Genomic DNA, 113,471 nt, shown 5'->3' with positions numbered 1-113,471 from the left:
CGGGGCAGGGATCATGCGGTCACGACCTGGGCAGCGGACATATCGAGCCGAGTGGTGACGAGTACGACCTCTTCCCTTCAGGGTACGGCGACAATCTGTTCCAGCCCATACACAGAGCGCTCGGATCGCACGGGTTACTGCTAACGGCGGGCGCGTGCGCGGGAGCGCTCACGCCGCCGAAGCGCTCCCGCGCAAACGCGCTGTGCTCCGGGCGTGCATGGAGCATGCCTGAGGAGGCGCGCTTGTGCAACGGTGCCGAGGCACTGAAGCGCTCTCTCGCGCAACCGGTTTTAAGTCAGACCTCGTCATATGCCTCGTGCATATGCCAGAGGAATGAAAAGATGCGGCTTATGTCGCCTCTGTTGCTTTTCGATCTCGACAACACCCTGGTCAACCGGAATCTTGCCTTCCGGGGTTGGGCCGAGCAGTTCCTGGTGGACCGCTCGCTGCCCCCGGGCGACCTCGACTGGTTCACCACCCTGGACTGCGGCGGCTACCTGGACCGCAGGGTCCTGCTCCGTGCGGCGACGGACCGCTACGGACTGTCCGAACGAATGGAGGCCATGCTTGAGGAGTACCGCGCCACCGTCACCGCCCTGATCCACTGTCCAACGGCCCACCTCGACGCCCTGCGCGCCGCCCGCGCGGCGGGCTGGACCCTCGGCATCGTCTCCAACGGCGCCACCGACCAGCAGCGCGCCAAGATCGAACGCACCGGCCTGGCCGACCTGGTGGACGGCTGGGTCATCTCGGAGGAGGTGGACTGCGCCAAGCCCGACCCGCGGATCTTCACCCTGGCCGCGTTCCGCTGCGGGATCGACACCGGGACGGACTGGACCGCCGGGGCCTGGATGGTCGGCGACCACGCGCCGGCCGACATCGCCGGTGCCACGGTGGCCGGGATCCGCAGTGTCTGGCTGGCCCACGGCCGAGCGTGGCCGGAGACCGGCTACACCCCGACGCGCACCGCCAGGAGCCTGCCGGAGGCCGTGGCGGGCGTCCTTGCCGCGGGCTCGCCCACCCGACCTGGCCCTCGGGGCCCGGAACTGACCACACAGCCCGGGCTGCAGCCGGAGCCGCAGCTGAACCCGCGGCCGGAAACGGAGTTGAACCTGGACACGGAGTTGAACCTCGACATCGACCCGGAGTTCGACCGGGCACTGGGCCGCACGCACCGCGTGCCGCGCCCCTACGAACGCGTGACCGTGGCCGGGTAGCGCCACCAGGTGGACACCGCCTGCTCGACGAAACCCAGCTTTCGGTAGAGGGGCTCACCGAGCAGCGTCGCGGTCAGCGTCGCCGCCCGCTGCGGGTGGGCCCTGAGCGCCGCCTCCAGCAGCGCTCTGGCGACCCCGTGCGAGCGGTGCGGCTCCAGCACCGCGACCCAGTACAGGCCGACGGCCGTCCCGTCGTCCCAGGACACGCAGGCTCCGGCCGCCTCTCCCCCGCGCCGCGCCAGCCAGGCGCGGCGGCCGTCCAACGCGTCCAGCGCCGCCGGGAACAGCCGTCCGCGACGCAGCGGCATCCGTCCCGGCATGGGGAAGCCCTGCACCACCACCCGCTCCAGCAGCGCGAGATCCTCCTCCACGAGCGCCTGCTCCACCGACACGGCGGGCGATCGCACCGGGGCGACCGGCGGCGCGGCCGACGGACCACCCACCGGCCCGTCCGGGGGCCGGACCATGACCGGCATGGCCAGGGCCGACTCGCAGCCGTGGCCGGACAGGTCGAGCACGCCGTAGGGGTCCTCCAGGGACAGGCTGCCGGTCTCCCAGTCACGGAACAGCGAGAGCAACTCCCGGGTCAGCGCGGCGGCGTCGGCCGGTCGTCGAGTGATGACGACCCGGTGGCTGTCGCCAGGGTCGCCCTCGCAGCGGACTGCCGTGTACCCGTCCGCGGTGCGGCTCTCCCAGCCCAGGACTCCGGCCATCGCCAACCAGTGCGTCGCAGCGTTGTCATTGGCCAGTTCGAGGCCACTCCGTCCGTCCATCCGACCGACCCTACCCGGCCCGCAGCGGCCGACAACTGACACCGAATCACCGTCATTCGGCGGCGATCGTCAACCCGTCCCGTCTCTGGCGCCACTTATTTCCCCCCAACGTGCCGGTTCATGCGCCCCGTGCGCGCCCCCCGTGCCTCCTTGCACCCTCCTGTGCTCCCTATAGCTGCTTTTCGGTCAACTTCACGACGCCTTCACTCGTTTGGCCATAACCGCAGCCCAGAGCCGGGCGCTGAGCAGCGGAGTCTCCCGGACGGTACGGACTGCCGTGCGACAACTGGCCAGCACCTGACACGCCCCCTTCCCCGACAGCCCGGCGGATGCCACCCTCGGTGATCGAATGCTTCACGCCAAATTGCCTTATCGACATAGCGTCGGATGGTGAACTTGTCGCACCAGCAACCCTGGACACAGTAGATTTGATCTTGGCGAGAGCGGGGGCCTCGAAATGCAGCGCAGGACCGAAGCAGCAGCATGACGCCACAGGCGTCGACCGTGCGATCGGCAGCCCCGGAGGTCGACCGGGCAGCCCGGTCGGGATACCGGTCGCGCCGGCGGCACACACGACCGAGGGGGGCCGGAGCGCCTTGAGCAGGGTCAGCAGGAACGCCGCAACAGCCGCCGGGGCGGGCGACGGAGGCCCCGGCGGCGTGGGCCCAGGCACCCTGGGTTCCGCCGCCGGAGAGCCGTCCCTTCCGGTCCCGGCGCGCAAGCTCTCGGGGCGGAGGCGCCCCGAGATCGTCGCCGTGCTGCTGTTCAGCGGCGCGCCGATCTTCGAGAGTTCCATCCCGCTCTCGGTGTTCGGCGTCGACCGGCAGGACGCCGGAGTCCCCCGCTACCGACTGCTGGTGTGCGCGGGCGAGGAAGGACCGCTGGCCACCACCGGTGGCCTGACCATGACCGCCCCCTACGGCCTGGAGGCCCTCGCCCGGGCCGGCACCGTGGTCGTCCCCGCCTGGCGCTCCGCGGCCCAACTGCCGCCGCCCGAGGCGCTGGCAGCCCTGCGCAAGGCGCACCACGAGGGCGCCAGGATCATCGGCCTCTGCACCGGCGCCTTCGTGCTCGCCGCCGCCGGTCTGCTGGACGGCCGCCCGGCCACCACCCACTGGATGTACGCGCCCACCCTGGCCAAGCGCTACCCCCAGGTCCAGGTGGACCCGCGGGAGTTGTTCATCGACGACGGCGACGTGCTGACCAGCGCGGGTACCGCCGCCGGGATCGACCTCTGCCTGCACGTGGTGCGCACCGACCACGGCGCCGAGGCAGCTGCCGCCCTGGCCCGGCGCCTGGTGGTCCCGGCTCGCCGCACCGGCGGACAGGCCCAGTACATCGACCGGGCTTTACCTGAGGAGATCGGCAACGACCCGCTCGCCGAGGTGGTGACCTGGGCCCTGGACAACCTCTCCAAGCAGTTCGACGTCGAGGCCCTGGCCGCCCGCGCCTACATGAGCCGGCGCACCTTCGACCGGAGGTTCCGCTCGCTCACCGGCAGCGCCCCGCTGCAGTGGCTGATCTCGCAGCGGGTGCTGCAGGCGCAGCGGCTGCTGGAGACCACCGAGGCGTCGGTGGACGAGGTCGCCCGCCGCTGCGGCTTCCGTTCGCCGGTGGCGCTGCGCGGCCACTTCCGGCGCCAACTGGGCGTGTCTCCGGCGGTGTACCGGACCACCTTCCGGTCCCGGCGTCCGCAGCCGGTCGGCGCCGCGGGCACGCCCGTGCCCGGGTTGCCGCTTCCCGTGCCGGGTGCCGCCGACGAGGGCGGCCTGCCCGGCTTCGGGCTACCGCCCGGAGCCCTGCCCTCCCAGCCGGGCTCCCCCGACGGCAGGGCCGAACCGGTACGACTCCCCCGCCCGCACACCCGCCCCCGCCAGGGCGGCGGACGTCCCGACTCCGCCGACCACGCGGCGGCCGAGGACGGCCGGACCGAGGGCGGCGCACGCGGCAGGAGCGAGGGCCCGCCGGAGTCGCGCGGCGGCAACCAGCCACCGGGTCCGCCCGGCGGCCTGCCCGCCCGCGGCCACCCCGACGCCGCTTGGGCGGCCGGGCGGCGCCGGGCGGCGGAGTAGACGCGGCGGAGCAGCGCGGAGACGTTCTGGGGGCGCAGTGGCGCGGTAGCAGGTAGTTACGCGGTAGCAGGTAGCAGGTAGCACAGGAGCGGGGCACGGAGCCGCGGGGGCGGATCCGGGTGGCGGAGGTGCGGCGCCCGGGTCCGCCGGGTCGTGCCGGGTTTGCTTTCACAGGGATCCGGCAGATGATCGACCCTGCGGGACCACCCGGTCCCGCACCGCGCACAGCCACCCAGGACGGTGAAGCACGTGAACGATCGCATGGTCTGGATCGACTGCGAGATGACAGGGCTCAGCCTCGAAACCGACGCACTGGTCGAGGTCGCGGCCCTGGTCACCGACTCCGAGCTGAACATCCTCGGCGAGGGCGTCGACATCGTCGTCCGTCCGCCGGCCGAGGCGGTCGCCGGGATGCCGGACGTCGTGCGGGCCATGCACACCTCCTCCGGCCTGCTGGAGGAACTGGAGCAGGGAGTCACCCTCGCCGAGGCGGAGGCCCAGGTCCTGGCGTACGTCCGCGAGCATGTACCGGAGGCCGGCAAGGCGCCCCTCTGCGGGAACTCGGTCGGCACCGACCGCGGCTTCCTGGCCCGCGACATGCCGGCCCTGGAGACCCACCTGCACTACCGGATCGTGGACGTCTCCTCGATCAAGGAACTGGCCCGCCGCTGGTACCCCCGGGCGTACTACAACAGCCCGAAGAAGGCCGGCAACCACCGCGCCCTGGCCGACATCAGGGAGAGCATCGCGGAGTTGAAGTTCTACCGCGAGGCCGTCTTCGTCCCGCAGCCGGGCCCGGACACCGACGCCGCCCGGGCGATGGCCGCCCGGCACACGCTTCCCCCGGCCTGAGCTGCTCCGAAGCCCGATCGGAGGGCTCGCGTCCGATCCCGGAAACCGGTCGTGAGCACCCTTCCGGATCCTGTAGAGTTAACTCCGTCAGCGCGACAAGCGCGAGACGGATGGTGGGTATAGCTCAGCTGGCAGAGCACCGGGTTGTGATCCCGGGTGTCGCGGGTTCAAGTCCCGTTACTCACCCCATCGAGAAGGGCCCCTGACCTGGGATTGGGTCAGGGGCCCTTCTCGTCTCCCCCGCCCGGCCCGCGGACGGCCCGTCAGCAGTCGCGGACACCACCGCAGTTGGCGGAGACGTGCATCGCGGACGCGCGGATCGGGAGTACGCGGATCAGTACGCGTGGATCAGGAACATCAGGTCAGGAACGTCGGGTCAAGGACGTCAGGTCAAGGACGTCGGGCCAGGAACATTGGATCAGCCCTGGTCGATGCTGATCTCGTACGCAATCTCCCAGCGCACATCGGGGACGACGACGTCGGCGGTCTCCAGCGGGCGGCCGTCCACGTCGTAGTAGGTGCGCTCGATGATGGTCAGCAGCTCGCCCAGGGAGATGCCGAGCAGGTTGGCCTGCTCCTGGGTGGCCCGGGAGGGCCGCGGCACCTCTATGGCCGTGGCGATGGTGATGCCGATGGAGCGCATCCGCGCGACCACACCCCGACCGGCCAGCGGGCCGGACTCGGGCAGCAGGATCGGAGTGCCGTCGGTGACGGCCATGGACTCCCAGGAATCGGAGAGTTGAACCGGCATGCCGTCAGCGAAGAACTCGTACTGGGTACGGACGCACAGGTCGCCCTCGGTGATGCCGAGCCGCGTGGCGATCTGCTTCGGCGCGGGAACGCGGACGACCGTATGGCTCTCCCACGTCCCGGCGCGCCCCTGCTCGCGCATATCCGCGCGGAACGGGCCGCTGCGGAGTTCGCGGGGCCGGGAGCGGACCATGCGCAGGCGGTCGCGCGGAGACCGGACGAACGTGCCGGAACCGGCCCGCCCCTCCAGCACGCCCTCGATGATCAGGCGCTCGGTGGCGCGCTGGATCACATTGGCGCCGACGTCGTAGTGCTCAGCCAGGATGCTGCGACCAGGTAGCTTCTCCCCCACGGCCCACTCGCCGGACTGGATGCGGGTGCGCAGGTCGTCAGCTACCTGGAGGTACGGGGCCTCTCGTGGCATGCGGCTCTCCGTGGTGCTCGCACGTACGCCGGGGGCGCGCGCGGGAGCGGTGGACTTCACCGGACGTTGACAACCTAATCCATTAGGTCCAAGCTGATGCATCAGGAATACTATACGTGACCGCATGCGCACTTGGGGAGAGCAGTGGGCTCACGAACCGCACGGGCGATCGACGTGGCCGCCCGGCTTTCGGCGGCCACGGGCAACCAGGCCCACACCGACGAACAACCCTCCCGCACCAGGGTCACCGTAGCGATTCCCGACGACCTTTCCGAGGTCGCCCGACAGACCGTCCTGGCCGCTCTCGCCGCGCTCCCGCTCACGGACATATACGGGCACGACCGGGCCGAGGACGACACGCAGACGCTCTGGGTCGAACTCCGTGACAGGGAGAACCAACCATGACCGCCGCCCCGCCCAGCGAGACGCCGCCGCACGAATCGCCCCACCGCGAATCGCCCCACCGCGAAAACCCGCCCCACGAAAACCCACCCCGCGAGCACCCGCGCGGCTACCTCACGCCCGAGTGCCGGGTCGGCCGTGTGGATACGGACTTCCGGCACGGCTGCCCGTCGTGCCAGGCCCCCGGCTACTACCACCCGGTCCTCGGCTGGATGCCCGTTCCCTGCGAATGCGACTGCCACAGCGAGGAGGAGAGCACCCCGTGAACGATGTCGAACAGCCGACCGGCACCGCCGCGGGCTACTGCCACCGGTGCGAGAAGTGGTCGCCGGACGCGCGGATCATCGCCGAGATCCACGGGGACGCGGGCGCCGGCGGAACCGTGGTCCGCTGCCGCTCCTGCGACACCACCCGGTCCGGACGTGCCCCGAGCGTCACCGATCCTCGGCGCTATCCGGCTTAGCGAAACCGTCCACCGGAGTCGACGCGGTCCCGCTGCCGAGCTCCAGTTCCAGTTCGGCCACGTCCGTGTCCGGGATCTCCGGGATCGGGGGGATGCCGCCCGCGGCCAGTTCCGCTGCCTCCGCCTCGTGCTTCGCGGCCAGCGCCGCCGCGGCGGCCACCGCGGACACCAGCGGCGGCGACTTGGACGCCTCCGGGGTCGCTCCGTCGAGGAAGCGCAGCAGTTCCACCGGGAACGGCAGCACCAGCGTGGAGTTCTTCTCCGCGGCGACCTCGACCACGGTCTGCAGCAGGCGCAGTTGCAGGGCGGCCGGGGTGGCGCTCATGATCGCGGCTGCGTCGGAGAGCTTGCGGGACGCCTGGAACTCGCCGTCCGCGGTGATGATCCTGGCCCGCCGTTCACGTTCGGCCTCGGCCTGCCGGGACATCGAGCGCTTCATCGACTCGGGCAGCGCGACGTCCTTGATCTCCACCCGGTCGATGTGGATGCCCCAGCCCGCGGCCGGGCTGTCGATCATCAGCTCCAGGCCCTGGTTCAGCGGCTCCCGGTTGGTGAGCAGCTCGTCCAGCTCGCTCTTGCCGATGATGGACCGCAGCGAGGTCTGCGCGACCTGGGACATGGCGAAGGTGTGGTTCTGCACATTGACCGTCGCCAGCACCGGGTCCACGACCTTGAAGTAGACCACCGCGTCGACCCGGACGGTGACGTTGTCCCTGGTGATGCCCTCCTGCGCGGGCACCGGCATGGTGATGATCTGGACGTTCACCTTGCGCAGCCGGTCCGCGACCGGGATCAGCAGGGTGAGCCCCGGCTGCTTGACCGACCGGCGCACCTTGCCGAAGCGGAACACCACCCCGCGCTCGATCTGCTGCACCACGCGGACCCCGGTGGCCAGCCACAGCGCACCGACTCCCAGCACGCCCAGCACGACGTCCACCACGATCATCTGCTCACCCCGGTCCTGCAGGTCCAGCGCGGAAAACCAGGCCGCGGTATGCGGCCGCTTTCCACGCTACTCGCCGACCGGCGCAGTCGGAACAACCTGGCAGCCACGGTGATCCCACGCGGCCTCAGGCCGACTCGCGGCACCCTCAGGCCGACTCGCGGCGGCCTCAGGCCGACTCGCGCCGCACCAACTCGGTGGTCAGGATGATCTGCCGGTGGGTACGGCTTGGGGTCGCGATCTCCTCCAGCAGCAGCCGGGCCATCGCCCGGCCCATCTCCTCGCTGGACTGCCGGACCGTGGTCATCGGCGGGTCGGTGTGCCGGGCCAGCGGGGAGTCGTCGAAGCCGACCAGGGCGACGTCCTGCGGGATCCGCCGTCCCTGCTCCCGCAGCACCCGCATCGCGCCGAGGGCCATCAGGTCGGAGGCGATGAACACCGCGTCCAGGTCCGGACGCCGCTGCAGCAGGTCCCGCATCGCCCGGGCCCCGGACTCCTCGCTGAAGTCCCCCTTGCCGACCAGGTCCTCTCTGAACGGCAGTCCGGCCTCGTCCAGGCCCTTGCGGTAGCCGTCCAGACGGCTGCGCGCGCCCTCCATGTCCAGCGGGCCGGTCACGGTGGCGATCCTGCCGCGGCCGAGGCCGGCCAGGTGCCGGACGGCGGCCCAGGCCCCGCCGGTGTTGTCCGGGTTGACGTAGCTGAGCGACTCGAGCTCGGAGCGCCGGCCGCCCAGCACCGCGGGCAGGCCGGTCCGTTCCAGCAGGTCGACCAGCGGGTCCTCGGAGTGCACCGAGACCAGCATGACTCCGTCCACCCGGTGCCCGCTGAGGTAGGCGGCGAAGCGCTCGCGCTCCTGGGCGGTGCGGATCAGGATCAGCAGCAGCTGCATGTCGGTGTCGGAGAGCTCGCTGGCGACGCCGCGGATGATCTCGGCGAAGAAGGGCTCGGAGGCGAGCCTGGTCTCGGTCTCCGGGATGACCAGGGCCACCGCGTCGGTGCGGCTGGTGACCAGGGTCCTGGCAGCGCGGTTGGGGACGTAGCCGAGCTCCGCGATGGCCCGTTCGACCACGGCCCTGGCCTGGTCGCTGACCCCCGGCGAGCCGTTGACCACACGGGACACGGTCCCCCGGCCGACCCCGGCGAGCTGGGCCACCGCCTCAAGCGTGGGACGGGCCGGACCCCGGCGCGCAGGCCTCTCACCGATCTGGGCCATCGAACGTCCTCCTGAATTCCGCTCCATACCTGTCGCACCCTAGCCGTTCCCCTGCGTGGAATCCGCTGACCTGCGGGGAATCTCCATGGGAGCGCTCCCACCCTAGGGGAGGGCGACCGTCACCACCAGCCCCAGCCCCGGAAAAGATCCCCACGGAACATCCTGTCCGGGGGACGCCTTGACACCCTCCTGGCGAGGTACGACCATGGCGTGAGAGATTGGGAGCGCTCCCAGGCTGTTGCACCATCCTGGCAGCGCCTCTCCCCATATGACGCCTGCTGTGACAGCCGCACGGCTGCCGCCGACCGACCGCGGAACGGATCGGAACGGAACCTACGGCACCGCGCGCTGTCGCTTGCCCCGTGAACCGCACCTAACCTTGGGAGCGCTCCCGTATGACCGCAGTACACCCGCTCGCCACCGGGACCCGCCAGGCCCAGCCCCTGGTGCAGCCGTCCCGGGCCGACGACGGACTCCTCCGCTTCCCCACGGACTTCCTCTGGGGCGCCGCCACCGCCGCGTACCAGATCGAGGGAGCGGCGGCCGAGGACGGCCGGACCCCTTCCATCTGGGACACCTACAGCCACACCCCCGGGCGGGTCCGCAACGGCGACACCGGCGACATCGCCGCCGACCACTACCACCGCTACCGCGACGACGTCGCGCTGATGGCAGGGCTCGGGCTGAAGGCGTACCGCTTCTCGGTCTCCTGGTCGCGAGTGCAGCCGACCGGGCGCGGTCCCGCCGTCGAACGCGGACTGGACTTCTACCGCCGGCTCACCGACGAACTGCTCGCCGCCGGGATCACCCCCGTCGCCACCCTCTACCACTGGGACCTCCCGCAGGAGTTGGAGGACGCCGGGGGCTGGCCCGCCCGCGACACGGCCGAGCGCTTCGGCGAGTACGCCGCGCTGATCGGCGAGGCCCTGGGCGACCGGGTGCGCTACTGGACCACGCTCAACGAGCCCTGGTGCAGCGCGTATCTGGGCTACGGCTCCGGGGTGCACGCGCCGGGGCGCACCGACCCGGGGCACGCGCTGCAGGCCGCGCACCACCTCAACCTGGGCCACGGTCGCGCCGTCGCCGCACTCAGGTCGGTGCTGCCGGCGAGCGCCGAGCCGCAGCTCTCGATCACCCTCAACCTGCACCATGTGCGCGCGCTCAGCGACAGCGCCGCCGACCTGGACGCCGCCCGGCAGATCGACGCGCTCGGCAACCGGGTCTTCCTCGGCCCGATCCTGGACCGGGAGTACCCGGCCGACCTGCGCGAGGACACCGCGCACCTGGTGGACTGGGACGAGTTGGTGCACCCCGGCGACCTGGCCGCGATCTCCGCGCCGATCGACCTGCTCGGCGTCAACTACTACGCGCCCAACCTGGTCTCCGCCGGAACCGGCGTACCGAGCGCGGACAACGCCAGGAGCGACGCCCACGGCGTCAGCGACTACTCGCCCTGGCCCGGAGCCGAGAGCGTGGTGTTCCACCAGCCCCCGGGCGAGCGCACCGCGATGAACTGGAGCATCGACCCCTCGGGGCTGCACGACCTGCTCACCAGGATCGGCGCGGAGCATCCGGAACTGCCGCTGATGATCACCGAGAACGGCGCGGCCTTCGACGACTACGTCAACCCCGAGGGCGAGGTGCGCGACCCGGAGCGGATCGCCTACGTCCGCTCCCATCTCGCGGCGGTGCACGACGCGATCGCCGAGGGCGTGGACGTACGCGGCTACTTCCTCTGGTCGCTGATGGACAACTTCGAGTGGGCGTACGGCTACGGCAAGCGCTTCGGCGCCGTCTACGTGGACTACGCGAGCCAGCGCCGGATCCCCAAGTCCAGTGCCCACTGGTACGCGGACACGATCCGGCGCAACGCAGTCTCCCGGTCGGAACCCTGACCCCGACCGGGTGATGTGGGCGGCAGCGCCGAGGGTCGCTGCCGCCCACACGAAAGAGCGTTCCTGCGACGGACGTCGTAACGGAGCGTGGCGGCGGTCGTTCCCCAGGGGGAGCGACGCGTCGGCCGTCGGCGTGCGCCCGCCACCCCTCCTGGGAGCACCCCGCCATGGCCACGCACCTGCAGAACCTGCGCCGCGCAGGCGCACTCGCGCTGCTGCTCGCCATCGCCGGCACTCCGGCCTGGGCGGCTGCGGGCCCCAGCCCGCGGCCTGCCGTGCAGGCGGAGCAGATGCACGCCCCGAGCGCCGAGAAGGGTGGCGCCGGGGCGGACGACAGCATGCCCGGAATCATTCCGATCGGGCTCGGCCTGCTGCTCACCGGCATTGCCTGCTACAAGCACAGGGGCCTGCCGAGCAGTGGCCACTGATCGTCGAAGTAAGCGCTTCCAGACGCATGCGCGGCAGGCCGCGAGGCCCTCCCGCGGCTGCGGACCGACCACATCCCGGGGTCACTCAGAAGGCCCAGCCATGGAACCGGTTCCGGCCGTGACGTTCAGGAAGCGAAGTCACCTTCCCCATCTGAAGCCCCGTCACTTTCCCTCCCCTACAAGGATTGCCCAGTTCAACACGGATATCGGGCCCGAGGCTCGACTTTCCCAATCGTTAACTTCCTGAACACATTCCCGTCGTTCGGGCCACAATTCCTGAAGAAAAGTCACATCACCGTAACGGCGACGACATCCACTCTTGCGGCCGGGGAAACCCGGCCCTACCTTCAACCAAGAACATCCGCAGTAAGCGCTTACGGAAACCCGAGGGCAGACCCGATGGATGCACGAGCCAGCTCCGGTGCGGCGCCGACGATCTACGATGTCGCTCGCCGCGCAGGGGTCTCGATCGCCTCCGTCTCCCGGGTCCTCAACGGCAGGGACAACCCGCGTCCCGCCACCAGGGACCGGGTGCTGAAGGCGATCAGCGAGCTCGGCTTCGTCCCCGACGGCGCCGCCCGCGCCCTCAGCAGCCGGCTCAAGCAGGTCGTCGGCGTGGTCTTCCGCCGGGTCTACGGGATCGACGACGGCGGCATCTTCGAGGACGAGTCGGAGAGCCTGCTCTTCGGGGACCAGATCAACCGGGGCATCGAGATCGTGGCGCAGCGTCGCGGATACGACCTTCTCGTCAGCTCGGTCAACATCGACGAACACACCCTGCCCAACCGGATCATGACCATCGCCGGCAAGTGCGACGGCCTGATCCTGCACGACCAGGTGCTCTCCCCCGCCGGGATCGCCAACATCGCCCGGACCGTGCCCGTGGTCACCCTGGCCGGCGCGGAGGGCGGCAATGTGGTGAACGTCCGCGGCGACAGCGCCACCAGCATGCGGGAGATGGCACGGCACCTGGTGCAGGACCACGGCTACCGGCGGCTGGCCTACATCGCCGGCCACGCCGACAGCCCGGACAACATCGTCCGCGGCCGGAACTTCACCGCCGAGGTCCAGCGGCTGGGCGGGGAGTGCCTGACCGGCCCCGCCTGGCAGGGCGACTACTCGGCCGGGGGCGGCGTGCAGATCGTCCGGGGCCTGATCGCCCTGGGCGCGACGCTGCCCCGGGCCATCGCCTGCGCCAACGACCAGACCGCGCTGGGCGTGATCTACGCCCTGGCCGAACACGGGCTCGACGTGCCCGGCGACGTCGCCGTCACCGGATTCGACGACCTGCCGTTCGCCCGGCACCTCCGCCCCCAGCTGACCACCGTGCGCCAGCCCATCAGGGAGATCGGCGCCAAAGCCTTCGAGGTCCTTCACAGCATGATCACTGCCGATGATCCGGCGCTCGCCGCGCCGCCATCCGACAGCGCGTCGCGCAACTTCGTCCTGCCGACCCAGCTGATCCGCCGCGAAAGCTGCGGCTGCCCACCCGACCCCAGCCCGTCCGTGTGGCGCCAGATCCCCTGAGAGGAGCCGACGATGACCACCATCCTGCGCCGACTCGGCTTCTACGCGATAGCCGCGTACGCCGCCGTCACGCTGAACTTCTTCCTGCCCCGGATGCTTCCGGGCGACGCCCTGCAGGCCGTCCTGGCCAACATCAGGACCTCCAACATCACGCCCGCCCAGTTGAAGGCGCTCGCCGCCCAGTACGGCCTGAACAGCAAGGAAAGCCTGCTGTCGCAGTACTTCGGCTACCTGGGCCACCTGTTCCACGGCGACCTCGGCACCTCGACCTCCAAGTCGGTCTCGGTCTCCTCGGTGCTCGGCAACGACCTGCCCTGGACCATCGGCCTGGTCGGCTCGGCGACCGTGGTCGCCTTCCTGCTCGGCACGCTGCTCGGCATCGTGGTCGGCTGGCGCCGCAGCGGCTTCCTGGACGCGCTGCTTCCGGTGGCGACCTTCTTCCAGGCGATCCCGTACTTCATCCTGGCGTTCCTGCTGCTGCTCACGGCCGGCTTCTACTGGAAGCTGTTCCCCTTCGCCGGCGGCTACGAGACCGGGCGCAACTCCGACCTGACCCAGGGCTGGAACACCCCCTTCGTCACCAGCGTGATCGAACACGGGACGCTGCCGGCCGCGACCGTCGCCCTGGCCTCCATCGCCGGCTGGATCATCGGAATGCGCAATATGATGATCACCACCATGGACGAGGACTACGTCCTGGTCGCGGCGGCCAAGGGCCTGCCGCAGTGGAAGGTCGTCACGGTGGCGGCGCGCAACGCGATCCTGCCCAGCATCTCCAACTTCGCCCTGTCGATCAGCCTGGTGGTGACCGGCTCCATCGTCACCGAGATCGTGTTCTCCTACCCGGGCGTGGGCTATGAGATCTACAACGCCGTGCTCAACACCGACTACCCGATGATGCAGGGCATCCTGCTGGTGGTCACCTTCACGGTGCTGGGCGCGAACCTGCTGGCGGACATCGCCTATGTGATCCTCGACCCGCGCGCCCGCAAGGAGGCCTGACCGATGGCCGTTCCCACCGTGACCTCCGCTCCCGAGACGGTCGCCGCAGTCGTCGTCCCGCGCGCCAAGCGCGGCTCGCGAATACCCCGTTCCCCCAAGGTGATCATCGGCGCCTCGATCCTGATCGTGTTCGCCCTGGTCGCGATCTTCGGACCGATGCTCGCCCCGCACGCCCCCGACTGGCAGGCGTCCACCACCACCAGCACCCCGCTGCCGCCGTCCGGGAAGTTCTGGCTCGGCACCGACCAGCAGCAGCACGACGTGTTCTCGCAGGTCCTCGCGGGCGGCCGGGACACCCTGCTGATCTCCTTCGTGGCCGGCCTGATCGCCACCTGCCTGTCCGTCCTGGTCGGCGTGACCGCCGGGTACGTCGGCGGCTGGGTGGACGAGGTGCTGTCGATCCTGGCCAACATCTTCCTGGCACTGCCCGGGCTGCTGATCCTGATGGTCGCCATGCGCCCGCTGCCGGTGAAGGACACCGGCAATCCGCTGCTGATCGGCTCGGTGATCGCGCTGACCGCCTGGGCCTGGGGAGCGCGGGTGCTGCGGGCACAGACCCTGGCGCTGCGCAACCAGGACTACGTCGAGTCGGCCCGGGTGATCGGCGAGCGCAAGCCGCGGATCATCGTCTTCGAGATCCTGCCGAACCTGCTGCCGATCCTCGCCTCCTCCTTCATCTTCACCGTGGTCTACGGCATCGGCGCCTATGTGTCGCTGTCCTGGCTGGGCGTCATCAGCCCGGCGACGACCACCTGGGGCACCATGCTCAACACCGCCCAGTCGGACAGCGCGCTGATCGCCGGCTACTGGTGGTGGTACGCGCCCCCCGCGCTGTGCGTGGCGCTGGTCGGGATCGCGCTGTCGCTGCTGAACTTCGGCATCGACGAGATCATCAACCCCCGGCTGCGCTCGGCCCGTACCAACCGCAAGGGCGTCAAGTACACGCTGGGGCTGACCCCGGTGCTGCGCACGGCCGGCGTCCCGGCCGGGTCCGAGCCCACGCCGTACGAGCCCACTCCGACGCACCGCGCCGACCAGCCCGGCCAGGCCGCCGCCCGCGCCGCCGTGGAAGGAAAGTCCCAGTGAACGTGCCCACCGCCCCCCTGCCGGCCGCCCCCGTGCCGACCGCGACGGCCGATCCGGTCCTTGAGGTGCGCGGCCTGTGCGTCGACTACGGCGTCGGCGCCAACGCCGTCCGCGCCGTCACCGACGCCACGCTGACCCTGCACCGCGGGGAGGTGCTCGGCCTGGCCGGCGAGAGCGGCTCGGGCAAGTCCACCCTGGCGTACGCGCTGACCAGGCTGCTGCGGGCGCCCGGCGTGATCAGCGGCGGCGAGGTGCTGTTCCACAACCGGCCCCAGGGCTCGGACGAGGTCACCTACGCCGAGACCGTGGACCTGCTCGCGGCGGACATCGCGAAACTGCGTCAGATCCGCTGGTCCCAGCTCGCCGTGGTGTTCCAGAGCGCGATGCACGCGCTCAACCCGGTGGCCAGGATCGACGCCCAGCTCACCGATGTGCTCAAGGCGCACCGCAAGCAGATGGACGCCGCCGCCCGGCGCGAGCGCGCGATCGAGCTGCTGCGCATGGTCGGCATCAGCGCGGACCGGCTGCGCAGCTACCCGCACGAGCTCTCCGGCGGCATGCGGCAGCGGGTCATGATCGCCATGGCGCTGGCGCTGGAGCCGCAGATAGTGATCATGGACGAGCCGACCACGGCCCTGGACGTGGTCACCCAGCGGGAGATCCTGGAAGAGCTGATGCAGCTCAGGGAGCGGCTCGGCTTCGCCATCATCTTCATCACCCACGACCTGTCGCTGCTGATCGAACTCGCCGACTCCATCGCCATCATGTACGCGGGGCGGATCGTCGAACGGGCCGGCGCCAACGAGCTGTTCCACACCCCGCGCCACCCCTACAGCCTGGGCCTGCTCAACTCCTTCCCGGCGCTGCACGGCGACAAGGTGCGGATGGAGGGGATCCCCGGATCGCCGCCCTCGCTCACCGCCCTCCCCGGCGGCTGCGCCTTCCACCCCCGCTGCCCCTACGCCATGGACCGCTGCCGTACCGACGTGCCCGGACTGACCGTCCCCTCCGCCGAGCAGCGGGGCGCGGCCGTGCTGGCCGGCGACCGCACCAGCGAGCCGCGGGTCGCCGCCTGCTGGCTGCAGGACGGACTGCAGCCGCCGCCGGAACCGCTCGCACTGAGCTTCCCGGCCCACGGCGGGAGCGCTCCCGCCGCCCCTACCACCGCCTTCGGGAGCGACCAGTGACGACCACCCCCGACACCGCCGTCGTCCACGGCCCGAAGCGCCCCGGCGTCCCGGCTCTGGAGGCCCGCCGGCTCACCAAGCACTTCCCGGTGCACCAGCTCGGGCCCTCCCGGAACAAGCCGGTGGTGCACGCGGTCGAGGACATCTCGCTGGCGCTGCCCGAGGCCACCGTCACCGCGGTGGTCGGCGAGAGCGGCTCGGGCAAGTCCACCCTGGCCCGGCTGCTGACCCAGCTGATCGTGCCCACCTCGGGCGAACTGCTGCTGGACGGCGAGCCGGTGGGCCGCAGCGGCCGGGCCCGGCGCGAGTACACCCGCAAGGTGCACCTGGTCCTGCAGGATCCTTTCTCCTCACTCAACTCCGTGCACAGCGTGCGCTACCACCTGGAGCGCCCGCTGAAGCTGCACCGCCGCGCCGGCCGGGACGAACTCGACGCCAAGGCCAAGCAGTTGCTGGAGCGGGTCTCGCTCAGCCCGGCCGACCGCTTCATCGACAAGTTCCCGCACGAGCTGTCCGGCGGCCAGCGCCAGCGGGTCGCCATCGCCCGCGGCCTGGCCGTGGAGCCACGGGTGCTGCTGGCCGACGAACCCGTCTCGATGCTGGACGTGTCGATCCGGCTCGGCGTGCTCAACCTGCTGGACGAGCTGCGCGAGCGCGAGCGCCTGGCCATCCTCTACGTCACCCATGACATCGCCTCGGCCCGGTACCTCGCCGACACCGCCGTGGTGATGTACGCGGGACAGGTGGTGGAGTCGGGCCCGGCCACCCAGATCACCGACGCCCCGGCGCACCCCTACACCCAGCTGCTGCTCAGCGCGGCACCCGACCCGGCCAGGACCACCCCGCCGGTGCTGCGCGGACGCGGCTCGCCGCCGAGCCTGGTGAACCCGCCGAGCGGCTGCCGGTTCCACCCGCGCTGCCCCTTCGCGATGGCGGTCTGCAAGACCACCGCCCCGCCGGCCCTGCCGGTGGCGACGGACCAGGTCGCCGCCTGCTGGCTGCACTCGACCGAGCGCACCCCGGCCGAGTCGGCGCCGCTCCACAACGGCGCGTCGGCGCCTGCGTCCTAGACAGCTTCACCAACAGAGCAGACAGAGGAGTCGACATGGGAGACCCCGAGAGACCCTGGCGGCGCCGGGGACCCCCGGCGCCGTCGGGCCCGACCCCGGACGAGGTGCAACTCGTCCGAGGCCACCGTCCGCACCGCAGTTCGGATCGAAGCAGCAGCAGTCGACCGATCCCGCTCGGAACCACCCAATCAAGACCAATCACGCCATGACAGACACGCCATGGTCGCTCACCACTGGCCGCTACCGAGTCGGCCGGACACAAGGAGCGTACGCAATGAGTCGCAACACCACCATCAAGGCCCTGGCCGTGGTGGCCGCAGTCGGCCTGGGCCTCACGGCCTGCACCAGCTCCGGCGCCAAGCCGGCCGGCAAGAGCAGCTCCAACGGAAGCGGCGCCGTCCAGACGCTGGTCATCGAGGACAAGCCGGTCCCCTCCTTCAACGAGGACTTCAACCCGCTCGACGGCAACGCCTTCGGTGCCAACGAGAACGCCAACTCGCTCATCTACGAGCCGCTGTTCATGTTCAACAGCCTGAAGTCCGAGCAGGCCCCCATCCCGTGGCTGGGCAAGAGCTACACCTGGTCCAACGGCAACAAGACGCTGACCATCGCGCTGCAGCCCGGGGTCAAGTGGAGCGACGGCCAGGCGTTCAGCTCGGCCGACGTGAAGTTCACCTTCGACCTGCTGCAGAAGACCCCGGCCGCGAACACCGGCGGCGTCCCGGCGACCACCAGCGTGACCACGCCCGACGCGAACACCATCGTGCTGAACTACGCCTCGCCGCAGTCGGCGAACTTCGTCGCCATCGGCAACCAGATCATCCTGCCGCAGCACCTCTGGTCCACCATCACCAACCCGACCACCGCGGTGATCACCAGTGCCCAGGCGATCGGCACCGGTCCGTACCTGGTCGACAAGTTCAGCGCGCAGAACGTCACCTTCAAGGTCAACCCGACCTACTGGGGCGGCGCCCCCAAGGTCAAGCGGATCTCCTTCCCCGCCTACGCCACCAATGACGCCGCCGAGCTCGCGCTGGCCTCCGGCAAGATCGACCTCACCGGCAACGACATCAACAACGTGCAGACGGCCTTCGTCGCCAAGGACCCGGCGCACAACCACCTGTTCCAGTCCGCCGCGCCGTACTTCCCGGCCGGCAACACCGTCGCGCTGATGCTCAACAACAAGAGCAAGACCGCTCCCGCGCTCGGTGACGTCGCCGTGCGCAAGGCGATCAGCGCCGCCCTGGACCGCCAGTCGATGGCGACCCAGTGCGAGACCAACTACGAGCTGCCCGCCTCCTCCTCCGGCGGTCTGACCCTGCCGATCGACCAGGGCTCGCTCTCCTCGGCCCAGACCAACGACCTCAAGCCGACCCCGGACAACGCCAAGGTCGACTCGCTGATGACCGGCGCCGGCTACGCCAAGACCGGTGGCAAGTGGACCAAGGACGGCAAGACCGTCAAGTTCACGATCATCGACCCCAACTCGTTCAGCGACTACTGGTGCGACGCCCAGGCCATGGTCAAGGGCCTGAACGCGCAGGGCTTCGACACCTCGGCGAACGGCGCCTTCGACTACAACAGCTGGAACACCGCGATCACCACCGGCAAGTTCGACGCGGCCCTGCACTGGGGCCAGGGCGTGACCGCGTTCCAGCGGCTGCAGTTCATCCTGGACCCGAGCACCACGGCGGCGATCGGCCAGACCGCGGCCGGCGACTTCGACCGCTACGACAGCCCCAAGGCCAGGTCCGCGATCTCTGCGTTCCAGAACGCGACCACCCCGGACGCGGAGAAGGGCGCGCTGAACACGCTGCAGCAGATCATGTCCGACGACGTCCCGGCGATCCCGGTGCTCTACGGGGCCTCCTGGTACGAGTACAGCTCGGCGAACTTCACCGGCTGGCCCACCTCGGACAACCCGTACATCAACCCCTCGCCGAACAGCCAGGCGTACGAGTACCTGATCCTGCACCTGACCCCGGTCAGCTGAGGTCGGCTGCGGTTGAGGTCGGCCGCGGCTGAGGTCAGCCGCGGTTGAGGTCAGCCGCGGTTGAAAGCCTCCGGCGGCGGTGCGGGCGAGGGGCACGCACCACTGTCCGGAACCGGTACGGCCCCTGCCTGGAAGTCCACCAGGCGGGGGCCGTGCTCGATCCGGCCCGGGGCCGGATCGGTGGCGATCCGCCGCGTCAACTCGTCCAGCGGGAGCGGCTGCTGGGCGGCCACCAGGACCAGGTTGCCGAAACGGCGGCCACGCAGCACCCCCGGGTCGGCGATCAGCGCGACCTCGGCGAAGACCGCGCGCAGGGTCGCGACCTGTCCGCGGGCGAAGTCCAGCCGCCCGCCGTCGGTGATGTTGACGGTGTAGCGGCCGTCCGGGCCCAGCGCCCGGGCCGCGAGCCCGGCGAACTCCACCGAGGTGCAGTGGGCCGGGATCCGCGCGCCGCTGTAGATGTCGGCGACGACCAGGTCCGCCTGGCCCTCGGGGCTGCGGGCCAGGATGTCCCTGGCGTCCCCGCCGCGGACCCGGATCTGCCAGCCGCGTTCCAGGGGCAGCGCCCGGCGCACCAGCTCGGTGAGCGCGGTGTCGATCTCGGCGACCTGCTGCCGCGAGCGGGGCCGGGTCGCGGCCACGTAGCGGGCGAGGGTGAGCGCACCGCCGCCGAGGTGCAGCGCGCTGATCGGCCGGCGCGGCGCGGCGGCGAGGTCGACCAGGTGGCCGAAGCGGCGCTGGTACTCGAAGGACAGCCGGCCGGGGTCGTCCAGGTCGACATGCGACTGCGGGGTGCCGTCGAGCAGCAGGGTCCAGGCGTTGGCGCGGTCCCGGTCCTGGACGATCTCGGCGAGCCCGGAGCCGACCGGTTCGGCGCCGGCCGCCCGGGCGGACGTCTGCGGAACCGATTCTCTCTTGGTGCTCTGCTGCTTGCGGGCCACCTGGCCAGTATGCGGGCCCGGTGCGCGGGAGCGCTGGTCAGGCCCCGTCCGAACCGCTGGCGGCCAGGGTCCTGGCGGCCTCGCCGAGCGCGGCCCTGAGCTGGGCCGGATCGGTCAGCGCCCGCTCCGGCGAGGGCGGGAGCAGCCAGTTCCGGTCGTCCTCCGGCGGGGCCTGGGCGCCGGAGACCCCCGGCAGGTGCCAGGCGTCCAGGGCTCCCATCGGGACCACGAAGGAGAGGGTGGAGTCCGCGTCCTCGTGCAGCACGGGACCGCAGCCGCCGCGCAGCCGCAGGATGTCGACGGTCTCCAGGCCCTGCCGCTCCGGCACCTTCACCAGGTCGCAGGACGGGACGGCGCTGTGCTGGTCAGTGCCCATGTGGTGCGTGCCCCCGCTGAACATGACGCCTCCTCGGTTGACCGCGCCGGCCGCTCGACGTTGGGCGGTGGGACGGTCTCTCACCCAGCACAACGCACGAGCGGACCGGGGGCCACGGGTGCAAGGCCTGGCAGGTCATGGCATTTCGTAGCAGATCACCAGTCGTATGTCCGATATGCACGGAAACCCAGCGTGTTCGAATTGTCACGGGGGGTACTGTCGTGCCGTCCAAAGCCTTCCGAGGCGACTGGGACGAGCCATCAGCACCACATCAGTACCAAGGGGGCCGTGATGACCAACACCCTCGACCGAACCGTCCACCACCACACCAACACGATCATGCGCGAGCTGCGCGGAGACCGCTCGGCGGGCGAGTTCGCCGCCGCCGTGCGCCGCTCCGCCCGCGAGATCGGGGAGCACGTCTCCTGCGACGCCCGCTATGTCGGGCGGGTCGAGGCCGGCGAGATCCGCTGCCCCAACTACGCCTACGAACGGGTCTTCCGCCACATGTTCCCGGGCTCCTCGCTGGAGGACCTGGGTTTCTCCCCGCGCAGCACGGTCAGGCGCAAGGGGAGCCCGCAGGAGGCTCCGCCCCGGAAACCTGAGGAGAACGACGACGTGCATCGACGCACGTTCCTGTCCGGCGGGTCCGCCGCCGTCGCCACGGTGCTCGGTCTCGACCGGAGCACGGCGGCCGGCGCGGTCGTACCCGACCCGGTGGCGCTCGGCACCAGGGTCGGCGCCGCCGACGCCCGCAAGGTCGAGGACGCGGTCCGCGAGATCCGGCTGCTCGACGACGTCCACGGCGGCGACACCCTCTACGACCGGGCCGGCCTGGTCCTGCGCACCGCCTACCAGCTGCTCAACTGCGGCTCCTACGCCCGTGGGGTGGAACAGCGGCTGCAGTCCGGCGCCGGCGAACTGGCCATCTCGGTCGGCTGGCTGGCCCACGACTCCGGCCGGCTCGCCGACGCCCGCTCCTTCTACGCCGAGGCCCTGGCCACCGCGCGGATGGCCGACGACCCCTGGCTGGAGGCCCATGCCTTCTGCAACAGCGCCTTCCTGGCCAGGGACGCCGGACGGCCGCGCGAGGCGGTGCGCGCCGCCCAGGCCGCCCAGCAGGTCGCGCTCAACCTGGGCTCCGACCGGCTGCGGTCACTGCTGGCGATGCGCGAGGCGGGCGGCTGGTCCCAGCTCCAGGACCGGGGCTCCTGCGTGCGCTCGCTGGCGCTGGCCCGGCGGCTGTTCGACAACGGCCCCGCCGACGCCGACCCGGAGTGGATGTCCTTCTACGGCGAGGCCGAGTTGGCGGGCCTCGAGGCGCAGTGCTGGTCGGCGCTCGGCGAGTGGGACCAGGCCGCGGCGTGCGCCCGTACCGCGATAGAACTGCAGCAGCCGCACTTCGTCCGCAACCGGGCGCTGTACACCGCCGAGTTGGCGCACAACCAGCTCGGCCGGGGCGAGTTGGCCGCGGCGGCGGACAGCGGCTGCCAGGTGGTGTCCCTGCTCGACCAGGTCCGCTCCACCCGGATCAGGGACATGGTCGCCGACACGGCGCTGCGGCTGCGCCCGCACCGCGCCGTGCCCGAGGTGGCGGAGTTCGTCAGCCGCTACGACGCGGCGCTGGCGGGCTGAGCCTGCCACCGGTTCATTTGAGGCCGCCGGTGACCAGGTCGATCCGCCAGTAGCGCTGCAGGCAGAGGAACAGGGCGATCACCGGGATCACCGAGAGCAGCGTGCCGGTGATCACCAGGGAGTAGAGCGACGCCTGGTCGGAGCCGTGCCGGAGCAGGCTGTAGAGGCCGACCGTCAGCGGGAACTTGCTGTCGCTGGTCACCATCACGAACGGCAGCAGGAAGTTGTTCCAGATCGCGATGAACTGCAGCAGGAACACCGTGATCAGCCCCGGCACCATCAGCCGCAGACCGATCGAGCGGAACAGCCTGGCCTCGCTGGCGCCGTCGATCCGGCCGGCGTCCAGCAGCGAGTCGGGGACGGCCGCGGCGGCGTAGATCCGGGACAGGTAGATGCCGTAGGGGTTGAACAACTGCGGCAGGATCACCGCGAGGTAGCTGTCCGTCAGCCCGACCCGGGCGAGCAGCAGGTACTGCGGGATGGCGAGCACGACCTGGGGCAGCAGCACCCCGGCCACGATGGCGTTGAACAGCACGGTACGGCCGCGGAATTGGTACTTGGCCAGGGCGTATCCGGTGGCGGCCGAGACCGAGGTGGCGAGCACCCCGCCCACCGCCGCGTACAGGAAGCTGTTGAGCATCCAGTGCCAGAACACTCCGCCGTCGTAGCTGGAGAGCCCCTTGATGTTGTCGACCAGACCCGAGCCGAAGGAGGGCAGATAGGTGGCCGTGGAGAACAGCTGGCTGCGGGACTTGGTGGAGCCGATCAGGATCCACAGCGTCGGCACCAGGCAGTACACCGCGCCGAGGAGCAGCACGGCCGAGGGCAGCAGGGCGATCCGCCGACGCGGCTTCGGCGCGGCGGTGACAGGCCTGACCGGGGCGGGTTGCAGGGTCGTGGTCATCGCTCGCCCCGCTCGGACGGCGCTGCCCCGCCCGGACGCGAGCGCACCAGGCGCCCCACGCCGAAGGAGACGGCCAGGATGCCGACGGCGAAGATGATCGACGTGGCGGCGGCCTGGTGGATGTCCGAGTCGACGAACGCCTCGGTGTAGATCTTCATCAGCGGCACCCAGGTCGAGGAGATGGCATTGGACAGCGGCTGCAGCGTGTTGGGCTCGTTGAACAGCTGAAGGGCAGCGAGCACGGTGAACAGTGAGCACATGGCGATGGCCGGACGGATCAGCGGGACCTTCACCCGCAGCGCGATCTGCAGTTCTGACGCTCCGTCGATCCTGGCCGCCTCGTAGATCTCCGGCGGCAGCGCGCGCAGCGAGGTGTACATCACCACCATGTTGAAGCCGACCGCGCCCCAGACCGCGATGTTGGCGACCGAGAAGAACACGGTGGTGGATCCGAAGTAGTCGATGAACCGGCCGCCGATGGGGCTGGTCGCCGGCAGGTAGAGGAACCCCCAGAGCAGGGTGGCGATCACCCCGGGCACGGCATAGGGAAGGAAGATCGTCAGTCGGCTGAACCGGGCCAGCCGCACCCTGGGGGCGTCCAGCAGCAGCGCGAAGAGCAGTGCCAGCAGCACCGTGCCGGGAATGGTGATCGCGCCCACCTCGACCATCCGCAGCACGCTGTGCCACAGCTCCGTGTCATGGAAGGCGGTGGAGTAGTTGCTGAACCCGGCGAAGACCGTCCTGCTGCCCGAGGCCAGCAGGCCGCCGCTGACCTTGCGCGCCTGCAGGCTCAGGATCAGCGCGTAGACGCCGGGCGCGGCCACGAACAGCAGGAACAGCAGGATCGCGGGGAGGACCAGCAGATAGGGCAGTCGGCTGCGGCCCGCGTGGTAGTCGCCGCGGGGGCTTCGTCGTGGAAGGGGGATCGCCATCACCGTGTCGTCTCGTTCGCAGGGACCGTCGTTGACTGAGGCCGTCATGGGCCGGGGCCGTCGTGGGCCGAAGCTGTCGTTGACCGGGGCCGTCGTCAGCTGGAGCCGTCGTGGGCCGGGGCTCGGGCGGGGCCTGGGGAGAGGCCCCGCCCGGGCGTACTCAGTGGAGGCCGAAGCCGAGCTTCTTCATGTCCGCGGTGGTGCTGTTCTGGATGGCGTCCAGCGCGGCGTCGAAGGAGGTTCCGGACTGCAGCGCCGCGCCGAACTTGTCACTGTAGGCGGCAAAGGTGACGGTGACGTCGGGTCCCCACATCGAGAAGCTGCGGGCGGTCGGGGCGACGTTCTTGACCTGGGTGTAGTAGTCGGGCTGGTTGGGGAAGAAGGCGGGCGGCGTGTCCAGGATCGGCAGCGACCGGCCCGAGGTCGCGGCGGGGTAGATGTTGATGTACTTGACCTGCGCGGTCAGCGCGGCCGGGTCGGTGTTCAGCCAGGAGGCGAACTGCGCGGCCTGGGCCGGGTGGGCCGAGTCGGTGGTCACGGTGACGGCGGAACCGCCCCAGATGCCGGTGGTCTTGTCGCCCGCGGTCCAGGCCGGCAGCGGGGCGACGGCCCACTTGCCGCTGGTGGACGGGGCGATGCCGCCGATCTGGGCCGGGGCCCAGGCGCCGGAGATCCAGGTGGCGAGGGTGCCGGAGTTCATCTCCTTGTTCCACTGCGGGGAGAACGAGGGGTTCTTCTGGACCACGCCCTTGTTCACCAGCCCCTGCCAGTAGTCGGCCACCTTCTTGGTCGGCGCGCCGTTGATGTCGACGTGCCAGGAGTCGCCCTGGGTGGTCCACCAGTCGGCGCCGGCCTGCTGGGCCAGGCCGGTGAACCAGCCCGGGTCGGCGGCGTCGAAGTTGGTCATATAGGCGCTGGGGTCCTTCTGGTGCAGGGTCGCGGCCTCCTGCGCGTACTCGTCCCAGGTGGTCGGCACCTTGAGGCCGTACTTCTTGAACAGGTCGGCGCGGTAGAAGAGCATCAGCGGGGCGAAGTCCTGGGGGACGCCGTAGACCTTGCCCTGGAACCGGACTCCCTCCAGGGTGGCGTCGTCGAAGTCGGCGACGGCCTGGGTGGTGTCGGCGGTAATGTCCTTGACCACGCCGTTGGCGACCAGGCCGGGCAGCGACTGGTACTCGACCTTGGCGATGTCCGGGCCGTGCTTGGCCTGGTGCGCGGTGATCATCTTGCTGACCAGCTGGTCACCGCCGGCCGGGTTGCTGAGCGTGACATGGATGTCCGGGTGGGCGGCGTTCCAGAGGGCGACCACCTTGTCCATCCCGGGGTCCCAGGCCCAGAAGGTCAGGTCGACCTTTCCGGCGGCGCCCGCGGAGGCCCCGGTGGCACCGGAAGCAGCTCCGGCCGGCTTGCTGCCACTGCTCGATCCACTGCCACAGGCGGCCAGGAGCATCGCTCCCGCCAGCACCGCCCCCGCGGCTGTCACACGTCTGCTGTTCATCGGCCAGTTCTCGCTTTCCTCGGCGCTGAGGTCCGGTGCAGCCACTTTGACTGAGACTTAAGTTAAGTCGCTACACATGAGGGGTCAACAGATCGAACAGACCAGTTTTCGCCACGACTGATGATTGTTTGAGCCATCCGCGCGAGCATGCCTGGTACCCGGCCCGCTGTCAGGAGCGGGCCGGGTACCAGGCGGTTCTTGTCATGGACAGCTGTCCGCTGCCGTCCGGAAGAGGGCGTCAGCGGGCGGCCCAGAGCAGGCCGCGGGTGGTCAGTGTCCGCACCGTCGGCGTCAGCAGGTCGGACGGGCTGTGCCCGATCGCGGAGAAGAACACCCGCCCCCGTCCCCACTCCCGGGTCCACACCACCGGCATCCGCACCGCCGCCTCACCCTGCCCGGACCGTCCGGGCTCGATGACCGTGCTGGCCAGCGTGGTGTTGTGAGCGTCCGTCAGCATCCAGTACTGCTCGGTGTGGACGGTGAAGTCGGACAGTCCCGCCACCACCGGGTGGTCCGCCTGCTCCGGCTCGATCCGCACCCCGTAGCTGATGTGCTCGTCCGGATGGTGCAGGAACAGGCCGCCGACCATGCGCAGGTAGTCCGTGCTGTCGGTGAAGGTGCCGACCAGGCCCCCGTGCCAGCCGGCGAAGCCGGTGCCCGCGTGGACCGCGGCCACCAGGCCCTCGCTCTGCTCCGGGGTCAGTGTGCCGATCGACCAGCACTGCACGATCAGATCGGTGCCGGCCAGCAGCTCGCGGTCGCGGTAGACGTCCAGGTCCTCCGAGACGGTCACCGCGAAGCCCGCCCCGGTCAGCGCGGGCAGGAAGATCTCGGTGCAGCGCACCGGCGCATGCCCCTCCCAGCCTCCGCGCACCACCAGTGCCCGCTTGGAAACAGCCGCCCTGGACTCCCCGCTCACGCCCGGCCCGCCGGGTCGGCGGTCCACTCCGGCAGGGCCAGCGGGGTGCGCTGCACGCCGATCCACTGCCGCCTGGTGAAGCCGCCCATCTGGTCGTCGGCGCCGTGCCTGGCGTGGGCGTCGTTGATGTGCACCTCGCCCGCCTCCAGCCGTTCGGCGACGCCGAGGCCGCGGATCAGGTCGGCGGTGAACACCGAGTCCATCAGCATCGGCAGGCCGTTGGCCAGCGCGATCGCCTCCTCCTCGGTGTCCACCACGGTCACCGGGAGCACCGGCCCGAAGATCTCCTCGATGAAGGCCGGCATCTTCGCGGTGACATTGGCCAGCACCGTCGGACGGTAGAACAGGCCGTCGTAGCTGCCCCCGGTGCGGATCTCCGCGCCCATGGCGACCGAGGCCCCGACGATGTCGTGGTGCACCCGGTCCCGCTGCTTCTCGCTGATCAGCGGCCCCTGCTCGACCTCGCCGCTGAGCGGGTCGCCCACCCGCAGCGCGGCGGCCCGGCGGGTCAGCGCGTCCAGGTACCGGTCGGCGACCGCCCGCATGACGATGTGTCGGCTGGCGCTGATGCAGGTCTGCCCCTGGAACTCCAGCGAGGCGACCATGGCGCAGGAGGCGGCGAGGTCCACGTCCGCGTCGTCCAGCACCAGGAAGGCGTTGCTGCCGCCGAGTTCCAGCCGGATCGGCCGCAGGGTAGCCGCGGCCGAGGCGGCGATGGCCAGGCCCACCTCGCGCGATCCGGTGAAGTCCATCAGGTCCAGTCCGGTGTGCTCGGCCAGGGCGTGGCCGGCCTCCGGGCCGTCCCCGGTGACCACGTTGAACACCCCGGGCGGCAGTCCGGCCGCGTCGGCGGCCTCGGCCAGCAGCTGGCCGCCGATCACCGGGGTCAGCTCGGCCGGCTTCAGGACGACGGTGTTGCCGAAGGCCAGCGCGGGCGCGACCGCCCGCAGGGCCAGGTTGACCGGGTAGTTCCAGGGGGTGATCACCCCGATCACTCCCAGCGGTACCGCCCGGGACATCGACAGCTTGCCGGCCTTGTAGGGGGGCAGCAGGTCACCGGCGTTCTCGGTGGCCTGGACCATCGATATCTGCAGCTGCTTGATACCGGTGGAGACCTCGTCGTCGGCCTTCGCCCGGACGCCGCCGGTCTCCCGCATGCTCTGCCGGACCAGGTCCTCGTAGTGCGCCTGCAGGTACTCGGCGAAGCGCCGGAGCCCGGCCGCGCGCTCGGGTGCGCCGAGTGCGGCCCAGGCGGGCTGCGCGGCGCGGGCGGCGGCGACCGCGCGGTCGACGTCCGCGGCGTCGCCGAGGCCGTAGCTGCCGATGACGGCGCCGGTGGCCTTGTCAGTGACCGTCGCGGTGCGGCCGGACGCCGGCGGGCAGAAGACCCCGTCGATGTAGAGCTGGCCTGCCGCGGGCGAAGACGTCATGAAGGCTCCATGGAGGCGTGAGGGGAGGCATGGGGTTCTTTGGCCAAGACTTAAGCTAAGTAGCGAGAAAGCAAAAGTCAACGCCTCACCCACAGGCCCCTGCACATGCGCCCAGGGCGGCCGTAAGTTTCAGCCGCCGTGCCCCTGACCGCCGTCAGGCTCGGCCTCGAGCCACAGACCGCCGCAGGGCTCGGGCCGCCGCAGGCCCAGGGCCCCACACAGGTCGGCCGCCGTCGACCGGCCGCCACGCATGCCGGCCACGGGCCCGGCGCCGTCGCCACGGCCACGGCCACGGCCACGGCACCGCCGGGCCCGGGCCCGGCTCGTCCGGGCAGCGGGCCGCCGCGAGGGGTTCCGGGCACGGCGCCGCCCGGAGCGCCGCAGGCTCCCGACCGCAGACGGCCCCAGACGGCCCCAGACGGCCCCAGACGGCCCGAGACGGCCTCAGACCGCCGTGGGCAGCGCCGCTCCGCCGCCCGCGGCGAGCAGGCGGGAGACCGGGAGCGTCGCCGCGCCCATGGCGACGGCCTCCTGCCCCAGTTGCCCCACCTCGATCCGGGCCCGCCCGAACAGGTACGACAGGGTGTGCCGCTCCGCCGCCTCCCGCACCGTCGGCAGGATCACCGGGCCGATCACCAGACCGGCCCAGCCGGACAGCACCACCAGGTCCGGGTTCAGCAGGTTGACCAGGTTGGCGATCCCTATCCCCACGTACTCGCCCACCCTGACCAGGGTTTCCATCGCCGCCGGGGAGCTGTCGGCCCGCGCGGCCAATTCGGCGAGCCTGGCCTCGGTCCCGGTGCCGACGAAGGGCTCGCAGCCGACCGTCGACTGGTAGCGGTAGAGCGCGGCCTCGGCGCCGACATACGCCTCCAGGCAGCCCTGCGAGCCGCAGCGGCAGGGCAGTCCGCCCGCGTGGATCACGGTGTGGCCCCACTCGATGGTCGCCGGACTGGACGTCTCGAAGCCGACGTCGCTGCCGGGCGCGAGGGCGGCGCCGACGCCGACGCCGATCAGCGCGATCACCGCGCGGTCGGCGCCCCGGCCGACCCCGCGCCACATCTCGGCCTGACCGAGCGTCCGGGCGCAGTTGTCGATGGAGAGCGGGGCCTCGATCCCGAGCCGCAGCATCTCCAGCAGCGGCACCGCGGACCAGCCCAGCGTCGGCGCGTGCACCAGCGTGCGTCCGGGCACCCGCGGGTCCGGCTGCACCGCTCCCGGTACGCCGACGCCCACACCCAGCAGCTCGCGCGGGTCCACCCCGGCCTCGGCGGTCACCTCGCCGACGCCCTGGATCACCAGCCGGGCCACCAGTTCCGGATCGAGCCGGGTCTCGGCGATCGGGTAGACCGCCGTGGCGAGCATGGTCAACGACCAGTCGAACAGGCCGATCCGGATATGGGTCTCGCCGATGTCCACCCCGATGACCTGCCCGTAGTCGGGCCGCACCCGCAGCACCGTACGCGGCCTGCCGCCGTCCGAGCTCTCCGAGCCGGCCTCGGTCACCAGGCCGTCGGCGATCAGGTCGGACACGACATTGCTCACCGTCGCCGAGCTGAGACCGGAGACCCGGGTCAGCTCATTGCGATTGCCCGACCCCTGGAGGTAGAGCCGGGAGAGGAGCGCGGACCGGTTGTGCCATCGAAGGTCGCGCGTCGTGCGTTTAGCCACTGGAGTCACCAGGTCAGTCTGCCATTTCAGCTGTTCGGTAAACCGGTCGAGCAGCAGGCAGCGGGAGCCGACGCGGGGTGTTCAGTGGAGATCAGTGGAGATGGGAACCGTCGTTCCACATCTCGACCGCGCGGGCGCCGTACTCCCAGTTCAGGACGGACAGGGTGGCCGGGCCGAGTTTCAGCCGCTGGCCGTACTCGGCGGGCAGACCGAGCCAGCGGGCGGTGAGGATCCGCAGGAAGTGTCCGTGGCCGAACAGCAGCACATCGTTGTCGGCCGGGTTCATGGTGGTGGTGTCCGGATCCGGGACGCCGCCGTGCTCGGCGGTCCAGGCGATGAAGGCGTCGGCGCGGGCCGACACCTGGTCCAGGGTCTCCCCGCCGGGGACGCCGTCGCGCCAGATCAGCCAGCCCGGCCGGAAGTCCGAGCGGATCACCGGACCGGTCAGTCCCTCGTACTGCCCGTAGTCCCATTCCAGCAGGTCAGGGGTATCGACGGCACGGTCTCCGAAACCCGCGAGCCGGCAGGTCTCCCGAGCCCGCAGCAGCGGGCTGGTCCGCACCGCGGCTGCCGGCAGGCCGCCCCAGGGCTCGCGCTTCAGCCGGTCGCCGAGCAGCCGGGCCATCTCCCGGCCCTCGTCGGTGAGCGGGATGTCGGTCCGGCCGGTGTGCTGCCCGCTCGCGGACCACTCGGTCTCGCCGTGTCGGACCAGCAGGATGCGCGAGGGCACGGGTGTCTCCTTCGGGGCGGGTCGGTGCTGCCCCCAATGATCCCTGATCGGGGACGGTCCCCCGCCGCGGGGCCGCCCCGGGCCGGGCCGAAGCGCCAGGTCGGACCGGCACCCCGGATCAGTCGTACGGGTCAGCCGTGCGGGTCAGCCGTGCCGGGTCAGCTGCGCCGGGTCGGCCACCGGACCGGAGGCGCTCGACGGCGATCCGGTCGACGGCGATCCGGTCAAGGACGACGCGCAGGGCGGCGCAGCCGCCAGCTCGCGCAGGCCCCTCAGGATCAGGTCGAGACCGAAGGTGTACTGCCCGGTCCCGTCCTCGCGGGCGGCGGTGAGCTCCGGCGCGAGGTCGCAGAGGGTCGGGTAGACCTCGGGGGACAGCGAGGCGAAGCGGCGGCGCATCATCTCCATCCGCTCCGGCTCCCCGCACTCCCGCACCTCGCGCAGCGCCGAGCCGATGGTGTAGCGGAGCAGCGTGCCCGCCGCCCGCGCGGTCTCGGCCCGGCCGAGGCCAGCCTCACGCAGCAGCACCAGGATCCGGTCCATGGTGACGGTCGCGGCGTCGGCGAAGTCGCCCTCGGCGTGTCCCTCGGCGAGCAGGTAGAGCACCGAGGGGCGGCCGGTGAACAGCTCGTACATGGCGGTGCAGACCGCGCGCAGCTGCCGGTCCCAGTCGCCGCTGGTGCAGGGCGGCCGGTAGGCGGCGAGGACGTGTTCCCGGGCCGCGCGGAACAGCTCGTCCTTGCCGCGGAAGTAGGTGTAGAGCGCCATGGTGCCGACGCCCAGGTCCTCGGCCAGGGCACGCATGGAGAACGCCGCCAGGCCCTTGGCGTCCAGCAGGCCGAGGGCACGGTCGACGATGAGCTCCGCGCTCAGCGAGTTGCGCGGAGCGCGGCGGCGGGGCTGCGGCGGGGACATGGCTCCCTGGCAGGGGTGGCTGAGGAGTGCGGACAGCGGCTTCGTTCGGGAGCTTACAAGGCTTCCGGCAAAGGGAGACGGGGTTGAACCGGGGGGCGGTTCCCCATATCTCTAACGTACAGCGTACGGTAGTGCGTACGCTTTCGCTCGACGTCCGGAGTCCGCCATGACCGTGCCGACTGTGCAGCCAAGCTCCGCGAGGAGAACCGGCCGCTGGCAGCTGGAACTGCTGCTGCTCGGGTTCCTCTACCTGGCCTACGACGGCAGCAGGCTGCTGGTCGGCAGCGGGTTCGACGACGCGGTCTCGGACGCCCGCAGCCTGTTCGACACCGAGCAGTGGCTGCACCTGGACCCGGAGCGCTGGCTGAACAGCACCTTCAGCAGCCACCTGTGGCTGGGGGTGCCCGCCGACTTCGCCTACGCCACGCTGCACTACCTGGTCACTCCGGCCGTGCTGGTCTGGCTCTGGCGCCGGCACCACGGGCAGTACCGCCGGGCCAGGACCTGGCTGGCCGTCACCACGGTGATGGCACTGGTCGGCTTCATCCTCTTCCCCGCCGCCCCGCCCCGGCTGATGCCCGCCGCCTACGGCTTCACCGACACCATGGCGCAGCATGCCGCGATCGGCTGGTGGGGCGGCTCGGCCAGCGCGCCCAAGGGGCTCGGCTCGATGACCAACGAGTTCGCCGCGATGCCCAGCCTGCATGTCGCCTGGGCGCTGTGGTGCGGGCTGATGCTGTTCCGCTTCTCCGGGGACCGCACGGTGCGGACGCTGGGACTGCTCTACCCGGTGGCGATCACCCTGGTGGTGCTGGGCACCGGCAACCACTACCTGTTCGACTGCCTGGCCGGGGCCCTGCTGCTCGGCCTCGGCGCGCTGCTGGCCCGGCCGCTGCTGCGGTTCACCGACCGGCTGCGGGCCCGGCTGCTGTTCCTGCGCTACTCGCCCCGGCGCCTCTCCGAGCACCCGGTGCCGGACTACGGCCCGTCCGCCTCCCCCGCGCCCTCCGGCTCCACCGGCTCCTCCGCCGCGTCCAGCCCTTCCGGCCCGTCCAGCTCTTCCGGCGCATCCGTCAAGAGGCACTCCCCCGTGCTGCATTGACGCCCTTGACACCCTGGCCCCGATTGTCGGCGCCGGGTGCAAGACTGATCCGCACGATGAACGACTTCACCTCAGAACCCCCCACCCGGCTCGAGCGCAGGCTCGCCGGGCTGCGTGGTGACGCGCCGCAGCGCAGCCTGGACGCCCGGGCGCTGGCCGCGCTCGCCGCGAATCCCGGCTGCAGCCGCCGGGCGGTGCTGGACGCCGCCGGGGTGGACAAGGCCGCGCTGGCGACCCGGCTCGGGAACCCCGCCCCCTTCGGCCAGTCACCGTTCGCGATCAGCCGCGGCATCGGCTTCGAGCGGCGGGTCAAGGCCGACGGCTGCACCGAACTGCTGGAACTGCTGCGGGAGAAGCTGCCGCTGCCCGCCCCGTACGGACAGCCGGGGGACGACTCGCCGGTGGAGTTCGCCGAGCTGGTCACCGACCACCGGCTGCCGGCCGGCCGGGTCGCCAGCACCCGGGCCGCGCTGCTGGCCGCGGCGGCCCGGCCCGGGGTGTGGACCGTGCTGGACCATCCGCTGCTGCGGCTCGAGGTCGCCGGGTCGGTCGCGCATCTGGAGCCCGACCTGGTGGTGGTCCGCCCGGACGGCCGCTGGACCGTGGTGGAGATCAAGTCCTTCCCGATCCTGGACGGCGGCGCCGAGCCCGCGAAGGTGGGCGCGGCGGCCCGCCAGGCCGCCGTGTACGTGCTGGCGCTGCGGGAGACCGCGGCGGAGCTGGCCGGGGTGAAGGCCGACCGCGACCCTTACGGCGAGCCCGAGGGCCTGGCCGGCGCACCCGACACCACCGCGCTGCTGGTCTGCCCCAAGGACTTCAGCAACCGCCCCACCGCCGCCCCGGTCGACGTCCGCAAGCCGATGGCGGTGACCTGGCGTCAACTCGACCGGCTGACCCGGATCGAGCAACTGCTCGACGTGCTCCCGCCCGGGGCGGCCCTCGGCCCGGAGCAGGGTGACCAGGAGCTGGCGGCGACCGTGCACACCCTGGACGCGGTGTACTCGCCTGACTGCCTGGCCGCCTGCGAACTGAGCTTCCACTGCCGGGAGGAGGCGCGCTGCGCCGGCTCGCTGGAGGCGCTGGGCCGCGGGGTGCGCGGTGAGCTGGGCAGCTTCCGCACCGTGGACGAGGCGCTGGACGCCGCCACCGGGGCCCGGAAGGGACAGCCCGCGGACGGCCCCGGGCCCGACAGCGGGGACGCCGGGGACGGCGAGGGGTACGGGAACGGTGACGACGGCGACGCGGAGTCCGCCGCGCGGCTGGCCCGGGCCGCCGCGCTGCGCGCCGAGGCGCTGAACTCCGTCAGCAGCCCTGTCGGGAGCCCGCGATGAGCATGCTGACCACCTTGGCGCGGATGGAGGCGGTCCGCAGCGGTCACGCCCAGCCGCTGGCGACCGTACGGCACCGGCATCTCGCCGACCGGCCGATGGTCGTGGTGCCGCTGGCCGCCGCCGGTGAGGCCGGGGCGCCGCTGGCGGTGATGCTGGGGACGGACCGCGACCGGCCGGTGCTGCTCACCGTCCCGCAGCCGCTGGACCGGGACCGCCGGTTCGCCTTCCTGGCCGACCTCGCCACCGAGCTGCTCCCCTACGTCGAGGGTTTCGGCGAACAGGTCGAGCTGCTGTCCAAAGAGGTCAAGGACCCGGAGACGGGCGAGAAGACCGAGGTGGTCCGGGAGCTCTGCGCGGACGCACCACAGCTGCTGGTGCCCAGCTCCGGCGGCATCGAGTTCCTCGGCCTGCTCGGCAGGTCGACCAGGTTCCGCCGCACCGCGGAGGACCCGGAGCCGGGCCCGTACCCCGCGCCGGCCCGGGTGCCGCTGCTCGGCCGCTGGCTCACCCACTTCCGGGACCGGGCGCAGGTGCCCGGATCCTCGCTGCTGCTGGCGATGACGGACCTGCTCGGCCGGCACTGGGCCACCGGCCAGAGCCGGTTGGAGGACCAGCACCTGGGCGCGCTGCTCGGCTGGATCGCTCCCCCGCCCGGCATGTCCGGGCCGCAGGCGGCGCTGCTGGCGGAGACCGGACGCGACGAGCAGGGCCAGCTGCTCTGCCCGCCGGCCGGCCCGTCCACCGATCCCCGCTTCGACAGCGGCCTGCTCAGCCCCGCGATCACCCGCTACGACGCCGCCCGCACCCTCGGCGACAGCCGGGCCGAGGCGGCCCGCGAGCAGGACATCAACGACCTGCTGGCGGCCGTGCTCCGGCCCGGCTGGGACCGGATGTGGCAGGGCCTGGACCTGCTGCGCGCCCTGCCCCCGGCCGCGCACCTGCCCGAACGCTGGGAGGGCGACCGCTGGTCCTACACCTCGCACCGGGACCGGGTCGCCGCCGGCGAGCCGCCGCAGCCGGTCCGCGACGACGCGGTGACCGCCGCCCGCAAACTGGCCCAGCGCGAGCGCGAGCAGACCCGGCTGGACATCCAGGAGGCCCTGGACGACCCGCTGGCCATGGCCGAGCACCGGTTGGCCGGGGAGGCGCTGGCGGGCGAGGTGGTCCAGGTCGAGCTGGTGTACGACACCAGCGGACGCAGCCCCAAGCCCCGCCCGCTGGTCACCGTCCGCACGGCCGACCGCCCGCACGGCGATCCCGGACGGGAGCTGTACCGGGCGAACGGCCCCGCCCCGCAGAAGGCGGAGCTGGTCGAACGGGACGCCGCCGCTGGCACGGTGGTGCTGCGGCTGGTGAACGGCATGGGCCGGAAGAAGGAGCCCGAGCCGGGCAGCCTGCCCGAACCCGGCGACCAGGTGTGCTTCACCCTGTTCGAGTTGACGGCCCGTCAGTCCGCGCCGCTGCCGGAGCCCGAGGACACCCCGTGGACCCACGGCGGCCCGCCCCGCAGCTCGGCGGCCGACGCCACCCCCGCCCTCGTCCCGGTCCCCGCACCCGCACCCGCACCCGCACCCGCACCCGCCACTGCACCTGCCCTCGCCACCGCCGAAGGGGCCTGACCGATGACCCCGCTGTCCCCCGCCGCAGGCCACCGCGCCGACGGCTTCGACCCCGGCGCCCAGGCGGACCGCGCCGTCGCCGCGATCCTGGACGCCACGCTGCACGGCGCCGAGCGCGGCACCGTGGTCGACTCCCCGCCCGGCGCGGGCAAGTCCACCCTGGTGGTCAGGGCCGCCCGGGAGCTGGTCGGCACCGGCGAGCGGCTGATGATCGTCGCGCAGACCAACAGCCAGGTGGACGACCTGGTGGACCGGCTGGCCACGGCCGACCCCGCGCTGACCGTCGGACGGCTGCACGGCAGTGACGCGGCGCCCGCCGCCGAGGCGCTGCGGCATCCGGCGGTGACCGCCTCCACCAAGCCCGCCGACCTGCTGGACTGCTCGGTGGTGGTCTCCACCGCCGCCAAGTGGCAGTGGGTGAAGGACGTGGAGCCCTGGCGGCACGCGATCGTGGACGAGGCATACCAGATGCGCTCGGACGCGCTGCTCGCCGTCGCCCGGCTGTTCGAGCGGGCCCTGTTCGTCGGCGATCCGGGGCAGCTCGACCCGTTCTCCATCGTCGGCACCGACCAGTGGGCCGGGCTCAGCTACGACCCGTCCAGCAGTGCCGTGGTGACCCTGCTCGCGCACAATCCGAGGATCGTCCCGCACCGGCTGCCGGTGTCCTGGCGGCTCCCGGCCTCGGCCGCGCCGCTGATCTCGGCCGCCTTCTACCCCTACGCGCCGTTCCGCTCCGGCACCGGGCCCGGCGACCGCCGCCTCACCCTGGCCACCGCCGGGGACGGGTCGGCCGTGGACCGGGTGATCGACCTCGCCGCCGAGTCCGGCTGGGGCCTGCTGGAACTGCCCGCCCGGCACACCGTGCGGACCGACCCGGAGGCCGTCCGCGCGGTCGCCCGGATCGTCCGCCGGCTGCTGGACCGGCGCGGGACGGCCGGCTCCGAGCGCGGCGACGCGCCGCTGACCGCGGACCGGATCGCGGTCGGCACCGCCCACCGGGACCAGGCCGCCGCGGTCCGCGCCGCACTCGCCGCGCTGGACGTCCCGGTCGGCGGCGCGGACGCGGTGACCGTGGACACCGCCAACCGGCTCCAGGGCCGCGAGTACGACGTCACCGTCGTGCTGCACCCGCTCTCGGGGCGGCCCGACGCCACCGCCTTCCACCTGGAGACCGGCCGGCTGTGCGTGCTGGCCTCGCGGCACCGGCACGCCTGTATCGTCGTAGCCCGGGCCGGTATCGCCGACCTGCTGGACGAACACCCCTCGACCGAGCCGGTCCAACTGGGGGTGACGGTCAAGTTCCCGGACGGCTGGACCGCCAACCACGCCGTCCTCGAGCACCTGAGCGAGCACCGGGTGTCCCTCTGAATGCGCTGGACCTGCGGGAACAGTCGGCGGAGGGGCCCTGTTCCCACGATGGCCGAGTACCCCGACAATGGACTGTCGTGTCCACCCGTCCCGGTACGGAACAACAGCACGGAGGTGCAGCCATGCCCGACTCCCCCACCGAGCCCCAGCCGCGGCGGAGGCTCCGCCCAGCCCCGCTGCTCTTCGAGCCCGGCGTGGTGGAGCCCGAGGAGGAGCACTTCTTCGACCTGGAGTCGATCGACGATCCCCGGGTGCTGCTCAGCCGCTCCACCGAACTGGCGCTCGCCTTCCGCGCCGCGAGCGAACGCGCGGTGGAGTTCCAGGCCGTCGCCGCCGCCCAGCTCGCGGACACCCGCCGCTTCGACAGTCTGAGCTTCGAGGAGATCGCCGCCCGCGCCGACTGGACTCCGGACTACGCGGCCAAGATGGTCGAGCACGGCCGGGGGCTGCTGCGCCAGCGCCGCTACAACTGAACCGCGACAACTGGGCCGCCACTGACCGCCACGGTCGAAAGTGGCATATGCCGGTGAGGATACGCCGCACCCGCTCTTCTGTCCGGCGTTCCTCATTTCCCACCCCTCCGGCTTCCACACCCCCCAATTCTGAAGGGGTGGACATGTGGACGCATCAGTCGATCGAGTACGTCACCGTCTCCGGGGAAGCCTGGCTGGCCTCGGCGAGCGAGTATCCGCGCAGCATGCGCGCCTTGTGGGAGTCGCGACCCTGGGCCCCCACCGTGCTGCCCTGCGGGCGCACCTTCGACGTGGTGAACCTGCCCGGCCTGTTCGGCCGCCGGGTGCTCGACGAACTGTGGGAGTCGGGGCCCGGCTGCGGCCCGGTCGCCACCCACCGCGGCCGGATCCTGGTCTTCTGCCAGGTCGGCACGGCGCAGCGGCTACGCACCCTGCTGGTCTGGGAGGAATGGGCCCGCGGCGTTCCGCCGGTGCTGTGCCACGGCGGCGGGGACGCGATCACGGTGCCCCCGATCCAGCGCCGGGTGGACGCCCCGGAGGGGCCGAACCGCTGGATCGTCGCCCCGGACAGCCGGGAGCCCTGGCTCCCCGGCGCCTCGGTCCTGCTCTGGGCCTGTGTCCGCGCCGCCCGCGGCGCCGCCGCCGGGACCCCCACCACCTCCGGCCCGACCCCGGCTCCGATCACCCTCCCGGCCCCGTCACGGAGCACCGTCCCGGAGTCCGCCGTGTACCCGTTGCAGCTGGTGGACACCCGGACGCCGCCGGCCTGAATGGATTCGGCAAGCACCCCCGGTGTCATGTAATGTCTTCCACGTCAGCACGCGCCGCTAGCTCAGTTGGTTAGAGCAGCTGACTCTTAATCAGCGGGTCCGGGGTTCGAGTCCCTGGCGGCGCACAGACAAGCAGTACCAGGTAGGGGCTCCTTCGCGAAGGCGGGGGAGCCGCTCCTGCTTTCAGACCAGCTGGGGCTCCAGGTCGCGGTCGGTGCACTGGCCCGCCCTGGCCCGGACCGTCCATGCGTGGCTGTCCCCCCAGAGCCGGGAGAACGTGACCACCGCCTCGCGGCGCAGCCTGTCCCCGGCCTCCCCCCGCCCGGACGCGGACAGCACCGCCGCCAGGTTGGACCGGCACAGTGCCGTGTCCGGGTGCTCCCGGCCGAGCCGCTCGCGCAGACTCTTCAAGCACGCGTACCCGAGTTCCACGGCCTCCCCGAACCTGCCCAGGTCCGCCAGGGCGTTCATCAGGGTCAGCCGCGCGCACAGGGTGGAGGGGTGGGTGTCGCCGAGGGCGTGCAGGAAGCCGCCGACCGCCCGTTCGGCCTCGTGGTGCGCGGCCTCGCGCTCCCCCGAGGCCCGCAGGCAGACGGCGAGGTTGTGGACCAGGGCCAGGGTGTCCGGGTTCTGCGGGCCGAGCAGCGCCTCGTGCTGCCGCAGCACCTCCGCCACCAGGTCCGCCGTGCGGCCGGGGTCGTCCGGCGCCCCGCACAGGGCGCCGGCCAGCGCGGCGGCGCAGCCGGTACGGCCGGGGGCGGCGCCGGGCCGGGGCACCGGGAAGCGCCGGTACGCCGCCGCGAGCAGGCTGCGGGCCTGGTCGTACCGGCCGAGCCGGCGCAGCGCGACCGACCGGCCCAGTGCGGCCAGCAGGGCTTCGGCGGAGTCCGGGTCGGACCAGCCGCCGCGGTCGGTGTCGAGCAGCTCGGCCGCCCTGCGGTGGTCGCCGGTCTCCCTCAGGTCGCGGGCCAGGCCGAGCCGGGTGGCCAGCGTCGACCGGTGCCCCGCCCCCAGGGCATCGGTCTGCGAGGCCAGGGTGGCCTGGTGCAGATCCCTGGCGGCGGTGTACTCGCCGGTCAGCCGGAGCGAGACGGCGAGCGCGTCGGCGGCCGACAGCGACTGCGGGTGCTCGGGGCCGAAGGAGTCCCGGAACCCCTGGTAGGTCGTCCGGGCGGAGTCGAGCGCCGCTTCGAACCGGCCCAGCATCCGCAGGTCGGCGCTCAGCGCGGCGCGGCCGAGCAGGATGTGCGGATCCGCGGCCGGCAGCAGCGCCTGCTGCCGGGCCAGGGTGTCCAGGTCCAGGTCGTGGGCCTCCTGGTAGCGGTCCAACTGGCGCAGCACGGCGGCGGACTGCCGCCGCAGGGCCAGCGTCTGCCAGCCGGCCCCGGCGGCCGGGTCCGCAGCCCGAGCCGCGGCCGGTCCGGCGTCGGCGGTCCAGGCCCGGTCCAAGCGCCGGGCCAGCTCCAACGCCGCTTCCGGGGAACCGAGTTGCGCGGTACGCCGGACCCGCTCGATCAGCACCGCCCGGGTCGCCTCGTCGGTGCAGCTCTCGGCCCGGGACTGGTCCAGGTGCGGCCAGAGCTGCTCGAACTCCGCCCACCCGGGCCAGTCGTCGGGCGTTCCCTGGCCCGGTCCGGCCGCGCTCAGGACCAGGTGCAGGTCGTGCCGCACGGCGTCCAGCTCCTGCGCCGGTAGCTCGGCCCTGACCAGGTGCTGGACCAGGCCCGGCATCCGCAGCACCTGCCCGGGCTGGTCCGCCCCGGCCAGCCCGAACCGGCTCAGTTCCCTTACCAGCGGCCCTAGTTGCAGCGGGTCGTGCAGCGAGAGGTCGAACGGCCGGAGCGCCCTGAGCATGGCCGGGCCCTGCACCACGTCCAGCGGCAGCGGCAGCGGGGCGAGGCAGGCGCACAGCTGCAGCAGCCGGTACGCGGCCGGGGACGCCTTCCGCAGCGCCGCAGCCGCCACCCTGGTCGGCTGCGCCGTCGGCGACTGCTCGGGGCGGCCGGCCTCCCCGTTCCGCGCCATCGTGTCGAGCGCCTGCAGGTACGTCCGCGCCGGGGTCCCGGTCGCGGCCAGCCAGACCCCTGCCTGGTGCAGGGCCAGCGGCAGGTCGCCCAGGTACTCGGCCAGTTGGTCGGCCTCCGTCCGGCTGAGCCCGGGGGCCCGGCCGCGCAGCAGTTCGACGCTCTCGTTGCGGGTGGTGGCCTGCAGCGACAGGGTGTCCATCCGGTCGTCCTGCCAGGCCGGGTCGCGGGTGGTGATCAGCACCCGGCCGGGACCGGCCGGAAGCAGCCCGGCCAGCTCCCCGGGGGCGCCGGCGTCGTCGTAGACCAGCAGCCAGCGCCTGGGCACCGCCGCACTGTCGAGCCCGCTGTCGAGCCCGCTGTCGAGCCCGCTGTCGAGGCTGGTCAGGGCCGTGAGCACACGTTGGGCCGCCGCCTCGATCCCGTCCCCTGCGGGCAGTTCGAGCCGCCGGGCCAACCGGGCCAGCGCGGAGACCGCGAGGTGGCGGGTGGCCGCGGGCACCCACCAGACCAGGTCGTAGTCGGCCCGGAACCGGTGCGCGTACTCGGTCGCCAGGTAGCGGCGCCCGGCGCCGTGCCCCGGCCCTGCCAGCACCGCCACGGTGCGGCTGACGCCGAGGGTGGCGTGCACCCGGTCGAGCAGGGCGTCCCGGCCGACGAAGTCGGGGTTGCGGGCGGGGGCGCTCCACACGGCCGGGACGTCGTGCGGGAAGCTCGGGCCCGGCACCCCCGGCTTCGGCTCGCCGGCCGCCCCGCCGACCGCCCGCAGCACGGCCGCCCTGGCCGAGGCCTCGTCGAGTCCTGCCAGCTCGACCACCGGGTACTCGCTGAACGGCGCGGTGAGCTGCACCTCCTCGGCCCGCAGCAGCACCGGCTCGGCCGGACGCGGACCGTCGTCGGCCCCCGCGCCGACGGTCGGCTCCCGGAGCGAACGGGCCTGCGGCGACCGCAGATAGGCCGGGGACACCAGCGCCACCGTGCGCGGGGGCGCGCCGGTGCCCGCGTCGGTGTCGGCCGCGAAGACCGGCGGCAGCACCAGGAATCCGGACTGGGTCAGCACCCAGCCGACCCAGTCGGCCCACATCCGGTCCTGCGGCACGCAGGACAGCACCAGCGGGGTCGCGTCGGGCGACAACGACCGTACGAAGGAGCCGAGATGGTAGCGGCGCAGGGTCTCGTCGAGCGGCGGCAGCGGTCCGACCAGCCCGTCGGTGACCGCGTGGGTGAGCCGCTCGTAGGCGGCCAGCAGGCTGTCCGGCAAACCCGCCGGGTCGCCGAAGGTGGCCAGGATCTCCTCGTACTCGTAGCCCTCGCGGTTGGGGATCTGGGTGTCCGCCCAGTAGCGCTCGGCGGCGGCGTCGGACAGGCCCCTGGGCAGGCCGTTGAAGCGCGACCGCGCCAGCTTGCGGCCGGCGGCCAGGGCCGGGGCCGTCGCCTTCCGGTCGTTGATCCGCATGGCCACCGGCAGGATCCTGATGCCCCGCCCCGGTGCGTTCTGGTCGATGTAGTGCGCGGTCTGCGCCGCGCCGTCGAGGCTCTGGCCGTTCAGGGTGAAGCAGCTGACCAGCACGTCGGGCAGGTCCCGGGTACAGATCTCCACCGCGTTGCCCAGGCCGGTCCGACTGTCGATCAGGACGTAGTCGTAGTGCCGGCGCAGGTCCCGCCGGAGCGCGTCGAGGAAGCGCTCGTCCAGGTCGTCCCAGTCGAAGGAGGCGAGGGTGGCCAGGAAGTCGCGGTTCTGCCGGCCCGCGGAGAGGAAGTCGAGGGCGCCGCCGCCCGGGAAGGCCCAGTCGACGGACACCGCGTGCGGTCGCACCCGGACATGCCGGCGGTAGAGGTCCTCCTCGGGTTCCTCGCCCGAGCGCGCCTGCTCGGCGAAGTCGGCGAAGAGGTCGATCAGGCCCGTGGTGGAGCCGATGCTGGCCGGGGGCAGGAAGGGGTGGAAGTAGCGGTGCAGCCCCGGGGTCTCCAGGTCCCAGTCCGAGGCCAGCACCCGGTGGCCGTTGGCGGCCAGGATCCAGGCGACGTTGGCCAGGGCCATGGTCCGCCCGACGCCGCCCTTGTAGGAGTAGAAGGTGATGATGCGCCCGTCACGGCCGTCGTTCACCGGGTGCCTCCTCCTCGGGCGGCTCCGGCGGCGGCGGCTCCGGTGGCGGCCCCATGGACCGCAGCGTCGGCCGGCGCGACGGCCCGGACGGCCCGGACGGCGGCCGGAACGGCGGGTCCGGCGCGTACCTGGAGAACTGGGCCAGGGCTCGGTGGACGACCACGGTGAAGGCCTCCCGGAAGTCCGCGAGACTCCGCACCCCGCTGATCGCGGCCCGCGACGCGGAACGCCCCTGTTTCAGGATGCCGGGTATCACCTCCTCCAACTCGGCGGCACCGGGCGCCTCCTGGGCGGAGTCCTCGGGGTCGTCCGGGCTCCAGGCGACGACCGCGCTGATCCAGGGCGCCGCCGTACTGTCCAGGGCGGAGAGCAGTCGCCGCCGGATCGGGTCCCGCAGCGCCCAGCGGTCGATCAGCAGCAGCACCGGACCCTCCGGGGTGTCCGAGCGGAGCAGTTCGGCCGCCATCTCGTCGAAGGAGCCCAGCAGGGCGCGCAGGCCGAGGGATCGTGCCAGGTCGACCGCCAGCGTGGCCAACGGCCTTGAGCTGTCGGCGGGATAGGGGTTCCAGTCGAGCGCCGAGGGCCCGTAGCCGGCGCCGCTCCGTCCGGGCGGCAGCCGGTCGTCGGTGGGTGCGACCACCACGATCCGGAGGTCGCGGCCGGTCCGGGGCGAGTCGAAGGCGCTGGCGAGGTCCTCCAGGTGGGGCTGCTCCCGCTGGACGGCGACGGTCGATTCCCCCACCTCGATGATCCGCCTGGCCAGGCGGTGCACGGCCAGCTCGTAGGCGTCGCGGAAGTAGGCGAGCTTCGTCAGCGAGTAGAGGCCCTCCCTCGCGTAGTCGGCGCCGAGGTCGCTGTGGTTGAACTGGAGTCCCGCCGCGACCGAGGGCAGCCCGTGCGGGGGAACGGGTACCCATACCGCCGGGACGATCGCGCTCCGCGCCCTCCTCCGGTCCGGGTCCCGAGGGACCACCTCACGCTCGGCGAAGGCCGCCCATTCCCGGCCGCAGTACTCGCTCTTGAAGTAGCGCGGCGAGTAGAGGGGGACGAAGACACGACAGGTCGTCAGCGCCTCGCCGAGCCGCTCGGACCAGGCCTCGCCCAGGGCGAGCTCGCGGTCCATGAATCCGATCGGCGCCCCGGCGGGGAAGTCGGTCAGCTGCATCAGTTCGTCGCACAGGTCCCGGAACAGCTTCTCCACCCAGAAGTCGCCGCGCGACCCGCTCCCCGGGCTGAGCGGGGAGTGGGCGTAGCTCAGGAAGAAGTAGGGGCCCGGGTGCGACGACTCCCGGGTCTCCCAGCTCACAGCGCCCGCAGGAACACGTCGAGTTCGAGCATGTCTATACGGTAGTAGTCCCGGGGGTGGACCACGATGGTCAGCGCACTGCTGACCACGCCGTCCCTGGACCGCGACACGAAGGACAGCAGGATCAGCTTCAGCAGGCTGCCGCGGTCCATGCTGTTGATCCTGGCCAGGTCGGAACCGACGATCGGCATCGCGGTCGGCCCGCGCTGGCCGTGCACATGGTGCGCGTCCCAGATCCGGGTCAGGCTGTGCCACAGCTGCTCGGTCCCGGAGTTGACCACCAGGTCGTTGCCCATCCGGCCGTAGGCCGAGCAGAAGATCCGGCGGCCGGACTCGCTCAGCACGGCCACGGTGCCCAGCGGGTAGCGGACCAGCTTGCCGTCCGGCTTGTCCGCGCGCGCTTCGGTGCCGACCGGCGTGACCTGGGCCAGCGCCGCGTCCAGGGCGGTGTCGAGGACGGCGGTGTCACCGCCGTAGACCCGGGTCAGCAGCTGCCCCTGCACACTGCGCCGGGCGACCAGCAGGTCGCCGCTGACGTCGGTGTCGAAGGTGTCGCTGAACCCGACCACCAGGTGCGACCGGTGCTCGAAGAGGTCCCCCACCTCGACCGTGACGGTGAAGTCGGGGTGGCTGAACTCCCGGCTGATCCGGTTGCGCGGCAGCGACCGCAGGATCGCCGAGAGCAGGGTCAGCCCGGTGATGGCCAGCAGTCCGGGGCCGCGGGGCAGCGGCGAGTCCGGCCAGAAGGTCAGGTACAGCTGCGCCGCGCCGGACAGCAGGCCGAACTGCACGGCCCAGGTGCGGCCCAGCAGGGCCAGGCCGTGCCGGCTGGACAGCAGGATCCGGAGCCGCCGGAACGGGTGGGCCATTCCGCTCACTCCTCCGGGCCGCCGTCCGAGGGACCCTGCGGGACCGGGGGTCCACTCCCGCCGTCGTCGTAGATCCCGCCGAAGGGCACCCGGCGCCTGGCGCCGTTCGGGCGGCCGACCCGGAGTTCGGTCACCGCCCGTTCCAGGTCGGTGATCCGGTCGATCTGCTCCCGGATCAGCGGCAGCAGGTCGTCCAGGATCTCCTCGGTGCGCCGCTGCGGCGGGAGCGCGTCCTCGTCCGCTTCCGGGGCGGTCAGGGCTATCTTCTGCAGCCCCTTCTGCAGTTCCGGCCAGAACTTCTCGAAGACCTGGCTGATCCGGGCTTCGCCGTGCGGCGGCTCGCACTTGAGGTCGATGCTCTGGACCATGGCCAGCACATCGCTCCTGGAATCGGCGACAACGGCCTGGAACTGCTTCAGCGGACTGTCCACCAGATCCCGTACGCCCGCACCGAGCAGGAAGGGGATGACCTTGCCCTCGACCACCTCCCGGGACAGCGCACCGGACTCGAAGTTGATCCAGGGTGCGCCCAGGTTCGCCGGGGTGACGCAGACGATGCCGAACGAGGAGCCTTCCAGTTCCTCCGCGATCCGCTGCAGGCCCCGGTCGCCCTTCCTGATGTCGGCCGAGGAGACAAAGGGCTCGATCGAGGGGTTGAAGATCGGGAGGTTGTCGCGCAGCAGTTCCGCGCACTGCCTCGACGGCGCTCCCGACCAGCTCAGGAAGATCTTCAGCATGGTCCCCCCCATGACTTGTTCCCGCCCCTGTGCGGGAGCATAGCCGGGTCCGGGTCCGGTCATCACGTACCTGGCGTTTCCGGTCCGCGCCCGGTCTGCGGCGAGGCGCTGACCAGCGGAAGCAGGGGACGGCGGGTAGCCTGGCGGCGTCCGTTCGCACGCGCCAGACCACCCCGGGACAGCCATGGCCGCCGACTCCGCACACCAGGACCTCCTGCACGGCTACCTCGCCGGGTTGGACCGGGCCGCCCTGACGGCGCTGCTGACCGAGGCCGCCGCGGCGGACGAGGGGCTGGCCGAGCGACTGCGCACGGCCGCGGTGCGCGAGAGCCTGCGCGGCGGGAGCACCGACCCGGCCGCGCTGGCCCGGGCGGTGGCCACGGCGCTGGAACCCGTCGGACCGCTGGACCGGGACGGCGCGCGCCACTACGCCGAGCAGGTCCAGGACGCGGTCGGGCTGCTGCGGCGGGCGCTGGACGGCGGCGCCGGCGCGGTGGTGGTCCCGCTCGCGGAGCAGGCGATCGTCCGCTTCGGCGAGGCCGTCGCCGGGGCCGACGGTCCGTCAGGAGCGCTGTCCGGCGCGGCCGACCGGCTGGCCGCGCTGCACCTGGCCGCCTGCGAGCAGGCCCGCCCGGACCCGGTGTCGCTGGCCGAGTGGCTCGCCGAACGGCACCTGTCCCCGGACCACGGCAGGGCGCCGTCCGGCGTGGCCGCCTACGCGGAACTGCTCGGGGAGGTCGGCCTCGCCGCCTACGGAGCGGTCCTGGGCCTCGCCTGGGGCCAGCAGGGCGCCGGGCAGCACGCGCTGGCCCGGCGGATGGAGGAGCTGCACACCCTGCGCGGCGACACCGACGCCCTGGTCGCGGTGCTGGCCACCGATCTCAGCCACCCCAGCCGGCATCTGCGGATCGCCGAGCTGCTGGCCGCCGCGGGCCGGCTCGCCGAGGCGGTGGACTGGGCCGAGCGGGGCCTGGAGGCGGCCCCGGGGCAACGCACCCACGACGCCCCGCTGATGGTCTTCCTGACCGCCCACTACGGCGCGGTCGGCCGCCGGGACGACGCCGTCGCGCTGCACCGGGACCAGTTCCTGCGCCGTCCCGACCCGGCCGCCTACCGGGCGCTGCTGGAGGCCGCCGGGCCCGAGGGCTGGACCGGCCAGCGGGAGTGGGCGCTGGCCGAGCTGCACCGCAGGGCGGCCGTCCCGACCGCCCGCAGCTGGGAGAACCCGGCCGGACGGCTGATCGAAGTGCTGGTCGCCGAGGGCGAGTCGGACGCCGCCTGGTCGGCCGCCGTCCGCTACCGGGCCCCGCACCACGCGCTGCTGCGGCTGGCCCAGCTGCGTGCCGCGACCCACCCGGCCGATGCCGTCCCGGTGTACCGCCAGGAGGTGGACGAGCAGATCGAGGCGATGACCCGCGAGTCCTACCGGGCCGCCGTCGGCTGGATCCTCCGACTCAGGGACCTGTACCAGCAGTTGGGCACGCCGGAGGAGTTCGGCCGGCTGCTCGCCGAGATCCGCGGGACGCACCGCGCCAAGGGCAGCCTGCTGGCCGACCTGGACGCCAAGGGGCTGTAGCCGAGGCCGCAGCGGCCGAGGCCCCGGACGGCTGACCGTCCGGGGCCTCGGCTTCAGTGCGGAACCGCTTCGGTCAGCGGTAGTGCCGGTGCTGGTAGGAGCGGAGGTACCCGGCGGCCGGGGAGCCGACGCCGGTGACGTTGTCGTAGCCCCGGGTCGCCGCCAGCGAGGAGTCCTTGCCGAGCGTGCGGAGCGAGGTGACCAGCCCGTTGGAGGCGTCGACACCGTTGACGAAGTCCACCCGGACATCGGCCAGCGTGGTGTTCTTGCCGTACGGGTGGTCGGTGACGTCGTGGTAGGCCGAGCTGCCGTAGCGGGCGTAGATCGCCGGGTTGGCGAAGCCCAGCGGGAAGCCGTTGGCCTGCTGGGCCAGCGCCTGGATGCCGGCGATCAGCGGGCTGGCCAGGCTGGTGCCGCCGATCCGGTACTCGCTGTACTTCACGGTGCCGTCCGGGAAGGTCTGGGTCTGGCCGACCAGGAACCCGGTGGTCGGGTCGGCGTCGGCGGCGATGTCCGGCACCACCCGGTTGACGCCGCCGTTCAGGGTGGACAGCGCCTTGGGGACGATGCCCTTCTGGTAGTACGGCTGCGGGACCCTGGAGCTGGTGCCGCCGCCCGCGCCGCTGGTGAACGGGCCGGGGAAGCCGGCCCAGCTCTTGCCGTCCGCCGAGAGCACCGACTTCTCGGTGCCCCAACCGGTCTCGAACTGGTAGTTCTTGTGCTTGTCGATGCCCAGCGAGGTACCGCCGACCGCGGTCACCCACGGCAGCGAGGACGGCATGTCGGACTGCTTGGTGCCGGTGTTGGCCACCTCGTCGCCGTTGTCGCCGCTGGAGAAGTAGAAGCCGATGCCCTCGATCGCGCCCCGGGTGAAGGTCTGGTTGTAGACCGCGTCGAGCGCGGGGTCGCTGTCCAGCTCGGGCTCGCCCCAGGAGTTGCTGACGATGGTGGCCAGGCGGTTGTCCACGATGGTGTTGAGCGCGGCCAGCAGGTCGTCGTCGTAGCAGGAGCCCGCGCCGACGTAGGTGATCCCGGCCTTGGGCGCGATCGCGTGCACCGCCTCCACGTCCAGGGTCTGCTCCCCGTACCAGCCGGAGGCGCCGCAGTCGTCGTCGGCGGTGTGGGTCCACTCCGCCGCGTCGACCTGCTTGAACTGGTTCCCGGTGTAGGGGGCGTCGCCGTGGGCGGCCGCGTAGCGCTTGGCGTCGCCGACGATGGTCGGCGAGTCGTAGGCGTCCACGATGGCCACCGTGACGCCCTTGCCGGACAGCCCGCTGGCGGTCGCGCCGTAGGCGGAGCGCAGCTGCGTGCCGGTGTAGCCCTGGACCACGTAGGGCTGGGTGGTCCCGTACGCCTTGGGTGTGCCCTTGGCGATCTTCGAGCCGTAGTAGCTGGAGAACGGGCCGGAGTTGACGAAGGCCGCGCCCGGTCCCGGCAGGGTGTCGGAGGGCGTCGCGCTGTCGTGGGTGGCCTTGGCCGGGGCGGTGCTGAGTCCGTCCACCGAGAGCACCGACGCGGCGACCGCGGCGGGGACCGTCGCCTCGGCGGTCGGGGCGCGGTAGACGTGGCCGTCCTTGCTGTACCCGTGCAGCTGCACGGCGAAGGCCCGCTGCGCGGCGGCGGCACTGCCCTGGACCGTGAGGTAGTGCTGGTTGGCACCGGTGACCGTGAGCCCGGCCCCGGTCAGCCAGGCCTTCACCGCGGCGATCTGGGCGGCCGTGGCGCCGAAGCGCTGCTGCACCTGCTGCGGCGTCAGATAGTGGCCGTAGGAGGCGGACTGCGGGTCGGACACCGCCCTGGCGAGAGCGGTCTGCCCGGCCTGGTCCCGTCCGGCCAGGTACACCTTGGCGGTGACCTGGGCGGAGGCGGCCGTGGGGCCGCGGTCCGCCGACGACTTGGCCCAGGCGGGCTTGCTGCCCGCCAGTACCGCACGGCCCTGCGGGGAGGCGGCCTGGGCCGGAGCCCCTGCGGCCACGGCGGCGGCGAGCAGGGGCAGGGTCGCTGCCACCGCTATGCCGGCTCGCCGACGTGATCCCTTGATGTGCATCCGGACACCCTTCGGATCGATGGGAGGACGCGGACCGCGTTCCCGGTGTGACGGGGCGTCGGTCCTGCGTACAAAGGGTTCACATGTGAACCGCTCACGACAGAGAAACGTGTCCGCGACGATCGGTCAAGAGTGCGGATCCCGGCGCCGCGCGGAGGCCGCGCCGGGACTGGATGGTTCGCTGACGGCCGGTCGGCCGCTCAGTCGGCCCGGCGCCGGCGGCGGACCGCGCCGAGGACGACCAGGCCGGTCCCGGCGAGGGCGCCGGACAGGCCGAGCAGGGGCAGCGCCGGCAGGCTGCTGCCGGTGTCCGCGAGCGTGCTGCGGACATGCAGGGTGACGGTGTGCGAGATCAGCCGGCCCTCGCGGTCGCGGCTGACATAGGTGAAGCGGTCGTCGCCGACGAAGCCCCGCTCCGGAGCGTAGGCCAGCTTGTTGCCAGGCCCGACCCGGACCTTGCCGTGCTCGGGCGGGTCGATGATCTGGGGTTCGGCATCCCCGCTCGGACCGGGGCCGGGCGGAACCGGGATGACGAACCAGCCGCCGCTCACCGGGATCATCACCGGGGGCTGCGGCGGAGCCGGGATCGGGTCGCAGGTCAGCCTGAGGTCCGCGCCGGTGACGTCGCCGCCGTCGCTGGTGTCGGCCGCGGCGCTGACCGTGGACGGCGAGTAGCCGGCCGGAGCGGCGAGCACGGCGCGGTAGTCGCCCGGGGCCAGGTCGGTGAAGCGGTAGCTGCCGTCGGCGGCGACCGGCGCGGTCAGCGGCTTGCCGTCGGGCCCGGTGACCGCCTTCCCGCCGCTGCCCGCCCGGCGCAGCGTGACGGTGGTGCCGACCGGGGTGCCGCAGTCGGAGCTGACCGTGCCCCGGACGTCCGTGGCGAGCGAGGAGGTCCAGATCTGGTAGATGGGAATGCCGATCTGCACACTGAAGGTGAGCGTGACCTTGCTGACCGGGACGGTCGGCTGGAACCAGCCGGACGCGCCGTTGGTGTCGACGACGTTCCCGGTCAGCGTGGCGGTGTCCGGGTGCCACACCGGCACGTCGGTGAACGGGCCCGGGCCCACGCAGCTCGACGGCTTGGGGCTGTTGTCGCAGTAGTTGAAGGCTCCCTGCCAGCCGAGTTGGGCCGAGCTGAGCGGCTGGCCGCCGGCCCCGAAGGCCTGCACCTGGACCCGGTCGGCGTCCACGTCGCCGAGGGTGAAGGCCCAGGTCCCGGCGGGGGTCGGGGCGGCGAAGTCCAGCGTGGTCACCGAAGCGGACTGGCCCGACGCGGCCCCGATGTTGACATAGGGCCTGCCCTGCGAGCTGCCGTAGCGCTTGCCCACGGGGGTCGCGGCGCCGAGGAAGGCCGACTGGCCGGACTGGACCTTCGCGGGGCTGCCGGTGGACCGCACCGCGGCTTCGGGAAACCCGCCGAGCGGAATCTGCATGCTGCCGGAGCCGCCGGCGAGGTCCCAGGCGCCGTACACGGCGCCTGATCCCGGCGAGGGGGCCGCAGCGGCCATCGGGGCTGTCCACAGCACGAGGGGGGCGAGAGCGACGAGGGCGACACGAGGCCCGAAGGAGGAGTGAGGCACCGTCCCATGCTCGGCCGGGCTACCGGACAGGCTGTCAGACACGCCCGAATAATCAGGAAATTAGCTGATCCGGCGGAACGGCGTGATGCGGAACCGGTCCGGCGTTCACCCGCGCGTCGACTGTTCGAGGCCCGGCGTTGGCCCGCCCTCCCTACGGTGTGGCACGGCCCGCGGAACCCCACACCCCAGCCGCGCCCCCCTGTGTTGCACCCGAAGAGAGCGAGCCGCGGCATGAGCAGCCCGATCCGACCCCGCCCGCACCGGCTGCTGGTCAGCGCCGCCTGCCTGGCCCTGCTGGCCGGCGCCACGGCGACCGTCGGCAGCACCGCCGCCCGGGCGGACGACCCCGCGGCCGGCCCCGCCGCCGGAAGCACCTTCGCGGCCGGGGACGTCGTGGTCTACCGGGTGGGCGACGGCGGCACCGCCCTGTCGGGGGCCGGCGCCCCGGTGTTCCTGGACGAGTACTCCCCCGCCGGGGCGCTGGTCCGCTCGGTGGCCCTGCCGACGACCGGAAGTGGCGTCAACAAGCCGCTGGTGTCCAGCGGTTCGGGCACCTCCGAGGGCGGTCTCACCCTCTCCGCCGACAGCGACTACCTGGTGGCCACCGGCTACGACACCGCGGTCGGCACCACCGGGCTGTCCTCCTCCGCCGCCGCGGCCCTGCCCAGGACCGTGGCCAGGATCGACGCCTCCGGCACCGTGGACAGCAGCACCGCGCTGACCGACTTCGCCGACGGCAACAACCCGCGCAGCGCGGTCAGCGCGGACGGCCAGGAGTTCTGGGTCGGCGGCGCGGCCGGCGGTGTGCGCTACGCGGCGCTCGGCGCGTCCAGCTCCACCTCGCTGGTGGCGAGCACCTACAAGAACGTGCGGCAGCTGGCCATCGCCGGCGGCCGGCTCTACACCTCGGCCGACCCGACCAAGGCGTCGGTGACCATCGCCACCGTGGGGACCGGCCTGCCCACCACCGGTCCGCAGCCGGTCACCAACCTGCCCTTCGCCGCCCCGCCCACCGGCCCGTACAGCTACTCGCTGCTGACACTGGGCTCCGGCAGCGCCCCCGACACCCTCTACGTGGCCGACAACGCGCTCGGTGCCATCGTCAAATACGGTCTGATCGACGGGAGTTGGACTCAGCTCGGCTCGGTCGCGGTGCCCTCGGTGACCGGTCTGACCGCCAATGACGACCATGGCACGGTCACCGTCTTCGCCACCAGCAGCGGCTCCGCGGGCACCTCGGGCACCCTCTACCGGGTGACCGACGCCAGCGGCACCGGCGGCACCCTGGCCGGCAGCGCCACCGTGCTGGCCGCCACCCCCGCCAATGAGGCCTTCCGCGGGGTGGCGTACGCCCCCGGCACGGCCATCGGCAGCGGTGGCGGCGGCACCGGCGGCGGCCCGGTCACCCCGCCGCCGACCATCGGCACCCCGCGCAGCGGCCTGCCCGCCGCGCTGGGCGACCCGACCAACGCCACCCTTCCGGTCGAGGTCGGCGACCCCGACCCGACCGTGCCGGCGGACCAGTTGACCGTCACGGTGGCCTCCGCCAACCCCGCCGTCGCCCCGGCCTCCGGCATCACCGTGACCGGCACCGGCGCCGACCGGACGCTGAACGTCACCCCGGCCGCGGTCGGCTACAGCACGCTCACCCTGACCGTCACCGCCCCCGACGGCACCAGCGGCAGCACCCAGGTGCAGTACGGCGTCTCCGCGGACCTCGGCGACCCGAGCCAGCGCTACTTCTCCGGCGCGGGCAACGCCTCGGCCGCGATCGACGTCGGCGGCGGCTACATGCTGGTCGCCGACGACGAGAGCAATGTGCTGCGGCTCTACGACGAGACCCGCTCGGGCCCGCCGGTGCGCAGCTTCGACTTCACCGGCCAACTGCCCTCGGGCACGGCCGAGGCGGACCTGGAGACCGCCGCCCGGGTGGGCGACACCGTCTACTGGGGCGGCTCGATGAGCAACAACAGCAGTGGCGGGGTGGAGAGTTCCCGCAGCACCGTGTTCGCCACCACCATCACCGGGTCGGGCGCGGACACCCGGCTCAGCTACGTCGGCGGCTACACCGGACTGCAGAGCGACCTGACCGCCTGGGACCACGCCGACGGCCACGGCCTGGGCGCCGACTACCTGGGGCTGACCGGCTCGGTCCAGTCCGGGATCGGCGGCCATGAGAGCGACGCCCTGAACGTCGAGGGTCTGGAGTTCGCCCCCGGCAGCAGCAGCACCGCCTACCTCAGCTTCCGGGCCCCGCTGGAGCCGACCACCGACCGCCACCTGGCCCTGGTCGTCCCGGTCACCAATATGGACAAGCTCGCCGCCGACAACTCCGGCAGCGTCCACGCCGCCTTCGGGGCGCCGATCCTGATGGACCTCGGCGGGCTCGGCATCCGCGACATCCGCAAGAACGCCGACGGCCAGTACCTGATCATCGCGGGCACCGCCGACGGCGGCAACGACCCCTTCGTGCTCTACAGCTGGGACGGCGAGCCCAACGACCCGCCGCTGGCCACCGGCACCACGCTGCCGATCGAGCCGTCCCCTGCGAGCACCGGCAGCCAGGGCTCCTGGGAGACCATCGTCCGGGTCCCCGACCCGCTGACCCCGGGCGCCCCGCTGCAGCTGCTGCAGGACAGCGGTGACGTCGCCTGGTACGGCGACACCCACACCTCCAAGTCCGGGCTCGGCCCCGACCTGATGAAGAGCCTCGGCCAGACCTTCGACTACACCCCGGGCACCCCGCTGGGGACGACCACCACGCTGACCACCCCGGCCACCACCACCGCCCCCGGCGCGGGCCGGCCGGTCACCTACACCGCCACCGTGCACGGCCCCGCCGGAAGCCTCGGCACCCCGGGCGGAACCGTCAGCTTCAGCAGCGGCAGCGGTACCGGCGCGGTCGGCTGCGCGGCCGTCCCGCTGGACCCGACCGGCAGCGCCAGCTGCACGGTCAGCTACCCGGCCACCGGCAGCAGGACCATGACGGCCGGTTACAGCGGGGACGGCTCCTTCGCCGCGTCCTCCGCCGCGGACACGGTCTCGGTGAGGCTGGCCACCGCCGTCCAACTCACGGTCCAGCCGCAGACGGTGGTCGACGGTCAGCCGGTGGTGATCAGCGTCGGGGTGACCTCGGCCAAGAGCCTCGCGCTGCTGCTGGCGGGCGGAAGGGTCACCGTGACGGTGACCGACGCCAACGGGGTCGCCGTCCCCTGCCCCGGGCTGCTGCTGCCGGGCCTGGGCGGGCTGTGCGCGGTGCTGCCGGGTCAGCTGAGCGCGGCGAAGGGCCCGTACCGGGTCCGCGCGGACTTCGCCGGGAACCCGCAGTTCGCCGCGAGCAGCGCGAGCACCACCCTCACCGTCACCGCGAAGCGATAGCCGGAGCGGTGGGCCGGCCGCCGCGCTTCCACTCCACGTAGCGGCCGGACTCCCGCACCAGGCCGGTGCTGAACCACAGCACCACGGCGGTGTCGTCGGTCCAGCCCAGCACCGGGATGAAGTCCGGGATCGCGTCGATCGGGCTGACCACGTACAGCGCCATCAGCAGGAAGAAGCCGTACAGCTTGGCCCGGGAGAGCCCCCGGTAGCGGCCGAAGGTGACGTCCTTGACCAGGAACGGGGCCGAGGCCACCCGGCGCACCAGACCAGGTGCGCCGGGCCGCCGGGTCTCCCGGTACAGGCCCCAGGCGGAGCGGCCGACGGCCATCCGGTCCAGGTGCCGCCGCTCGGCCCCACCCGGGCCGGTCCCGCGCTGGTCCGGCAGGACGCGCTTACCGGATGTGCCGGGTGCAGTCGTCTTCTTCATGGCTCCCTCGCAGGCTGGTCGCTCCCCGCGGGGCCGATCCCCCCGAAGCCGGCCGGCTCGCGCTCTCGCCTACCCCGACCACCCGCCCGCACGCTACCGCGAACCGCGGTGTGCAGCAGCAGCGCGACGAGGGCGCCGACCGCGTACCAGAGCAGGTCGGTGGCCTGGAAGGTGGAGCCCAGCACCAGCCTGGCCGCCAGGCTGCGCCGCGACAGCTCGGCCGGCAGCGGGCCGAGCTGCGCGAACTCCACCGCCCAACTGACCGCCAGGGCCAGCCCCGCCGCGACCACCGGCCGGGTCCTGGGCGCGGCCAGCAGCACCAGCGTCCACACCAGCACGGTGTAGAGCGCGTCCCCCGCCCACGATCCGACCAGGGCCGGCAGCACCAGCCCGAGCAGTACGGTCCCGCCGGCCGCCAGCGCGGCCGTCCCCCTCGGTGGAAGCACTACACCCCCGCGATCCGCTCGTGGTGCCGGATGACCTCGGCGATGATGAAGTTCAGGAACTTCTCCGCGAAGGCCGGGTCGAGCCGGGCGTTCTCGGCCAGCAGCCGCAGCCGCTCGATCTGCTCCCGCTCCCGGGCCGGATCGGCCGGCGGAAGCCGGAACTCCGCCTTCAGCCGGCCCACCTCCTGGGTGCACTTGAAACGCTCGGCCAGCATGTGGACGATCGCCGCGTCGATGTTGTCGATGCTCCCGCGCAGGCGCGCCAACTCCTCCTTCGCATGCGCGTCCACCTCGTCCTGGCCGGTGTCTGCGGTCGTGCGCTCGGTCATGCGGTCCCCCGTCGGGCGGCTCGGTTCAGGGTCTTCGATCATGCGATGTCGCAGCCCAGGATACCGATTCGGCATTTGGCTCGGGATCATGTAATCTCTTCCAGGTCAGCACGCGCCGCTAGCTCAGTTGGTTAGAGCAGCTGACTCTTAATCAGCGGGTCCGGGGTTCGAGTCCCTGGCGGCGCACCCTGATTGACCTGCAGTTTTCGGAGATCTTCGGAAGCTGCAGGTCTTTTTTCATTCCACCCCCGAAGCATGCCCCGAGGCCCTTGTCCACCGTTCGGTGGACGGGCGGGATCAACCGTTCGCTGCTCATGGCGGGGCGGTCCCCGGCGGGAGTCTTGGGGCATGGGGACAGACACAGGCACAGCAGCGATCCGGGCCCGCGGGCTGCGGAAGGCGTACCAGGGCGTGGTCGCCGTCGACCAGGTCGACCTGGAGGTGCGGCGCGGCGAGATCTTCGCCCTGCTCGGCCCGAACGGGGCCGGGAAGACCACAACAACAGAGATTCTCGAGGGCTACCGCGACCGGGACGGCGGCGAGCTCAGCGTCCTGGGGGACGACCCGCAGCGGGCCGGGGCCGACTGGCGGCAGCGGATCGGGATCGTGCTGCAGCAGAGCGGCGACTTCGACCTGCTCTCGGTGGAGGAGGTGGTGCGGCACTTCGCCCGCTACTACCGCACTCCCCGCGACGTGGACGAGGTGATCGAGGCCGTCGGCCTCACCGAGAAGCGCCGCAGCCGCACCGGCCTGCTCTCCGGCGGCCAGCGCCGCCGGCTGGACGTCGGGCTCGGCATCCTCGGCAGCCCCGAGCTGCTGTTCCTGGACGAGCCCACCACCGGGTTCGACCCGGAGGTGCGGCGGCAGTTCTGGGAACTGGTCGGCGGCCTGCGCGACGGCGGCACCACGGTCCTGCTGACCACCCACTACCTGGACGAGGCCGAGCACCTGGCCGACCGGGTCGGCGTGATCAGCCGGGGCCGCCTGGTCGAGGTGAACACCCCGGCCCGGCTGGGCGGGCGGCAGCACGCCGGGGCGGTGGTCGGCTGGACCGACGCCGCGGGCACGCACACGGTCACCACGGCCGAGCCGACCCGGACCGTCCGGGAGCTGTCGGCCCGGTTCGGCGGCGCCGAGATCCCAGAGCTGACGATCACCCGGCCCACGCTGGAAGACATCTATCTGCGCATGATCGAGGGGGAGCACCAGTCATGACCGTCACCACCACGATGAACCCGGCCACCGCCCGAGCAGCCGCGCCGACCGGGAGCGCCCCGTCCGCGCTGCGGCTCGGGCTGGCCAGGGGCGGGCTGGAGACCCGTCAGTTCTTCCGCAACAAGGGCCAGATGTTCTTCACCTTCTCGATGCCGGTGGTGATGCTGCTGCTGCTCGGGTCCATCTACCGGGGCACCGACCCGGCCAGCGGGGTGAGCACCCAGCAGATCTTCACCACCGGCATGATCGGCGTCGGGATCATGGGCTCCAGCCTGCAGAGCCTCTCACTGCAGATCGCCGGGGAGCGCCGCAACGGCACGCTCAAGCGGCTGCGCGGCACTCCGCTGCCCAAGTCCTCCTACTTCATCGGCAAGATCCTGATGGTGCTGGCGTCCAGCCTCGGCCAGGGCGCGGTGCTGCTGGGCATCGGCCGGCTGTTCTTCGACGTCCGGCTGCCGGTGGACGCGGCGCACTGGCTCACCCTGGGCTGGGTGTACCTGCTCGGCGTGGCCGGCTGCTCGCTGCTGGGCATCGCCTACAGCAATCTGATGCGCGGCGCGGACTCCGGGGCGGTGGCCATGCTGCCGATGATGGTGCTGCAGTTCATCTCCGGCGTCTTCGTGATCCTCAGTCAGCTTCCGCATACGCTTCAGCTGGTGGCCTCGTTCTTCCCGCTGAAGTGGATCTGCCAGGGCATGCGCTCCGCGCTGCTGCCGCAGGCGTACGCGCAGGCCGAACCGGCCGGGGGCTGGGAGCACGGCCGGACCGCCCTGGTCCTCGCGGTCTGGGCGGTGGCGGGGCTGCTGCTCTGCCTGAAGACGTTCCGATGGAAGGGTCGCGAGGACGGATGAGCACCGAGGACGTGGCCGCGGCCGACGGCGGGACCGGCCGCGAGGACGACTGGATCCACAAGGTCTTCCTGATGTGGCACATCTGCTATGCCGTCCTGATCGTGGCCACCCTGGTCAGCCTGCTCGGCGACCGCACGGCCTGGCCCGCCTACGCCCTGCTCGGCGTCCTCGTCGCCGCCTACGCGGCGCTGCTGGTGCCGGGCCTGGCCCGGGAGTCGGCCCGGCTCTGCGTGGCCTACCTGGTGATCGCCCTGCCGGTCACCCTGGCCCTGGGTTATCTCGACGCCAACGGCCTGGTCATCCTCTACGCGCTCTTCCCGCAGCTCTTCGGCGTGCTGGAGTCGCGGCGGATCCGGATGCCGGTCATCGTGCTGCTCGCCGCAGGGGCGGTCGCGGTGGCCCTGCGGCACGAGGACCTGAGCACCGCACTGGTCCAGGTCGGGATCGCGCTGCTGGTCAGCCTGCTGATCGGGGTGTTCATCCAGGTGATCATGCGCGAGGCGGAGCGGCGCGGAAAGCTGATCGCCGAGCTGGAGTCGGCCCGCGCCGACCTGGACGAGGCGCAGCACCGGGCCGGGGTGCTCACCGAGCGCCAGCGGCTGGCGCACGAGATCCACGACACCCTGGCCCAGGGCTTCACCAGCCTGGTCATGCTGATCCAGGCCGCCGACGCGACGGTGGACACCGACCCGGCGGCGACCAGGAACCGGCTCGCCCTGGCCGAGCGCACCGCCCGGGAGAACCTCGCCGAGACCAGGGCGCTGGTCGCCGAACTGGCCCCGGTGGAACTGCAGTCCGCTCCGCTGGACACCGCCGTGCAGCGGATCGCCGCCAGGCTCGGCGAGGAGTTGGGCATCACCACCGAGGTCCGGATCCAGGGCACGCCCCGGGTGCTGCCGCCGGACGTCCAGGTGGTGCTGCTGCGGGCGGCGCAGGAGTCGCTCTCCAACATCCGCAAGCACGCCGGCGCCACCGCGGTGGACGTCCGGCTCAGTTACGACAGCGGTATCACCCTGGAAGTCCAGGACGACGGCAAGGGCTTCAGCGCCACCACCTCGAACAGCACCCCCCGCGGCTACGGCCTGCGCGGGATGCGGGCGCGGGTCGAACAGGTCCACGGCAGAGTGGACATCAGCAGTGCCCCCGGCGAGGGCACCAGGGTACGAGTGGAGATCCCGTGACGACGAAGAAGATCCGGCTGCTGCTCGCCGACGACCACCCGGTGGTCCGGGCCGGCCTGGCCGGGATGCTGGCCGCGGAGGACGACCTGGAGGTGGTCGGCGAGGCCGAGAACGGCGCCGAGGCCTGCGCGCTGGCCGCCGAACTGCGGCCCGACGTGGTGCTGATGGACCTGCGGATGCCGGTGCTGGACGGGGCCGGCGCCACCGCCCGGCTGACCCGGGAGCAGCCGGGGGTCCGGGTGCTGGTGCTCACCACCTACGACACCGACGCCGACATCGTCCGCGCGGTGGAGGCCGGGGCCAGCGGCTATCTGCTCAAGGACACGCCGCGGCTGGAACTCGCCGCCGCGGTACGGGCGGCGGCCCGCGGCGAGACCGTGCTCGCGCCGGTCGCGGCGGCCACCCTGCTCGGCCGGGTCCGCTCCCCGGCCGGGCCGCAGGCCCCGCCGGTGCTGCTGACCGCGCGGGAGACCCAGGTGCTGGCCCTGGTCGCGCTGGGCCGCACCAACGCCGACATCGGCCGGGAGCTGTTCATCGGCGAGGCGACGGTGAAGACCCATCTGATCCGGATCTTCAACAAGCTCGACGTGGACGACCGCACCGCCGCCGTCACCGTCGCGATGGGCCTGGGACTGCTGCCAGCAGCTCGGTAATGGCCTCCGCCGCCATCGCCCGGCCGAAGTGCCAGCCCTGGGCGCTGTCGCAGCCGGTGGCCCGCAGCAGGTCGGCCTGCAGCTGGGTCTCCACGCCCTCGGCGGTGACGGTCAGCCCGAGCGCGTGCGCCAGCCGGACCAGCGCGGAGACGATCTGCTCGTCCGCGCCCGCCGGGGTGCCCTCCTGGAAGCCCTCCAGGAAGCCGCCGTCCAGTTTCAGCACGTGCACCGGCAGCCGGCTGAGGTAGGCGAGGTTGGAGTAGCCGGTGCCGAAGTCGTCGATGGCGATCCGGACGCCCATCGCCTCCAGCGCGTGCAGCGCCTCCAGCGGCCGGCCGGCCGGGCCGAGCACCGCGCTCTCGGTGAGCTCCAACTGCAGCAGCCGGGACGGCAGCCGGGTCCGGCTGAGCACATCGGCGACGTCGGCGACCACATCGGAGTCCCAGAACTGACGCGCCGCCAGATTGACGCTCATAAAGAGCTCGGCCTCGGGGAAGTCCTCCAGCCAGGTCCTGGCCTGGGCGCAGGCCGTCTCCAGCACCCAGCGGCCGAGCGGGACGATGGCGCCGGTCTCCTCGGCGATGCCGATGAAGCGGTCCGGCCCGATCCGGCCGAACTCCGGGTGCTGCCAGCGCACCAGCGCCTCCACCCCGCGCAGGCTCGACTGCCCCGGCTCGCCCCGCAGTTCCACCAGCGGCTGGTACTCGACCACGAACTCGCCCCGCTCCAGCGCGGGCAGCATCGTGGTGGCCAGCATCTGACGGGTGGTCCGGTGCGCGATCCGCTCCGGGTCGTAGAGCGCCCAGTGCGCCCTGCCGTCGCTCTTCACCCAGCTCAGCGTGGCGTCGGCGTCCCTGACCAGCTCCACCGGGGTGGTGCCCGGGACCGGGCGCTCCACCACGCCGACGCTCGCGGTGGCCACCACCCGCTGCGCGCCCAGGTCGTAGGGGACGGCCAGCAGTTCCACCAGTTCGGTGGCCAGCGCCTTCAGCTCGTCCGGCCCGGCGCTGCGCGGCACCAGCACCGCGAACTCGTCCCCGCCCATCCGGGCCACCAGGTGGCCGCGGCCGGCGAAGCGCTGCTCCAGCCGTTCCGCGACGGCGACCAGCAGGTCGTCGCCGACATGGTGGCCGAGGGTGTCGTTGACGGCCGCGAAGCCGTCCAGGTCCAGGTAGCAGAGGCCGATCCGCTGGTCGGCCTCGGCGAAGGCCCCGGCCAGCCGGTCGAAGAAGAGCGAGCGGTTCGGCAGCCGGGTCAGCGGGTCGTGCATGGCCTGGTAGTGCAGCCGGTCCCCGAGCCTCCTGGCCTCGGAGACGTCCTCGACCATGGCCAGGGTGTACTGGGGTCGGCCGTCGGCGTGGCGGATCAGCGAGATGGTGATGTTGGTCCAGACGGCGTGGCCGCGCTGGTGCTTCAGCCGCTTCTCCAGCCGGAGCCGGTCCCGGTCGCCGTGCAGCAGCTCCAGGTAGGCCCGGCGCGGGTCGTCCTCCACGTCCAGCAGTTCGTGGATGTGCAGCCGCATCAGCTCGGGGACGGTGTGGCCGAGCATCGCGGCCAGGGCCGGGTTGGCCTCGATGATCCGGTCCTCGGCGTCGACCAGGGCCATCCCGATGCCGGCGTCGGTGAACGCGGCCCGGAACCGGCTCTCGCTGGCATGCAGCGCCTCGGCGAGCCGTACGGCGTCGCCGACGGGCCGCGGGCCCCCGTCGCCCCCGTCGTCACTGCCCCCGATGTCGCCACTACGCACGGTAGTGATCATAGGTGGCGGCTCCGCACCGGGCCACCGGCAGCGGAACGATTCACTCCTCCGGGGAAGGACCGGGGGCGCACGCACCCGCCCCACGCGCCGTGGCCCCCGCCGGAAGACGGGGGCCACGGTGTGGGACGGAACGCGCGGGGATCAGGCGAGGGCGGCCGTCAGCGTGATCGTGGTGCCCGAAAGCGCCTGGCTGACCGGGCAGTTGGCCTTGGCGTCCTCGGCCGCCTTGATGAAGCCGGCCTCGTCGAGGCCGGGCACGGTGCCCTTGACGGTGAGGTGGATGCCGGTGATCCCGGTGCCGGGCTGGAAGGTCACCTCGGCCTCGGTCTCCAGCTTGGTCGGCGGGGTGCCGGCCCCGGTCAGACCGTGCGACAGCGCCATCGAGAAGCAGCTGGAGTGCGCCGCCGCGATCAGTTCCTCCGGGCTGGTCTTCCCGTTGGCGGTCTCGGCGCGCGAGGCCCAGGTCACCGGGAACTCGGCGACACCCGAGGTGACGAGCGAGACATTGCCCTTGCCCTCGAGCAGAGAGCCTTCCCATTCCGTACGTGCGACGCGAGTGGTAGCCACGCTGGGTTTCCTCCTGGAATCCGCGGTCGGTGGAGTGTCCGTGTTGCCACAGTAGCCCGACGGCGGGTCAGACTTCGGTCAACGCGAGCCGGTAGTAGCGGTCGCCGCCGTCGGGGCGGAATCCCAGCGCCTGGTTGATCTCGATCATGTGCTGGTTGCCGGCCAGGCAGACCGTGCCGACCCCCTCCACCTCCGGGTGCGCGCCCAGCAGCCACTGCAGCATCGCCGCCTTCACCCACAGCCCGAGCCCGCGGCCCCGGTGCTCCTTGAGCACGGCCGTGTCGGACTGCCGGGCCCGGGTGGTGTCGCGGGGCACCGCCACCTCGCTGAATCCGGCCACGACCTCCTCGCCGAGGCCGTCCAGGCCCAGCGCGGCGACGGTGAGCAGGGCGTCCCCGCGCTGCTCGGCCTCGCTGGCCACGGCGCGGACCCGGTCCTCGTCCCAGTGCGCGCCGCCGCTGTCGGTGCCCTCGGTCGGCGTGTCGTTGAGGGTGCCGCGGGCGGCGGCGTAGGAGCCGATCAGGTCGGCGGGCGCGACCCCCTGCCAGCGGACCAGGTGGTAGCCCTCGCTGCCGGACCTGACCGTGGCCCGCAGGGCGTCCTGGTCGCAGTCGGCGACCCGGAGCAGCAGCCGCTGGGTCTCGGCGCCGACCGTGAACCCGGCGCCGGCCAGGAAGCCGTCCGCCTCCGATCCGAGGCCGGCCCGGGTGAGCAGGATGCCGCGGCCCTCGGCGAGGGCGGCGGCGCGGACCTGGTCAAGCAGCGCCGTGCCGATCCCGCGGCCGACCGCGTCCGGACGGACCGCCGCCTGGTAGCGGGCGAGGTGCCGCCGGCCCTCGTCCCGGTAGAGCCGCAGCCAGGCCGTACCGACCGGCCCGTCGCCCAGCCCGTCGTCCCGCCCCTCGCCCGGTTCCCCGTCCGGGAGGGCCTGCCAGCGCAGGATGCGGTCGCCCTCGGCGGCGGCCGGTTCGTCCGGGTACCAGTCGGGCTGGTCCCCAGCCCCGTCCCCGCTGCCCGTCCCGCTCTCGCTGAGACGTTCGATCCGCATCCGCGCCGCCTTGTCGCCCACGCACAGCCTCCGTGATCGAGGCGCCTGGGGGCGCCGTCATCCCCCCAAGGATGCGCTTCCCTCCCCTTCCCGCGACAGGGAGCCAGGACTGTGAGTCAGATCACTGATCATCAGCTTTCCGATCAGTTCTCCGAGCATTCAAGCCATCGCCTCCGCAAGGACGTTCAGGGAAATACGATAAGCCGATCCATCAAGTAGCATGCGTCTGATCATGTATGTGATGCGGCGTCACCGCGCCACTGGGGCTGAGGAGAAGCATGACTAGCGACAACTGGGACTGGGCCGCTCCGGACGGCAGCACCCCGGCCAGCCTGGACCTCCGCACCGACGTACCGCACCCCGCGCGGATGTACGACTACTACCTCGGCGGCAAGGACAACTTCCCCGCCGACCGCGCCGCAGCCGCCCAGGTCGTCCAGTTGCTGCCGAGCGCCCCGGCCGGCTCCCGGGCCAACCGGCGCTTCCTCGGCCGGGCCGTGCGCTACGCCGCGGAGCTGGGCATCCGTCAGTTCCTCGACATCGGCACCGGTATCCCGGCCTCCAACAACACCCATGAGGTCGCCCAGGCGGCGAACCCGGACTCGCGGGTGGTGTATGTCGACAACGACCCGATCGTGCTCACCCACGCCCGAGCCCTGCTGCGCGGCACCCCCGAGGGCCGCACCGCCTACATCGACGCCGACTTCCGCAACCCCGACTCGATCCTGAACGCGCCGCAGACCAAGGAGCTGCTGGACTTCACCCAGCCGATCGCGCTGCTGGTGGTGGCCCTGCTGCACTTCATCACGGACGCCGAGAACCCCGGCGGCCTGCTCGCCCGCTACCAGGAGGCGCTGCCGCCCGGCAGCCTGCTGATCCTGACCCACGGCACCGGCGAGCTGATGGCCCCCGAGATCGCGGCCAACATCTCCGAGACCTACGCCAGGTCCGGGCTCAACATCGTCTCCCGCACCCACGCCGAACTGCTGGGCTTCTTCGAGGGCATGGACCTGGTCGAGCCCGGCGTGGTGCCGGTGCACGAGTGGCGTCCGGACCCGGACAACGAGGACGACCGGCTGATGACCCGCGAGGAGGTCGCCGGGTACGCCGGCGTCGCCCGCAAGCGCAGCTGAGCCCGGAGCTGAAAGCCAAGATGTCCGGTCTGCGCATCGACGTGCCCCACCCCGCGCGGATGTACGACTACTACCTGGGCGGCAAGGACAGCTTCCCCGCCGACCGGGCCGCCGCGGGCCGGGTCGTCGCCCTGTTCCCCCAGGTACGGGCCACCGCCCGGGCCAACCGGAGGTTCCTCGGCCGGGCGGTGCGCTACGCCGCCCGGCAGGGCATCCACCAGTTCCTGGACATCGGCACCGGCATCCCCACCGCCGACAACACCCATGAGGTGGCCCAGGCCGTCACCGCCGACGCCCGCATCGTTTACGTCGACAACGACCCGATCGTGCTCAGCCACGCCCGGGCGCTGCTGCGCGGCACCCCCGAGGGCCGCACCGCGTACGTCGACGCCGACTTCCGCGACCCGGCCGCGATCCTGGGCTCGGCCCAGGTCAAGGAACTGCTGGACCTGTCCAGGCCGGTCGCGCTGATGGTGGTCTCGCTGCTGCACTTCGTCTCCGACGAGGACCGTCCGGCGGAGGTGCTGAAGGAGCTGACCAGCGCGCTGGCGCCGGGCAGCGCGCTGATCCTCTCCCATGCCACCGACGAGTTCACCCCGCCCGAGGTCGCCGCCAATGTGCTGCGGACCTACACCGCCGCCGGACTGAGCCTCACCTCGCGCACCCACGCGGAGCTGCTGCACTTCTTCGACGGTCTGGAACTGGTCGATCCGGGCCTGGTCCCGGTGCACGAGTGGCGCACCGAGGACCAGGCCGACCGCGCGCTGACCAGCGGCGAGGTGGCCGGCTACGCCGGGATCGGCGTCAAGCGGAGCTGACGGGCTCCCGCACCACCGCGACGCCGCCGGGGGCCACCGTCAGGCCCCCGGCCGGCACGGCCGTCCCGGTCAGCAGCTCCTGCCCGCGGACCGTCGGCAGCCGGGCCGGGGTCTCACCGTGGTTGAGCACAAAGAGCCAGCTCAACGACCCGCTGTGACGGCGCACCGCGTCCACTCCGGCCGGCTGCCCGGGCACCGTCGGTTCCACCCCGGCCTCGGCCAGCACCCGGGCCAGCAGCGCCGCGTAGCCGGCGTCGTCCAGCCGGGTGGAGAGGTACCAGCCGCTGCCCGCGCCGAACCGGTTCCGGGTGACAGCCGGCTTCCCGGCCAGCGCCCCGCCCGGCTTCCCGCCGACAGCCCCGCCCAGGTACGAGGCCAGCACCTCCGCGCCCTCCGCCCGGAGGTCCTCGCTCCACACCGTCCCTGACGATCCGTCGGACAGTTCGGCCACCGCCCCCGGGGCCAGCGGCCGGTGCTCCTCGACCCGGAGGCCCAGCAGCTCGCGGAAGGCGCCCGGGTGGCCGCCGGTCCTGACCTGGTGCCGGCTGTCGACCACCCCGCTGAAGTACTGCACCAGCACCGTGCCGCCGCCCTCGGCACAGCGCCGCAGCGAGTCCGCGCCCACGTCGGAGACCAGGTAGAGGCTGGGTGCGAGGACCGCGCGGTAGCCGGAGAGGTCGTCCTCGGGATGGGCGAAGGCCACGGTGACACCCGCGTCCCAGAGCATGCGGTGGGCCCGGCGGACGGTACCCAGGTAGTCGAGTTCGGCGCTGGGCTTGCCCGCCGCGGTCAGTGCCCACCAGGCGTCGGCGTCCCAGAGCACGGCGACCTGCGGCGCGCTGACGGTGGAGCCCGCCAGCTCGCCGAGCCGGGCCAGGGCCGCGCCGGTCTGCTCCACCTCGCGGAAGATCCGGGTGTCGGGGCCGGCGTGCGGGACCATCGCCGAGTGCCACATCTCGGCGCCCGCGCGGGACTGCCGCCACTGGAAGAACAGCGCCCCGTCCGAGCCCCGGGCGATGTGGCCGAGGCTGCTGCGGAGGATGTCCCCGGGCTCCCGGGGCAGAGTCAGCCCCGGCCGGTAGACCGTGTTGCTGCCCTGTTCGATCAGCAGCCAGGGCTTTCCGCCGCCGAAGGAGCGGGCCCGGTCGGCGCCGAAGGCGATGTCGGCGTGGCTGTCAACCCCGGGCGCGTCCGGGTAGTGGTCGATGCCGACGAAATCGACCTCGCGGCCGAACGCCCACAGGTCCAGGTTCTGGTAGCCGGGCAGCATCAGATTGGTGGTCACCGGGCGGTCGCTGCGGGCCCGGACGGCGTCGCGCTGCTCCCGGTAGGCGTCCAGGGCCAGGTCGGACCAGAACCGGGAGAAGTCCAGGGTCTGGCCCGGATTGTGGTGCCACTGGGTGGCCCGCGGTGTGCCGACCTGCTCCCAAGCGGTGTAGCGCTGGCTCCAGAAGGCGGTGCCCCAGGCCGAGTTGAGCGCGTCCAGGCCGCCGTGGCGGGCCCGCAGCCAGCGCCGGAAGGCGGCGGCGGACTGCTCGCAGTGGCAGATCGTGGCGTACTCGTTGTGGACGTGCCACATCGCCACGGCCGAGTGCGCGCCGTAGCGCTCGGCCAGCGCGGTGGCGATGCCGACCGCGGCCCGGCGGTAGGCGGGGGCGGCCAGGCAGTAGGTGTCGCGGCTGCCGTGGGTGAGCCGGACCCCGTCCGCGGTGACCGGCATCGCCTCCGGGTGGGCCAGGGTGAACCAGGGCGGCGGGGAGGCGGTGGGGGTGGCCAGGTCGACCCGGACCCCGTTGGCGTGCAGCCGGTCCAGCTGGTCGTCCAGCCAGGCGAACTCATAGCGGCCCGGCTCCGGTTCCAGCAGCGCCCAGGAGAAGACGCCGACGGTGGCCAGGTTGACCCCGGCCCGCCGCATCAGCGTGTCGTCCTCCTGCCAGACCGCCGGATCCCACTGCTCCGGGTTGTAGTCGCCGCCGAAGGCCAGCGATTCGCCGAACAGCCCTGGCATCAGGCCTCCTGACGGATCGGCAGTTCGGCGCCGTCGCGCAGGAAGAGCGGGATCCGCTCCAGCGGGGCGTCCGCCTGGACCGCCCGTCCCCCCTGGTGGACCGTGCCGGTCCAGGCGTCGGTCCAGCGCGCGCCGAGCGGCAGGTAGACCTCGCGGGACCGGCCTCCGGCCTCGGTGACCGGGGCGACCAGCAGGTCGGGGCCGAGCAGGAAGGAGTCCTCGGCGGTCCAGGCGCGGTCGTCCTCGGGGAACTCCAGGAACAGCGGGCGCATCGGCGGCAGCCCGTCCTCGGCGGCGGTCACCATCTGCCGCATCAGATAGGGGCGCAGCCGCTCCCGCAGCCGCAGATAGCCGCTGAGGATGCGGTACGCCTCCTCGCCGTAGCACCACACCTCGTTGGGCAGGCCGGTCATCGCTGGTTCGAGCTTCTGCTCGGGACCGCGGAAGCCGTGCAGCCGGAACAGCGGGCAGAACGCGCCGTACTGGAACCAGCGGACCAGCACCTCCCGGTAGGCCGGGTCGTCCGGGTCGCCGCCGTGGAAGCCGCCGATGTCGGTGGTCCACCAGGGGATACCGGAGACGGCGACATTGAGGCCCGCCTTGATCTGGGCCCGCAGCGAGGCGAAGTCGGTGCCGATGTCGCCGGACCAGAGCGCGGCGCCGTAGCGCTGGGCGCCGGCCCAGGAGGAGCGGTTCAGCGAGACCACCTCGGTGTGCCCGGCGGCCCGCATCCCGTCCCAGACCATCCGGGCGTTCTCGCGCGGATACAGGTTGCCGACCTCCAGGCCCGGGCCGGCGTGGTAGCGGAGGTTGGCCGGGTGGCCTGGCTTGAGCTCGGGCTCGCAGGCGTCCAGCCACCACAGCCGCACACCCAGGTCCAGGTAGTTGCGGCGGAGCCGGTCCCAGACGAAGGCCCTGGCCTCCGGGTTGGTGGCGTCGTAGAAGGCGACCTGGGCCGAGTAGGCGTCGAGTCCCTTGTCCGGCCAGTCCGCGTGGGCGACCGGGCCGTACTCGGTGTTGACCAGGAAGCCCTCGTTGAGCAGCTCGTGGTAGTTCTCGCTGAGCGGGCTGACCGAGGGCCAGACCGAGACCATCAGCTTGATCCCCAGCCCGGTCAGCTCGGCGACCATGGCCGCCGGGTCGGGCCATTCGGCCGGGTCGAACCTCCAGTCGCCGAGGTGGGTCCAGTGGAAGAAGTCGGCGACGATCACGTCCAGCGGCAGCCCGCGCCGCCGGTACTCGCGGGCGACGCCCAGCAGTTCGTCCTGGGTGCGGTAGCGGAGCTTGCACTGCCAGAAGCCGGCCGCCCACTCCGGCAGCACCGGTGCGTGGCCGGTGGCGTCGGCGTAGCGGGAGAGGATGTCGGCGGGGCGGCCCGCGGTGACCCAGTAGTCCAGCTGGCGGGCGCTGTCGGCGACCCAGCGGGTGCCGGTCTCGGCGAGCTCGACCCTGCCGATCGCCGGGGAGTTCCAGAGCAGGCCGTAGCCCCGGTCGGAGAGCAGGAAGGGGATGCTGACCTCGGCGTTCCGCTGCACCAGGTCGACCACCGCGCCCTTCTGGTCGAGCAGGCCGTGGGTGTGCTGGCCGAGCCCGTACAGCCGTTCCCCGGTGTAGCCGCGGAAGCTCTGCTCCAGCCGGTGGTAGCCGTTGCCGGTGGCGGTGTAGAGACGGGGCCCCGGCCACCAGAAGTGCTGCGGCTGCTCGGCCAGCAGCTCGGCGCCGTCCTCGGTGCGGAGGAAGCTGAGCCGTCCGGCGGCGGGGTGCAGCTGCGGGTCCGAGGCGTCGGCGGCGTTGCCGTCGAGGCGGACCGTGATCGCCCCGTTCACCAGGGTCGCGCTGGGGCCCTCGACCCTGGTCACCGCGCCGGTCGGGGCGGGCCGGTCCAGCAGCGCGCCGGGCAGGTCGGTCAGCAGCGGGCCGCCGGGGGTGGCCCGGATCCGGACCGAGTCGCGGCCCCAGGGCTCGACCCGCAGCGTCTCGCCGCGGGCACGCCACTCCAGCGCGTCGCCGAGGTCATGGATGTGCGTGGGCATGGCTGTCTCCAGGAAGGGCGCCGGAAGGAGCGCGGTGAGCGTGAAGTGATACAGCGTCAGTTACCGGACGGGGCGGGCCCGGTGCTCTCCCGGACGGTCAGCACCGGGGTGAGCAGGGTGATCTCCGGCGGGGTGCCGCCGTTGATCCGGCTCATCACCAGCTCCACCGCCTGCCGCCCCAGCTCCTGCGCCGGGCCGGTGACGGCGGTGAGCCGGGGCGAGTTCTGCTCGGCGAGCTGCTCCGGGCAGAGCGCGACCACGGAGACGTCCTCGGGGACGATCCGTCCGCTCGACCGCAGCAGGCTGAGCAGCGGGCCGAGCGCGCCCTCGTTCTGGACCACGAACCCGGTGGTGGCCGGGCGGTCCTCCAGGATCCGGGCCAGCGTCCCGGCCGTGCTCTCGTAGCTGCCCTCGCAGGGGCGGTGCAGGATCCGCAGGCCGCGCTCCGCCGCCCGCTCGCGGAAGCCGCTGAGGGTCCGCTCGGCGTAGCCGGCGTGGCGCCGGTAGACCTCGGGGGCGTAGCCGACGAAGGCGACGTCCCGGTGGCCGAGGTCGGCCAGATGGTCGGCGCAGAGCGCACCGGCCGCGGTGAAGTCGTGGTCGACGCAGGCCAGACCGGTGGAGTCGGCGGGCAGGCCGATCATCGCGGCATGGCTGCCGAGCTCCCGCAGCACCGGGATCCGCTCGTCCTCCAGCTCGACGTCCATCAGCACCACCCCGTCGGCCAGGCCGCTGGCGGCCACCCGGCGCACCCCCTCCGGGCCCTCGTCATTGGTGATCAGCAGCACGTCGTAGCCGTACTGCCGGGCGGCCATGGTCACCGCGATGGCGATCTCCATCATGATCGGGACATAGACGTCGGTGCGCAGCGGCACCACCAGGGCGATGATGTGCGAGCGCTTGCCGGCCAGCGCGCGGGCGCCCGCGTTGGGGTGGTAGCCCAGGTCGCTGATGGCCTGCTCCACCCGGATCCGGGTGGGCTCGGAGATGGCCCGCTTGCCGCTGAGGACGTAGCTGACCGTGCTGGGCGAAACTCCGGCCCGCTGGGCCACCTCGGCAAGTGTCACCATGTCTGCGCTTCCCCACTCGTCGGTATGTCGGTGCTGTGCTGTGCATCATCCCTTGATCGCGCCGGTCAGCATGCCCTTGGCGAAGTGCTTCTGCATGAACGGCGTGATCAGGGCGATCGGGACCAGGGTCAGCACCACCACCGCCATCTGCAGCGCCAGCGGTGTGGTCACCTGGTGTCCGGCCCCGTAGCCGGAGTTGACCTGGCCGGGCATGTTCATCCCCAGGTTGACGTACTCGTACAGCACGTACTGCAGCGGCCACTTCTGGCTGTCCGTCGGCATGTAGAGCATGACGTTGAAGAAGGAGTTCCAGTAGCCGACGGCGTAGAACAGGGTGACCACCGCGGTGACGGCACGCGAGGTGGGCAGCACCACCGACCGGAGGATGCGCCACTCGCCGGCGCCGTCGATCCTGGCCGCGTCGATCAGCTCGGCGGCGGTGCCGGAGTAGAAGGAGCGCAGCACCAGGATATTGAACACCGACACCGCGCTGGGCAGGATCAGCGCCCAGTACTGGTCGAACCCGCCCAGGCCGTTGACCACCAGGAAGGTCGGGATCAGGCCGCCGCTCACAAACATGGTGATCACCAGGATCATCAGCAGGAAGCGGTGGCCCAGCGAGCGGGCCCGGGAGAGGCCGAAGGCGCAGAGCACCGACACCACCATGGAGACCAGCGTACCGATCACCGTGATCGCCCCGCTGACCAGCAGGGCCCGGGCGACCGGGCCGCCGCTGAGCATCTGCTCGTAGGAGTTGAGGGTCAGCCCGTGCGGTACCAGCACCATGCCGCCGGCCCGGTTGATGGAGCCCTGGGTGGAGAAGCTGGTCAGCACCACCGAGTAGATCGGCACCAGGATCAGCACCAGGATGACCGCGACGATGCCGCCCTTGGCGGTCTGGCCGGCCGCCGACGGCTGCTCCTCCCAGACCGGGCGGTGCGGGTTGCGGCGACGGGCGGCAGCGGAGGCGCGCCGGCCGGCGGAGAGTGTGCTCATTTCCGGTACAACCCGTCCTCGCCGAAGGCGTGCGCGAGCTTGTTGGCGCCGAGGATCATCAGCAGCGAGATGATGCTCTTGAAGATCCCGGCCGCGGCCCCGTAGCCGTAGTTGTTGGTCCCGATGCCGTAGTAGAAGGCGAAGGTGTCCAGCACGTCGGCGGCGTCGTGGCCGACCGCGTAGCGCTGGATCAGCATCTGCTCGAAGCCCACGTTGAGCGCGTTGCCGACCCGCATCACCAGCATGAAGACGATGACCGCCCGCAGTCCCGGCAGGGTGATGTGCCACATCCGGCGCCAGCGTCCGGCGCCGTCGGCGGCAGCCGCCTCGTAGAGGTTCTGGTCGATGGCCGCCAGCGCCGCCAGGAAGATGATCAGCCCCCAGCCCGCGTCCTTCCAGACCACCTGCGAGGTGACCAGCAGCTTGAAGGTGGCCGGATCGGTCATCACCGACCAGACGCCCAGGTCGTGCGCCCGCAGGAACTGGTTGAGCAGGCCCGCGCCGCCGAGCATCTGCTGGAACAGGGTGATCACCAGCACCCAGGAGAAGAAGTGCGGCAGAAAGGTGATCGACTGCAGGATGTTCCGGATCCTCGGGCTGAGGATCGAGTTGACCAGCAGCGCCAGCAGGATCGGGATCGGGAAGAACAGCACCAGCTGGATCGCGCTGATCGCCAGGGTGTTCTCCAGCGACTCCCAGAACAGCGGGTCCTGGAACAGCGCGGTGAAGTTGTCCACGCCGACCCACTGGCTGTGCAGCACCCCCACCAGCGGGTCGTAGTACTCGAAGGCCGTGACCGTGCCGAACATCGGCAGGTAGTTGAACAGCAGCAGCAGGACGATGGCCGGCACCGTCATCAGGATCAGCGACCGGTCCCTGCGGAACCTGATCCGCCAGGTCAGCCTGCTGGTCACTGCCCGGCGCCGAACTTGTCCAGGACATTGGCCTGGTGCCACTGGACCATCGCGTCACCGCCGCTGCGCTTCCAGGCCGTCAGCGCGTCCTGGTAGGCGGAGACCGGCTTGATGCCGTGGTAGACGTCCTTGGTGGTGTCCAGCAGCGTCTGCGCGCCGACCGCGGTGGCATAGCGGCCGGGGACGGTGATGTTCATGTTCCAGAACACCGGCTTGTAGGCGTACTTGCCGGCCGCCGCGTTCCAGGCGCAGCGGTCCTTGGTGATCTGGTCGAAGCCGGGGTTGGAGACCACGTTCGTCGGCGTGGCCAGGAACGGGTAGGTCTGCTGCTGGACGTCGGCCTGCCCGGCCTTGGTGTACTCGGGGCCGTCGGCGCCCATGGTGTAGTCGACGCCCTCGGTGCCGAAGTTGACCAGGGTGTACTCGGCGCTGCCGAACGGGGCCGCGAGGAAGTCGGCTATCGCCAGGCACTCCCGGATCTGATCGGGGGCCAGTTTCTTGTTGAGGTAGCTGAACATCCCGGCCGAGGGGCTGAGGTAGATCGACGGGACGGCCTTGCCGTCCGCCGAGAACAGGGCGAAGGACTCACGCCGGTAGGCCTTGTCGGCAGCTGCTCCTGACTGGGCGTCGGCCGCGTTCCAGGCGCCCTGGCCGTCCCCGGTGACCAGCACCTTGCCGGAGTAGAAGCGGGTCTTGGCGTCGTTGTTGTTGCCCGCCAGCGCGTCCGGGTGCACATACCCGGCCTTGGCCAGCTTGTAGACCCAGCTCAGCGCCTCCAGGTACTCGGGCTGCTCGTACATGGAGACGAGCTTGCCGTCGACGACGGTGAACTTCTGCGAGATCCCGAACGGCTGGGCCAGCCAGGTCCACAGGTCGTCGAAGGCCCAGACGCCCGCCTTGGCGTTGGTCAGCTCCGCGCCCAGGGCGTAGAGGTCGTCGATGGACCTGACCTCGTCCGGGCTGATGCCCTTGGACTCGAACACATCGGCCCGGTAGTAGAACTGGCCGGAGAAAGCCTGGCCGGAGAAGAAGGTGGGGATGCCGTAGAGCTTGTCGTCCCAGATGCCGGCCTGCCAGGCGCCGGTGGCGACGGCGGCCAGGTTGGGATAGTCCTTGACCTTGTCCCCGGCCAGGTAGGGGGTGAGGTCGGCGAGCTGGGTGGCGCAGAGCTCACCCACGTTGAGCTGGTCGTTCCACCAGCCGGGGAGCTGGATCCAGTCCGGCAGCTTCTTGGCGGCGGTCAGCGTGGGGACGGTGTTGTTGTAGGTGTTGCCGTTGGCCGGCTGCATGGTCAGGGTGGCGCCCAGGGCCTTGTTCATCGCCTGGTAGAAGGAGTTGCCGACGGCCGGGATGGTGCCCCAGAGCGGGGTGACCGCGGTGTAGCTGCCGCCCTTGCCGGGCACCCCGCTCACCGTCCGCACCTGGTCGGCGGGGTACTTGAGGAAGCCCGGGTCGGTGGTGGCGCCGTGCGCCCCGGTCACCGAGGGGATGTCGGCGGCGACGGCGCTGCTCGGCAGATAGCTCGGCAGCGCGGCGGCGATGCCCTGCTTGGTGTTGGCACCGGCCTTGCTCGCCCCGCCGGATCCACAGGCGCTCAGCAGCGGAGCCGCCGCGACGGCTCCGGCCACGCCGATGGCGGTACGCAGGACGGATCTGCGGTTCATCTCAATGGTCATGGTCAGTGCGGCCCTTCGTCTCTGTCGAAGCGCTTCGATGTTGCGGCGAGACTAACCACGGGTTACAGGTTCGGCAAGAGGCTGGACAAAAATTCCCGGAACCGCGCTGATGAGCCGTCAATTTTGATAACTGTGCAGGTCAGTGCCATATGTGCGGACGCTGTGCAGGATCTCCACCGCTCGGACGGTTGACAGGGCATCACCTCGGTGTCACTTTCGAATCGCTTCCGTCAGACCACGTACCTCAAGGGGTCCATCAGGTGAGTACCGCCTCCGCGTCCGTCCAGCAGCACCAGCGAGCGGCCGGGCCGCACCCCTTCCAGGACCCCGGACTGCCGCTGGCCGCACGCGTCGAGGACCTGCTCGGACGGCTCACCCCGGAGGAGCGGATCGCGCTGCTGCACCAGTACGCGCCGGCGGTCCCCCGGCTCGGCCTCGGCCCGTTCCGCACCGGCACCGAGGCGCTGCACGGGGTCGGCTGGCTCGGTGTGGCCACCGTGTTTCCGCAGGCCGTGGGCCTGGGCGCGACCTGGGACGAGGAGCTCTGCCGCGAGGTCGCCGCCGCGACCGGCACCGAACTGCGTGCCTTCCACCACCACCGGACGCCCGCCGCCGGCGCGGGCAGGCACAGCCTCCAGGCCTGGGCCCCGGTGGTGAACCTGCTGCGCGACCCGCGCTGGGGCCGCAACGAGGAGGGCTACGCCGAGGACCCGCTGCTCACCGCCCGGCTCGGCGACGCCTACTGCCGGGGCATGGCCGGCGACCACCCGGACCGGCTGCGCACCGCGCCGATCCTCAAGCACTTCCTCGCCTACAACAACGAGGACGACCGCTGCACCACCTCCTCGGGGCTGCGCCCCCGGGTGCTCCATGAGTACGACCTCGCCGCCTTCAGGACCGGGCTCGTCTCGGGCTCCGCGACCGGGGTGATGCTGGCCTACAACCTGGTCAACGGCCGTCCCTGCCACGTCAGTCCGCTGGTCGAGTCCGAGCTGCGGCGCTGGGCCGCCCCCACCGGGCACGAGCTGTTCGTGGTCAGCGACGCCGAGGCGCCGTCCAACCTGGTCGACCCCGAGCAGTACTTCGACGACCACGCCGCCTCGCACGCGGCGGCGCTGCGGGCCGGTGTGGACAGCTTCACCGACCACGGGGAGGACAGCGGGGTCACCATCGGCCGGATCACCGAGGCGCTGCAACGGGGGCTGCTCACCGGGGCGGACGTCGACCGGGCGGTCCGCAGGCAGCTGTCGATCCGCTTCCGGCTGGGCGAGTTCGACCCCGGGCTCGACCCCTACGCGGACACCCCCTGGGAGGTCGTGGACTCCCCCGGGCACCGGGCACTGGCGCTGCGCGCGGCGACCGGGGCCGTAGTCCTGCTGAAGAACGAGGGCGGGGCGCTGCCGCTCGGCCCCTCCGCCGGGCGGCGGATCGCGGTGGTCGGACCGCTGGCGGACACCCTCTGCGAGGACTGGTACAGCGGCACGATGCCGTACCGGATCACCGTGGCGGACGGCCTGCGCGCGGGGCCGGGTGAAGTGGTCTGCTCCGAGGGCGTGGACCGGATCACCCTGACCTCATCCACCACAGGCGGGCAGTTGGCCGTACCGGACGGCGACCCGGATGGGGCGGTCCACGCGCTGGGAAGCTCCGCCTATGACCTCTTCGACTGGGGCAGCGGCGTTCTGACTCTCCGTCATGCGGAGAATGGAAAGTTCCTCAGTCTCCGCGACGCGGACGCCAGCCTCGGCGCCGACCAGGTCGAGCCCAACGGCTGGGACGTCCACGAGACCTTCCGGTTGGAACTCCAGCCGGACGGGCGCGAGTTGCTGCGCAATGTGTCCAGCGGGCGCTATGCCGTGGTCGACCCGGCCAGCGGCGCGGTCACGGTCACCGCGACCGACCCGGCCGAGGCCGAGCGCTGGACCCGCGGCGTCCTCCGGGACGGGACGGCGGACGCGCTGGCCGCCGTGCGGGGGGCGGACACCGCGATCGTTGTGCTCGGGAACAATCCGCTGATCAACGGCCGGGAGACCCAGGACCGCGAGAGCACTGCTCTCGTTCCGGAGCAGGAGTCGCTGCTGAGAGCGGTGGCCGCGGAATGCCCTTATACCGTGCTGGTGCTGATGAGCAGTTACCCCTGTGCCGTCGACTGGGCCGACCGGCATCTACCCGCCGTCGTCTGGACCTCGCACGGCGGCCAGGAGACCGGACGCGCCGTCGCCGCCGTGCTGCGCGGCGGGGCCGAGCCGTCCGGACGCCTGCCGCAGACCTGGTACCGAGCCGACGACCCGCTGCCCGAGCGCCTCGACTACGACATCATCAGTGCCGGCTGGACCTACCAGTACCACCGCGCCGAACCGCTCTACCCCTTCGGACACGGGCTCTCCTACACCAGCGTCAGCTACGACGACCTGCGGCTCGACTCAGGCACCTGCGCCCAGGACGGCACGGTCGTGATCAGCGCGACCCTCACCAACAACGGACCCCGCACCGGCCGCGAGACCGTACAGCTCTACGTCCGCGCCCTGGACGCCCGGTACCAGGCCCCGCTGCTCAAACTGGCCGGCTACCACAAGGTCACCCTCGCCCCCGGCGAGCAGCAGATCGTCCGCTTCGAGCTGTCGGCCGCCGAGGCCCTGGCCCACTGGGACGTCGGCACCGACGCCTTCACCGTCGACCCGGGCCGGTACGAGATCCTGGTCGGCCGCTCCGCCGCGTCGCTCCCCCTCGCCGCGCCGCTCACCGTGACCGGCCCGGCCCCCGCACCCCGCGCAGTCCTCGGACGACGCATCCTGGCCGTCGACTTCGACGACTGCGCGGGCCTCACCCTGGTCGACGCCGCCCGCGACACCGGCGACGCCGTCACCCCGACCGCCGACGCGGAACTGTCGGCGGCCGTCTTCCGCTCGGCCGACCTCGGCGACGGCGGCCCACTGCTGCTCCGGGTCGAGGTGTCCAGGACCGGTGCGGGCAGCGCGGAGCTGGAACTCCGGATCGGCGGAAGCCCCGCCGCCCGGATCACCGTGCCCTCCACCGGCGGCCGGTACGCCTGGACATCGGTGACCGTCCCGGTGCGGGCCGACCTGCGCGGCGTCCAGGACCTGCGCTTCCTGCTGCGCGGCGAGCAGCGGTTCGCCGCGTTCACCCTCATCCCCGAGCCCATTGAATCGGACGGCCATGCCGGACAGTGACCGCTCGCTCTGGTACCGCGCGCCAGCCGCCGGCTTCCTCGAAGCCCTGCCGCTGGGCAACGGCCGCCTCGGCGCGATGGTGTACGGCCAGGTCGTGGCCGAGAGCATCGGGCTGAACGAGGACACCCTCTGGGCGGGCGGTCCCGGCGACCGCAACAACCACCAGGCAGCGCGGCACCTCCCCGCGCTGCGGCAGGCCGTACTGCACGAGCGGGACCACCGGCGCGCCGACGTGCTGGCCCGGCGGATGCAGGGACCGGACACCCAGCCGTACCAGCCGCTGGGGTCGCTGCTGCTGACCCACCGGAGCCCGGGCGCCGCATCGGACTACCGCCGTACGCTCGACCTCGGCAGCGCCACCCACACGGTCGGCTTCGTGATCGAGGACGGCGGCCGACAGACCCGCACCACCTTCGTCTCGGCCCCCGCCGGGGTGCTGGTGCATCGCATCGAAGCGACGGAACCGGGCCGGGTCAGCTTCACCGCGCGTATCAGCTCACCCCATCCCACCTTCCAGCAAAGCGAACTGACTCTGGGTCAACTCAAGGACGCCGGGATGGGATTCGGCGTCGGACTGCGTGTCCGCACCGAAGGCGGCGGCATCCTTACCCACCCCGACGGACGGGTCACCGTCACCGGTGCCGACGCGGCGACGGTGCTGGTGGCCGCCGCCACCGGCTACCGCGGCTGGCGCACCGTCCCTGCCGGCCCCAACGCCGAGCTGCGGGCCCGCCTCACCACCGCCCTCACCGCTGCCGCCGCCCGTCCCTTCGACACCCTCCTGGCCGAGCACACCGCCGACCACGCCCGCCTCTTCGACCGCGCCGGCCTTCACCTCCCCACCCGATCCGCTGAACTCCCCACCGACGAACGCCTGACCGCCGTCCGCGCGGGCGCGGCCGACCCGGGGCTCAGCGCCCTGCACTTCGCCTACGGCCGCTATCTGCTGATCGCCTGCTCCCGGCCCGGCACCCAGCCCGCCAACCTCCAGGGCATCTGGAACCCGGAGCCGCGTCCACCCTGGAACTGCGACTGGACCACCAACATCAACACCCAGATGAACTACTGGCCGGCCGAGTCCACCAACCTGGCCGAGTGCCATGAGCCGCTGTTCGACCTGATCGGCGACCTGGCCGAGGCCGGGCAGCGCACCGCCCGCGCGTACTACGACTGCGCCGGCTGGGCCGTGCACCACAATGTCGACCTGTGGCGCAGCAGCAACCCGGTCCAGGGCGACCCGCAGTGGGCGAACTGGCCGCAGGCCGGCCCCTGGCTCTGCGCGCACCTGTGGCAGCACTACCTCTACTCCGGCGACCTGGGCTTCCTCGCCGGGCGCGGCTACCCGGCGATGCGCGGCGCCGTGCTCTTCCTGCTGGACTTCCTCACCGAGGACGCCGAGGGCCGGTTGGTGACCTGCCCGTCCACCTCCCCCGAGCACCGCTTCCGGACCCCGGACGGCAGCCTGGCCGCAGTGGGCGCGATGACCACCATGGACTACTGGCTGGCCGCCGAACTGCTCGACTCCTACACCCGCGCCGCCCGACTCCTCGGCCTGGATCCCGAGCTGGCGGCCAGGGCCGGCACCGCCCGGACCCGCCTGCGCCGCCCCCGCACCGGCGCCGACGGCGCCCTGCTGGAGTTCGCGGAGGAGGTGCCGGTCGAGGACCGGGGCCACCGCCACCTGTCCCACCTCTACGGCCTCTACCCCGGCAGCGGCGCGACCCCCGAGGACCGTCCCGCCGCCCGGCGCGCCCTGCGGTCCCGGCTGGACCACGGCGGCGGCGGTACCGGCTGGAGCCTGGCCTGGGTGGCGGCCCTGGCCGCCCGGCTCGGCGACGGCGACCTCGCCCACCGCAGCCTGGTCACATTGCTGACCGGCTCCACCGCCGCCAACCTGTTCGACCTGCACCCGCCGAGCATCTTCCAGATCGACGGCAACCTCGGCGCAACGGCGGCCGTCGCCGAGTTGCTGCTCCAGAACACAGCGGACGGGGCCGCCCTGCTGCCCGCCCTCCCCACCGCCTGGCCCGAGGGCTCCGCGCACGGCCTACGCGCTCACGGCGGTCTGACCGTCGACCTCGCCTGGCGCGACCACTCCCTGCTCCGGGCGACCCTGCGAACGTCCCGGGCGGGGACGGTCGGTTTCACCGTCCCCGCCCGGGGTCCTGCTCCGCGACTGACCGGTCCCGACGACCGGCCGATCACGGCCACCCGTGCCCTCGGCCCCGACGGACGCTGCCGGAGCAGCTTCCAGGCGCGGGCGGACTTCCTCTACCACGTGTCACCGGAACCAAACTGACGATCACTCACTACTCGTCTCGTCCAGCTCCGCCAGCTCCTCCGGGGTCAGCAGCCGCGACCGGATCAGGAACCGCATGCCCTCCGGCGACTCCAGCGAGAACCCGCCGCCGCGCCCCGGCACCACGTCCACCGTGAGGTGGGTGTGCCGCCAGAGCGCGAACTGGTCCCTGGACATCCAGAACGTCACCGGTTCGGCCACGCCCTGCACCCGCAGCGCGGACAGCAGTACGTCCGACGCCCCGGTCCGGAACTCGCCCTCCAGGTAGCACATCGGCGAGCTTCCGTCGCAGCAGCCGCCCGACTGATGGAACATCAGCGGGCCGTTGACGGCGTAGAGCTTGCGCAGCAGTTCCTCGGCGGCGGGCGTCACCGCCACCCGTTCGGCTTTGGTCCCGTCCATGGCTAGAAGAACCCGAGCTTCTTCGCCGAGTAGCTGACCAGCAGGTTCTTGGTCTGCTGGTAGTGGTCCAGCATCATCTTGTGGTTCTCGCGGCCGATGCCGGAGCCCTTGTAGCCGCCGAAGGCCGCGTGCGCGGGGTAGGCGTGGTAGCAGTTGGTCCACACCCGGCCGGCCTGGATCGCCCGCCCTGCCCGGTACGCCGTGGTCGCGTCACGGGTCCAGACGCCCGCCCCGAGCCCGTAGAGGGTGTCGTTGGCGATCCGGATGGCGTCGTCGTAGGTGGCGAAGGGCGCCACCGAGACCACCGGGCCGAAGATCTCCTCCTGGAAGATCCGCATCGCGTTGTTGCCCTCGAAGATCGTCGGCTCGACGTAGTAGCCGCCCGCCAACTCCCCTTCCAGCTCCGAGCGCGAGCCGCCGATCAGGATCTTCGCGCCCTCCTGCTGCCCGATGTCCAGGTAGGAGAGGATCTTCTCCAGCTGGTCGTTGGACGCCTGCGCGCCGATCATGGTGTCGGTGTCCAGCGGGTGCCCCTGGACGATGGCCCGGGTGCGCTCCACCGCTGCGTCCAGGAACTCGCTGTAGTGGCCCTCCTGGATCAGCGCCCGGGACGGGCAGGTGCAGACCTCGCCCTGGTTCAGGGCGAACATGGTGAAGCCCTCGAGCGCCTTGTCCAGGAAGTCGTCGTGGTCCGAACTCACGTCGTCGAAGAAGATGTTGGGGCTCTTGCCGCCCAGCTCCAGGGTCACCGGCTTGATGTTCTCGCTGGCGTACTGCATGATCAGCCGCCCGGTCGTGGTCTCCCCGGTGAAGGCGACCTTGGCGACCCGGGGGCTGGACGCCAGCGGCTTGCCGGCCTCCACGCCGAAGCCGTTGACGATGTTGACCACCCCGGGCGGGAGCAGGTCCGCGACCAGGCTCATCCAGAAGTGGATGGACGCCGGGGTCTGCTCGGCCGGCTTGATCACCACGGCGTTGCCCGCGGCCAGGGCCGGCGCGAGCTTCCAGGTCGCCATCAGGATCGGGAAGTTCCACGGGATGATCTGCGCGACCACGCCCAGCGGCTCGTGGAAGTGGTACGCGACGGTGTCCTCGTCGATCTCGGCGAGCGAGCCCTCCTGGGCCCGGATCGCTCCGGCGAAGTAGCGGAAGTGGTCGATCGCCAGCGGGATGTCGGCGGCCAGGGTCTCCCGGATCGGCTTGCCGTTCTCCCAGGTCTCGGCGACGGCGAGGGCCTCCAGGTTCTGCTCCATCCGGTCAGCGATCCGGTTCAGGATGTTCGCCCGCTCGCCGGCCGCGGTGCGGCCCCAGGCCGGAGCCGCGGCGTGTGCGGCGTCCAGGGCCGCTTCGACGTCCTCGGCGGTGCCGCGGGCCACCTCGCAGAAGGTGTGCCCGTTCACCGGCGTGGGGTTCTCGAAGTACTGGCCGCGCTTGGGCGGTACGAACTCGCCGCCGATCCAGTGGTCGTAACGCGGCAGGTAGTCCATCTTCGCGCCGGATTCTCCCGGCGCAGCGAAACGGGCCATGGTGGTGTGACCTCCGTCAGCCTGCATGCCGGGCGCCCCTCGTTGGACGTCCGGCCCTACGGCCGCACCCTAGTTCCGGCTACGTTGCACCAACGTTGCATGCCCGGGCCGACCGTCAGACCAGGCCCCACTCGGCCCGCAGCTCGCCCCGGCGGGCCAGCGCCACGCCCCGGCACGGCGACCCGTTCGGGGCGATCGCGGCCAGCCGCTCCCAGACCTGGAGGTCGTTGAAACCGGGCCCGTCGGCCCAGGCGCGCACCGTCTCCGGGCGGGTCGAGGCCAGCACGGCGGCGCGGAGCCTGGTGTCCAGCCAGCGCCGGTGCGAGCAGACGGCCGGTGCCTCGGAGCTGGGCAGCAGCGGACCGCTGTAGCCGGCCAGCGCGGCCGGGAGATCGCCGCGGTGCAGCGCGGCGGCGACGTCCAGGAAGTCGGCCCGGAGCGGGGCAGTCAGCCGGTAGGGGCGGGAGGCGACCAGGCCGCCGACCACCCGGCGGAGCCGGGCCAGCTCGACCCTGAGCGTGGTCGGGTTGGCCGGGGCCTGGTACAGCAGGTCCGACAACTGTTCGCCGGTGAGCCCGTCCTGATGCAGCATCAGCATGATCAGCAGCTCGGTGTGACGACGGGTCAGCCGGATCTCACCGCCGTCCGCCAGGATCAGCAGGCCCTCGGGCCGGCCCAGCGCCCGCAACCGTGCGCCTTCCCGCACCGTCGGCGCCGCGGTCAGTACCGGCACGCCCAGGTCCGGCCGCTCGCCCGGCAGCCACAGCGCCGCCTCGCAGGCCCGCGCCGCCGCCCGGACCAGCGCCAGGCTGTGCGGGTTGGCGACGATGTCGCCGCCGGTCACATCGATGACGCCGAGGATGCGGCCGGTGGCCGGGTCGTGGATCGGGGCCGCCGCGCAGGTCCAGTCCTGGACCGGCTGCCGGAAGTGCTCGGTGGCGAAGATCTGCACCTCGTGGTCAAGCGCCAGCGCCGTCCCCGGGGCGTTCGTCCCGGCGTGGGCCTCGTCCCAGAGCGCGCCCTCGACGAAGTTGATCCGGGCCGCGCGGGCCCGGGCGGCCCGGTTGCCCTCGACCCAGAGCAGTCGGCCGGACGCGTCCGAGACCGCCATCAGATGGTCTCCGTCGTCGGCGGCCGTACCGACGATCTGCCGCAGCACGTCGATGACCCGGGCCAGCGGATGCGCCTCGCGGTAGGCGGCGAGGTCGCCGTCGGTGAGGGTGACCGGCGGGTCGACCGCCTGGTCCACCCGGGCGTCCGAGGAGCGCAGCCAGGACTGGGCCACCACCTCGCGCAGCCCGGTGCCGCCGCCCGCCGCCAGCTGGTGCGTGGCGACGAAAGCGGAGTGCGCGTGGCCGATCTCGCGGGCCCGCGCCTGCGGGTCCGCGCCGACCCGTGCCAGCCAGCCGCCGTTGCCACCCATCAGCTACCGATCAGCTCCCGTCCTGTCACCCGCCGTTGCCCTTGCTCCGAAATACTGTCGCTCTCTGGATACTGTCGCCGCCCCGGGCCCGACGCAACGCCTCCCGCAGCAGCCTTCCCTGACGGCCGGCCACTTCGTTCACTACTTGAACGCATTGGTCGTACGTACAGAAGCGACCGCCCCCCATCTGCGCCCTTTCCGAACACCCCTTGAGAGCGCTTCCAGATCGCCCCGCAGGCCCCACTGGCATGGTTCCGGAACTCAGTATTCAGCCTTGACAGGCCGTCACTCCGGCAGCACAGTACGTCTCCGAGAGAGCGCTCTACCGCGATGGCCGCCACCCGTGCATCGTCGGATCGCTGGCTTCATTTGAAGAAGGCAGGTAGTCGTAAATGTCACCGTTCAGGGCCGCTGACAGTGAACTTCCCGATGTGGGACCGCAACTCGCCGAACATTCAGGACAGTTGGGGCAGTCCGGGCAGCCGAAGGACGGCCTGAGCCGCCGCGCGTTCGCCGTGGCCGCCCTCGCCACCAGCGCGATCCCGCTGGCCGTGGCCGTCGCCGGCCCCGCCTCGGCCGCCGCCCCCGCCGCAGAGCCGGCCAAGGCGCCGAAGCCGCCCAAGGTCCCGCCGACCCCGGACTTCGGTCCCAACGTCCAGATCTTCGACCCGTCCACCCCGGCCGCCACCATCCAGGCCGCCGTGGACGCCGCCGCCGCGCAGCAGGTCCCGGCCGAGTTCGGCACCGGCCGCTTCGCCTTCCTCTTCAAGCCCGGCACCTACAACGCCGACATCCAGCTCGGCTACTACACCTCGGTGGCCGGCCTCGGCCTCTCCCCCGACGACGTCACCATCAACGGCGAGATCCGGGTCGAGGGCCAGCAGCAGTCCGACGGCACCGTCAACGGGCTGACCAACTTCTGGCGCTCGATGGAGAACCTCTCCATCGTCCCCACCGACGGCATCAACTGGTTCGCGGTGTCCCAGGCCGCGCCGATCCGCCGGGTCCACGTCAAGGGCAGCCTGTTCCTGTTCCCGCGCCAGGGCGGCTACACCAGCGGCGGGTTCATCGCCGACTCGGTGGTGGACAGCCAGGTCATCAACGCCTCCCAGCAGCAGTGGCTGACCCGGGACAGCCAGGTCGGCAGCTGGTCCAACGCGGTCTGGAACCAGGTCTTCGCCGGCGTCATCGGCGCACCCGCCCAGTCCTTTCCCAACCCCCCGTACACCACCCTCCCGACCAGCCCGAAGAGCCGCGAGAAGCCCTTCCTCGCGGTGGACGCCAAGGGCCGCTGGCAGGTCGTGGTGCCCCGGCTGCGGCACGACGCGGTCGGCACCACCTGGAACGGCGGAGCCCCCACCGCCGCTCGGACCATCGCCATCGACGAGTTCTTCATCGCCAAGCCGAGCGACTCCGCGCACACCATCAACAAGGCGCTGGACCAGGGCAAGCACCTGCTCTTCACCCCCGGCGTCTACCAGGTCGACCGGACCATCCGGGTCAAGAATGCCGAGACCATCGTCCTCGGCATCGGCTTCCCGACCCTCAGCCCGGTCGGCGGGGTGGTCCCGATGACCGTGGCCAGCACCAAGGGCGTGCAGATCGCCGGGCTGCTGTTCGACGCCGGCGAGCACAACTCCCCGGTGCTGCTCCAGGTCGGCGACAAGCGCGGCGGCTGGAGCGACGCGGGCGACCCGACCTCGGTCCAGGACGTGTTCTTCCGGATCGGCGGCGCGGGCCCGGGCAAGGCCACCACCGCGCTGGTCGTCAACGCCGACAACGTGCTGCTCGACCACATCTGGGCCTGGCGCGCCGACCACGGCTCGGGCGTCGGCTGGACGGTCAACACCGCCGAGACCGGGGTGATCGTCAACGGCGACAAGGTGCAGGCCACCGGCCTGTTCGTGGAGCACTTCCAGAAGTACAACGTGATCTGGAACGGCGAGCACGGCAGCACCATCATGTTCCAGAACGAGCTGCCCTACGACCCGCCGAACCAGGCCGCCTACACCCACCACGGGATCCTCGGCTGGGCCGCCTACAAGGTCGACAACTACGTGAAGCACCACGAGGCCTGGGGCCTCGGCAGCTACTGCTTCTTCAACGTCGACCCGACCATCCACGTCAGCCACAGCTTCGAGGTCCCGCTCACCAAGGACGTGGTCTTCCACGACCTGCTGACGGTGTCGCTGAACGGCGACGGCGTGATCGACCACGTGATCAACGACGTCGGCGACCCGGCCCAGGGCACCGCCACCGTCCCGGTGAACGTGCTCCGCTACCCGCCGACGGCGAGCTGACCGCTCGTCAACTCAAGCCAGACGGACCGCAGGACCGGGCCCCGACCCCCGGTCCTGCGGTCCGTCTCCAGCGCCTCCGGCCGCTGCTCCGGGGTGGAGTTTTCCCCACCCCCGAATCCGGTGGCCAGCGCCCCTGCGTCCGACGCCCCCTCCCCCGCAGACTGTACGAACACAGACAGCGGACAGCACACAAGCGGACGAGGGCGGGGACAGCATGAGCGGCACCACGGTCAGCCGTACGGAGACAGCGCGCTCCTGGCTCAGCAGCAGGCTCGGCAGTGTGAGGCAGGGCCTCACCCTGCACCTGCTGGTGTATCCGGGCATGGCCGCGCTGATCTTCGCCCTTGTCGCCGGCAGCCTGCTCGAACTGGGCCTTGGGCTCTTCCTGCTGCCCATCGCCATGGCCGGCGTCCGCGGCATCGCCGGCCGGCGCCGGCAGCTGGTCCGGGAGTGGACCGGGACCGCCATCGCCGCCCCCTACCTCCCCGAGCCCGGCCCGGAGACCCTGCCGGAAGGATGGCTGGGCCAGTGGCGCCGCTGCCAGTGGATCCTGTCCGACCCCGCCACCTGGCGCGACCTGCTCTGGCTGCTGGTCGACCCGTTCGTCGGCGGCTTCCTGGCACTGCTGCCGCTCGCCCTGATCCTGGAGGGCGTCTACGGCTTCGTCATCAGCGCCTTCGCCGGGCCGATGACCCAGGCGGGCTACAACGACTGGTACCTCTTCCTGCACATCCACAAGGGCCACACCGGGGACATCGCGGCGACCTCGGCGATCGGCGTGCTGCTGATCGGCCTCGGCCTCTGGTCCGCACCCAAACTGCTGGACCGGTACGGACGTTGGAGCAGCGTACTGCTCTCGCCCACCCCCGCCGCCGTGCTCGCCCAGCGGGTCGAGCAGCTCACCGTGACCCGCACCGACGCCGTGGACTCCCAGGCCGCCGAGCTGCGCCGGATCGAGCGCGACCTGCACGACGGGGCGCAGGCCCGGCTGGTGGCGATGGGGATGAACCTCGGCGCGGCCGTGCAGTTGCTGGAGCACAATCCGGAGCAGGCCAGGGCGATGCTGCTGGAGGCCCGCGACTCCTCCGCCAAGGCGCTCACCGAGCTGCGCGACCTGGTCCGCGGCATCCACCCGCCGGTGCTGTCCGACCGCGGGCTCGGCGACGCGGTGCGGGCCCTGGCCCTGGACAGCGCGCTCAGCACCGAGGTGACCGTCGACCTGCCCGGACGGCTGGACGCCCCGGTGGAGTCCGCCGCCTACTTCGCCGTCGCCGAGGCGCTGGCCAACGCCGGCAAGCACGCGGGCGCGGGGCGGGTGTGGATCGACATCGAGTACCGTGACGGACGCCTGCTGATGACCGTCAGGGACGACGGCAGCGGCGGCGCCGACAGCAGCCGGGGAACCGGGCTGCGCGGGATCGAACGCCGACTCGCTGCCTTCGACGGCATCCTCGCCCTCAGCAGCCCGCTGGGCGGCCCGACCGTCATCACCGTGGAGCTGCCGTGCGTGTTGTCCTCGCCGAAGACCTCTTCCTCCTGAGGGACGGCCTGGTCCGGCTGCTCGAAGCGTACGGCTTCGAGATCGTCGCCGCCGTCGACAACGGCCCCGACCTGCTTCGTTCGCTGCTGGAGCTGAAGCCGGACGTGGCCGTCGTCGACGTCCGGATGCCGCCGACCTTCACCGACGAGGGCCTGCAGGCCGTCCTCAGCGCCCGCCGCGAGTCGCCCGGCCTCCCGGTGCTGGTGCTGTCGCAGTACGTGGAGCAGCTGTACGCGCGGGAGCTGCTGGCGGACGGCAGCGGGGCGGTCGGCTACCTGCTCAAGGACCGGGTGTTCGACTCCGACCAGTTCGTGGACGCGGTCCGCCGGGTGGCCGCGGGCGGCACCGTGATGGACCCGGAGGTCATCGCCAAACTGCTGACCCACAAGGCCCGGGCCGCGCCGCTGGCCGCACTGACCCCGCGCGAGCACGAGGTGCTGGCGCTGATGGCCGAGGGCCGTTCCAACGCGGCGATCGCGGCCCGGATGGTGGTGAGCGAGGGCGCGGTCACCAAGCACACCTCCAACATCTTCGCCAAGCTCGGCCTCCCCCCGTCCGAGGTCGACAACCGCCGCGTCCTCGCCGTCCTCGCCTACCTCAACACCTGACCGGACCGGAGGTTCGAGATGATCGACGCGACCGGTGCGGAGCTGCGAATCGAGGAGCTGCACCGCGGCGACGCGGACGGGCTCCTCGCCGTCATGCACTGCGTCGCCGGGCCGGTCCCCCTCCGACGGCGGTTCGGCGGCGTGCGCGGTGGCCGTCCGGTCGATCTGACGGTGCGGCAGATCGAGCGGGCCGGGCAGTCCTGCCCCGTCCTCCCCTACCGGCACAGCGGGCTGGTCGCGCTGCGCGGCAGCGGCGCGCAGGCGCTCGAACCGGGCCGGCTCCTGCTCGGCCGGATCACCGGGACGTTCAGCACGGCCGAGGAGATCCTCGCCTTCGCCGGAGCGGCGCCGGGCGAGATCGCGGCCCTGGCCGCCGACGAGCACCCCCGCTATGCCTGGTACACGGCGCTGCTCGAACGGACCGGCCCCGGCACGGCGGGCGAGGCGGACCTGCTGGCCGCGTTCCTCTGCGACCCGGACCAGGCGATGGGACTGTCCACCGTGATCCAGCACCTCGGCAACCGGATCGGGGAACTGGGTTCGAGCCAGGCCCTGGGCGACTGGCAGGCGACCGTCGACCGGGTCCTGCGGCAGAGCAGCTTCCTGCACACCCGCGCCGTCGACGGACTGCGCCTCCGGCGCCACGAGGAGGGTGAGCCGCTCGCGGCCGAGCAGCTGCCCGACTACAGCGACTGGCTCCAACGGCGGCTCGCCGAGAGCTCCGTGCGGCCCGGCGTGCTGGCCGTCCTCGCCGAGCACGGCCGCACCCACCGCATCAGGCGCGGCGCCGGCGCGCGGCTGCGGGCGCTCACGCGCTGAGCCGCGGTGGCCGCGGTGGCGGTGGCGCGGCGGTCAGGCGGACGCGGCCAGCAGGACGCGGGCGGCGGACTTGGCGTGGTGGGCCGGAGTCGGGGAGGCGGTGATCGCTGCTGTGGTCATCGCGCCCTCGGCCAGCAGCGCGAGCTGCTCCGCGAGGGGGGTGTCCCGGACCAGCTCCGCGAGGTAGGCCCGGAAGGCGGCCTTGTGGTCGGCCACCGCGCGGGCGACGGCGGGCGAGGTGGCCCCCAGCTCGCCGAAGGCGTTGATGAAGGCGCAGCCGTGGAAGTCGGGCTCGGCGAACCAGAGCTGCAGCCAGTCGAAGACCGCCAGCGGACGCTGTCCCGGGTCGGGCTCGGCCGCGACATGGGCGGCCAGGGCGGCGAGCCAGCGGGCATCGCGGCGGCGCAGATACGCCTCGACCAGCTCGCCCTTCCCGGGAAACAGCTGGTAGAGGCGCTTGAGCGAGACCCCGGAGGCGGTGCGGACCTCGTCCATGCCGACGCTCTGCACGCCCCGGGCGTAGAACAGCGCCTCGGCCGCGTCCAGCACCCGGGCCCGCAGCGCTTCGACGTCCGTCGCCACCTCTGTCGCCTCCGCACTTGAGAACCACCGTTCTCCCAGCGTACCGTGAGCGAGGGAGAACGCTCGTTCTCCCAGCGCCCCGGAGGAAGACCATGCCCGAAGCCCGCCCGCCGCTGCCCCCGTTCACCGAGCAGACCGCCCGCGCCAAGGTCCAGGCCGCGGAGGACGCCTGGAACACCCGCGACCCCGAACGGGTCGCCCTCGCCTACACCGAGGACTCCGAGTGGCGCAATCGCGACCGCTTCCTCACCGGCCGCGCCGAGATCGTCGCCTTCCTGCGCGACAAGTGGCAGCGCGAGCTCGACTACCGCCTCCGCAAGGAACTCTGGGCCTTCACCGACAACCGCATCGCCGTCCGCTTCGAGTATGAGTGGCACGACGCCGAGGGCCAGTGGTGGCGCAGCTACGGCAACGAGAACTGGGAGTTCGCCCCCAACGGCCTGATGCACCGCCGCTACGCCAGCATCAACGACCTCCCCATCACCCCCACCGACCGCCGCGTCTCCGTGTGAACGGGGCCGGGCTCTGCTAGCTTGCCCGGCATGGGAACAGAGTCGCACCTCTCCCTGGATCCCGCGGCTGCGGACTTCGCCGTGGATATGTCCAATGTGATGAAGACCGCGGACCTCTGCAGCAGTCGGCCGGTCGATCTGGCGCGGTTCGTCTCCCTGATCGATGGGCTGATCAGCCACACCCGGGACGAGACCGTCCAGGTCTACGCCGTCGCCGACGCCTCGCTGCTGCGGGACCGGCGGCTCAGCGACAACGAGCGGGCCACGCTGCGGAACTGGTACCAGCGCGGGCTGATCGAGGTGATGGACGTCGCCGACGACCGGCTGATCGAACTCGCGGACACCACCGGCCAAGCGGTCGTAAGTCGCGACAACTACAAGGAGTACTGCCGCAGTTACCCGTGGATCGCGGGCAACAGCGACCGCTTCTTCCGCCCCTGCCCCGGCCCGGGCGGGGTCGGCGTGGGGGTCGAGCCGCGGGTGATGCCGACGCCGGGGGAATGGGAGATCTCGCGCAAGGAGGAGGAAGGGCTGCTGCTCGGAGCCGGGATGTACGACCGCAGCGGCGGCACCGGCCCGCGCCGGGCCCTGCTGTCGCGGCGCTGGAGCTGCCCGGAGGCCGACTGCCCGCTGTTCGGCGCGGACCGCGGCGCCCGCGGCGACGGCGGTGACTACCAGCCGGTGCCCAAGTACCGGCACGGCGTGGTGCTCTGCCCCACCCACCAGCTGCGGCTGATCGACATCGGCCCGTATCCGCGCCGGGTCCAGGTCAAGGCACGGGTGGACGGCACCGTGCGGACCCGCTTCCTGGTGGCGCCCCGACAGGAGGTCGCCGTGGGCAGGATCCCCGGCGGCGACGGCATCGCGCTGGCCGGCTGGGTGCACGCCGGCGACGAGGGCGGCGGGAGCCGGGTGAGCCGCAGCCATGTGACGCTCCGCTGGGACGGCTGGAAGCTCCGCGCCTGCGACACCAGCCGCAACGGCACCACGATCCGCCGGGTCCGCCCGGCCCCTGAGGAGTTCCGGCTGCCGCCGGGCGAGTACCGGCGGCTGCGCCCCGGGGACGAGATCGTGCTCGCCGACGGTGTCGAACTGATCGTCAGCGGAAGGGAGTTCATCTTCGAGGAGGCCACCGAGGCGGAGGTCCCGCCGCCCGACCTGGCCGACCGGCTCCGCGAAGAGGCCCAGCAGGAGACCGAGTTCGCCCTCGACAGCAGCCTCTTCGACCTCCCCGACCGCCCGAGCCTCCCCGACCGCCCGGAAAGCTCCGGCTGAACCGAGCCGCCCCCGCGGGTCACCCGGTGATCCGGCCGCCGGCCACGTCGACAGTGAGGCCGGTCAGCCAGGAGGCGGCGGCGGAGGCGAGGAACAGCGCGGTGCTCGCCACGTCGTCGGTGCTGCCCAGCCGCCGCAGCGGGTGCAGCGCGGCGACCTGCTCCTGGACGGCGGCGGGCATCCGCGCGAGCACCTTCTCGGTGCCGATGGAGGACGGGGCGATGCAGTTGACCCGGATCCCGTGCGGGCCGAGCTCGGTGGCCAGCTGGCGGGTGAGCATCACCACCCCGGCGTTGGCGACGCCATAGGCGAGATTGGCCTGGCTGGGCTGGCGCCCGGCGGCCGAGGACATGGTGATGATCGAGCCGCGACCGCGCCCGATCATGCCGTCCGTGCCGCCCAGGAAGGTCCTGACGGTCAGGAAGGCGGAGGTCAGGTCGGAGTCGATGACCTGGCGCCAGCGCTGCTCGGTGAGGTCGGCGCCGGGCACCGGGAAGCCCTGGCCGCCGGCGAAGGCGGCGAGGACGTCGACCGGGCCGAGCCGGGACTCGACCTCGCCCCGCACCCGCTCCAGCGCGGCGGAGTCCGTCACGTCGGCGACCGCGCCGATCGCGGTGCCGCCGCTGTCGGTGATGCCGCCGACGACGGCGTCCAGCGCGTCCCGGTCCCGGCCGACCACGCAGACCCCGGCGCCCTGGCCGGCGAAGGCCCGCGCGGTCTGCGCACCGATGCCGCGCGAGCCGCCGGTGACCAGGACGGTGCGGCCGGACAGCTCGGTGTAGGTGGCGCTCATGCGGTCACCCCTCCGGCCCGAGCCGAGTCCCCAGCCGACGCCCCGGCCGACACCGGGGGCTGGCTGCGGACCCGGGTCCGCGGGAGCAGCGCGGCGGCGAATACCAGCCACACCGTGCCGCCGAAGCGGACCACCGGCAGCAGGTACGAGAAGCCGGAGCCGAGCAGGGTCAGTGAGGCGAGCATCCCGACGGCCGCGAGCACCAGGCCGATCCAGGCCAGGGTCCTCGGCAGCAGCCCGGCGAGCAGGCCGGTCACCGAGACCCCGGCGATCAGCAGCGCGAAACCCACCGCGTAGGCGGGTCCCCCGGCCAGGAAGGAGAGGTCGGCCAGCGCCCGGGCGAGGGCGGGTCCGGCGTCGGCGGGGAGCCGTCCGCCGGTCCAGGCGAACATCGCACTGAGGGTCAGCGCCACCGCCGCGAGCACCCCGCCGACCAGGGTGATCGCCGATCCGGGCGCGGTGATCCCGAGCGCCCGCAGCCGCCGGTAGAGGACGGCCGCGGCGATGGCCAGCGGGACCGCGGAGCCGAGCAGCAGAAAGGCGCCGAGCTTGATCGCGGTGCCATGGGCCGCGGCGTACTGCAGGACGGCGGCCCCGGAGGCGTCCGGATGCGGGGTGGAGCGGTTGGCGACCACGGCGCCGACGGTGAGCACGGCGTAGGCCAGCACCGGGGCGAGCAGCGGCGGCCCGGACTGGGGGCGGCGGGCGGGGGCGGTCATGGGTTCCTCCTCGGGAGAATCGTATATACAAGAGAATGATTACAAAGCGGAACGATTGTCAAGCGGGTACCGTATCCTCATGCGTATGGATATCCCGGCCCGCGGCGGTGCCGCCTTCCTGCTGGCCCAGCTCGGGGCGCACGCCGCGACGGCCTTCGCCGAGCGGATTTCCGCCATCGGCCTGACCCCGCCACAGGCCGGACTGCTGCGCCTGCTCGCCACCGAGCCCGGCCGCAGTCAGCGGGAGCTCGCCGACCGGCTCGGCATGCCGCCGAGCCGCTTCGTGCCCTTCGCCGACGAGCTGGAGGGCCGCGGGCTGATCGAGCGCCGGCGCAACGCCGGCGACCGGCGCCTCTACGCGCTGCACCTCACCGAGCAGGGCACGGCGCTGCTCGGCGAGCTGCAGCAGGCCGGTCGCGCGCACGAGGAGCAGATCTGCCGCGGCCTCTCACCCGAGGAGCACCGGCAACTCACGGCGCTGCTGCGGCAGGTGGCCGAGGAGCAGGGGCTCACCCCCGGGGTCCACCCCGGCTTCCGGACCGTCGGCAGCGGCAAGGCCAACCCGACCTCATCCTTCAACAGTTGAACCCTGCGCAACTTCTTGACGACCGGTCACAGGGGAATGACACTGCTTCACGGATCCAGGACTCCTGTATCCGCTGCTTGAGAGCGCTTCCAGAACAGAGATCCAAGGTCTTGTGGTCGGACAAGGGCTTGACTCCTGCTCAGAGGTGTCATCAACGCTCCCTCCGTGCCGACCTGACGTTCACTTCACGAACCCAGGCGAGAGGACCCCCACCCATGCGCAGACCCACTCTTCCGCGGCGCTCGCGACCCTGGTCACGCCAACGCGTCGTCGCCATGCTGACGGCCGTCGCCCTCGTCGTCGCCGCGTTGCTCGGCCTCGCCGCGAACTACGGCACCGCCTCGGCGGACGCGTCCGACTACACCCAGAGCGTCACCCAGCTGAACGCGACCCAGGCGCAGATCAAGTTCACTCCCACCACGCCCGCGGTCTATGTCGACGTCCACTACCTGGTCAACAGCGCGAACCAGCAGAACTTCCGGATGACCAACACCGCCGGCGTCTGGACCCAGACGGTCAGCTCGCTGGCCACCGGGAACGTGCTCGAGTACTGGTTCACCTACGAGAAGAACGGCCCGCAGTACGACACGCCGCACTTCACCTTCACCCAGGGCAGCGGGACCGGCAGCACGGTCGCCACGCCGACCTTCAGCCCGGCCGGCGGGACCTTCAGCTCCGCCCAGAGCGTGACCCTCGCCGACAGCACCTCCGGCGCCAGCATCCGCTACACCACCGACGGCTCGACCCCCACCGCGTCGTCGACCCTCTACGGCACGCCGATCAGCATCACCGCCACCACCACCGTGAAGGCCATCGGCATCGCCTCCGGCAGCACCAACTCCGCTGTCGCCAGCGCCACCTACACCATCACCAGCACGCCCACCACGGTCGCCACGCCGACCTTCAGCCCGGCCGGCGGGACCTTCAGCTCCGCCCAGAGCGTGACCCTCGCCGACAGCACCTCCGGCGCCAGCATCCGCTACACCACCGACGGTTCCACCCCCACCGCGTCGTCGACCCTCTACGCCGCGGCGATCAACGTCAGTGCCACCACCACCGTGAAGGCGATCGGTATCAAGTCTGGTCTCACCAACTCGGCCGTGGCCAGCGCCACTTACACGATCGGTACGTCGGCCGGCTGCCCGGCGCAGTCGGACACCCCCGACTTCGGTCCCAATGTGCACATCTACGACCCCTCCATGTCGAGTGCCACCATCCAGGCCGCGCTGGACGCCCACTTCAACCAGATGAAGGACACCGCCACCGCCCAGTTCTCCGAGAACCGGGTGGCCGACCTGTTCAAGCCGGGCACCTACACGGTCAACGACAACGTCGGCTACTACACCTCGGTGGCCGGTCTCGGACAGAACCCGGACGACGTCACCATCAACGGCAACATCACCGTTGACGCCTTCAACGCCTCGGACGCGGGCAACGCGACCCAGAACTTCTGGCGCTCCGCCGAGAACCTGGCCATCAACCCCGGTGGCGGCACCGACCGCTGGGCGGTCGCGCAGGCGGCCCCGTTCCGCCGGATCGACGTGCACGGCGGCCTCGCCCTGGAGCCGGCCAGCTACGGCTGGGCCAGCGGCGGCTACATCGCCGACACCAAGGTGTCCGGCCAGACCGAGTCCAGCTCGCAGCAGCAGTGGTACACCCGGGACAGCAGCTTCGGCAGCTGGACCGGCGGCGTCTGGAACATGGTCTTCTCGGGCACCACCGGCGCCCCGGCGAACACCTTCCCCAGCCCGCCGGAGACCACCCTGGCCACCACCCCGGTCTCGCGTGACGTGCCGTACCTGTACATCGACAGCACCGGCAAGTACCGGGTCTTCGAGCCGTCGCTGCGCACCAACGCCTCCGGCCCGAGCTGGGCGAACGGCAGCACCCCCGGCACCTCCGTGCCGATGAGCCAGTTCTACGTGGTCAAGGCCGGCGACACCGCCGCGACCATCAACAACGCGCTGGCCCAGGGCTGCAACCTGTTCGTCACCCCGGGTGTGTACCACCTCAGCCAGACCCTGAACGTGACCAAGGCCAACACCGTGGTCCTGGGCATCGGCTACCCGACCTTCGTTCCCGACAACGGGGTCAACGCGATGCAGGTCGCCGACGTGGACGGGGTCCGGCTGAAGGGCCTGCTGTTCGACGCCGGCACCACCAACTCGGCCGCGCTGCTCACCGTCGGCCCGTCCGGGTCGTCCGCGAGCCACGCGACCAACCCGACCACGATCCAGGACGTGTTCTTCCGGATCGGCGGCGAGATCGCGGGCAAGGCCACCGCCAGCCTGATCGTCAACAGCAGCAACACGATCATCGACCACATCTGGGCCTGGCGCGCCGACCACGGCAACGCGGGCACGGTCGGCTGGACCGTCAACACCGCTGACAACGGACTGATCGTCAACGGCAACAACGTCGAGGCGACCGGGCTGTTCGTCGAGCACTACCAGAAGTACGAGGTCACCTGGAACGGCCAGGGCGGCAAGACCATCTTCTTCCAGAACGAGATGCCGTACGACGTGCCGAACCAGGCCGCCTGGATGAACCCGAGCGGGATCAACGGGTACGCCGCGTACAAGGTGGGCGCCAATGTCACCACGCACGAGGCGTGGGGGCTCGGCAGCTACTGCTACTTCAACGTCAATCCGGCGGTGAACTCGTACCACGCCTTCGAAGTGCCGAATACCGCGGGCGTGAAGTTCCACGACCTGCTCACCGTCTCGCTCGGCTACGTCGGCACCATCAGCCATGTCATCAACGACACCGGCGGTGTCACCCCGACCGGGACCGCCCCGGTCAACGTGGTCAGCTATCCGTGACCTGACCTGCTGAACCTGACGTACTGAACAACACCGACGGCCGTCCCGCACCCCGGGGCGGCCGTCGGCTGATTCGCCCGGCGCGGGCGGGGCAGGGATGGGACATGCCCGACACCGCCGGATCCGAGACCGCACCGTCCCGCGACTGCGCCTTCGTGCTGGGCGGGGGCGGCGCCCTCGGCGCCTGCGAGGTGGGGATGCTGCAGGCGCTGCTGGAGGCCGGGGTGCGGCCGGACCTGGTGGTCGGCACCTCGGTGGGCGCGATCAACGGCGCCGTGGTCGCCGCGGATCCCAGCACCGGCGCGGTGGATCGGCTGGCCGGGCTCTGGGGCAGCCTCGGACGCGCCGGGGTCTTCTCCGGATCGGTGCTCGGACGGGTCAGGGTCGCCGCGCGCAGCCGCACCCACCTCTACTCCTCGACCCCGCTGCGCCGGCTGCTGGAGGAGTACCTGCCCGCCGAGCACATCGAAGAGCTGACGGTGCCGTACCAGTGCGTCGCGGCCAGCATCGAACGGGCGGCCGAGCACTGGTTCAGCAAGGGGCCGCTGGTGGACGCCGTGCTGGCGTCCTGCGCCGTGCCCGGGCTGCTCGCGCCGGTCGAGGTCGGGGGCGAGCACTTCCTCGACGGCGGGCTGACCAACAGCATCCCGGTCGGCCGGGCCGTGGCCCTGGGCGCCCGCACCGTGTACGTGCTCCAGGTCGGCCGGATCGAACAGCGGCTGCGGGTGCCGCGACTGCCCTGGGAGGTGGCCTCGGTGTCCTTCGAGATCGCCCGCAGGCACCGCTTCGCCCGGGACATGGAGGACCTTCCGCCGGGCGTCGAGGTGCATGTGCTGCCCAGCGGCGGCCCGCTGGGCCGGACCGGCGCCGCCGCGCAGCTGCGGCACCGCGACTTCGGCCTCTCCGCCGAACGCATCGACCGCGCCTACCAGGCCTCGGCCGCCTACCTGGCCGACCGTTGAACGGCACGGTGGTGCCGAGGCGGGTACGCACCACGGTCAGACGGCTGCTGACGGTGCCTCTGCTCGCCGCCCTGACCGGCCCGGCCCTGGCCCTGCTGCTGCTGGGCGCGCTGACCTCCCCGCTCACCCTGGTGGTCGGACGGCGCCGGCGGCTGCTGCGCTTCTCCGCCTACTTCCTGCTCTATCTGCTCACCGACCTGACCGGGGTGGTGGCGGCCTGCTGGATCTGGCTGCGCTGCCTCCCGCTCCCGGCCGCGACCCGCGACGCCCGGCTGCAGACCCTCAGTTACGCGCTGCTGGCCCGGATGCTGGGCTTCCTGCGCAGCTCGGCCGGACCGGTCTTCGGGCTGCGGACCACGGTGCACCCGGCCATACCCCCGCGCGGCGAGCAGCCCCCGGTCCCCCTGCTGGTCTTCGCTCGGCACGCCGGCCCCGGCGACTCCTTCCTGCTCGTCCACGCGCTGCTCTGCGAGGCCGGACTGCGGCCGCAGGTGGTGCTGAAGCAGTTCCTGCAGTGGGATCCCAGCCTGGACATCCTGATCAACCGGGTGCCGCACTGCTTCGTCCCGCCCGGCGGAGGCGGCGCGGAGACCGCACGGGAGATCGGCGCCCTGGCCACGAACCTCGCCCCAGGAGAGGTGGTGGTCCTCTTCCCCGAGGGCGGCAACTTCACCCCGCAGCGCCGCCGCCGGGCCATCGCCTGGCTCCGCCGCACCGGTCAGTTCCGCCGCGCCGCCCGCGCCCAGCGGGCGCAGCACGTGCTGCCGCCGAGAATGCCGGGATCGCTGGCCCTGCTCGACGGAGCCGCCACCGCGCAGGCCGACGTCGTCTTCGTCGCGCACACCGGCCTGGACCGGATGGACTCGCCGACGAGCATCTGGCACGGGGTCCCGCTGCGCGAACCCCTGCGCGCGGGCTGGTGGCGCGTCCCCGCGCCGGACGTCCCGGCCGGGAGCGGCGCGCGCGAGGAGTGGCTGACCGACCAGTGGTCCCAGGTGGACGCCTGGATCTCCGAGGAGTGGGACCGGACCGGCCGCCGCAGCGACTGAGAGCCCGGGCGGCTGTGCCCGTCGCTGGTGGGCATATCCGCGCAGGCCCCGCCCACCGGCCGGCAGCCGGTCCGGTGGCTCAGAGCATGCGCTTGATGTCGCCGCGCACCCGGTAGAAGCCGCCGCGCGCGGAGGCCCGTACCTCGGTCACCACATAGCGGGCCCCGGGTACCCGGATGTCCTTGGGGAACTGCACCCGCCAGGTCGGGTCGAAGCCCGGCGAGACCACCCTGATCCGGGTCCGGCTGCCGTCCTGGACGCACTCCACCACCACGCCGCCCGCCGCACCGGCCGGGACCGAGACCACGGTCTCCACCTCCGGCGAGGGCAGCACCCGCTCCCAACCGGTGGCCTTGATGTCCGTGGTCTGCGGCAGCCGCCCGCCCTCCGCCTCGCGGATGGCGTTCTCGCCGGCGTCGACGCAGGCCAGCGAGCCGTCGGTGGTGACGATGTAGAGCCGCTCGTCCCGGTACTGCATGGAGTAGGCCGAGCCGCAGCCCGTACCGAGCTTCCACAGCCGGGTGCCGTCGGCGGCGAAGCAGTAGACCGAGGAGTGGTTGTCCCCGGCGAAGACATATCGCCCGTCCGGCGAGGTGGCACAGGAGAACACCGCGGCGTCGCAGCGGTAGCGGGACCGCTCCGCGCCGTCCGCCTTCGCCAGCCGGTGGACCCAGCCCCGGCTGGTGCCGGCGAAGACCTCCGCCGCCTCCTGCCAGCCGAAGAGCACCGATCCGTCGGTCCCGGTGTGCCAGACCGGAGCGCCGTCCCTGGCCCCGTACATGGTCACGCCGCGGGAGTCGCCGTGGTAGACGCCCTCGTCGTCGCAGCGCACCATCCAGCCGTGGCCGCCGCCGCTGCCCCCGCTGCCGGCCGCACCGCCGCCGCGGCGCCACTGGAACTCGTCCTCGTGGTCGACCGTGGTGACCCCGCCCTGCCGGTCGGAGACGCCCAGTACCCCGTCGTGGATGTCCAGCCAGTAGATGTCCACGTCGTCGGCGATCTCATAGGCGACGTGCGGCACCTTGCCGCCCAGGTCGTAGACCCGGCCGTCGTCGCAGCCCGCGTAGATCCAGAAGTCGTCCGCGACAATGCACTTGACCCCGTCCGGCAGGCCGAACCGACCGGTCACCACCCCGTCGTGGGTGAGTGTGAAGACATCGCCGCGCTGGTTGCCGACCCAGGCGTGCTCCTCCCCCACAAAGATGCCGAAGGCCGCCGCACCGGAGGAGAACCGCCACAGCACCGGGGCCTGACGGGCCGTCGAACGGCTGCTGACGATCTCCCGCCGGGTCACCGCACGCCGCTGCCTGACCCCGCGCACCGCCGGTGCGTACCCCTTGCGCACCTTCTCGCCCACCTTGCGCGCCGCGGCGGCGGCAGCCTTCTCCGCCGTCGGGTAACCGGCCGCACGGGTCTGCCCCGGCTCGCCTATCCGGCCGAAGCTGATGGTCACCCGAGTGCCGGACTGCCGCACCTCGTAGAACTTGTGCGCGCCCCCGCCCTCCTCGGAGAGCTCCAGATAGGTGGTCGATTCAACGGCAGTGGTCATGGCTGACTCCCCTTCAGTCCTCTATGACCAGAACCCTAGAACCGGGCACTGACAATGCCGCGCGGCCGTCCCTGCCCCGGCCGTTCGGACGGACTCAGCCGTTCAGGCAGGGGCAGTCGGCCATCAGCGCCTTGACGGTGGACACATAGCCCGGGTTGGGGATCACCGTCTTTCCGATCGTCGTACCTGTGGCCGGGTCCGTGGTCGTGGTGTAGTGCACGTTCCCGGCACCGGCGTTGTAGGCCGCGATCACCAGGTCGAGCAGCGGGTTGTCGCCGGTCGCCGGGTCGGGCGCGAGGTTGTAGTCGCCGCCGAAGTCGGAGTCCCCGTAGTAGGCGACGAGTTCGTCCAGCAGTTCCGCGCCGAGTTCGGTGTTGCCGGCCAGGGTGTGCACATCGGCGCCGGTGCCGAACTTGCCGTTCATCCAGGTCGCCGTGGCGGGCATGATCTGCATGGTCCCGATGCCGCCGTCGCAGGCCAGGATGGCCGACTGCCAGCCGCTCTCCTGCCAGGCGACGGCCCGCACCAGGTTGACCGGCAGCGGCGGGAGCTGGTCCGTGCCGCCCAGGCTGAGCGACAGCGTCCTGGACTGCCCGGCCGCGTTGGCCAGCGCGGCGCCGACGTCGGAACGGGACGCGTTGGTCCCGGTGTAGCTCGGCTTGCAGGAGCTCTGCAGCGGCGGGGTGCCGGTCGCCACCGCCGGGGGCTTGGGCGCGACCGGCCCGGCCTTCTTCTTGGGCGGCGGCTTGGCCGCAGCCAGCTTGGCAGCCGCCGACTTGGCAGGGGCGGCCTGGCTCCGGCTCGCCGAGGGGTGCGCCGACTTCCGCGCGCTCGGTGTGGCGCTCGGCGTGGCACTGGCCGTGGTGCTCGGCGACGCCCCCGCGCTGCCCGCCGCCCCGCTCGGGTCGGCGGCGACCGAGGCCCCGGCCGTTCCCGGGGCGTCCGCCGAGACCGTGGTCGAGTGCTGCCGCTGCGCGCAACCGGTCAGCAGCGCGGCCGAGACCGCGACCGACAGCAGCCCGGCCGCTGTCCTCCGAAGTGTGGTGCTCCCCATGTGTTCCCCCGCAGTGTCGGATCAGACCGTCGACTGGCGGTCATCCTACGAACCGATCCGCGACCCGCCGCCGCCGGGGCCTCCCCCGTGCGCCGTGCGCAAAAACCCGTTGGCGGACGATGACGACCGCTGATACCGTGCCGAAGGCCGTGCGAGAGAACGAGGAGGTGGTACCCGTGAACCTGATATCGACATGGGTGCTCCTCTCCGGGGTCATGGTCGGACGATAGGTCGTCCGGGAGCGCCGTTCGTTTGCACTCCCGAAAGGCATGACCATGCACATCACTTCTGAGCAGCGCCTCGACGACGGCGTCCTCGAGCGCGAGTTCACCCTCGGCGAGATCCCCGGCACCCTGTGGACGCCCGGATCCGCCGCACCGGCCACACCCGCCCCGCTGGTCCTGATGGCCCACAACAACGGCCTGCCCCGGCGGGAAGCCCGACTGGTGGCCCGGGCCCGGCACACCGCCGCGTACGGCTACGCGGTGGCCACCATCGACACCCCTGGATGCGGTGACCGGCCCCGTTCCGCCGCCGCCGACCAGGCCCGCGCCGACCTCCGCCGGGCGATGCAGGCCGGTGAGCCGGTCGACGAGATCTTCGAGTCCCTCGTCGGCCCGCTGGTCGAAGAGGCGGTCCCGGAGTGGCGGACCGCCCTGGACGCCCTCCTCGCACTGCCCGAGATCGGCGGCCCGGTCGGGTATTCCGGCTGGACCGCGCTGGGTATCCGGCTGGCGGCGGTCGAGCCGCGCATCGCAGCCGCCGGTCTCTTCGCCGGGGGTTACGTGCCCCGCGCCCAGCGCGAGGAGGCCCGGCAGGTCACCGTCCCACTGCTGTTCCTGCTGCAGTGGGACGACGAGGGGAACCCCCGGCAGCGGGCCCTGGACCTGTTCGACGCCTTCGGCAGCAAGGAGAAGACGCTGCACGCCAACCTGGGCGGCCACACCGGTACCCCGTGGTTCGAGCTGGAGGACGGGGGCCGGTTCTTCGACCGGCACCTGAAGTAGGCACCTGCACAACCGCCCCGATCACGGCGGTACCGGCCATCAGCGCGGTACCGGCGCGGTCGGGGCGGCGCGGTCGGGGCGGCGCGGTCTCCGCCCGGGAAAGCGGAACTGCCGCCGAGTAGCGACACCCCGGCAAACCCGGTTTGCTGGGCAGATGGACGACCCGATCCCGCGGTTCACACACGAGCTGGCCACCCTGGCCGAGGGCAGCATCACCGAGGCGCAGGCCAAGGACTTCGTGCAGCGCGTCTACGGCGTCGGCCGCAACGAGGGCGGACGTGAATCAGCCGCCGACGTCACCAAGTTCCAGCGCCAGGCCGAGGAACTCCGCAGGGAGAACACCACCCTGCGGAACCGCCTGGGCCTGCCCCCGCGCAAGCACTGACCCGGGCCGCCGCTCACAGTTTCGGGTCCGCCGGGTGGCTGTCGATGATCTCCGCGCTACCGTCCTCGAAGTCGAAGGCGTCCAGGGCCACGTTGTACCGTTTGGCGATCTCGACGAGCTCGCGCCCGTACTGCACGAACTCCTCCGCGCCGATCTTGTGGCCCGCGCTGTCGTACGCCTGCGCGACGACGTGCTCCGGGCCGACCTCGCGCCGCACCCAGACCTTCACCCTCACCGCACTCCGAGTGTTCATAACCCCATGATCGGCTGACGTCCGCCTACTGGCACCCGGAGCACCCGGAGACGGAAGAGGCCCCGTCGAACAGCTGCGGGCTGTCCACGGGGCCTCGACCTACTGAAAGGATCAGGCCGGAACGATGTTCTCCGCCTGCGGGCCCTTCTGCCCCTGGGTGACGTCGAAGGTCACCTTCTGGCCCTCGAGCAGCTCACGGAAGCCCTGAGCGTTGATGTTCGAGTAGTGGGCGAAGACGTCGGCGCCGCCGCCGTCCTGCTCGATGAAGCCGAAGCCCTTTTCGGCGTTGAACCACTTCACGGTACCGCTGGCCATGCTGTTCTCCTTGATGCGCACAGTCGCTCCAGCATCCGCATGGTGCGGGCGCCATGCTCCCGCCGGCGACTCGGTGCGAGGGGATCCCGGACAGCAAAAACGCCCGTGATCGCGATCACGGACGAGACGAACTCGGGAACCACGACTGCTACTGACAGCCACGCTACCGGGCATCGGACACCACCGCACCAGGACACGACAAGCAGATGTCGACACGTCCACAATTGGCGGGCCCGGATGCCGTGGCAGATCCCCCGTTCGGCCGCCGAACACGGGCCGACCGGGCCCATTCCATACCCCGGGGCTCGCGCCGTCCGCGCAATCACCGCAGGCTGGATGCATGGACGACACCCTCGAACCCCTCGTCATCATCCTCGGCCTGGAGAGCGGCCCGGACGGCACCGGACGCCGGGTCCAGATCGGCAGAAATGTGATCGCCATCGCCGAGTGCCGCTCCGACGTCGACCAGCTGCTGAAGATGGCCGGTCTGACCGAATGGGTGGAACTCGACCCCACGATCGTCGAGTGGCGCGGTGGCGGCCCCGAGGTATGGCCGTAGACACCCGCCGGGCCCTGGCCCACACACACGTGTCCCGCCGGCCCGAACGGGCGCCGACGGGACACGTACGTGCGAGAGGCGATATCAGGAGCGCGAGCCCGTGGTGGACGAGTTCGCGCCGTTGCTGTCGGCGTCCTGCGCGCTCTGCAGGTAGTACGCGTGGCCGGTGGCGTCGACGCCGGTGGCGGTCAGGCCGGAGGAGGCCCCGTCGCGGTCAGCGTGGGCGCAGGTCTGCAGGTACGAGGGGCCCTCGTGGTACCAGCCGTGGTGGTAGCCCTCCCAGTGGCCCCAGCCGTAGCCGTGGCCCCAGTAGTCGTCTCCGGCGCTGGAGAACGTGCCCGCGGACGAGGCGCCGTCGCCGTTGGCGGAGGCGGAGAACTCGCCGTACTGCGCGTGGGCGCTGGCAGCGCCCGCGCCGATCAGCAGGATCGGGGCGGTGGCCGCGGCCAGGACCGCGGACATGATGAGCTTGCGCATAGAACGAACATCCCTCGGTTCACGAACTCGTGCACGCGTTGCCTGCACCCGGCCGGGGCGTGGGATGCCCCGAGGATGAACGTCCGAGGCCGTGCACCGCCCGGGTCGTCGGACATGACCCTGCCTGCCGGACGACCCCGCCCCAGGGATATCGGGCGTATACGTCGTAAATTCAGCCGCAGGGGTGACAAGTACGACGAATGCTCCGCCTGCGCCGGTCCACGCCCGTCCAGTGCACGCTCGATGTCCCACCCGGTTCACTCGAAGGCATGCACACCCCTCGACCCGGTGACAGACCGGCTACGCCCAAGCAGCCCACGGGATCAGTAGAGGGGGCCGGTCCCCGTGTGTCGGGACCAGCCCCCGCTCTCGCGCTCAACCCGTCTCTCGGCCTTCGTGGCCCGGTGCGCACCAACCACGCTACGGCTGGGGTCTGACAGGAGGCGGCTCCGCGCGGGCGCTGCCCTGCACCACCGGCGGGGTGGCGCGGACGTAGCGCACGGGGGCTTCCCTGATCATCTCGATGGCCTGCTCGCAATCGGGCCTGCTGGAGAGGCTGAGCTCCATCGCCGGCTGCTCCGGAGCCGGCTCACCCGGGCCCGTCGGGACCAACTGCAGCACCCAGTCGTCCGGGCCACGGCGGGTGACGGCGAAGGTGAACTCCATCAGCCCCTCCAGTGGCTCCAGTGGTTCCTGTGGTTCCGGCGGTTCCGGCCCGCGAATCCCGGTCAGGCCGCGTCTCTGGTGTCGGCCTCGGCCGCTGCCTGCTTGACCGCCTCACAGCCCTGCTCCGCACCGGACCTGGTGGGGAAGCCGTCCCCGGTGGCGACGACCTCACCGTTGGCGGCCTTGAGCCGAAAGCGCCACAGATGTGCCTTGTCCTCGTAGACCTCGAAGTGCGCCGACATGCGAACCACTCCCCTCGGGACGAAGGCTCCTGCGTCCACGCTACGACCGCGCCCGAACGGCGGCATCCCGGGGCCTCCGGGCGGCTCGTAGAGTGATCGCTCGAAGCACGGTCGAAAGGGATGAAGACGTGAGGGACTTGGCCAGCTCGACAACACGACCGACGCTGCGGGGCACCTTCGGCATGGTGTCCAGCACGCACTGGCTCGCCTCGCAGTCGGCGATGGCCGTGCTGGAGGGCGGCGGCAACGCCTATGACGCGGCGGTCGCCGCCGGATTCGTCCTGCACGTGGTCGAACCGCACCTCAACGGACCGGGCGGGGAAGTACCGGTGATCCTCGCCCCGGCGGGCGGCGAGGTCCGGGTGCTGTCCGGGCAGGGTCCGGCACCGGCCGGAGCCACCATCGCGCGCTACCGCTCGCTGGGCCTCGACCTCGTCCCCGGGACCGGACCGCTGGCCGCCGCGATACCGGGCGCCTTCGACGCCTGGATGGTGCTGCTCCGCGACTACGGCACCAAGTCGCTTGCCGACGTGCTGGCCTACGCCATCGGCTACGCCGAGGACGGCCACCCGCTGCTGCCCGCCGTCGGGGCGACGGTGGAGACGGTGCGCGAGCTCTTCGAGACCGAGTGGACCAGCTCCGCCGAGCTCTACCTGCCACTGCCCGAGCCCGGCGCCCTGTTCCGGAACCCAGCCCTGGCCGCGACCTGGCGCACCCTGCTGCGCGAGACGGCCGGGCTCTCCCGCGAGGCCGGGATCGAGCAGGCCCGGAGGATCTGGCGCGAGGGATTCATCGCCGAGGCCGTCGTCGACTTCGCCGCCAGGCCCGCGATGGACAGCTCCGGCGAGCGCCACGCCTCCACCCTCACCGCCGCCGACCTGGCCGGCTACGAGGCCCGGTACGAGGCCCCGGCGACCTACGACTGGAACGGCTGGACCCTCTGCAAGGCCGGCCCCTGGAGTCAAGGTCCGTCCTTCCTCCAGCAGTTGGCGCTGCTCCCGGAGGGGTTCGACTACTCCTCGGCCGACTCCCTGCACACCCTGGTCGAGGGCACCAAGCTCGCCATGGCTGACCGCGAGGCCTGGTACGGCGACACCGCCGGGGTCCCGCTCGCCGACCTGCTGTCCCGCGCGTACAACGACGAACGCCGGGCCCTGATCGGCCCGAAGGCGTCCTACGAACTGCGCCCCGGCAGCCCGGGCGGACGCACACCGCGGCTGCCGGACCGTCCCTTCGGCCAGGACGGGGCGGTTGAGCCCTCCGCGGGGACCACGGCCGGGGCCGGGGAGCCGACGGTCCGGTTCGACGGGCTGACCCGGGGCGACACCTGCCACCTCGACATCGTCGACCGCTGGGGCAACATGGTCGCGGCGACGCCCAGCGGGGGCTGGCTCCAGTCCAACCCGGTGATCCCCTCGCTCGGGTTCCCGCTCGGCACCCGGCTGCAGATGGCCTGGCTGCAGCCGGACCTGCCCAACTCGCTCACCCCCGGCCGCCGTCCGCGCACCACGCTCAGCCCGTCGCTCGCGCTGCGGGACGGCGCCCCGGTGCTGGCGTTCGGGACCCCGGGCGGAGACCAGCAGGACCAGTGGTCCCTGCACTTCTTCCTCGCCGTCGCGCTCGGCGGGCTCAGCCTCCAGGCCGCCATCGACGCGCCCAACTGGCACACCGACAGCTTCCCCAGCTCCTTCTACCCGCGGGAGATGCTGCCCGGCAGCGTCACCGTCGAGTCCCGGATCGGCGAGGAGACGATCGCCGCGCTGCGCGAACGCGGCCACGACGTCACCGTGGCCGGCCCCTGGACCGAGGGGCGGCTGTGCGCGGTCGCCCGCGACCCGGAGACCGGTGTGCTCTCGGCAGCCGCCAACCCGCGCGGGATGCAGGGCTACGCCGTCGGCCGCTGACGGTCGGAACTGGCAGACGAACGGGCCCCGGCAAGCATCGCCGGGGCCCGTTCGTCCAGCAGGCTCAGCCGGTGAAGGCGCCGAACGCCTTGGCGAAGTCGTACGTGGACTGCGCGATGCTGCTGCAGCTCGCGTCGGCCCAGGCCTGCGCCCCGCCCGAGCACTGCTTGTCGCGGGTCGCCGACCACATCGACAGCCAGGCCAGGTGCTTGCTGCTCGCGAACGTGGCCAGCTGCTTGGCGTCGGCGACGGTGAACACCTCGGTGCTGGTGTCATTGACGCCGATCATGGGCGTGACCGCGACATGCTTCCAGGCATCCGCGTCGGAGAGCCCGAAGATGCTCTTGACCTGGGCCTGGGTGGCCGTGGCGGCGTCAATGGCGTAGGTGCCCATCCGGCCGCTGGGGCTGGGGGCGGCACCGTCGCCGTAGTCCATCGCCATGATGTTGACCGCAGCCACCGAGACGCCGTTGGACTTGGCGTTCTGCAGCAGGTCGGTGCCGGACTGGACCAGGCCGGAGGGCAGCACCGGGAGGGTGTAGGAGACCTCCAGCGTCTTGCCCTTGGCCTTGGCGGTGGCCTGGAGCTGGGCTATCGCCTGGTTGCGCCGGGTGATCCCGGCGGTGTCGGTGGTCGCGCCGCCCTCGACATCAAAGTCGATCTTGGTCAGCCCGTAGGCGTCGATGACCTTCTGGTAGGCCGCCGCCAGGCTGCTCACCGAGCTGCAGGACTCCGCCAGTTCGGTCCCGTTCGCACCGCCGAAGGACACCCGGACGTCGCCGCCGGCCGCCCGCAGCTGGGCGATCTGGCCGGGGACGCCGGTGCTGTCGATCGGGCTGACCCCGCCCCAGGCCGGGGTGCAGGACCCTCCGGCGAGGACGAAAGCCAGGTTGTAGCTCTTGGCGCCACCGGCCTTGGCCGCGGCCAGGGTGTCGAACGCCGGGTACAGGGAGGTGTCGACATAGGGCGAGAAACCGCTGGTCGCGGTGCTGCCAGTGCCACTGCCGCCGCCGGACGTGGGGGTCGGCGTGGGGGTGGGCGTCACCGACTTGGTCGGAGTCGGCGTGGGCGTCGGGGTGGCCGATTTGGTCGGCGTGGGCGAGGCCGAGTGCGAGGCGGAGGCCGACGAGGTCGGCTGGCCGCTGGGCGTCGGCGCACTGCCGGTGGAACAGCTCGCCCCGTTGATCGTGCAACCGGTGGGCGCGCCCGAACCGGAGACCACAAAGCCCACGACCGCGTGCTGGCCGGCGCTGAGGGTGCTGTCCCAGTTCGCGGGAGTGACCGTGATGTGGCCGCCGCTCGCGGTGAAGGTCGCGTTCCAGAGCGAGCTGATGGTCGCCCCGGCCGGGAGGTCGAACGCCAACTTCCAGCCGCTGACCGTGGATCCGCTGCTGTTGTTGATGTCGTACTGCCCGCTGTAGCCGTTCCCCCAGTCGCTGGTCGTCGAGTACACCGCGCCGACCGTGGCCGCGCTGGCGCTCGATGCGAGCGCCACGACCGTGCCGCCGACCAGCGCCGCGGCGACGGCCGAGGCACCGATGACGGTTCCGCGGCGGGAACGCCGCCGACGCGAACCGGCAGAAGTGCGGGAGCGGTCTCGGGAGTGTGACGTCATACGAGTTGCCTCCGGTGCGCTTGCGCTTGCACGGATCTCTGCGGATCCCTGGAGGCCGGGTCGTCTGGGGGTGGAGCGAGGAGCGGCACCCTCCTGGCGAAAGCCCGCTCCCGGCCCGATCAACCCGGCCGCCGCCGACGCTACCGGCCGGTCACCCCCACAAACCCCATGCTCAGACTGCGGTAGAGCCCCCTTACGACCCCGTTAAGGAATCTCCGGTTCCGGCCCTCGCGGTCAGCCGCTGCACCACCAGAGGATGTGGGCGGTGCACTCGGCCGTGGGGGTGGGTGAGGGCGGGGAGGGCTTGGGCGAGTGGGTGGCTGTCGGCGAGGCGGGCGGGGCGGAGGGCGAGGCGGAAGCGCTGGGCTTTCGGGTGCCCGTCGCCCGGGGCGCGGACGGGCTGGCGCTCGCGGTGGCCGAGTGCGAACTCGACGCGGACGGGGAAGTCGTCGCCGGGTCCGTGGCGTCGGTCGCGGCGCCGGCGCCGGGCACCGTGGGGGACGGGCTCGCCGTGCCGCTGGCGCCGGCCGAGCCGGTCCGGCCGGCCTGCAGGTCCGCGGTGGGGGGTGCGGAGGAGTGGAGCGCCAGCGCACCGGCGCCGGCGATCACCGCGATCGCCGCCGCGGCCAGCACCAACGCCCAACGGCCGCGCCTGGACCTGCTGTTGCGCCGCTGCCGGCGCCGAGCGGTGGAGCGGCCGGCCCCGAGGGGTGGCGGAGGGGTGCCGTACGCCGACTCCGACGTCAGGTCGGAATCAGCGAAGAGCGCCTGCTCACCGGATTCCGCTGTCGCCCCGGCGACCGGCTCCCCGATGGGCCGCCCGCATCCCGGGCAGTTCAGGGCGCCGTTGAGATGGCGCCTACAGGAGGAGCAGTAGTTCATACGGACTTCCGTGCAGGGAGGCGTGGGCTGCCGCCCATGGTTTCCCCCACACCCTAAGCTGACCAGAACATGATCGAACAGCTGATCCACGTGTGATTTATGGGGAGAAACGGTGCGCTCCGCTGGTCAGCGGCCCATCCGCCGCAACCGACCCGCACGGGCAGTCACACAGCTGTTCCACATAGTCACCCCGGCGGTCAGCAACTCGCGTACCGCGGCCCGCTCCTCCGGGGTCCAGGTGGCGATCTCGTCCCCGAAGAGCTTGTCGTAGGCGCTGTTGTGCACCGCGCCCTGCGCGGGCAACTGCTGCCAGGCGTCCAGGCCACGGGCCAGGTCCTCCAGGAAGTTCCACGCCTCCAGCACCCAGCCCGCCTCGATGCCCCGCTCGGCCGGACCCTTCAGCCACCGCTCCACCTGCGCCAGCCCGACGAACGCCGGGCCGCGTGCGGCCAACCGCTCACCGCGGCCCCGCAGGAACCGGGACGCCTGCCCCTCGTTCCGGAACACCGGCAGCACCCGCCCGCCCGCTCCCTGCACGGTCAGCACCCGGTCCTGCTCAGCCTCCTCCGAGCCGGCCCACACCACCACGGCGTCCCGCTCCCGCCCCTGCACCCGTATCCCCCACAACATCCCCGTCCCCCTCACCTTTCGCCGGCGTCGATGCGCCCCGTGCTGTCGCGTGATGGGGGCTCAGTCACGGCTCCAGGCGGGCCAGGGCGGCGTCGATCCTGGCGAGGGTGCGGGCGCGGCCCAGGGCTTCGAGGGACTCGAAGAGGGGGAGGCCGACGGTGCGGCCGGTGACCGCGACCCGGATCGGGGCCTGGGCCTTGCCCAGCTTCAGGCCGTTCTTCTCGCTGACGGCCTCCAGCACCGCCTTCAGCCCCTCCGCCCGCCAGGACGGGCCCTCGGCAAGCGCGGCCAGCGCGGCCCGCGCGTCGCGGAGGATCCCGGCGGCCCCCGGCTTCATCGCCTTGGCCCACCCGGCCTCGTCGTCAACCGGCTGGTCCAGGAACAGGAAGTCCACATAGGCGGTGATCTCCGACAGCACCGTGATCCGGGTCTGCGCGAGCGGCGCGACCGTCTCGAAGAGCGCCTGGTCGAAGGACTCGGCCGGCCACGGCGCGTGCGGGGCGCGGAGCCAGGGGGTGCAGGCGGCGACGAACGCGGCCGGGTCCAGCGCGCGGATGTACTCGCCGTTGAACGCGGCCAGCTTCTTCACGTCGAAGAACGCGGAGGAGCCGTTGACGTCCTTGATGTCGAAGAGCTGCTCAAGCTCCGCGTAGGGACGGATCTCGCGGTCCTCGCCCGGTCCCCAGCCCAGCAGCATCAGGTAGTTGACCATGGCCTCGGGCAGGTAGCCCTCGGCGAGGTAGTCCTCCAGGGCGACCTTGTCGCGGCGCTTGGACAGCTTCTGCCGCTTCTCGTTGACGATCACCGGCAGGTGCGCCCAGACCGGCGGCACGGCGCCCAGCGCCTCCCACAGCAGCTGCTGCTTGGGGGTGTTCGACAGGTGCTCCTCGCCGCGGATCACCTCGGTGATGCCCTCGTCCAGGTCGTCGACCACGTTGGCGATCAGGAACACCGACGAGCCGTCGCCGCGCGCGATCACAAAGTCCTCGATGGCGGCGTTCGGGAAGGACGGCTCGCCGCGGATCAGGTCCACCACGACCGTGCTGCCCTCGTCCGGGGTGCGGAACCGCAGCGCCCGACCCGCCTCGTACTCGAGTCCCCGGTCACGGCAGAAGCCGTCGTACCCGAGCTGCGCGGACCCGGTGCGCTCGGCGACCTGCTCGCGGGTGCAGTCGCAGTAGTACGCCCGCCCGGCCGCCAGCAGCTGCAGCCCGGCCTGCCGGTGCCGCTCGGCGTTCTGCGACTGGAAGTACGGGCCCTCGAACGCCGGGTCGGACTCGTCGATGCCGATGGCCGCGAGCGCGCTGACGATGCCGTCGATCCACTCCGGCTTGTTGCGCGCCGCGTCGGTGTCCTCGATCCGCAGCACGAACGTGCCGCCGGCCTTGCGCGCCACCGCCCAGTTGTAGAGGGCGGAGCGGGCCCCGCCGACATGGAACATGCCGGTCGGAGAAGGGGCGAAGCGAACGCGGACCGGGGCAGCAGACATGCCGCAGATCCTACCGAGCCCCAGGTCGGGACCGCGTCCGAACCGGGCCAGGACCGCCACCGCACCCGCCCGGGCACCGGGCGGCAACCGGGACCCGGCGGTAAAATCCTGCCTATGGGAGAGCGTTCCGCTGCTCCGGAGCTGGTGCTCAGGACGGACGGCGACTCACAGCTGATCAGCCCCAGCCGGTCCTACCAGCTGGGGCGGGACCCCCTGAGCGACATCGTCCTCGCCGACCCCCGGGTCTCCTGGCACCACGCGGTCCTGCACGCCGACAGCACCCACTGGACCCTGGACGACGTCGGCAGCAGCAACGGCACCTACGCCGACGGCCACCAGGTCGAGCACCTGGACGTCGGCGCCGGCAGCCTGCTGCGCTTCGGCGACGCCGTGGACGGTGCCTGGGCCGCGCTGAGCGAGCTGCCCCGGCCGACGGAGCAGCGCGCCGTACCGGCCTCCCCGTCCGCGCTGACCGCCCTCACCGGCTCGTTCCGGCAGCCGACCAGGATCCGGCGGCTGCCCACCCGGGTGCTGCGGATCGGCCGTGCCTCGGACAACGACCTGGTGGTGCCCGACCTGACCGTCTCCCGCAACCACGCCGAGCTCCGGGCCAGGCCGGACGGCGGCTACGAGATCGTCGACCTGGCCAGCCACAACGGGACCCATGTCAACGGCAGCCCGGTCGACCGCGCCCCGTTCGGGCCGACCGACCTGCTCGGCATCGGCCACTCCGTCTTCTGCCTGGTCGGCGACGAGCTCCAGGAGTTCGTGGACACCGGCGAGGTCACCCTGGACGTGGCCGGCCTGGTGGTCGAGGTCGGCGAGGACCGGCGCACCCTGCTCGACTCGGTGTCCTTCCCGGTCGGCCAGAAGAGCATGCTCGCGGTGGCCGGGCCGAGCGGCGCGGGCAAGTCCACGCTGCTCAACGCGCTCACCGGGCTGCGCCCCGCGGACCGGGGCACCGTGCACTACGACGGCCGCGACCTCTACCGGGACTACGCGGAGCTGCGCAGCCGGATCGGCCTGGTCCCGCAGGACGACATCCTGCACACCCAGCTGACCGTGCGCAGAGCCCTCGGCTACGCCGCCGAGCTGCGCTTCCCGGGCGACACCACCGCCGCCGAGCGCCAGGGCCGGGTCGAGGAGGTGATCTCGGAACTGGGCCTGGGCCAGCGCGCCGACCAGGTGATCTCCAGCCTCTCCGGCGGCCAGCGCAAGCGGGTCAGCGTGGCCCTGGAACTGCTCACCAAGCCCTCGCTGCTGTTCCTGGACGAGCCCACCTCCGGCCTCGACCCCGGCATGGACCGCTCGGTGATGCACATGCTGCGCAGCCTCGCGGACGACGGCCGCACCGTGATCGTGGTGACCCACAGCGTGCTCAGCCTGGACGTCTGCGACCGGCTGCTGCTGCTCGCCCCCGGCGGCCGGGTCGCCTTCTACGGTCCGCCGGACGAGACCCTGTCCTTCTTCGGTTTCGCCGACTGGCCGGACGCCTTCGAGTCCTTCGAGAACGACACCGGACGCGACTGGGCCGGCCAGTTCCTCGGCTCCGCCCCGCACCGGCAGTACGTCGCCTCGGTGATGGAGCAGCCCGGCCGGACCGGCCCGCAGGCCCGTCCGGCCGTCCCGTCCGCCCCCGCGCAGAGCTGGGGCTCGCAGTTGGGCACGCTGGTCCGGCGCTACTCCGCGGCGCTGGCGGCGGACCGCACCTTCCTCGCCATCATGGTGGCGCTGCCGTTTGTGATGGGCGCGATGGCCCGCGCCCTGGCCGGAAGCAGTCTGACCGCGACCACGGCGCTGAACGCCCTGCTCATCGTGTGCGTCGGCTGCGTACTCACCGGCGCGGCCAACGCGGTGCGCGAACTGGTCAAGGAACGGGTGATCTACCAGCGGGAGAGAGCCGTCGGCCTGTCCCGCTCCGCCTACCTCTGCTCCAAACTCGTGGTGCTGGGCACGGTGACCGTGGTGCAGGCGGTGGTGCTCACCATGGTCGGACTGTTCGGCGTCAAGCTCCGACCACAGGGCGGCGGCGTGCTGATGCCGCCGCTGCTGGAGATCACCCTCGCCGCCGCGCTGCTCGCCTTCACCGCGATGGCCCTGGGGCTGCTGGTCTCGGCCCTGGTCAAGAAGGAGGAGGTGACCATGCCGCTGCTGGTGCTGCTGGCCATCGTGCAGGTGGTGTTCTGCGGCGCGCTGCTCCCCCTCGACGGCGTCCCGGTGCTCAACCAGCTGTCCTGGCTGGTGCCCTCGCGCTGGGCCCTGGGCGCCATGGCCAGCACCGTCGACCTGCACCGGATCGTGCCCGGCACCCTCACCGACGACCCGCTGTTCGCCCACACCGCCGGCACCTGGCTGCTGGACATGGGCATGCTGGTGGTGCTCTCCACCGTGTTCTCGCTGGCCGTCGCCCGCCTGCTGCGCAGGCATGAACCCGCTGTCATGCGGAAGTAGCGCAGCAGCTCGGAGGGATGGGACGTCCTATGGACACGTTCGAGTTCCGGCCCACCCATGTGGTGCCCGCGGAGGGCCTGCCCACCTGGGCCGGTCCCGACCCCTCCGAACCGTCCACCCCGCTCGACCCGCTGCTGCCGGTGCAACTGACCGACAGCCGCGGCGACTGGGCCCGCGTGCTCTGCTCCAACGGCTGGTCCGCCTGGGTGGACGGCCGCCTGCTGGTCTCCCTGCCGCAGCGCCCGCCCGGCACGGAGCACCCGCTCACCCGAACGGCGGATCCGCGCCCGATGCTGGCGAAGCTGGAACGGGCGCTCGCGGAGTACCGCGCCAGGCTGGACGAGCTGGCCGACGGACGGCTCGACCTGGAGACCTTCCGCAGCCGCACCCGAGACGTCCGCCTCGGCGCCGTCGTCGACGGTGACGCCGCATGGCTGCTCGACCTCGAACAGGGCCGCTGGTTCTACTGCGACGGCGCCCAGCTCAGGACCTACGCCACCGTGGACGTCCCGCCGGTGGAGCCCTGATGTCGGCCCCGCTCCCGCTTCCGCCCTCCGACATGATCGGCCGGAGGATCGCCGGCTACCGGCTGGAACGGGAGATCGGCCGCGGCGGCATGGCCGTGGTCTACCAGGCCGAGGACCTGCGCCTGGGCCGCACCGTCGCGGTGAAACTGCTGGCGCCCGAACTCGCCCGCAACGACCTCTTCCGCAAGCGCTTCGAGTACGAGTCGCATGTCGCCGCGTCCATCGACCACCCGCACATCGTCCCGGTGTTCGACGCCGGCGAGGCCGAGGGCGTCCTGTTCATCGCGATGCGCTACGTCCACGGGCGCGATCTGCGGGTGCTGCTGGACCGCGAGGGACCGCTCTCGCTCCAGCAGGCCACCCGGATCGCCGCCCAGGTCGCCTCGGCCCTGGACGCGGCCCACGCCCACGACCTGGTCCACCGGGACGTCAAACCCGGCAACATCCTGGTCGCCGAGGGCACCGACAGCGACCACCCGGAGCACGTCTACCTGACCGACTTCGGCCTGACCAAGAAGTCCCTCTCGCTGACCGGCCTGACCACGGTGGGCCAGTTCGTCGGGACGGTCGACTACGTGGCGCCCGAGCAGATCTCCGGACGGCCGGTGGACGGCCGCTGCGACGTCTACAGCCTGGGCTGCGTGGTCTTCGAATGCCTGGCGGGCGGTTCGCCGTTCCGCCGGGAGGACGAACTGGCCATGCTCTGGGCCCATCTGCACGAACCCCCGCCCCCGCTCCCCCGGCACCGGACGAGCCGCCCGGGCCTGCCCCAACTCCCGGACCTGCCTGAGGCGTTGGACGCGACCCTGGCCAAGGCGCTGGCGAAGACCCCCGACGAACGCTACGACAGCTGCCTCGCCTTCGTCGCCGCGGTACGCGCGGCGGGCACGGTCGGCGCGCACAGCGCCGCGGCGGCGGTCCGTGAACCCACCCGCCTGGTCCCCGTCCTCCGCCACCCCCCACCCCCACCCCCCTGGGCCACCCCCGTCTACGCCACAGCCCCCGACCCCACCGCTGAGCCCAACACCCCACCCACCTAAGGAGCGCACCCGACCCACCCGCTCAACACCCCACCCACCCAAGGGGCGCGGGGAACTGCGCGCCCAACCAGGCCCCACCCGCACCCGCCCGCAAAGCCCAGCCACCCGCCTACCGCTCCCCCACGCCCCGCCGGAATCGCCCACCCACCGCACCCCCGACCAACCCCGCCAACGCCCCCCACAACGCCCCGAGCAGCACCTCCCGCAGCAGATCCGCATGCAGCGACACCGACCCGGCCACCACCCCATTCCCACCGCCGCCCCCACCGCCACCCCCTCCCAGCAACCCCCCGAGCTCGTCCAACCCCCCACCCCCGCCGACCCCGAGCAGCCCGAGCCCGTACCCCGCGGACACCCGC

97 protein-coding genes and 3 tRNA genes are annotated in these 113,471 nt (G+C 72.1%); 51 read left to right on the top strand and 49 right to left on the bottom strand.

What is annotated here, in order from left to right:
• Positions 1-350: 350 nt before the first annotated feature.
• Positions 351-1,217, top strand: coding sequence for an HAD family hydrolase (locus ACEZDG_RS10100; RefSeq protein ID WP_380505778.1), 867 nt, complete (start codon positions 351-353; stop codon positions 1,215-1,217).
• Here ACEZDG_RS10100 and ACEZDG_RS10095 read toward each other — a convergent pair.
• On the bottom strand, positions 1,190-1,990 hold the full coding sequence (locus tag ACEZDG_RS10095) for a GNAT family N-acetyltransferase (RefSeq protein WP_380505774.1): 801 nt from the start codon (positions 1,988-1,990) through the stop codon (positions 1,190-1,192). The genes ACEZDG_RS10100 and ACEZDG_RS10095 overlap by 28 nt on opposite strands.
• Positions 1,991-2,664: 674 nt before the next feature.
• On the opposite strand from ACEZDG_RS10095, the gene ACEZDG_RS10090 reads away from it, so the two are divergent.
• The 3 genes from ACEZDG_RS10090 (at position 2,665) to ACEZDG_RS10080 (ending at position 5,103) form a co-directional block, all read left to right on the top strand.
• On the top strand, positions 2,665-4,062 hold the full coding sequence (locus ACEZDG_RS10090) for a GlxA family transcriptional regulator (RefSeq protein ID WP_415860285.1): 1,398 nt from the start codon (positions 2,665-2,667) through the stop codon (positions 4,060-4,062).
• Positions 4,063-4,311: 249 nt separating this feature from the next.
• Positions 4,312-4,914 carry an oligoribonuclease gene (orn, locus tag ACEZDG_RS10085; RefSeq protein ID WP_380505768.1) on the top strand — a complete coding sequence of 201 codons (603 nt, stop codon included), beginning with the start codon at positions 4,312-4,314 and terminating at the stop codon, positions 4,912-4,914.
• Positions 4,915-5,027: 113 nt separating this feature from the next.
• Positions 5,028-5,103, top strand: a tRNA-His gene (locus tag ACEZDG_RS10080).
• 229 nt (positions 5,104-5,332) lie between these two features.
• Here the strand turns inward: ACEZDG_RS10080 and ACEZDG_RS10075 are convergent.
• Positions 5,333-6,088, bottom strand: coding sequence for a GntR family transcriptional regulator (locus ACEZDG_RS10075; RefSeq protein ID WP_380505765.1), 756 nt, complete (start codon positions 6,086-6,088; stop codon positions 5,333-5,335).
• Between the two features lie 144 nt (positions 6,089-6,232).
• On the opposite strand from ACEZDG_RS10075, the gene ACEZDG_RS10070 reads away from it, so the two are divergent.
• Genes ACEZDG_RS10070 through ACEZDG_RS10060 form a run of 3 tightly spaced genes read left to right on the top strand, consistent with a single transcriptional unit; the run spans position 6,233 to position 6,953 of the window.
• Positions 6,233-6,493: a hypothetical protein gene (locus ACEZDG_RS10070; protein ID WP_380505762.1), complete on the top strand. Its 261-nt coding sequence runs from the start codon at positions 6,233-6,235 to the stop codon at positions 6,491-6,493.
• Positions 6,490-6,756: a hypothetical protein gene (locus ACEZDG_RS10065; RefSeq protein WP_380505759.1), complete on the top strand. Its 267-nt coding sequence runs from the start codon at positions 6,490-6,492 to the stop codon at positions 6,754-6,756. The genes ACEZDG_RS10070 and ACEZDG_RS10065 overlap by 4 nt, the downstream gene beginning before the upstream one ends.
• Positions 6,753-6,953 carry a hypothetical protein gene (locus ACEZDG_RS10060; RefSeq protein WP_380505756.1) on the top strand — a complete coding sequence of 67 codons (201 nt, stop codon included), beginning with the start codon at positions 6,753-6,755 and terminating at the stop codon, positions 6,951-6,953. Before ACEZDG_RS10065 ends, ACEZDG_RS10060 begins: the two co-directional genes overlap by 4 nt.
• On the opposite strand, the gene ACEZDG_RS10055 is transcribed toward ACEZDG_RS10060, so the two are convergent.
• Positions 6,925-7,899, bottom strand: a complete 975-nt coding sequence (locus ACEZDG_RS10055) for a slipin family protein (protein WP_380505753.1) — start codon at positions 7,897-7,899, stop codon at positions 6,925-6,927. The genes ACEZDG_RS10060 and ACEZDG_RS10055 overlap by 29 nt on opposite strands.
• A 166-nt stretch (positions 7,900-8,065) precedes the next feature.
• The gene (locus ACEZDG_RS10050) at positions 8,066-9,109 is read right to left on the bottom strand and encodes a LacI family DNA-binding transcriptional regulator (protein WP_380505750.1); all 1,044 of its coding nucleotides are present in this window, start codon (positions 9,107-9,109) and stop codon (positions 8,066-8,068) included.
• A 395-nt stretch (positions 9,110-9,504) separates the two neighbouring features.
• Between ACEZDG_RS10050 and ACEZDG_RS10045 the strand changes: the two genes are divergently transcribed.
• The 8 genes from ACEZDG_RS10045 (at position 9,505) to ACEZDG_RS10010 (ending at position 19,297) form a co-directional block, all read left to right on the top strand.
• Entirely contained in the window at positions 9,505-11,004 is a 1,500-nt protein-coding gene (locus ACEZDG_RS10045; protein WP_380505747.1) for a GH1 family beta-glucosidase, read from the top strand.
• Between the two features lie 167 nt (positions 11,005-11,171).
• Positions 11,172-11,432 carry a hypothetical protein gene (locus ACEZDG_RS10040; RefSeq protein ID WP_380505744.1) on the top strand — a complete coding sequence of 87 codons (261 nt, stop codon included), beginning with the start codon at positions 11,172-11,174 and terminating at the stop codon, positions 11,430-11,432.
• Between the two features lie 399 nt (positions 11,433-11,831).
• Complete coding sequence (locus tag ACEZDG_RS10035) at positions 11,832-12,959, top strand: LacI family DNA-binding transcriptional regulator (RefSeq protein ID WP_380505741.1); 1,128 nt, start codon at positions 11,832-11,834, stop codon at positions 12,957-12,959.
• 12 nt (positions 12,960-12,971) lie between these two features.
• Entirely contained in the window at positions 12,972-13,961 is a 990-nt protein-coding gene (locus ACEZDG_RS10030) for an ABC transporter permease (RefSeq protein WP_380505738.1), read from the top strand.
• A gap of 3 nt (positions 13,962-13,964) precedes the next feature.
• On the top strand, positions 13,965-15,047 hold the full coding sequence (locus ACEZDG_RS10025) for an ABC transporter permease (protein ID WP_380505735.1): 1,083 nt from the start codon (positions 13,965-13,967) through the stop codon (positions 15,045-15,047).
• 2 nt (positions 15,048-15,049) lie between these two features.
• Positions 15,050-16,234: an ABC transporter ATP-binding protein gene (locus ACEZDG_RS10020; protein ID WP_380505732.1), complete on the top strand. Its 1,185-nt coding sequence runs from the start codon at positions 15,050-15,052 to the stop codon at positions 16,232-16,234.
• Positions 16,231-17,304, top strand: coding sequence for an ABC transporter ATP-binding protein (locus ACEZDG_RS10015; protein ID WP_380505729.1), 1,074 nt, complete (start codon positions 16,231-16,233; stop codon positions 17,302-17,304). The genes ACEZDG_RS10020 and ACEZDG_RS10015 overlap by 4 nt, the downstream gene beginning before the upstream one ends.
• Positions 17,305-17,578: 274 nt before the next feature.
• Positions 17,579-19,297 (top strand): ABC transporter substrate-binding protein, encoded by a 1,719-nt coding sequence (locus tag ACEZDG_RS10010; RefSeq protein WP_380505726.1) that lies wholly within the window; start codon positions 17,579-17,581, stop codon positions 19,295-19,297.
• Between the two features lie 50 nt (positions 19,298-19,347).
• Here ACEZDG_RS10010 and ACEZDG_RS10005 read toward each other — a convergent pair whose 3' ends face one another.
• Entirely contained in the window at positions 19,348-20,238 is an 891-nt protein-coding gene (locus ACEZDG_RS10005; RefSeq protein ID WP_380505723.1) for a spermidine synthase, read from the bottom strand.
• Positions 20,239-20,275: 37 nt separating this feature from the next.
• Positions 20,276-20,638, bottom strand: a complete 363-nt coding sequence (locus ACEZDG_RS10000; RefSeq protein ID WP_380505720.1) for a hypothetical protein — start codon at positions 20,636-20,638, stop codon at positions 20,276-20,278.
• 267 nt (positions 20,639-20,905) lie between these two features.
• Between ACEZDG_RS10000 and ACEZDG_RS09995 the strand changes: the two genes are divergently transcribed.
• Positions 20,906-22,249, top strand: coding sequence for a tetratricopeptide repeat protein (locus tag ACEZDG_RS09995; RefSeq protein WP_380505717.1), 1,344 nt, complete (start codon positions 20,906-20,908; stop codon positions 22,247-22,249).
• Between the two features lie 13 nt (positions 22,250-22,262).
• Here the strand turns inward: ACEZDG_RS09995 and ACEZDG_RS09990 are convergent, their stop codons facing one another.
• The 8 genes from ACEZDG_RS09990 to ACEZDG_RS09955 form a co-directional block, all read right to left on the bottom strand.
• Positions 22,263-23,153, bottom strand: coding sequence for a carbohydrate ABC transporter permease (locus ACEZDG_RS09990; RefSeq protein WP_380505714.1), 891 nt, complete (start codon positions 23,151-23,153; stop codon positions 22,263-22,265).
• Positions 23,150-24,085, bottom strand: coding sequence for a carbohydrate ABC transporter permease (locus tag ACEZDG_RS09985; protein ID WP_380505711.1), 936 nt, complete (start codon positions 24,083-24,085; stop codon positions 23,150-23,152). The genes ACEZDG_RS09990 and ACEZDG_RS09985 overlap by 4 nt, the downstream gene beginning before the upstream one ends.
• Before the next feature lie 160 nt (positions 24,086-24,245).
• Positions 24,246-25,583, bottom strand: coding sequence for an ABC transporter substrate-binding protein (locus ACEZDG_RS09980; RefSeq protein ID WP_380505708.1), 1,338 nt, complete (start codon positions 25,581-25,583; stop codon positions 24,246-24,248).
• Between the two features lie 238 nt (positions 25,584-25,821).
• A complete protein-coding gene (locus ACEZDG_RS09975) occupies positions 25,822-26,457 on the bottom strand; it encodes a ThuA domain-containing protein (protein WP_380506887.1) in 636 nt (211 codons plus the stop codon).
• 41 nt (positions 26,458-26,498) lie between these two features.
• Positions 26,499-27,932 carry an aldehyde dehydrogenase family protein gene (locus tag ACEZDG_RS09970; RefSeq protein WP_380505705.1) on the bottom strand — a complete coding sequence of 478 codons (1,434 nt, stop codon included), beginning with the start codon at positions 27,930-27,932 and terminating at the stop codon, positions 26,499-26,501.
• Positions 27,933-28,376: 444 nt separating this feature from the next.
• Complete coding sequence (locus tag ACEZDG_RS09965; protein ID WP_380505702.1) at positions 28,377-29,603, bottom strand: ROK family transcriptional regulator; 1,227 nt, start codon at positions 29,601-29,603, stop codon at positions 28,377-28,379.
• A 91-nt stretch (positions 29,604-29,694) separates the two neighbouring features.
• The gene (locus ACEZDG_RS09960; RefSeq protein WP_380505699.1) at positions 29,695-30,333 is read right to left on the bottom strand and encodes a histidine phosphatase family protein; all 639 of its coding nucleotides are present in this window, start codon (positions 30,331-30,333) and stop codon (positions 29,695-29,697) included.
• Positions 30,334-30,477: 144 nt separating this feature from the next.
• The gene (locus ACEZDG_RS09955; protein ID WP_380505696.1) at positions 30,478-31,248 is read right to left on the bottom strand and encodes a TetR/AcrR family transcriptional regulator; all 771 of its coding nucleotides are present in this window, start codon (positions 31,246-31,248) and stop codon (positions 30,478-30,480) included.
• 166 nt (positions 31,249-31,414) lie between these two features.
• On the opposite strand from ACEZDG_RS09955, the gene ACEZDG_RS09950 reads away from it, so the two are divergent.
• The 7 genes from ACEZDG_RS09950 to ACEZDG_RS09920 all read left to right on the top strand — a co-directional run bounded on the left by ACEZDG_RS09950 (position 31,415) and on the right by ACEZDG_RS09920 (position 38,036).
• Entirely contained in the window at positions 31,415-32,350 is a 936-nt protein-coding gene (locus ACEZDG_RS09950) for a phosphatase PAP2 family protein (protein ID WP_380505693.1), read from the top strand.
• A 56-nt stretch (positions 32,351-32,406) separates the two neighbouring features.
• On the top strand, positions 32,407-33,681 hold the full coding sequence (locus ACEZDG_RS09945; RefSeq protein ID WP_380505690.1) for a hypothetical protein: 1,275 nt from the start codon (positions 32,407-32,409) through the stop codon (positions 33,679-33,681).
• Positions 33,678-35,300, top strand: coding sequence for a hypothetical protein (locus tag ACEZDG_RS09940; RefSeq protein WP_380505687.1), 1,623 nt, complete (start codon positions 33,678-33,680; stop codon positions 35,298-35,300). The genes ACEZDG_RS09945 and ACEZDG_RS09940 overlap by 4 nt, the downstream gene beginning before the upstream one ends.
• A gap of 3 nt (positions 35,301-35,303) precedes the next feature.
• The gene (locus ACEZDG_RS09935) at positions 35,304-36,668 is read left to right on the top strand and encodes an AAA family ATPase (protein WP_380505684.1); all 1,365 of its coding nucleotides are present in this window, start codon (positions 35,304-35,306) and stop codon (positions 36,666-36,668) included.
• Between the two features lie 122 nt (positions 36,669-36,790).
• Positions 36,791-37,141, top strand: coding sequence for a hypothetical protein (locus ACEZDG_RS09930; protein ID WP_380505681.1), 351 nt, complete (start codon positions 36,791-36,793; stop codon positions 37,139-37,141).
• A gap of 47 nt (positions 37,142-37,188) precedes the next feature.
• Positions 37,189-37,911 (top strand): bifunctional DNA primase/polymerase, encoded by a 723-nt coding sequence (locus ACEZDG_RS09925; RefSeq protein WP_380505678.1) that lies wholly within the window; start codon positions 37,189-37,191, stop codon positions 37,909-37,911.
• Between the two features lie 51 nt (positions 37,912-37,962).
• Positions 37,963-38,036: transfer RNA gene (locus ACEZDG_RS09920), tRNA-Lys, on the top strand.
• Between the two features lie 58 nt (positions 38,037-38,094).
• On the opposite strand, the gene fxsT is transcribed toward ACEZDG_RS09920, so the two are convergent.
• Genes fxsT through ACEZDG_RS09900 form a run of 4 tightly spaced genes read right to left on the bottom strand, consistent with a single transcriptional unit; the run spans position 38,095 to position 44,954 of the window.
• Positions 38,095-42,042, bottom strand: coding sequence for an FxSxx-COOH system tetratricopeptide repeat protein (gene fxsT, locus ACEZDG_RS09915; protein WP_380505675.1), 3,948 nt, complete (start codon positions 42,040-42,042; stop codon positions 38,095-38,097).
• Complete coding sequence (locus ACEZDG_RS09910; RefSeq protein WP_380505672.1) at positions 42,026-43,348, bottom strand: TIR-like protein FxsC; 1,323 nt, start codon at positions 43,346-43,348, stop codon at positions 42,026-42,028. The genes fxsT and ACEZDG_RS09910 overlap by 17 nt, the downstream gene beginning before the upstream one ends.
• Positions 43,345-44,217, bottom strand: a complete 873-nt coding sequence (locus tag ACEZDG_RS09905; RefSeq protein ID WP_380505668.1) for a macro domain-containing protein — start codon at positions 44,215-44,217, stop codon at positions 43,345-43,347. The genes ACEZDG_RS09910 and ACEZDG_RS09905 overlap by 4 nt, the downstream gene beginning before the upstream one ends.
• A gap of 5 nt (positions 44,218-44,222) precedes the next feature.
• The gene (locus tag ACEZDG_RS09900) at positions 44,223-44,954 is read right to left on the bottom strand and encodes a toll/interleukin-1 receptor domain-containing protein (protein WP_380505665.1); all 732 of its coding nucleotides are present in this window, start codon (positions 44,952-44,954) and stop codon (positions 44,223-44,225) included.
• Between the two features lie 184 nt (positions 44,955-45,138).
• Between ACEZDG_RS09900 and ACEZDG_RS09895 the strand changes: the two genes are divergently transcribed.
• The gene (locus ACEZDG_RS09895; protein WP_380505662.1) at positions 45,139-46,530 is read left to right on the top strand and encodes a hypothetical protein; all 1,392 of its coding nucleotides are present in this window, start codon (positions 45,139-45,141) and stop codon (positions 46,528-46,530) included.
• Positions 46,531-46,603: 73 nt separating this feature from the next.
• Here ACEZDG_RS09895 and ACEZDG_RS09890 read toward each other — a convergent pair whose 3' ends face one another.
• Both ACEZDG_RS09890 and ACEZDG_RS09885 read right to left on the bottom strand, forming a co-directional pair.
• Positions 46,604-48,577 (bottom strand): S53 family peptidase, encoded by a 1,974-nt coding sequence (locus tag ACEZDG_RS09890; RefSeq protein ID WP_380505660.1) that lies wholly within the window; start codon positions 48,575-48,577, stop codon positions 46,604-46,606.
• Positions 48,578-48,777: 200 nt separating this feature from the next.
• Positions 48,778-50,085 carry a hypothetical protein gene (locus ACEZDG_RS09885; RefSeq protein ID WP_380505657.1) on the bottom strand — a complete coding sequence of 436 codons (1,308 nt, stop codon included), beginning with the start codon at positions 50,083-50,085 and terminating at the stop codon, positions 48,778-48,780.
• 303 nt (positions 50,086-50,388) lie between these two features.
• Here ACEZDG_RS09885 and ACEZDG_RS09880 point away from each other — a divergent pair, with 303 nt between their 5' ends.
• Positions 50,389-53,535, top strand: coding sequence for an Ig-like domain repeat protein (locus ACEZDG_RS09880; RefSeq protein WP_380505654.1), 3,147 nt, complete (start codon positions 50,389-50,391; stop codon positions 53,533-53,535).
• On the opposite strand, the gene ACEZDG_RS09875 is transcribed toward ACEZDG_RS09880, so the two are convergent.
• From ACEZDG_RS09875 to ACEZDG_RS09865, 3 genes are read right to left on the bottom strand one after another with little or no spacing between them, the layout of a single operon-like run.
• Entirely contained in the window at positions 53,519-53,962 is a 444-nt protein-coding gene (locus tag ACEZDG_RS09875) for a YkvA family protein (RefSeq protein WP_380505651.1), read from the bottom strand. The two genes, ACEZDG_RS09880 and ACEZDG_RS09875, sit on opposite strands and share 17 nt — an antisense overlap.
• Positions 53,959-54,408: a ribosomal maturation YjgA family protein gene (locus tag ACEZDG_RS09870; protein WP_380505648.1), complete on the bottom strand. Its 450-nt coding sequence runs from the start codon at positions 54,406-54,408 to the stop codon at positions 53,959-53,961. The genes ACEZDG_RS09875 and ACEZDG_RS09870 overlap by 4 nt, the downstream gene beginning before the upstream one ends.
• Complete coding sequence (locus tag ACEZDG_RS09865; RefSeq protein ID WP_380505645.1) at positions 54,408-54,737, bottom strand: chorismate mutase; 330 nt, start codon at positions 54,735-54,737, stop codon at positions 54,408-54,410. Before ACEZDG_RS09865 ends, ACEZDG_RS09870 begins: the two co-directional genes overlap by 1 nt.
• A gap of 112 nt (positions 54,738-54,849) precedes the next feature.
• Here ACEZDG_RS09865 and ACEZDG_RS09860 point away from each other — a divergent pair.
• From ACEZDG_RS09860 to ACEZDG_RS09840, 5 genes are all read left to right on the top strand, one after another.
• Positions 54,850-54,923 (top strand) — tRNA-Lys (locus ACEZDG_RS09860).
• A gap of 162 nt (positions 54,924-55,085) precedes the next feature.
• Complete coding sequence (locus tag ACEZDG_RS09855; protein WP_380505642.1) at positions 55,086-55,952, top strand: ABC transporter ATP-binding protein; 867 nt, start codon at positions 55,086-55,088, stop codon at positions 55,950-55,952.
• Positions 55,949-56,803, top strand: a complete 855-nt coding sequence (locus tag ACEZDG_RS09850) for an ABC transporter permease (RefSeq protein WP_380505639.1) — start codon at positions 55,949-55,951, stop codon at positions 56,801-56,803. The genes ACEZDG_RS09855 and ACEZDG_RS09850 overlap by 4 nt, the downstream gene beginning before the upstream one ends.
• The gene (locus tag ACEZDG_RS09845; RefSeq protein WP_380505636.1) at positions 56,800-57,984 is read left to right on the top strand and encodes a sensor histidine kinase; all 1,185 of its coding nucleotides are present in this window, start codon (positions 56,800-56,802) and stop codon (positions 57,982-57,984) included. Before ACEZDG_RS09850 ends, ACEZDG_RS09845 begins: the two co-directional genes overlap by 4 nt.
• Positions 57,981-58,637, top strand: a complete 657-nt coding sequence (locus ACEZDG_RS09840; protein WP_380505633.1) for a response regulator — start codon at positions 57,981-57,983, stop codon at positions 58,635-58,637. The genes ACEZDG_RS09845 and ACEZDG_RS09840 overlap by 4 nt, the downstream gene beginning before the upstream one ends.
• On the opposite strand, the gene ACEZDG_RS09835 is transcribed toward ACEZDG_RS09840, so the two are convergent.
• From ACEZDG_RS09835 to ACEZDG_RS09825, 3 genes are all read right to left on the bottom strand, one after another.
• Entirely contained in the window at positions 58,594-60,396 is a 1,803-nt protein-coding gene (locus tag ACEZDG_RS09835; RefSeq protein WP_380505630.1) for a putative bifunctional diguanylate cyclase/phosphodiesterase, read from the bottom strand. The genes ACEZDG_RS09840 and ACEZDG_RS09835 overlap by 44 nt on opposite strands.
• A 141-nt stretch (positions 60,397-60,537) precedes the next feature.
• Positions 60,538-60,963 carry an OsmC family peroxiredoxin gene (locus ACEZDG_RS09830; RefSeq protein WP_380505628.1) on the bottom strand — a complete coding sequence of 142 codons (426 nt, stop codon included), beginning with the start codon at positions 60,961-60,963 and terminating at the stop codon, positions 60,538-60,540.
• Between the two features lie 67 nt (positions 60,964-61,030).
• Positions 61,031-62,011 (bottom strand): GNAT family N-acetyltransferase, encoded by a 981-nt coding sequence (locus tag ACEZDG_RS09825; protein ID WP_380505625.1) that lies wholly within the window; start codon positions 62,009-62,011, stop codon positions 61,031-61,033.
• A gap of 278 nt (positions 62,012-62,289) precedes the next feature.
• Here ACEZDG_RS09825 and ACEZDG_RS09820 point away from each other — a divergent pair, with 278 nt between their 5' ends.
• Both ACEZDG_RS09820 and ACEZDG_RS09815 read left to right on the top strand, forming a co-directional pair.
• Positions 62,290-63,144 (top strand): SAM-dependent methyltransferase, encoded by an 855-nt coding sequence (locus ACEZDG_RS09820; protein WP_380505622.1) that lies wholly within the window; start codon positions 62,290-62,292, stop codon positions 63,142-63,144.
• A gap of 20 nt (positions 63,145-63,164) precedes the next feature.
• Positions 63,165-63,962 carry an SAM-dependent methyltransferase gene (locus ACEZDG_RS09815; protein WP_380505619.1) on the top strand — a complete coding sequence of 266 codons (798 nt, stop codon included), beginning with the start codon at positions 63,165-63,167 and terminating at the stop codon, positions 63,960-63,962.
• Here ACEZDG_RS09815 and ACEZDG_RS09810 read toward each other — a convergent pair.
• The 6 genes from ACEZDG_RS09810 to ACEZDG_RS09785 are packed head-to-tail and all read right to left on the bottom strand — an operon-like array spanning position 63,949 to position 72,659.
• Positions 63,949-65,970, bottom strand: a complete 2,022-nt coding sequence (locus ACEZDG_RS09810) for a beta-galactosidase (protein WP_380505616.1) — start codon at positions 65,968-65,970, stop codon at positions 63,949-63,951. The two genes, ACEZDG_RS09815 and ACEZDG_RS09810, sit on opposite strands and share 14 nt — an antisense overlap.
• Positions 65,970-68,003: a glycoside hydrolase family 31 protein gene (locus ACEZDG_RS09805; RefSeq protein WP_380505613.1), complete on the bottom strand. Its 2,034-nt coding sequence runs from the start codon at positions 68,001-68,003 to the stop codon at positions 65,970-65,972. Before ACEZDG_RS09805 ends, ACEZDG_RS09810 begins: the two co-directional genes overlap by 1 nt.
• A gap of 56 nt (positions 68,004-68,059) precedes the next feature.
• On the bottom strand, positions 68,060-69,073 hold the full coding sequence (locus ACEZDG_RS09800; RefSeq protein WP_380505610.1) for a LacI family DNA-binding transcriptional regulator: 1,014 nt from the start codon (positions 69,071-69,073) through the stop codon (positions 68,060-68,062).
• A gap of 45 nt (positions 69,074-69,118) precedes the next feature.
• Positions 69,119-70,069, bottom strand: a complete 951-nt coding sequence (locus ACEZDG_RS09795) for a carbohydrate ABC transporter permease (RefSeq protein ID WP_380505607.1) — start codon at positions 70,067-70,069, stop codon at positions 69,119-69,121.
• Positions 70,066-70,983: an ABC transporter permease gene (locus ACEZDG_RS09790; RefSeq protein ID WP_380505604.1), complete on the bottom strand. Its 918-nt coding sequence runs from the start codon at positions 70,981-70,983 to the stop codon at positions 70,066-70,068. The genes ACEZDG_RS09795 and ACEZDG_RS09790 overlap by 4 nt, the downstream gene beginning before the upstream one ends.
• Positions 70,980-72,659 (bottom strand): ABC transporter substrate-binding protein, encoded by a 1,680-nt coding sequence (locus ACEZDG_RS09785; RefSeq protein WP_380505601.1) that lies wholly within the window; start codon positions 72,657-72,659, stop codon positions 70,980-70,982. Before ACEZDG_RS09785 ends, ACEZDG_RS09790 begins: the two co-directional genes overlap by 4 nt.
• Before the next feature lie 260 nt (positions 72,660-72,919).
• On the opposite strand from ACEZDG_RS09785, the gene ACEZDG_RS09780 reads away from it, so the two are divergent.
• Both ACEZDG_RS09780 and ACEZDG_RS09775 read left to right on the top strand, forming a co-directional pair.
• A complete protein-coding gene (locus ACEZDG_RS09780; protein WP_380505598.1) occupies positions 72,920-75,850 on the top strand; it encodes a glycoside hydrolase family 3 C-terminal domain-containing protein in 2,931 nt (976 codons plus the stop codon).
• Positions 75,837-78,149: a glycosyl hydrolase family 95 catalytic domain-containing protein gene (locus tag ACEZDG_RS09775; protein ID WP_380505595.1), complete on the top strand. Its 2,313-nt coding sequence runs from the start codon at positions 75,837-75,839 to the stop codon at positions 78,147-78,149. Before ACEZDG_RS09780 ends, ACEZDG_RS09775 begins: the two co-directional genes overlap by 14 nt.
• Before the next feature lie 3 nt (positions 78,150-78,152).
• Here the strand turns inward: ACEZDG_RS09775 and ACEZDG_RS09770 are convergent, their stop codons facing one another.
• The 3 genes from ACEZDG_RS09770 to ACEZDG_RS09760 form a co-directional block, all read right to left on the bottom strand.
• Positions 78,153-78,551, bottom strand: coding sequence for a DUF779 domain-containing protein (locus tag ACEZDG_RS09770; protein ID WP_380505592.1), 399 nt, complete (start codon positions 78,549-78,551; stop codon positions 78,153-78,155).
• Between the two features lie 2 nt (positions 78,552-78,553).
• Positions 78,554-80,077, bottom strand: a complete 1,524-nt coding sequence (gene adh, locus ACEZDG_RS09765; protein ID WP_380505589.1) for an aldehyde dehydrogenase — start codon at positions 80,075-80,077, stop codon at positions 78,554-78,556.
• Between the two features lie 115 nt (positions 80,078-80,192).
• Positions 80,193-81,500, bottom strand: a complete 1,308-nt coding sequence (locus tag ACEZDG_RS09760) for a GAF domain-containing protein (protein ID WP_380505586.1) — start codon at positions 81,498-81,500, stop codon at positions 80,193-80,195.
• A 431-nt stretch (positions 81,501-81,931) separates the two neighbouring features.
• Here ACEZDG_RS09760 and ACEZDG_RS09755 point away from each other — a divergent pair, with 431 nt between their 5' ends.
• The 4 genes from ACEZDG_RS09755 (at position 81,932) to ACEZDG_RS09740 (ending at position 86,767) form a co-directional block, all read left to right on the top strand.
• The gene (locus ACEZDG_RS09755; protein WP_380505583.1) at positions 81,932-83,800 is read left to right on the top strand and encodes a coagulation factor 5/8 type domain-containing protein; all 1,869 of its coding nucleotides are present in this window, start codon (positions 81,932-81,934) and stop codon (positions 83,798-83,800) included.
• Between the two features lie 214 nt (positions 83,801-84,014).
• Complete coding sequence (locus ACEZDG_RS09750) at positions 84,015-85,340, top strand: sensor histidine kinase (protein WP_380505580.1); 1,326 nt, start codon at positions 84,015-84,017, stop codon at positions 85,338-85,340.
• A complete protein-coding gene (locus ACEZDG_RS09745) occupies positions 85,304-85,948 on the top strand; it encodes a response regulator transcription factor (RefSeq protein WP_380505577.1) in 645 nt (214 codons plus the stop codon). Before ACEZDG_RS09750 ends, ACEZDG_RS09745 begins: the two co-directional genes overlap by 37 nt.
• 18 nt (positions 85,949-85,966) lie before the next feature.
• Complete coding sequence (locus tag ACEZDG_RS09740; protein ID WP_380505574.1) at positions 85,967-86,767, top strand: hypothetical protein; 801 nt, start codon at positions 85,967-85,969, stop codon at positions 86,765-86,767.
• A 33-nt stretch (positions 86,768-86,800) separates the two neighbouring features.
• On the opposite strand, the gene ACEZDG_RS09735 is transcribed toward ACEZDG_RS09740, so the two are convergent.
• Entirely contained in the window at positions 86,801-87,349 is a 549-nt protein-coding gene (locus tag ACEZDG_RS09735; RefSeq protein ID WP_380505572.1) for a TetR/AcrR family transcriptional regulator, read from the bottom strand.
• 92 nt (positions 87,350-87,441) lie between these two features.
• On the opposite strand from ACEZDG_RS09735, the gene ACEZDG_RS09730 reads away from it, so the two are divergent.
• Complete coding sequence (locus tag ACEZDG_RS09730; protein ID WP_380505569.1) at positions 87,442-87,861, top strand: nuclear transport factor 2 family protein; 420 nt, start codon at positions 87,442-87,444, stop codon at positions 87,859-87,861.
• A 30-nt stretch (positions 87,862-87,891) separates the two neighbouring features.
• Positions 87,892-89,136, top strand: a complete 1,245-nt coding sequence (locus tag ACEZDG_RS09725) for an FHA domain-containing protein (protein ID WP_380505566.1) — start codon at positions 87,892-87,894, stop codon at positions 89,134-89,136.
• Positions 89,137-89,155: 19 nt separating this feature from the next.
• On the opposite strand, the gene ACEZDG_RS09720 is transcribed toward ACEZDG_RS09725, so the two are convergent.
• Together ACEZDG_RS09720 and ACEZDG_RS09715 are read right to left on the bottom strand one after the other, a co-directional pair.
• Positions 89,156-89,929: an SDR family NAD(P)-dependent oxidoreductase gene (locus ACEZDG_RS09720; RefSeq protein ID WP_380505563.1), complete on the bottom strand. Its 774-nt coding sequence runs from the start codon at positions 89,927-89,929 to the stop codon at positions 89,156-89,158.
• Complete coding sequence (locus ACEZDG_RS09715) at positions 89,926-90,648, bottom strand: DUF4386 domain-containing protein (protein WP_380505560.1); 723 nt, start codon at positions 90,646-90,648, stop codon at positions 89,926-89,928. The genes ACEZDG_RS09720 and ACEZDG_RS09715 overlap by 4 nt, the downstream gene beginning before the upstream one ends.
• Positions 90,649-90,727: 79 nt before the next feature.
• Here ACEZDG_RS09715 and ACEZDG_RS09710 point away from each other — a divergent pair, with 79 nt between their 5' ends.
• From ACEZDG_RS09710 to ACEZDG_RS09695, 4 genes are all read left to right on the top strand, one after another.
• Positions 90,728-91,234 carry a MarR family winged helix-turn-helix transcriptional regulator gene (locus ACEZDG_RS09710; RefSeq protein WP_380505557.1) on the top strand — a complete coding sequence of 169 codons (507 nt, stop codon included), beginning with the start codon at positions 90,728-90,730 and terminating at the stop codon, positions 91,232-91,234.
• 275 nt (positions 91,235-91,509) lie between these two features.
• Positions 91,510-94,056, top strand: a complete 2,547-nt coding sequence (locus ACEZDG_RS09705; protein ID WP_380505554.1) for a chitobiase/beta-hexosaminidase C-terminal domain-containing protein — start codon at positions 91,510-91,512, stop codon at positions 94,054-94,056.
• Between the two features lie 104 nt (positions 94,057-94,160).
• On the top strand, positions 94,161-95,018 hold the full coding sequence (locus ACEZDG_RS09700; RefSeq protein WP_380505551.1) for a patatin-like phospholipase family protein: 858 nt from the start codon (positions 94,161-94,163) through the stop codon (positions 95,016-95,018).
• A gap of 53 nt (positions 95,019-95,071) precedes the next feature.
• The gene (locus ACEZDG_RS09695) at positions 95,072-96,067 is read left to right on the top strand and encodes a 1-acyl-sn-glycerol-3-phosphate acyltransferase (RefSeq protein ID WP_380505548.1); all 996 of its coding nucleotides are present in this window, start codon (positions 95,072-95,074) and stop codon (positions 96,065-96,067) included.
• A gap of 79 nt (positions 96,068-96,146) precedes the next feature.
• On the opposite strand, the gene ACEZDG_RS09690 is transcribed toward ACEZDG_RS09695, so the two are convergent.
• Positions 96,147-97,616 carry a WGR domain-containing protein gene (locus ACEZDG_RS09690; protein WP_380505545.1) on the bottom strand — a complete coding sequence of 490 codons (1,470 nt, stop codon included), beginning with the start codon at positions 97,614-97,616 and terminating at the stop codon, positions 96,147-96,149.
• A 94-nt stretch (positions 97,617-97,710) separates the two neighbouring features.
• A complete protein-coding gene (locus ACEZDG_RS09685; protein WP_380505542.1) occupies positions 97,711-98,670 on the bottom strand; it encodes a transglycosylase SLT domain-containing protein in 960 nt (319 codons plus the stop codon).
• Positions 98,671-98,945: 275 nt separating this feature from the next.
• Between ACEZDG_RS09685 and ACEZDG_RS09680 the strand changes: the two genes are divergently transcribed.
• Together ACEZDG_RS09680 and ACEZDG_RS09675 are read left to right on the top strand one after the other, a co-directional pair.
• Positions 98,946-99,677, top strand: a complete 732-nt coding sequence (locus ACEZDG_RS09680) for a dienelactone hydrolase family protein (RefSeq protein WP_380505539.1) — start codon at positions 98,946-98,948, stop codon at positions 99,675-99,677.
• 154 nt (positions 99,678-99,831) lie between these two features.
• Positions 99,832-100,062: a hypothetical protein gene (locus tag ACEZDG_RS09675; protein WP_380505536.1), complete on the top strand. Its 231-nt coding sequence runs from the start codon at positions 99,832-99,834 to the stop codon at positions 100,060-100,062.
• 13 nt (positions 100,063-100,075) lie between these two features.
• Here the strand turns inward: ACEZDG_RS09675 and ACEZDG_RS09670 are convergent, their stop codons facing one another.
• Together ACEZDG_RS09670 and ACEZDG_RS09665 are read right to left on the bottom strand one after the other, a co-directional pair.
• Positions 100,076-100,315, bottom strand: coding sequence for a hypothetical protein (locus ACEZDG_RS09670; RefSeq protein WP_380505533.1), 240 nt, complete (start codon positions 100,313-100,315; stop codon positions 100,076-100,078).
• A 111-nt stretch (positions 100,316-100,426) separates the two neighbouring features.
• On the bottom strand, positions 100,427-100,630 hold the full coding sequence (locus ACEZDG_RS09665) for a cold-shock protein (RefSeq protein WP_380505530.1): 204 nt from the start codon (positions 100,628-100,630) through the stop codon (positions 100,427-100,429).
• 340 nt (positions 100,631-100,970) lie between these two features.
• Between ACEZDG_RS09665 and ACEZDG_RS09660 the strand changes: the two genes are divergently transcribed.
• Positions 100,971-101,189 (top strand): hypothetical protein, encoded by a 219-nt coding sequence (locus ACEZDG_RS09660; RefSeq protein WP_380505528.1) that lies wholly within the window; start codon positions 100,971-100,973, stop codon positions 101,187-101,189.
• Between the two features lie 84 nt (positions 101,190-101,273).
• On the opposite strand, the gene ACEZDG_RS09655 is transcribed toward ACEZDG_RS09660, so the two are convergent.
• The 3 genes from ACEZDG_RS09655 to ACEZDG_RS09645 all read right to left on the bottom strand — a co-directional run bounded on the left by ACEZDG_RS09655 (position 101,274) and on the right by ACEZDG_RS09645 (position 102,574).
• Positions 101,274-101,666, bottom strand: coding sequence for a hypothetical protein (locus ACEZDG_RS09655; RefSeq protein WP_380505525.1), 393 nt, complete (start codon positions 101,664-101,666; stop codon positions 101,274-101,276).
• Positions 101,667-102,086: 420 nt separating this feature from the next.
• Positions 102,087-102,332: a hypothetical protein gene (locus ACEZDG_RS09650; RefSeq protein WP_380505522.1), complete on the bottom strand. Its 246-nt coding sequence runs from the start codon at positions 102,330-102,332 to the stop codon at positions 102,087-102,089.
• A gap of 62 nt (positions 102,333-102,394) precedes the next feature.
• Positions 102,395-102,574 (bottom strand): YegP family protein, encoded by a 180-nt coding sequence (locus ACEZDG_RS09645; RefSeq protein WP_380505519.1) that lies wholly within the window; start codon positions 102,572-102,574, stop codon positions 102,395-102,397.
• A 182-nt stretch (positions 102,575-102,756) separates the two neighbouring features.
• Between ACEZDG_RS09645 and ACEZDG_RS09640 the strand changes: the two genes are divergently transcribed.
• Complete coding sequence (locus tag ACEZDG_RS09640; protein WP_380506884.1) at positions 102,757-104,478, top strand: gamma-glutamyltransferase family protein; 1,722 nt, start codon at positions 102,757-102,759, stop codon at positions 104,476-104,478.
• Positions 104,479-104,542: 64 nt separating this feature from the next.
• Here the strand turns inward: ACEZDG_RS09640 and ACEZDG_RS09635 are convergent, their stop codons facing one another.
• From ACEZDG_RS09635 to gltX, 4 genes are all read right to left on the bottom strand, one after another.
• The gene (locus tag ACEZDG_RS09635) at positions 104,543-106,093 is read right to left on the bottom strand and encodes a cellulose binding domain-containing protein (RefSeq protein WP_380505516.1); all 1,551 of its coding nucleotides are present in this window, start codon (positions 106,091-106,093) and stop codon (positions 104,543-104,545) included.
• Between the two features lie 234 nt (positions 106,094-106,327).
• Positions 106,328-106,975: an SCO2400 family protein gene (locus ACEZDG_RS37880; protein ID WP_449341729.1), complete on the bottom strand. Its 648-nt coding sequence runs from the start codon at positions 106,973-106,975 to the stop codon at positions 106,328-106,330.
• 126 nt (positions 106,976-107,101) lie between these two features.
• On the bottom strand, positions 107,102-107,605 hold the full coding sequence (locus ACEZDG_RS09625) for a hypothetical protein (RefSeq protein WP_380505510.1): 504 nt from the start codon (positions 107,603-107,605) through the stop codon (positions 107,102-107,104).
• A gap of 64 nt (positions 107,606-107,669) precedes the next feature.
• Positions 107,670-109,046: a glutamate--tRNA ligase gene (gene gltX / locus ACEZDG_RS09620; RefSeq protein ID WP_380506881.1), complete on the bottom strand. Its 1,377-nt coding sequence runs from the start codon at positions 109,044-109,046 to the stop codon at positions 107,670-107,672.
• Positions 109,047-109,208: 162 nt separating this feature from the next.
• On the opposite strand from gltX, the gene ACEZDG_RS09615 reads away from it, so the two are divergent.
• From ACEZDG_RS09615 to ACEZDG_RS09605, 3 genes are read left to right on the top strand one after another with little or no spacing between them, the layout of a single operon-like run.
• Positions 109,209-111,545: an ATP-binding cassette domain-containing protein gene (locus ACEZDG_RS09615; RefSeq protein WP_380505507.1), complete on the top strand. Its 2,337-nt coding sequence runs from the start codon at positions 109,209-109,211 to the stop codon at positions 111,543-111,545.
• A 29-nt stretch (positions 111,546-111,574) separates the two neighbouring features.
• Entirely contained in the window at positions 111,575-112,072 is a 498-nt protein-coding gene (locus ACEZDG_RS09610; protein ID WP_380505504.1) for a hypothetical protein, read from the top strand.
• Positions 112,072-113,112, top strand: coding sequence for a serine/threonine-protein kinase (locus tag ACEZDG_RS09605; RefSeq protein ID WP_380505501.1), 1,041 nt, complete (start codon positions 112,072-112,074; stop codon positions 113,110-113,112). The genes ACEZDG_RS09610 and ACEZDG_RS09605 overlap by 1 nt, the downstream gene beginning before the upstream one ends.
• The last annotated feature ends 359 nt before the right edge of the window (positions 113,113-113,471 follow it).

Source organism: Streptacidiphilus alkalitolerans, assembly GCF_042511045.1.
Classification (GTDB): Bacteria; Actinomycetota; Actinomycetes; order Streptomycetales; family Streptomycetaceae; genus Streptacidiphilus; species Streptacidiphilus alkalitolerans.
This window is presented reverse-complemented; position numbering and strand designations above follow the sequence as displayed.

Excerpts from the sequence above, each read along its gene's own strand:
- ACEZDG_RS10065 (WP_380505759.1), top strand. The coding sequence starts at position 6,490 with ATGACCGCCGCCCCGCCCAGCGAGACGCCGCCGCACGAATCGCCCCAC.
- ACEZDG_RS09760 (WP_380505586.1), bottom strand. The coding sequence starts at position 81,500 with ATGGGTGGCAACGGCGGCTGGCTGGCACGGGTCGGCGCGGACCCGCAG.
- ACEZDG_RS09905 (WP_380505668.1), bottom strand. The coding sequence starts at position 44,217 with ATGGCCCACCCGTTCCGGCGGCTCCGGATCCTGCTGTCCAGCCGGCAC.
- ACEZDG_RS09770 (WP_380505592.1), bottom strand. The coding sequence starts at position 78,551 with ATGGACGGGACCAAAGCCGAACGGGTGGCGGTGACGCCCGCCGCCGAG.
- ACEZDG_RS09970 (WP_380505705.1), bottom strand. The coding sequence starts at position 27,932 with ATGACGTCTTCGCCCGCGGCAGGCCAGCTCTACATCGACGGGGTCTTC.
- ACEZDG_RS09990 (WP_380505714.1), bottom strand. The coding sequence starts at position 23,153 with ATGACCACGACCCTGCAACCCGCCCCGGTCAGGCCTGTCACCGCCGCG.
- ACEZDG_RS09820 (WP_380505622.1), top strand. The coding sequence starts at position 62,290 with ATGACTAGCGACAACTGGGACTGGGCCGCTCCGGACGGCAGCACCCCG.
- ACEZDG_RS09660 (WP_380505528.1), top strand. The coding sequence starts at position 100,971 with ATGGACGACACCCTCGAACCCCTCGTCATCATCCTCGGCCTGGAGAGC.
- ACEZDG_RS09980 (WP_380505708.1), bottom strand. The coding sequence starts at position 25,583 with ATGAACAGCAGACGTGTGACAGCCGCGGGGGCGGTGCTGGCGGGAGCG.
- ACEZDG_RS10100 (WP_380505778.1), top strand. The coding sequence starts at position 351 with ATGTCGCCTCTGTTGCTTTTCGATCTCGACAACACCCTGGTCAACCGG.
- ACEZDG_RS09670 (WP_380505533.1), bottom strand. The coding sequence starts at position 100,315 with ATGAACACTCGGAGTGCGGTGAGGGTGAAGGTCTGGGTGCGGCGCGAG.
- ACEZDG_RS09835 (WP_380505630.1), bottom strand. The coding sequence starts at position 60,396 with ATGATCACTACCGTGCGTAGTGGCGACATCGGGGGCAGTGACGACGGG.
- ACEZDG_RS10035 (WP_380505741.1), top strand. The coding sequence starts at position 11,832 with ATGGATGCACGAGCCAGCTCCGGTGCGGCGCCGACGATCTACGATGTC.
- ACEZDG_RS09685 (WP_380505542.1), bottom strand. The coding sequence starts at position 98,670 with ATGGGGAGCACCACACTTCGGAGGACAGCGGCCGGGCTGCTGTCGGTC.
- ACEZDG_RS10025 (WP_380505735.1), top strand. The coding sequence starts at position 13,965 with ATGGCCGTTCCCACCGTGACCTCCGCTCCCGAGACGGTCGCCGCAGTC.
- ACEZDG_RS10095 (WP_380505774.1), bottom strand. The coding sequence starts at position 1,990 with ATGGACGGACGGAGTGGCCTCGAACTGGCCAATGACAACGCTGCGACG.
- ACEZDG_RS09680 (WP_380505539.1), top strand. The coding sequence starts at position 98,946 with ATGCACATCACTTCTGAGCAGCGCCTCGACGACGGCGTCCTCGAGCGC.
- ACEZDG_RS10050 (WP_380505750.1), bottom strand. The coding sequence starts at position 9,109 with ATGGCCCAGATCGGTGAGAGGCCTGCGCGCCGGGGTCCGGCCCGTCCC.
- ACEZDG_RS09715 (WP_380505560.1), bottom strand. The coding sequence starts at position 90,648 with ATGACCGCCCCCGCCCGCCGCCCCCAGTCCGGGCCGCCGCTGCTCGCC.
- ACEZDG_RS10075 (WP_380505765.1), bottom strand. The coding sequence starts at position 6,088 with ATGCCACGAGAGGCCCCGTACCTCCAGGTAGCTGACGACCTGCGCACC.
- ACEZDG_RS10045 (WP_380505747.1), top strand. The coding sequence starts at position 9,505 with ATGACCGCAGTACACCCGCTCGCCACCGGGACCCGCCAGGCCCAGCCC.
- ACEZDG_RS09850 (WP_380505639.1), top strand. The coding sequence starts at position 55,949 with ATGACCGTCACCACCACGATGAACCCGGCCACCGCCCGAGCAGCCGCG.
- ACEZDG_RS09855 (WP_380505642.1), top strand. The coding sequence starts at position 55,086 with ATGGGGACAGACACAGGCACAGCAGCGATCCGGGCCCGCGGGCTGCGG.
- ACEZDG_RS09700 (WP_380505551.1), top strand. The coding sequence starts at position 94,161 with ATGCCCGACACCGCCGGATCCGAGACCGCACCGTCCCGCGACTGCGCC.
- ACEZDG_RS09635 (WP_380505516.1), bottom strand. The coding sequence starts at position 106,093 with ATGACGTCACACTCCCGAGACCGCTCCCGCACTTCTGCCGGTTCGCGT.
- ACEZDG_RS09705 (WP_380505554.1), top strand. The coding sequence starts at position 91,510 with ATGCTGACGGCCGTCGCCCTCGTCGTCGCCGCGTTGCTCGGCCTCGCC.
- ACEZDG_RS09655 (WP_380505525.1), bottom strand. The coding sequence starts at position 101,666 with ATGCGCAAGCTCATCATGTCCGCGGTCCTGGCCGCGGCCACCGCCCCG.
- adh (WP_380505589.1), bottom strand. The coding sequence starts at position 80,077 with ATGGCCCGTTTCGCTGCGCCGGGAGAATCCGGCGCGAAGATGGACTAC.
- ACEZDG_RS09815 (WP_380505619.1), top strand. The coding sequence starts at position 63,165 with ATGTCCGGTCTGCGCATCGACGTGCCCCACCCCGCGCGGATGTACGAC.
- ACEZDG_RS37880 (WP_449341729.1), bottom strand. The coding sequence starts at position 106,975 with ATGAACTACTGCTCCTCCTGTAGGCGCCATCTCAACGGCGCCCTGAAC.
- ACEZDG_RS09890 (WP_380505660.1), bottom strand. The coding sequence starts at position 48,577 with ATGCACATCAAGGGATCACGTCGGCGAGCCGGCATAGCGGTGGCAGCG.
- ACEZDG_RS09945 (WP_380505690.1), top strand. The coding sequence starts at position 32,407 with ATGAACGACTTCACCTCAGAACCCCCCACCCGGCTCGAGCGCAGGCTC.
- ACEZDG_RS09740 (WP_380505574.1), top strand. The coding sequence starts at position 85,967 with ATGATCGACGCGACCGGTGCGGAGCTGCGAATCGAGGAGCTGCACCGC.
- ACEZDG_RS09775 (WP_380505595.1), top strand. The coding sequence starts at position 75,837 with ATGCCGGACAGTGACCGCTCGCTCTGGTACCGCGCGCCAGCCGCCGGC.
- ACEZDG_RS09725 (WP_380505566.1), top strand. The coding sequence starts at position 87,892 with ATGGGAACAGAGTCGCACCTCTCCCTGGATCCCGCGGCTGCGGACTTC.
- ACEZDG_RS09665 (WP_380505530.1), bottom strand. The coding sequence starts at position 100,630 with ATGGCCAGCGGTACCGTGAAGTGGTTCAACGCCGAAAAGGGCTTCGGC.
- ACEZDG_RS09625 (WP_380505510.1), bottom strand. The coding sequence starts at position 107,605 with ATGTTGTGGGGGATACGGGTGCAGGGGCGGGAGCGGGACGCCGTGGTG.
- ACEZDG_RS09730 (WP_380505569.1), top strand. The coding sequence starts at position 87,442 with ATGCCCGAAGCCCGCCCGCCGCTGCCCCCGTTCACCGAGCAGACCGCC.
- ACEZDG_RS09615 (WP_380505507.1), top strand. The coding sequence starts at position 109,209 with ATGGGAGAGCGTTCCGCTGCTCCGGAGCTGGTGCTCAGGACGGACGGC.
- ACEZDG_RS09940 (WP_380505687.1), top strand. The coding sequence starts at position 33,678 with ATGAGCATGCTGACCACCTTGGCGCGGATGGAGGCGGTCCGCAGCGGT.
- ACEZDG_RS09640 (WP_380506884.1), top strand. The coding sequence starts at position 102,757 with ATGGTGTCCAGCACGCACTGGCTCGCCTCGCAGTCGGCGATGGCCGTG.
- ACEZDG_RS10010 (WP_380505726.1), top strand. The coding sequence starts at position 17,579 with ATGAGTCGCAACACCACCATCAAGGCCCTGGCCGTGGTGGCCGCAGTC.
- ACEZDG_RS09985 (WP_380505711.1), bottom strand. The coding sequence starts at position 24,085 with ATGGCGATCCCCCTTCCACGACGAAGCCCCCGCGGCGACTACCACGCG.
- ACEZDG_RS09785 (WP_380505601.1), bottom strand. The coding sequence starts at position 72,659 with ATGACCATTGAGATGAACCGCAGATCCGTCCTGCGTACCGCCATCGGC.
- ACEZDG_RS09950 (WP_380505693.1), top strand. The coding sequence starts at position 31,415 with ATGACCGTGCCGACTGTGCAGCCAAGCTCCGCGAGGAGAACCGGCCGC.
- ACEZDG_RS09645 (WP_380505519.1), bottom strand. The coding sequence starts at position 102,574 with ATGTCGGCGCACTTCGAGGTCTACGAGGACAAGGCACATCTGTGGCGC.
- ACEZDG_RS09825 (WP_380505625.1), bottom strand. The coding sequence starts at position 62,011 with ATGCGGATCGAACGTCTCAGCGAGAGCGGGACGGGCAGCGGGGACGGG.
- ACEZDG_RS09810 (WP_380505616.1), bottom strand. The coding sequence starts at position 65,970 with ATGCCAGGGCTGTTCGGCGAATCGCTGGCCTTCGGCGGCGACTACAAC.
- ACEZDG_RS10040 (WP_380505744.1), top strand. The coding sequence starts at position 11,172 with ATGGCCACGCACCTGCAGAACCTGCGCCGCGCAGGCGCACTCGCGCTG.
- ACEZDG_RS09895 (WP_380505662.1), top strand. The coding sequence starts at position 45,139 with ATGGCCGCCGACTCCGCACACCAGGACCTCCTGCACGGCTACCTCGCC.
- ACEZDG_RS09800 (WP_380505610.1), bottom strand. The coding sequence starts at position 69,073 with ATGGTGACACTTGCCGAGGTGGCCCAGCGGGCCGGAGTTTCGCCCAGC.
- ACEZDG_RS09880 (WP_380505654.1), top strand. The coding sequence starts at position 50,389 with ATGAGCAGCCCGATCCGACCCCGCCCGCACCGGCTGCTGGTCAGCGCC.
- ACEZDG_RS09845 (WP_380505636.1), top strand. The coding sequence starts at position 56,800 with ATGAGCACCGAGGACGTGGCCGCGGCCGACGGCGGGACCGGCCGCGAG.
- ACEZDG_RS09690 (WP_380505545.1), bottom strand. The coding sequence starts at position 97,616 with ATGACCACTGCCGTTGAATCGACCACCTATCTGGAGCTCTCCGAGGAG.
- gltX (WP_380506881.1), bottom strand. The coding sequence starts at position 109,046 with ATGTTCCATGTCGGCGGGGCCCGCTCCGCCCTCTACAACTGGGCGGTG.
- ACEZDG_RS09925 (WP_380505678.1), top strand. The coding sequence starts at position 37,189 with ATGCCGGTGAGGATACGCCGCACCCGCTCTTCTGTCCGGCGTTCCTCA.
- ACEZDG_RS10030 (WP_380505738.1), top strand. The coding sequence starts at position 12,972 with ATGACCACCATCCTGCGCCGACTCGGCTTCTACGCGATAGCCGCGTAC.
- ACEZDG_RS09930 (WP_380505681.1), top strand. The coding sequence starts at position 36,791 with ATGCCCGACTCCCCCACCGAGCCCCAGCCGCGGCGGAGGCTCCGCCCA.
- ACEZDG_RS09885 (WP_380505657.1), bottom strand. The coding sequence starts at position 50,085 with ATGGCCGCTGCGGCCCCCTCGCCGGGATCAGGCGCCGTGTACGGCGCC.
- ACEZDG_RS09720 (WP_380505563.1), bottom strand. The coding sequence starts at position 89,929 with ATGAGCGCCACCTACACCGAGCTGTCCGGCCGCACCGTCCTGGTCACC.
- ACEZDG_RS09995 (WP_380505717.1), top strand. The coding sequence starts at position 20,906 with ATGACCAACACCCTCGACCGAACCGTCCACCACCACACCAACACGATC.
- ACEZDG_RS09955 (WP_380505696.1), bottom strand. The coding sequence starts at position 31,248 with ATGTCCCCGCCGCAGCCCCGCCGCCGCGCTCCGCGCAACTCGCTGAGC.
- ACEZDG_RS09865 (WP_380505645.1), bottom strand. The coding sequence starts at position 54,737 with ATGACCGAGCGCACGACCGCAGACACCGGCCAGGACGAGGTGGACGCG.
- ACEZDG_RS09675 (WP_380505536.1), top strand. The coding sequence starts at position 99,832 with ATGGACGACCCGATCCCGCGGTTCACACACGAGCTGGCCACCCTGGCC.
- ACEZDG_RS09610 (WP_380505504.1), top strand. The coding sequence starts at position 111,575 with ATGGACACGTTCGAGTTCCGGCCCACCCATGTGGTGCCCGCGGAGGGC.
- ACEZDG_RS10055 (WP_380505753.1), bottom strand. The coding sequence starts at position 7,899 with ATGATCGTGGTGGACGTCGTGCTGGGCGTGCTGGGAGTCGGTGCGCTG.
- ACEZDG_RS09900 (WP_380505665.1), bottom strand. The coding sequence starts at position 44,954 with ATGCTGAAGATCTTCCTGAGCTGGTCGGGAGCGCCGTCGAGGCAGTGC.
- ACEZDG_RS09935 (WP_380505684.1), top strand. The coding sequence starts at position 35,304 with ATGACCCCGCTGTCCCCCGCCGCAGGCCACCGCGCCGACGGCTTCGAC.
- ACEZDG_RS09875 (WP_380505651.1), bottom strand. The coding sequence starts at position 53,962 with ATGAAGAAGACGACTGCACCCGGCACATCCGGTAAGCGCGTCCTGCCG.
- ACEZDG_RS09750 (WP_380505580.1), top strand. The coding sequence starts at position 84,015 with ATGAGCGGCACCACGGTCAGCCGTACGGAGACAGCGCGCTCCTGGCTC.
- ACEZDG_RS09605 (WP_380505501.1), top strand. The coding sequence starts at position 112,072 with ATGTCGGCCCCGCTCCCGCTTCCGCCCTCCGACATGATCGGCCGGAGG.
- ACEZDG_RS09805 (WP_380505613.1), bottom strand. The coding sequence starts at position 68,003 with ATGCCCACGCACATCCATGACCTCGGCGACGCGCTGGAGTGGCGTGCC.
- ACEZDG_RS10000 (WP_380505720.1), bottom strand. The coding sequence starts at position 20,638 with ATGTTCAGCGGGGGCACGCACCACATGGGCACTGACCAGCACAGCGCC.
- ACEZDG_RS09650 (WP_380505522.1), bottom strand. The coding sequence starts at position 102,332 with ATGGAGTTCACCTTCGCCGTCACCCGCCGTGGCCCGGACGACTGGGTG.
- ACEZDG_RS09710 (WP_380505557.1), top strand. The coding sequence starts at position 90,728 with ATGCGTATGGATATCCCGGCCCGCGGCGGTGCCGCCTTCCTGCTGGCC.
- ACEZDG_RS09795 (WP_380505607.1), bottom strand. The coding sequence starts at position 70,069 with ATGAGCACACTCTCCGCCGGCCGGCGCGCCTCCGCTGCCGCCCGTCGC.